The sequence below is a fragment of the Achromobacter sp. RT286_PF genome (genome assembly GCF_059760425.1).
In genome coordinates this window covers 1-112,949 of the sequence record NZ_JCBAMR010000007.1, presented here as the reverse complement: position 1 = coordinate 112,949, position 112,949 = coordinate 1, and the positions used below count along the sequence as shown (strand labels likewise).

Below are 112,949 nucleotides of genomic sequence, written 5' to 3'. Positions count from 1 at the left end.
CGTGCGTGTAGCGGTCCGTGTTCAGGCCGTATTCCTCGATCAGCCGACGCAGCCGCGTGTTGTTTGCCGGCGCGCAAAGCGCCAGGTGAAAACGGCGGTTCAGCTCGGCCCATTCCGACACCGAATCGGCCTCGTCGTAGGCCTTCAGGATGGCTTCCAAGGCGTCCAGGTCAGCCCGCGCCATGTTGGGCACGGCCGCGCGCACCGCGTAGCCTTCCAGCGCGATGCGGATGTCCAGCAGCTCACAGATCTGGTCCACGTCCATGCGGATGACGACCGCGCCCCGGTTCAGGTGATACGCCACCAGCCCTTCGGTTTCCAGCTGGCGCAACGCTTCGCGCACCGGAATGCGGCTGGCCTGAAAGCGCGTGGCCAGGGCGTCCTGCTTTAGCGGCGTGCCCGCGGGCAAGGCGCCCGTCAGGATCTCATAGCGCAACTGGTCGCGGATGCGGTGCGGCAAGGCCTGGGCTTTACTGGACGTGCCCTTCGTTTTGGTGATGCTCATGACTCTCGGGTATCTATGGGGCGAAGGACGGCGGCCTGCGGCAAACGTCGATGAAAGTGGATCCAACGGCGGGCTCCCATCGTAGCCGAACGAACCGGGATCGGGAACCGCCGCCGTCCACGCAGGGCATGGCAAGTGTCTGCGCCGTTTTTCAGGGACACCATCATGACGCGGGCCTGATCCGGGTACAGCGCCAGAGCCGGTGCCCCGCCTGGCTTTACGCGTCCGTCCGCCCAAACTGATCCGCTTTTTTATTCCATTTCTGAATCTGTACTGCATCGCGCTGCGGATCTACCGTTCGACAGGTAGGACACCCGTTTATCAGGAAGACCGCTATGCATGGCGACGCGCTATTGCTTGCCCGAATACAGTTTGGGTTCACCATTTCATTTCACATCGTTTTTCCCGCCATCACGATCGGCCTGGCCAGCTATCTGGCGGTGCTGGAAGGCTTCTGGCTGCGCACGGGCAAAACCGTCTATCGCGACCTGTATCACTTCTGGACCAAGATCTTTGCCGTCAACTTCGGCATGGGCGTGGTGTCCGGCCTGGTGATGGCGTACCAGTTCGGCACCAACTGGAGTTTTTTCTCGGACTTCGCAGGCAGCGTGACGGGGCCGCTGCTGGCGTACGAAGTGCTGACCGCCTTTTTCCTGGAAGCCGGCTTCCTGGGCGTGATGCTGTTCGGCTGGACGCGCGTCGGCCCGGGCCTGCACTTTTTCTCGACCATCATGGTGGCGCTGGGCACGCTGGTGTCGGCGACCTGGATTTTGGCGTCAAACAGCTGGATGCAGACGCCGGCCGGCTACGAGATCCTGGACGGGCGCGTCGTGCCCATCGACTGGCTGGCAGTGATCTTCAACCCCTCGTTTCCGTATCGCCTGGCGCACATGGGCATCGCCGCCTTCCTGGCCACCGCGTTGATGGTGGGCGCGTCCGGCGCGTGGCACTTGCTGCGCGGCGACCGCAGCCCCGCCGTGAAGAAGATGTTCGCCATGGCCATGGGCATGCTGCTGCTGGTGGCGCCGCTGCAAGCGGTGGTGGGCGACTTTCATGGCCTCAATACCCTGAAGCACCAACCCGCGAAGATCGCCGCCATTGAAGGTCATTGGGACAACGAACCCGGCGTGGGCGTGCCGCTGACGCTGTTCGGCATTCCCGACATGGCGCGCGAAGAAACGCGCTTTGCGCTGAACGTGCCGCGCTTGGGCAGCCTGATCCTGACGCATAGCTGGGACGGCCAGTTCCCGGGGCTGAAGTCCTATCCGCCCGAAGACCGCCCTAATGCCACCGTGGTGTTCTGGTCGTTTCGCATCATGGCCGGGCTGGGCATGCTGATGATTCTGCTGGCCGGCTGGGCGCTGTGGACGCGCTGGCGCGGGCGGCTGTACGAGTCGCGCGCGCTGCAACGCTTTGCGCTGTGGATGGGGCCGTCCGGCATTGTCGCCATGCTGGCCGGCTGGTACGTCACCGAGATAGGCCGTCAACCCTGGATCGTCTACGGCGTGATGCGTACGGCCGAGGCGGCCACGCCGCATGGCGTTGGCGAACTGACGTTGACACTGGCCCTGTTCGTGGCGGTCTACCTGCTGGTGTTCGGCGCGGGCGTGTCGTACATGCTGCGCCTGATTCGCATGGGCCCCAGCCCCGCGCCCGGCCACGCGCCACTGTCGGGTGGCCCGGGTGAAGCGCGCCAGCCGTCACGCCCGCTGTCCGCCGCGTCCACGCTGGCGGGGGTGGAACCCGCGCCGCACAACCGTTCTGGAGTCTGACGCCATGGGCATCGACCTTGCATTGATATGGGCCGTCATCATTCTGTTCGGCGTGATGATGTACGTGGTGATGGACGGCTTCGACCTGGGCATCGGCATTCTGTTTCCGCTGATCCGCAACCGCGATGAACGCGACGTCATGGTCAACACCGTGGCTCCCGTGTGGGACGGCAACGAGACCTGGCTGGTGCTGGGCGGGGCGGGGCTGATGGCGGCGTTTCCGTTGGCGTATGCGGTGATCCTCAGCGCGCTGCACCTGCCGCTGGTGTTCATGCTGCTGGGCCTGGTGTTTCGCGGCGTGGCGTTCGAATTCCGCTTCAAGGCCGACGAACATCATCGCCGTTATTGGGACCTGGCCTTTGTCTTTGGCTCGGTCACCGCCACGTTCTTCCAGGGCGTGACGCTGGGCGCCTACATTGAAGGTATTACGGTGGTGGGGCGCGCCTTTCACGGCGGCGCGTGGGACTGGATCAGCCCGTTCTCGCTGTTCACCGGCGTGGGGCTGGTGGTGGGTTATGCCTTGCTGGGCTGCACCTGGCTGATCATGAAAACCGAAGGCCGGCTGCATCGCCACATGTGCGATATCGCCCGGCCGCTGACGTTGACGCTGCTGGCCGTGATCACGGTGCTTAGCGTGTGGACGCCGCTGGCGCAGCCGCAGATTGCGCAGCGCTGGTTCAGCCTGCCCAATATGTTCTGGTTTTTTCCGGTGCCGGTGCTGGTGGCCGCCGCCGGCTTCGAGCTGATCCGGCGCGTGCGCGCCACGCCCGCCGCCGGGCCGTTCATGCTGTCGCTGGCCCTGGTGTTCCTGGCCTACACGGGCCTGGGCATCAGCATCTGGCCCGCCATCATTCCGCCTGACGTCTCCATCTGGACGGCCTCCGCGCCGCCGCAAAGCCAGGGCTTCGCGCTGGTCGGCGCGCTGCTGATCATTCCGATTATCCTGGCCTACACGGCGTGGTCGTACTACGTGTTTCGCGGCAAGGTTCGCACCGGCGAGGAGTTCCATTGATGCGTGTCTGGACAACATCTGCTTGGCCGCGCCGCCTGCTGTGGCTTGCGCTGCTGTGGGCCGCCAGCGTCGCCACCTTGGGCGTGGCGGCCTACGCGCTGCGGCTTCTGATGCGCGCCATCGGCATGTCGACATGACGGCGCACCGTCACACCCGCGTACCGCAACCCCCCTCTTTTTCCCTTTTTGAAACGACACCGCCATGAAGCGCTATGAACGGTTGACCGAAGACATCACCGCCTCCATCAGTTCCGGCTTGCTGCAAGTCGGCGACCGCCTGCCATCGGTGCGGCAGACCAGCACCAGCCGGGGCGTCAGCCCATCAACGGTGTTCAAGGCCTATTACCTGCTGGAAGCGCGGGGCCTGATCCGCGCGCGCGATCGGTCCGGCTACTACGTGCTGCGCGCCCCGCACGCCGCGCTACCGGAACCCGACGCCCTGTCCAGCGCCACCGCCGGGCGTCACCCGGTGGACGTCAGCGACAACGTGCTGCAAGTGCTTAACGCCACGCTGCGCCGCGACATGGTGCCGTTTGGCTCGGCCTTTCCCAGCCCATCGCTGCTGCCCTACGCGCGGCTGGGCAAGTTCATGGCGTCGGCGGCGCAGCGGCTGGATCCGTGGGGTTCCATTGACGACCTCAGCCCGGGCGACGCGGCGCTGCGCCGCGCCATTGCATTGCGCTATCTGGCCGATGGCCTGTCGGTGCCGGTGGACGACATCATCATCACCAACGGCGCGCTGGACGCGCTGAACCTCAGCCTGGCGGCGGTGACCCAGCCGGGCGATGCGGTCATCGTCGAATCCCCCACCTTCTATGCCGCGCTGCAATCGTTGGAGCGCAACCAGCTGCACGCCATCGAAGTGGCCACGCACCCGCGTGAAGGCATCGACCTGCAAGCGCTGGAACGCGCCATCGTGCAGCACCGTCCGCGCGCCTGCTGGCTGATGACCACGTTTCAGAATCCGTTGGGCAGCCTGATGCCCGACAGCAAGAAAGAAGCGCTGGTCAAGCTGCTGACGCGCCACGGCGTGGCGCTGATTGAAGACGACGTTTACGGCGAGCTGTACTTTGGCGAACACCGGCCGCGCCCGGCCAAGGCGTTCGACAAGGAGGGCATCGTGATGCATTGCTCGTCGTTCTCGAAGACGCTGGCGCCGGGTTATCGCGTGGGCTGGGTGGCGGGGGGACGCTACACCCGGCAGATCATGCGCAACAAGCTGACCACCAGCCTGGCCACCGCCGCGCCCACCCAGGCCGCCATCGCCGCCTATCTGGAAAAAGGCGGCTACGACCGCCACCTGCGCCAGTTCCGGCAGGCGCTGGCATTGCAGCAGGGCGAACTATTGCAGGCCGTGGCGCGCTACTTTCCCAAAGGCACGCGCGCCACGCGCCCGGCCGGCGGCTACTTCGTGTGGGTAGAGCTGCCCGAGCATATCGACACGCTGAAGGTGCATCGGGCGGCATTGGATCACGGCATCAGCATTGCACCAGGCCCGTTGTTTTCGTCATCGGGCGCGTTCGGAAATTTCATGCGTCTTAACCACGGGCACCCCTGGAGCGTCGACATGGAACAAGGCATGGTGACGTTGGGCAAGCTGATGGCTGGAGGGTAATGCGGCGTGCCGGTTGAGAACGACCGGCAGGCGCTCAGCGCCGCGTGTCGGCGCCCGCGCGCGCGGCTTCCACGCCCTGCATCAGGCTGGCTGCATCGTGACGCAAAGGCATCACCACCCGGCCTTGGCGGTCGATAGCGCCCCATTGGCCGCCTGCCATGTAGTAGTGCTCGCCCCCAGCGGCAGGCACCTTGCGGCAGCCCTGGCACACCACGGCCAGCCCGCCTTCAAAACGGTCGACCCAATCGTAAGGCGTCGTGATGACGCGATTGAGTTGGGCGTCGTAATACGCCATGCCGCCAGACCACGGCCCGCGTGTCAGCCCGTCTTCAAAGTCGTCGGCGAAATTGTCGTACGTGACCACGGCCACGGACTTGCCGTCGGGCCGTACCCATCGCCATGACCCGTGCGTGTATGCCGGCGACAAGCCGTCCGCGTTGAAATCCATGCGCCCCAGCGCCTGGGCAGCGAAGGTCAGCGTGTCGCCGTCAACGCGCGCGCAATGGTCTTCGGATTCCAGCGAGCCGCCCTCGTGCTTGGCGGCGTACAGGCATTGCAGGGGATAGGACGAAACGGGGTTGGCGGCAGGGGCGGCGGGCGCGGCAGCCAGCAGGGCAAGCAACAGGGTCGTCAACATGGCGGCGATCCTAGCATGCTGGCCGGGGCCCGCAAGCCCCGGCGTATGGCGCCCCGGGAAGGCAAGGCTGTGATTCGCGGGTGCGACCGGCGGCCCGGCGGCCGCCATTCGCCCCCTGTGCATCAATTCGCCGTCGCGCCCGAATCCTTCACCGCTTTCGCCCAGGACGCGATCTCGCTCTGGATGAACGTGCCGAACGCGGCGGTGTTCAGGGTGGACGCGGCCGCGCCTTCTTCCATCAGGCGCTGCTTGACCGCGGGCGCGGCCAGCGCACCGCTTAACGCCGCATTGAGCTTGTTGACCACCTCGGGCGGCGTGCCGGCCGGCGCAACCACGCCGTGCCACGACACCGCCTGGAAGCCGGGCAGGCCGGACTCGGCCATCGTCGGCACGTCGGGCATGGCCGGCGAACGCTCGGGCGAGGTCACCGCCAGCGCGCGCAGCGTGCCTGCCTTCACGTGCGGCAACACGCCCGGAATGGTGGTGAACATGAAGTCGATCTGACCGCCGATCAAATCCGTGATGGCCGGGCTGCCACCCTTGTACGGCACGTGCGTGAATTGCAGCTTGGCCGCGCTCTTGAACATCTCGCCTGCCAGATGGCCAGGCGTGCCGGCGCCCGCCGAGCCCATGTTCGTCTTGTCGCCCTGCCCGCGCAGGTAGGCGATCAATTCCTGCACGCTGGCCGCCTTGACGTTGGGCCCGATGACCAGCACGTTGGGCACCGTGGCCAACAGCGTGACGGGTGTGAAGTCCTTCACCGCGTCATACGAAATGCGCGAGTACAACGACGGGTTGATGCCATGCGTGCTGGCGGTAGCCAGCAGCAGCGTGTAGCCGTCCGGCGCGGACGAGGCCACCTGCTTGGCCGCGATGGTGCCGTTGGCGCCGCCCTTGTTGTCGATGACGATGGTCTGGCCCAGCGTCTTGGCCGCTTCCGCCGCAACCGTGCGCGCCAGGATGTCGGACGTGCCCCCGGCGGAATGCGGCACCACCAGCGTGATGGGCTTGGTCGGGAAGGATTGCGAGTGCGCCACCGGCAACGCCGGCAGCAAACAGGCGGCCAGCGCAACGCGCGCCAGCAGTCGGGTTTGGATCATTGAAGTCTCCTCGTATGTCATCGGATGCGGCGCCCTCGCCGGGGCGCCGTCATGCCCGCGTGGCGCGGGTGGGGTCGGGTCAGATCAATCGGAATCCAGTTGCAGCTTGTTCGGCTGGCGCTTTTCGATAGACCACTTCAGCAGCGCCGCCGAACGGTAGATACCGTGCGCGAACTTGCCGTAGGGCAGCGTCAGGAACAGGGCCATCACCACGCCCAGGTGTATGGCCAACAACAGCGCCATCGCGCCGCCATCGCGCCCGGCAAGCAAGGCCAGCCCCGTGGCGCTGGTCAGGAACAGCAGCACGATGAAGCCGCGATCCATCGGCTTCTGTGCCGCGTCGCCCTGTTGCGGATGGCGCTTGATGTTCAACCACAGCAAACCGGCCGGCCCGATCAGCAAGCCGATGCCCCCGGCCGTACCCAGCAACACCGGCGCGCTCAGCAACGGATACGGCGCCTGCTGATTCAGCAGATAGTGGTACAGCGTGGCCACGCAGGTGGCGGCAAAACACAGCATGAAGCCGTAAAAGGTGAAGTGATGAAAACGTCGGCGCCACAAGGTGAACGCATCGTCGGCGTTGTTGCAGCCCTTGCCGTGGCCGCCGTCCAGATAACGCAGGCGCAGCGCGTCGTGCGCGGCCTCGGCCACCGCCGCGCCGGATGCCGCCCCCGGGCTGACGTTGCGCCAGAAGCGCGTGACGCCCACGCCCAAGGCCAGCATCGAAAAACCAAACACCACGCCAAACATCAGCGCCAGCGTGTTGTGCGGGAACACGGCGTAGAAATTGCCGGCCATGGGTTCATGGAACAGGCCGCCCGCCATCAACACGGCCAGCACCAGGAACAGCGCCAAGCCGGCGGCAGTGGCCAGCGACAAGGCCAGGCCGTTGCGCTTGTACAGCGAGCCCAGCGCGGCCGGCCAGGCGTAGTCGGTGTAGGTCTGCACCCGCACCTTGGCCATGGCCTGCGGCACGTTCACCGCGAATTCATGCGGCGGCGCGTACTGGCACGCGTGCAGACAGGCGCCGCAGTTGTGGCAGAGGTTGGCCAGGTAGTTCAGGTCGGCCTTGCCTAATTCCAGGCGGCGCGTCATGGCGGGAAACACCGCGCAAAAGCCTTCGCAATAGCGGCAGGCGTTGCAGATCTGCATGACGCGCGCCACCTCGGTTTCGTCTTCGGTCAACGCGTCCGCTTGCGGCTTGGCGTTCTTGCCGCGCCACTGGACGGGGTGTTCGACCATGGCGGCGGGCATCGCGGGTTGCTCGGCCACGGCGGGGCTGCCGGGCGTCGAAGCATGCGGGGTGGAAAACGACTGGGCCTCGCGGGCCAGGGCTTCAAGCTGCTTCATGTCGTGCTCTTTGCAAGGGTCTGGGCGCGCGCGGCGGCGGCGGCCCGGGTGCCGGCAATGCGGCCGAACGCCGTGCCGATGGACATGCCCACGCCGGCCGTATAGCCCTTGCCCAGCACGTTTCCGGCCATCATTTCGCCGGCCACGAACAGGTTGTCGCTGGGAACGTCGTTAAAGCGCACGGCGGCGGTGTCGTCCACCTTCAAGCCCAGATAGGTGAAGGTGATGCCGGGGCGCAGCGCGTAGCCGTAGAACGGCGCGGTGTCGATGGGCCGTGCCCAATGCGTCTTGGCGGGCGCGATGCCTTCTGTGTGGCAGTCGTCCAGCGCCGTGTGGTCAAAGGTACCGACACGGCACGCGGCGTTGTAGTCGCGCAAGGTCTGTGCAAAGGTGGCCGGGTCCAGCCCTAGCTTGTCGGCCAGTTCGGGCAGCGTGTCCGCCTTCACGCCCGGAAACACGGGCGGCATGAAGCGGCCGATGGCCTTGGCGTCGATGATGGAATAGGCGATCTGCCCGGGCTGCATGGCGGTCAGCCGGCCCCAGATGGCATAGCGCTTGGGCCAGAAGTCTTCGCCTTCGTCGTAAAAGCGCACGGCGTCGCGGTTGACCACCACGCCCAGCGACACGCAGTCGATGCGCGTACAGATGCCGCCGTCGTACAGCGGCGCGCGCGCGTCGATTGCCACGCAGTGCGATTGCGAGGGGTCGCCGATGCCGTCCGCCCCCGCGTCCAGCATGAATTTCAGCAGCACGCCCATGTTGAAGCGCGTGCCACGGATCAGGAAATTGTCGGCCGGCCATTCGCCGCGTTCGTTCTGGCCCCAGGCCTCGCGCAGCCATTCGCGGTTGGACTCGAAGCCACCCGCCGCCAGCACACAGGCGCGCGCCTCGATGCGTTCGTCGCCGATGCGGGCGGCCTTGAAACGGCCGTCTTCCAGCTCCAGCGCATCGACCGGCGCGTTGTAGCGGATCTGCACGCCCAGCGCTTCGGCACTGCGGTAATACGCGTTCACCAGCGCTTTGCCGCCACCCATGAAAAAGGCGTTGGTGCGCGCCACATGCAGCGCGCCCGACAGCGGCGGCTGAAAGTTCACGCCATGGCGGCGCATCCAGTCGCGGCACGTGGATGATTCGCGGATGACCAGGCGCGCCAGATGTTCGTTGGTCTGTCCGCCAGTGACTTTCAGCAGGTCTTGCCAGTATTCCTCTTCGGGATAGGCGTCGATCAACACGTCTTGCGGCGCATCGTGCATGCAGCGCAAATTGCGCGTGTGCTGCGAATTGCCGCCGCGCCATTCGCGCGGCGCGGCTTCCAGCAGCAACACGCTGGCGCCGGCCTCGCGCGCCATCAGGGCCGCGCACAGCGCCGCGTTGCCCCCTCCCACCACCAAGACGTCCACCATGCCATCGTCCCCAATTCAATGGGCTGACTGTACTGACGGGGCGGCGTCCGCGATATCAGGCGGGCGTCAACGGGTCTTCACGAATCGTGAAGGGCTACGACGGCCCATTTGCCCTGTTGCGCCAGCGTGCGCGAGACGTCGGCCAGCACCAGGCGCGCGGCCAGCGCGGCGGGCGACAGTTCGTCGTCGGACAGACTGACCAGCAGATTGGGACGGAACAAGTGGGCGTCGTCGATGCGGGCCATGTGCAACTGCCCGGGCGCAATACGCGCGGTGGCGGAGCTGGGCTGGATGGTGGCGGCGCTGCCCAGCTGCACCACGTCCATCAACAGCGACAAGCCATCGACCTCGGCCACCACGCGCGGCGTCTGGCCCAGTTGCAGGAAGGCGTTGTTGACCAGCGCGCGCAAGCCATGGCGGCCGCTGGGCAGCACCAAGGGCAGATGCGCGATGTCGGCCAGCCGCGTCGTGTCGCCGCCCGGCACCCCGGGCATGTCGCGACGCGCGCACAGGAACAGCGGCTCGTCCAGCAGCGGCATGATGCTCCAACGGCGCGCGGATTCGGCCTGGAACACGATGGCCAGGTCCAGTAACCGGCCGTTGAGCATGTCGGCCAGGTGGCCCGACAGCGCCTCGACCAGATGCAGCCGGATGTCCGGGTAGCGTTCGTTCATGGCTTGCAGGAACGGCGCGCCCAAAATGGCGGCGGTGGTTGATGACAGGCCCACGCTGACGTGGCCGGCCAGCCGCGCCTGTTGCGCGGCCTGCACGGCGTCATCCGCGTGGCGCAAGGCCAGCTGCGCCTGCCGAAAAAACGCCAGCCCGGCATCGGTCGGCACCACGCCGCTGGCGCTGCGCTGCAACAGCCGCGTCGACAGCTCGCCCTCCAACCGGCTGATCTGCTGGCTGAGGGCCGACGTGACCATGCCGATGGACATCGCCGCGCGGCCGATGCTGCCGGCCTCGACCACGCGCACGAAGTAACGCAGCTGGCGCAGTTCCATGCCTAGCTCGGAATGGTCAGGCCCCGCACCACGGCCGGGCGCGCGACAAACGTTTCTAGCACGCGGGCCACGTTCGCAAACTGCGGGAAGCCGACCAGCTCGCCCGCTTCGTAGAAGCCGACCAGGTTGCGTACCCACGGGAAGATGGCGATGTCGGCAATGGTGTATTCGTCACCCATGACCCAGTCGCGGCCTTCCAGGCGCTGGTCCAGCACGCCCAGAAGGCGCTTGGCCTCGGCCACGTAGCGGTCGCGCGGGCGCTTGTCTTCGTAGTCCTTGCCGGCGAATTTATGGAAGAACCCCAGCTGGCCGAACATGGGGCCGATGCCGCCCATCTGGAACATCAGCCATTGCAGCGTCTCGTAGCGTTCGGCCGTGTCCGTCGGAATGAACTGGCCGGTCTTGCTGGCCAGGTAGATCAAGATGGCGCCCGACTCGAACAGCGCCAGCGGCTTGCCGCCCGGGCCGTTGGGATCAAGGATGGCCGGGATCTTGTTATTGGGGCTAAGGGACAGGAATTCCGGAGAAAACTGGTCTTGCTTGTCGAAAGCCACCCGATGGGGCTCGTAGGGCAGGCCGATTTCCTCCAGCAGGATCGACACCTTCACGCCGTTGGGCGTGGGCAGCGAATACAGCTGGATGCGGTCGGGATGCTGGGCGGGCCACTTCTTGGTGATGGCGAACGAGTCTAGGGAGGTCATGCGGGGTTTCTCCAGAGGAGGCGGACATCGGGTTGGGGAATTGCGCCGACAATCCTAGCGCATACGAGCAGAAATCCGGCTGAAAATTACCGGCGGGCGGGGTGGCGCGCCTGCCTGCCGGGGCGGGGCCTGCGGCTAGCGCGCCCAGAGCCTGGACACGCGCAGCAAGGCCCAACGCACCGCCGTCGTCGCCAGGGCAATGGGCAGCACCAAGGGCCATTGCGCTAGAAACAGTTCACGCGTGGCCTCGCCCCACGCCCAGGTGTTGCCGAACACGATGGGCGCGGGCGGCGCCAGGTAAAGCGCCAGCAGCGCCGCCGCAAACGTCGCCGAAAGCCCCGCGATCGCGCGGCCCGCCACGGTCAGGCGGGCACCGGCCAGGCGCTCGGCAAGGGCCAACAGCAGCAGCCCGGCCAGCCCCGCCAGCACGGCGTCGGCGTAGAAATCGCGAGGTCCGTAGAGGTAAGGCGCGTCGGGCACCGCCCAGCCGTAGGCGCCCGTGGTCAACAGCGACGTCAGGCAAGCGCCAAAGAGCGCGGCGGCGCCGGCCAACAGCAGGAAATCGCAGAATCGGGGTAGAAGTTTGAGCATGAAAGCCGGGGTCGGATCGGTGGAAAAACGGCGAACGGGCGCAGCATGCCACAGGTGGTGGCGGATGCGGCGGCGCGGGGATGAGGACGTGGCGTGGCGGGTCGGTCGCGTCGGTCGGGTCGGCTAAGCGGTGGGACGGTCGGCGGCGACATCTGCAACTGCGCTACATTGATCGGCGTTCCGCCTTCGCCACGTCCCATCCATGCGCGCGCCCCGCTTGCTGTTGACCTTGTTGCTGGCCACCGCCCTGCCCTGGCCGGGCATGGCCGTTTCGTACGCCGCCCCGATAGCCACCGCCTCGACGTTTCCGGCAGCCGTGCTGGCCGATCAGCGCTACGGCCCCGACCCCGCCCAGATCGCCGATGTCTATCTGCCCGATGCATCGACACAGCACGGCCGACCCGCCCCCGTGCTGGTCGTGGTGCATGGCGGCTCATGGAAAGGTGGCGACAAGGCCACGCCCGACGTCGTGCAGGACAAGCTGGCCTACTGGTTGCCCCGGGGCTACGCCGTGGTCTCGGTCAACACGCGGCTGATGCCGCAAGCCCGCCCGGCCGCGCAAGCCGAAGACCTGGGGCGGGCCATCGCGTGGATCGGCCAGCAGGCCGCCCGCTGGCAGGCCGACCCGGACAACCTGTTCGTCATGGGCCATTCATCAGGCGGCCACCTGTTGACCTTGCTGGCCGCCGACGCCGCGATGCGCCAGCGCACGGGCGCCCCCTTGTGGCGGGCCAGCATCATCCTGGACGGGGCGGGCTTCGATCTGCTGGACGTCATGCCGCGCCCGCACGCCCCGTTTTACGACGAGGCCTTCGGCGCGGACCCCGCCGAATGGGCGCAGGCCTCGCCCGCCGCGCAACTGACCGGGCCACAGCCGCCCGCGCTGTTCGTCTGTTCCACATTGCGGCCCGACCCATGTCGACGCGCGCAGCGCTACGCCGACCTGTTGACGGCACAAGGCGGCCAAGCCGCGCTGTTCGGCGTTGCCCGCAACCACGCGCAGGTTAACGCCGACGTTGGTGCCGACAACGAGGCCACCCGCGCAATCAACGCCTTCATCACCGCACGACTACAGCGGTAGAAGCAGTCAGCGCGATAGGACGCAGGCGGAACCGTCCGGCTGCGATCGGTGGCGATCAAAAACGGTCGCCAGCAATAGGGACCGACAAGCAACAGGCCGCGCGTTCGTGACACAATCTGGCCCGCCTCAATGACGGGCGGGCCGCCCTCGTGCCCGCCACCTCCATGCCCCAGTTCACCCTGCACCGCCTGACCTCGCTGATCCTGACCGCCGCCGGCCTGCTGGCCTTGCCGGGCGCTCACGCCGAACCCGCGACGGTGGGCGATATCCCGCCCCCTATGGCGCCCCCTATGGCGACCGCCGAGACGCCCGCCGTGCTGCCCCCTGTGCTGCCCCCTGTGCTGCCCCCTGTGCTGCCCAGCGATTCTCAAGCTGCCACACCCGCCGCGCCTTCCGCTGCCGCCCTCACCGAGCCCCCGCCCGGCATGCCCCAGTACGGCCGGGGCACCCATGGCCAGACCCTGACCCTGACACTGCTGAGCGACCACCACAGTGCGCTCGCGCCGCACACGCCGTATCGCCTGTTCCTGACGGGCAAGAAAGAGTTCATTGAAGACACGCCCAGCCAGGACGGCATCCTGCACGGCGTCACCGACGACCAGGGCCGTACCGCCTGGGTCTGGACCGACAAGCCGCACGACCCCGACGACTTCACGCTGATCCGACGCGTTGGCGACGGCGCGTGGGGCCACTTCTTCCAGCTGCATTCCAGCAGCAGCACCAAAGAACCGGTACCCGCGTGGCCCTACATCCTGACCATGCGCCAGCGCTGGGGCGAGCAATGGGTAGACCTGGGCTACACCACGCGCCAAGGCGCCACGGCCTACTTCAGCCACGACACGCCGGCCATGCCCATATCCTTGTCCATCGAGTCGCCCGTCACCGACAACCACGCCTGCTTCGACGAACTGGACGCCATCAACCGCAAGTTCAGCCAGGGCGACGTCGACGGCGCGCATGCCCTGATCGGCGCGATGCACTGCGCCGCCACCCCGCAACAACAGTTGAACCTGGCGCAATTGCTGTTGATGGTCGGTCGGCAGGACGATGCCCGCCACTGGCTGATGCGGGCACGCGAATGGCGGTTTCCGCAATCCCTGAAACCCGTCGACACCGATTTGCTAAGCGACCGGCTGGACGTAGAGCGGCTGCTGGGCATGCCCGACCTGGCGCTGGCCGATGCCCAAACGCTGCAACAGCGTCAATCCAGGCTCGCCCGCGCAGGGCGCGCGAGCGACACGGACTGGGCCAACAACATCGCTTATTTTCTGGCGGACTTTCCGGATTACCTGCCCCAAGCCGAAGCCCAGGCGCGGCAATCGATCCGCGAAATGGGGCCGAACGCGTTCAACCAGGGCACCCTGGGCTGGATCCTGAGCCTGCAAGGCCACAGCGAAGAAGGGCTGCGCCTGCTGCATGTGGCGTATCGGGAGCTGTCCCGCAATGAAGAGCTGGTGGCCGACTATGGCCTGGCGCTATGGCAACACGACCGCCCTGAGCAGGCGGTGCGCCTGTGGGACGAGGCGCAGGCGCAATGCGTCTGGGGCCGGCGCCTGCACGACGCCATGCGCCAGGCGCAGTACCCGCACCCCTATTTCCAGCCGGCGGACTCCGACGCAGTCAAGGCGTATCGCCAACGTTGCGACGCGCCTCGGACCAAACGCACACACCGGCAACCGGTCGCCGCCCTATAATTTCTTCTCGCCTTGCCCCGGGGCAGCCGCAGGAGACCACCATGAAATCGACGTTGATTGCCTTGCTGACCACGCTTGCCATCTCTGTCTTGGTAAGCGCTTGCACCAACAGCCCCGGCGGCCCGCCGCATCCCGGCGCCGTCAATCCCTACAGCAGCGGCGGCTTTAACGACGCTGGCCCGAATTACCCCGACACGGGCCGCTGACAAGCCCCCGGCTTTTCCTTGCCCGCGTTGTTGCCGCGTCATTGCCATTGCACGCGGGTCGGTGCGCCAAACGCATAACAGCTTTGTGCCTCGGGTGCATCCCGCGGCAAGCCGGAAATCCTAGACTACCTGCACATCACAGGAGTCAAGGAGAAGGCTTTGCAGCCGCTGTTATCAAACGTGAAAGTGCTGGACCTGAGCCGCATTCTGGCCGGCCCCTGGGCCAGCCAGATCCTGGCCGATCTGGGCGCGGACGTCATCAAGGTCGAGCGGCCGGGCCTGGGCGACGACACCCGGTCCTGGGGCCCGCCTTTCCTGAAAGACGAGCACGGCCAGGACACCACCGACGGCGCCTACTTCATCGCCACCAACCGGGGCAAGCGGTCCATCACGCTGGACTTGCAGACGCCTGAAGGGCAGGCGCTGGTCAAGGACCTGTGCCGCGACGCGGACGTGGTGCTGGAGAACTACAAGGTCGGCACCCTGGCGCGCATGGGGCTGGACTATGACTCGCTGGCCAAGATCAATCCGCGCCTGGTGTATTGCTCGGTCACCGGCTTCGGGCAGACCGGCCCGCGCGCCGCCGAGCCCGCGTACGACTTCCTGATCCAGGCCATGGGCGGGCTGATGAGTGTTACGGGCGAACGCGACGACAAGCCCGGCGGCGGCCCGCAAAAGGTGGGCGTGCCCATCGTGGACCTGACCACCGGCGTCTACGCCGCGCTGGGCATCGTGGCCGCGCTGCTGCGGCGCTCGCAGACGGGCCAGGGCGAGTACATCGACGTCGCCATGCTGGACGTGCAGGTCGGCCTGTTGGCCAACCAGGCCATGAATTTCCTGCTGGGCAACCGCGTGCCGCGCCGCACCGGCACCGCGCATCCGAACATCCAACCGCAACGCACCTTTGTCTGCGCCGATGGCGACATCGTCATCGTCGTGGGCAACGACGCGCAATTTGCCGCGTTGTGCCGCCTGCTGGGCAAGCCCGAGCTGGCGCAAGACCCCCGCTACATCACCAACAGCCAGCGCGTGACGAATCAGGACACGCTGGACCCGATCCTGGACGCCATCTTTCTTACGCAGCCGCGCGCGCACTGGCTGGCAGCGCTAAAAAGCGCCGGCGTGCCGGCCGGGTCGATCAACACCGTGCCTGAAGTGTTCGACGACCCGCAGGTGGCGCACCGCGCCATGTTGCGCCGCCTGCCGCATCCCACCGCCAAGAGCGTGCCGCAAGTGATGAACCCCTTGCGCTTCGCCACGGCGGACCTGCGCGCCGACCGCGCACCGCCCCTGCTGGGGCAACACACCGCCGAAGTGCTTGAAGAACTGGGCATGAGCGCGCAGCAGATTGCCGACCTGCGCCAGCGCAAGATCATTTGAAAAAGACGGAGACACGGACATGACCATGCCCGACAACTTGACCGGCCCCTACACCGCGCTGGACGTCACACTTGAAGACGGCGTGGCCGTCATCCTGCTGGCCAACCCGCCGGTGAATGCGCTTAGCACCGACATGATGAACGAGCTGTCCTGGGTGCTGGACCGCATCTCGGAAACGCCCGAGGTGCGCGCCGTGGTGTTGTCCGGACAGGGCAAGACGTTTTGCGCGGGCGCGGACTTGAAGAACCGCGCCGCCACCATCAAGGGTCCCGGCGACCTGCCGCAGCACTCGCGCCGCACCCGCGAGTGCTTTCATGCCATTCGCGAATGCGCCAAGCCCGTCATCGGCGCCATCAACGGCGCTGCGCTGGGCGCGGGGCTGGCCATCGTGGCCTCGTGCGACATCTTGCTGGCGGCATCGACGGCCGTGGTCGGCCTGCCTGAAATCAACGTCGGCCTGCTGGGCGGTGGACGCCATGGCATGCGGCTGTTCGGCCATTCCCGCTTGCGCCGCATGATGCTGACGGGCTTGCGCGTGGACGGCGACGAGCTCTATCGCCTGGGCATCGTCGAAGCCTCCGTGCCCGCCGACGCCTTGATGGATCGCGCCCTGGAATTGGCGCGCGAGCTGGCGTCCAAGAGCCCCTTGGCCACCGTGCTGGCCAAGCAAACGCTGAACGCCATCGAAGACATGAGCCTGCGCGACGGCTACCGCTACGAACAGGACATGACCGCCGCTATCGGCAAGACCGAAGACGCCCAGGAAGCGCGCCGCGCCTTTCTGGAAAAGCGGGCACCGGTGTTCCAGGGCAAATAAGGGGAAGACCGATGAGCCGAGCATTAGAGGGCGTCAAAGTCCTGGATTTAAGCCGCGTGTTCTCCGGGCCGTGGGCCGCGCAGATGCTGGCCGACTTTGGCGCCGAGGTCATCAAGGTCGAACGCCCGGGCCGGGGCGACGACGTCCGGCACCAGGGCTATCCAATGCCGGATCGCCATGGCGAACCCAGTCGGCAGACCTCGTCGTTTGTGGCGATGAACCGGGGCAAGAAATCGCTGACCATCGATATCTCCAAGCCCGACGGCCAGGCGCTGGTTCGCCGGCTTGCCGAGCGCGCCGACATCGTCATCGAGAACTTCAAGGCGGGCGACCTGCGCCGCTACGGGCTGGATCACGACGCGCTGTCCAAGGTCAACCCCCGGCTGGTGATTTGCTCGATCACCGGCTTCGGGCAGTCCGGCCCGTACAGCCATCTGCCCGGCTACGACCCGATCTTTCAATCCATGAGCGGGCTGATGAGCGTGACCGGGGTGCCCGATGGCGAACCCGGCGCGGGGCCGGTCAAGGCGGGGTATTCCGTGTCGGACATCACGGCGGGCTTTTACGCGGTGGCGGCCATACTGGCGGCGCTGCACCATCGGGACCAGATCTCCGGCGCAGGCCAGCATATCGACCTGGCCTTGCTGGACGCGCAGATTGCCGCCATGTCGCACATCGGCATGAACTATCTGGCAAGCGGCCAAGTGCCGGCGCGCATGGGGTCGGCCTCGCAGATCACCGCGCCGTTTCGCGCGTTTGCCTGCCGCGATGGACACCTGATGGTGGCGGTGGGCAACGACACGCAGTTTCGCGCCTTTTGCGCGGTGATCGGGCTGCCCGCGCTGGCCGACGACGCGCGTTTTACCAGCAACCCCAAACGCGCCGCCGCGCAAGCCGAGTTGTCGCGCCTGATCGAGCCGGCCATGCAGGCGCGCACCGCCGGCGAATGGAACGACGCGCTGGCTGCGGCCAACGTGCCCTGCGGCCCGATCTACACGATGGACCAGGTGTTTGAAGACCCGCAGGTACGGCACCGCCAGGTGCTGGGCCGCATCGCGCATCCTGAACTGGGCGACATGCCCGTCATCAACAACCCCATCCATTTTTCCAAGACGCCGATAGCGCCGGGCCTGCCGCCGCCCCTGCTGGGCGAGCATACGGCCGAGGTGCTGCGCGCCGAACTGGGGCTGTCCGACGACGAGATCGCGCACCTGCACGCCGAGGGCATCGTATGAGCAGCGTGGACCCTGCCTTGATCGAAGAAATACGCGACAGCGCGCGTGATTTTCTGTCGCGCCGCGACCAGCGCCAGCGCAAGCGCTCGGCAAGCGGCGCCGATCGCGCCTATTGGCGCCAGATCGCCGACGCCGGCTGGCTCGGCATGAGCGTGCCGGAAGCCATGGGCGGGCTGGGCCTGGGCTGGCACGCGATGGCCGCCGTCATCGAAGAAGCCGGACGCGCGCAATTGCCCGAGCCGCTGGTGGGCGTGGGCGTATTGGGCGCAACCCTGCTCACGACAATCACACCCCTGCCGGACTCCCCCTTGCGCGACACCCTGCTCCAAGCGGTGTGCGATGGGACCCGGATGATTGCGCTGGCCTGGCAAGAAACCGAAGGGCAGCTGGAAGCCGGCGAGGCCGCGGGCGTGTTCGGCGTCAGCGCCACCCCGCGCGAAGGCGCCTATGTCTTGAACGGCGAAAAGCGCCATGTCATTGCCGACGCCGCCGTGGACGGCTGGCTGGTAACGGCCGATAGCGAAGCAGGCACCCTGTTGTTCTACCTGGCCGCCGGCACGCCCGGCGTTACCGTGCGCCCCCATGCGCGCGCGGACGGCACGCCCGCCTGCCACCTGAGCATCGAATCGGCCATCGTGCCGGCCGACGCGCTGCTGTCCCAGGACGCTGTGCTGGACGCCGTGGACCATGCCCTGGATTACGGCCGCCTGATGCAATCGGCCGAATTGATCGGCGTGGCGCGGCAGGTGCTGGCCGATACGGTGGTCTACCTGAACACGCGCCAGCAATTCGGCAAGCCGCTGTCATCGTTCCAGGCACTGCAACACCGGCTGGTGGACGCGGCGCTACAGGTGGAGTTGGCGGCCAGCAGTTTGCAGGACGCGTTAACGACATTGGCCGACGCCACGGACCCGGACGTCGCCACCGCTCGCAAGGTTGCCGCCAGCCGGGTGAAGGCCCGCGCGGCGCGTGCAGGGCTGGACGCCACGCGCCTGGCGATTCAGTTGCACGGCGCCATCGGCTACACCGACGAATGCGACGTCAGCCTGTATTTTCGCAGCGCCTTGCACCTGGCCGCGTGGCTGGGCAACGCCGCCGCGCATCGTCAACGCTACGGCGCACTGGCTGATGCGCCCTCGCCTCCGGCTGACGACACCGCCACACCGTCATCGCCGGGGGAATTTCCCCGCGACGCCGACTGGAACGGCATGCCCGAAGCCGACTTCCGTGCGCTGTTGCGCCGCTTTTTTCACGCGCATTATCCCCAGCACCTGCGGCATGTGCCGTGGCGGCTGCATTGGGATGAGATCAAGCCGTGGTACTTCACGCTGTCGCGCCAGGGCTGGATTGCACCATCGTGGCCGCGCGAGCATGGCGGCATGGCCTTGTCGCCCGCGCGGCAGATCGCCTTCATCGAAGAGGCCGAGCGCCATGGCGTGGCTCGCGCACCCGACCAGGGCCTGGTCATGCTGGGCCCCATCCTGATCCGCTACGGCACCGAGGCACAACGCGCACGCTTCCTGCCGGGCATCCTGTCGGGCAAGGCCGTGTGGGCGCAGGGCTATTCCGAACCCAACGCGGGTTCGGACCTGGCGGCGTTGCGATGCGAAGCCGTGATCGACGGCGACGACCTGATCGTGACCGGGCAAAAGACATGGTCGACGCTGGCGCAGGACGCCACGCACATGTTCATGCTGGTGCGTACCGACAAGACGGTGAAGAAGCAGGCGGGCATCAGCTTCCTGCTGGTGGACCTGGCCAGCCCCGGCATCAGCCGCCGCCCCATCCGCACGCTGTCCGGCCGCGAAGAGTTTTGCGAAGTGTTCTTCGATCAGGTGCGTGTGCCGCGCGCCAACCTGGTGGGTGAACTGAACGCCGGCTGGGGTATCGCCAAGGCACTGCTGGGCTTTGAACGCTTGTTTTCCGGCAGCCCCAAGCACGCGAGCCATGCGCTGCAACAGATCTTCAGCATCGCGCGGCAACGCGGCCTGTTGGCCGACCCCGCCTTTACGGACCGCCTGGCTGAACTCCGGATGGACAGCGCCGACCTGACCGCCATGTACCGCGTGTTTGCCGATATGGCCCGGGCCGGCCGACCGTTGCCGCCGACGTTGTCGCTACTGAAAATCTGGGCCACCGAAACACATGAACGACTGGGCGCCCTGCTGATCCAGATTGCCGAGGAATACGGCGGCGCCGACATGCGGCTGGGCTACGGCGATGGGGATCGGGATGGGAATGGCGGCGTGCAGGCGCTGGCGCCCTACCTCAACGCACTGGCCGCCACCATCTTCAGCGGCACCAACGAGATTCAACGCAACATCTACGCCAAACAGGTCCTGGGCCTGGACGGCGCATAACAACATCGCGCCGGCACGACTGGGCGCCATCAGGAGAGAGACAATGAAAAAAGCACCCGCATTGACGGTGGCCGCGGTATTGCTGGCCGCAACGATGGCGCCCGTGGCGCAGGCCGCGCAGCCCTGGCCCAGCCAGCCCATCCGCTTGATCGTGCCGTACCCGCCCGGCGGCTCGGTGGACAACCTGGCCCGCCTGCTGGCACCCGCGCTGGGCAAGCGGCTGGGGCAAACCATCGTCATCGAGAACAAGGCGGGCGCCAGCGGCACCATCGGCGTGGACGCCACCGTGCGCGCCGAGCCGGACGGCAACACGTTCGGCTTCGGCGTGCCGGGGGCCATCACCGGCCTGCCGCACGTCATGAAGGTGCCTTACAACGTCAGCACCATTCAGTATGTGTCGCTGGTGGCGCGCATTCCGCAAGTGGTCATGGTGAACCCGTCGCTGCCCGACACCACGCTGGCCGCCTTCGTCGCCAGCGCCAAGCAGCATCCGGGCAAATACAACTACGGCTCGGCCGGCAACGTGACCACGCCCCATCTGGGCGGCGAACTGCTGAAGCAGCAAACGGGCATCGACATCATGCACGTGCCGTACAAGGGCGCCGCGCCCGCCGTGACGGCCTTGCTGTCCAACGAAGTGCAGATGTTCCCGGGTGACGCGTCGGCCGCCTTGGGCTTCATCAAGGCAGGCAAGCTGCGCGCGCTGGCGGTGGCCAGCCCCGAACGCTTTGAGGGCCTGCCCGACGTGCCCACCACCCGCGAGGCGGGCTTTCCCGGCGTGATCGTGGAATCGAACTACGGCATCATCGCGCCCACCGGCACGCCCAAGGACATCGTCGACAAGATGGCGGCGGCCATCGCCCAGTCCCTGGCGGAACCCGAACTGCGCCAGAAGATGATCGACCAGGGCGCCATTCCGGCGGCAAGCACGCCGGACCAGTACCGCACGCTGATGGAAACCGAATCCAAGAAATGGGGAGACGTGATCCGACGCGGCAAGCTTGGGCTGGAATGACCCGTTGCCACGCGCTTTGCCGTACGCTTATGCCGTTCCTTCTGCCTGCGACCCCGCCCCGCCATCATGCCTTTCGCCAAAGCCACCGGGCTAAGCCTGGACCTGACTGCCGACCTGAACAAATGGAGGGCGTTCCTGGCGATTGCGGAGTTGGGCAGCATCACGCGCGCCGCGCTCTATCTGGACCAGGACCAATCCGTTCTCAGCCGCCGCATCAACGCACTGGAACGCGAGTGCAACGCGCGGCTGTTCAACCGCACCGGTCGCGGCGTGAATTTGTCCGAGGTGGGCCAGCGGCTGTTTCCCTTGGTGCAAACGCTGCTGGGCGACGCCGAACGGCTGGAACTTGAGCTTAACGGCCAGGCGCGCGAGCCCGCAGGCGAAGTCACGCTGGGGCTGTTGCCGTCCACCGCGCATCCGCTGATCCGCCGCTTGTTTTCGCGCTTGCGCAAACACTTTCCGAAGGTGCACCTGAAGATTCTTGAAGGCTCCAGCGGCCAGATCGAAGAGTGGCTGACGGACAGCCGCGTGGACATCGCCATCCTGTACCGCTATGGCGACAAGTGCCCGCCGGGCGAGCAGGCGCTGGCCTACGTGGATTCCTATCTGGTGGGCGCGGCGGGCGATACGCGCACCGCATCGGGCGAAGTCACGTTCGACCAGCTTAACGGCCTGCCCTTTATCCTGCCGGGCGCGCCGAACGGCTTGCGCAATGCGCTGGACGGCCTGGCGCGAGCGCGCAAGATCACCATCGCCCCGTTGATCGAAGCGGATTCATTGCCGCTGATGAAGTCGATTGTGGAGCACGAGAACATGTACACCGTGCTGCCGCTACATGCCGTCTGGCAAGAGGTGCAGGAAGGCCGGTTAAGCATCGCGGCGCTGCGCGACCCGACGATGGGCCGGATCATTTCCATGGCGTTTTCCAGGTCCAAGGGACCGGGCCGCACCGTCATGGAAGTGGCGGCGCAGATTGAAACGCTGGTGCGCGAAATCGGCGGCGAAGGCGTGTGGCACGCGGAACCTTGAGGGGCGAGGAATCGCCTGCCGCAGGTCCGCCTGCCGCAGGTCCGCCTGCCGCGCTCAATCGAACCCGTACAGGCGCGCCGGGTTGTCCACCCATACCTTCTTGCGCAAGCCGTCGTTGCCCAGCCATTCATAGGCCACGTCCACCAGCGCATCGGCCGACGGCGCGGCCGCGCCCATGCGCACGAACGGCCAGTCCGATCCCCACAGCACCTGATCGGGGTTGGCGGCCGTGAAGGCGTCGTGGATGTAGCGGGCATTTTCATAGTCGGGCGCGGCGCCCACGCGGCACAACGTCAGCTTCATCCAGATTCGCCCATCCGCCAGCAAGCCGCGCAGCAGCTGAAAGGCCGCATCCTGTTCGCCACGCGCGGGCACCAGGCTGCCCAGATGGTCGATCACAATCGGCACGTCCAGCGCAGCCAACGCCGGCAGATGCTGCACATACGCATCACAAGGCGCCCATAGCTGGGCATGCAGGCCAAACTGTTTCATGCGCGGCGCCATCGCGGCAATCTGCCCAAAGCCCACGCTGCCGGGAAACAAATTGCCCGCCGGGTCGCGCGCTTCCAGAAAGCGCAGACCGCGCACGCCGCCATCCACCAGCGCCTGCAACTGCGCATCGGTCACCGACGGGTCGGCCACCGCGATGCCGCGCAGCCGCTCACCGCCTTGCGCCAAAGCGTCCAACAACGCCGCCGGGTCCACGCCATAGGGCGCGGGCTGCACCAACACCCCGCGCGCCGCGCCCAGGGTATCGAGCATGCGCAGGTAGCGCGGCGCAGGCGCGTCCGGCGCGGCATAGGACGAGGCGTGTTGCAGGGGAAAGCGGTCATACGGGCCGAACACATGGCAATGCGCATCGCAGGCCAAGGCGGGTAGCGCGTGCCTGGGGGTGACGGGCATGCGCGGCATCTCGGGCGTCATGGCTGCTCCTTGCGCGGCAGCGCCGCCAATGGGCTCAAGGCAGGCGCGCCGTCTTGCGTCGGAATATCCAGCGGCGCGGGAGCGTCGTCCGGCATCGGGATGTCGTGTGCGTTCAACGTCATGGACACCATGGTGTAGTAGCCGATCACCGCCGTCAGCTCCACCACGCCCACCGCCTGCCATCGCGCTACCGCCTCGGCATAGAGGTCGGGATCGACCTGGCCGGTTTCCTGCAACTGGCGCGAGAACTCGTAGACGACTTCATCGTCGCGCGTGTCGAACCGCGGCGTCTCGCGCGCCTGGATGGCGTCCAGCACGGCGTCTGCAATGCCCGCCGCGCGCGCTGCCTGCGCGTGGATATGCCATTCGATCTGGCTGTTCCAGCGGCGTGCCGTCACCACAATGGCCAGCTCGCTGACGCGCGGCGGCAGGCTGGTGCCAAAGCGCAGCAAGGCGCCCAACGCCTGCCAGCGTTCGGCAAGTTCGGGGCTGTGCAGCGCCGCGCGCAGCGGGCCAACAAGGCGCCCGCGTGGGCCGGAGACGATCTTCTCGTACACGCGTTTCTGGTCGTCGGTCATGCTGTCGGGGGAAGGCAGCGGGATACGGCTCATCATCATCCTCGGTTCAGTTTGTGGCGCGGCGCCAAGTCGGACGCGCCGCGTGCATCGACGCACGCAATGACGCATGCATCGACCCACGCAACGACCCGCGCATCATCGGGCCACGTTCGATACGGCGCGTTCACGGCGTTTCATCCGGCTGGCTGCGCGCCACCGACGGGCGCGCGCAAAAGCCTTGATGCCAGGCGGCAAGCTTGGGGTGGCCACTGCGCCAATCGATATCCGGAAAACGATAATCCAGGTACGACAGCGCGCAACCGATGGCAATCACTCCCAGGTCGAAGCCGCTGGCCGACAACGCGGGCGTCTCGGCTTCCAGCGCGGCCAGCACGGCACGCACCTTCAGCGCAAACGCGTCCAGCCAAGCCACCGTCTGCTTTTCCACAGGCTTGTTGCGCTCTTGGCGGTACAGCAACAACGCGTCCAGAAACCCATCGCCCAGCGCCTGCCGGCGCTCGGCCACGAGCCGCGCCGTGGCATCGCCAGGCATCAGCCGACCGCCCGTCAGCCCATCCAGATACGCGCAGATGACGCGCGAGTCGTACAAGGCCGTGCCATCTTCCAACACCAACGTGGGCAGCTTGATCAGCGGATTGTCCGCCACCAGATCCAGATTGGGCTTGTCCATTGCGACGGGCGTGCGCACCAACTGCACGCGGTCTTCAATACCACCTTCGTATAAAACGATCATCACCTTTCGCACAAACGGCGACCTGGGCGACCAATGCAACTTCATCGTGGTTCTCCTTGGGGTTGCGCGACGGGGCGCGCATCAATGCCCTTGCGCGGGCAGCACCGACGGGTCGTTGGCCGCGGTGGGCGCCAGCATCTGGAACAAATCACTTGTGTGCGCGTACCAACCCGCGCCATGCATGCGGCCCAGCAAGCCCAACGCGGGCGTGTCCACATGAAAGCGATCGCGGTTCAGCAACGCGTCGTCGCGCAGATACATGCCCACCACGCGCGCCAACACGATCACGCGATGCGGCGCGGCCTCGATCACCTGCCACACCTTGCATTCCAGCGCTGCCGGGCTTTGCGCGATGCGCGGCGGCGCGACCAGCGTCGATGGCTGCGTGGACAGCCCCACGCGGGCCAGCTCGTCAACGCTGGCGTCGTAATCCAGGCTGGTCTGGTTCATCTGCCGGGCCAATTCCCTGGACACCACGTTGATCACGAATTCACCCGTGTCCATGATGTTGCGCGACGAATCCTTCCACTGCCCGGCGCGCGGGCCGATGCCCAGCGCCACGATGGGCGGGTCACTGCTGACCACGTTGAAAAACGAAAACGGCGCTGCGTTCAGATCGCCGCGCGCGGACTGTGTCACCACCCAGGCAATAGGCCGTGGCACGACCACGCTGGACAGCAGCTTGAACGCATCGGCGGACGCCAGTTGGCTGAAATCAAAATTCATGGCGGCATCGCCCTGCGGCGGCGTTACGAAGGTTTTTCATTTTGCCAGCAGCCCCAACGAGCCCAGCAACCGCTGCATGCCGGCGCGATCACGGCGCACGTAGGCGTCGGCCTCGGCGGGCGATAAGGACATCAGCTCTATCGCCTGCTCTTGCATCACGCGCCGGTATTCCGGGTCGTCGTTCACGGCCTGCACGGCGCTGCTCAAGCGCTGCACGATGTCGGGCGGCGTGCCGGCGGGCGCGGCCAGGCTGTACCACGTAGCGGCCTCGGCGCCCGCCACGCCGGCTTCGGCCAGCGTGGGCACGTTGGGCAACAGCGGGGAACGCTTGTCGGCTGCGTACGCCAACGCCACCAGCCGCCCTTGGCGGATGAACGGCAGGCTGGCCGACAGGTTCAGCATGGCCAGGTCGATCTGGCCGCCCACCACATCGTTGATGGCGGGTGATGCGCCGGCGTAGGGAATGTGATTGAGCTGCACGTGCGCAGCCTGCTGGAACTGTTCCGCGCCCAGATGCGTGGCGCCGCCCACGCCGGCCGACCCGTAGCTGAGCTTGCCCGGTTCGGCCTTGGCGCGTTCCACCAATTGCGCAACCGTGGTGATGCCACGCGCCGGGTTCACCACCAGCATGATGGGCTGCACGGCCACCACCGAACAAAACGCGAAGCCGTCCACCCCGTCGTAGGGCGTCTTTTGCATCAGCGGCGTCACCACGTGGCCGGCGGACGTGCCCAGCAGCAAGGTGTAGCCGTCCGGCTTGGCGCGGGCCACAAAGCCCGTGCCGATGGACGCGCCGCCGCCTGGTTTGTTTTCCACCACCACCGGTTGGCCCAGCCGCTTCTCCAGTGCGCGGCCCAGACTGCGCGCCACCACGTCGGCCGGGCCGCCCGCCGCGTACGGATTCACCAGCGTCAAGGGGCGGTCAGGATAAGACGCGGCCTGGGCGGTGGGCATCAGCAGTGCAGCCAGCGCCGCCACCATGGCCGCTTTGGCCAAGCGAAACGGATTCATCGATGTCATGGAATTTCCCGTTGAAGGGCGATCAAGCGCGCGCCCATGGCCGTCTCGCAATCAGTCCGACTTGGCGCCGGACTGCTCGATCACTTTGGCCCACTTCGCCGTGTCCGTCTTGATCTGCGCGGCGAACGCTTCGGGCGTGCTGTGCGTGGTCTGAATGCCGTAGGCCGCCATGCGCTCGACCATTTGCGGTGACGTCATCACCGCCGCGATGTCCTGGTTCAGCTTGTCGATCACTGCGCGCGGCGTACCGGCAGGCGCCAGCACACCTGACCACAGGCTGACTTCGTACGACTCAAAGCCCGGCGTTTCTGAAATCGACGGCACATCGGGCAGCACCGGCAAACGCTGGCGGCTGGTCACGCCCAGCGCGCGCACCTTGCCCAGCTTGACCTGTTCGATGAAGTTGGATGACGTGTCGATCATCATCGATATCCGGCCCGCCAGGAAATCGTTGATGGCGCCCGACGTGCCCTTGTACGGGATATGGCGGATGTCCACACCCGCCGTGGACTTGAACATTTCGCCTGCCAGATGGCTGGTCGTGCCGTTGCCCGATGAGCTGAACGTCAGTTCGCCCGGCCGCGCCTTCGCCAGCGCCGCCAGTTCCGCCACGGAATTCACTTTCAGATCGGAATTGACCACCAGCAGATTCGACGTCAGGTTGGTCATCGAGATCGGCGCGAAGCTCTTTTGCGGGTCGTAGCGCAGCTTGGGGTACAGCGACGGGTTGATGGTCAGCACGCCCATCGTCGAGTACAGCAGCGTGTAGCCGTCGGGCGCCGCGCTGGCCACGGCTTCCGCGCCAATCGTGCCCCCCGCGCCACCCCGGTTTTCCACCACGATGGCTTGGCCCAGCTTGTCGCCCAGCCCTTGCGCCAGCGCGCGCGCCATCAAATCGGTTGCGCCCCCCGCCGGAAACGGCACCACCATCCGGATGGAGTGGTCAGGATAGGCGCCCGCCACGGCCGGCCCCATCATCCCGACGGCGGATACCGCCGCCCCCACCCGCAGCCACAGGCCGACCGAGGTCAGCGCCCTTGCGATCTTCATACCGTCTCCAAACCTTGTGATTTTTGTGTTTGAAGCATGGTATGCGGCGGGCCGGGCCGGCGCTATGCGCGGTATCGCATATCTGCTTTGCGCGCGCTACGCCACGTACCCCAATGCCGCGCTGGCGGCCGCGGCTTCTTTTTTTACCGCCGCCACCACCTTGCCGTTGGGCGACACATCAAAGCCACCCGTCGCGCCCAGCGCCGTCAACACCGCGCAGGGCCGGCCCGTGTGGTCATACAAGGGCGCCGACACGGCGCTGATGCCGCGCAGGTTCGTATCCTTGACCGTGGCGCAGCCGGCCGCTTGCACCTGACGCCGCAGCCCACCGATGGGATCGTCGCGGTCCAGCAAGGCGCGCAAATCGTCGGGCGCCTCGGCCAGTTCCGCCAGGGCCATCCGCTGGATCGGGGCTTCGTCCAAAGCGCCCAGAAACGCGCGTCCGGTCGCGGACCACAGCATCGACAGTACCGAGCCCACGCGCACGTTCACCGTGACGGGCAGCGCCGGTTCCTCGAAGCGCACGATGGTCGGGCCCTTGTTGCCCATCACGGCGATGAAGCACGTCACCGCCAGGCTTTCGCGCAGCCGGATCAACACGGGTTCGCTGATGCGCAACGGGTCCGCCTGGCGCATGGCGGCCACGCCCACCATCAGCGCTTCCAGGCCAAGGTGGTACTGCTGCGTGGCCACTTCCTGGTCCACCAGGCCCTCGGCGATCAGGCTCATCAGATAGCGATGCACCTTGGCGGGGCTTTCGTCCACGTGCGCGGCCAGCGCGGTCAGGCTGGCGCGCCCGCCCATTCGGGCCAGGCCTTTCAACACCACCATGCCGGTCTCGGCGGCCTGCACGCGCTGGCGCCTTTCGAGCGGGCGGGCGCCCATCATTTCTGGATTCACATCCGCATTCGTGGATGCCTTGGTGGATGCCTTCGTGGATGCTTTTGTCGACGCCTTTGTCGACGCCTTGGGGGCAACCTGGTCGGACGTCCGGGCGGACTTGGCGGGCATCTTCTTGGACGGCTTGGATGGGGTCATATCAGCGGTGATTCCTGGCGAATGCGGGCGCGCGGGGCGGCTGGGGGCCTGCCGGCGCGGATCCAAGGTTAACCCTTCTTGAAAAATTACGCATTGCGTATATGATTTACGCAAAAGAAGGGATGCCATCAGGTCATCCCAATACGGAGACAGCCTATGCGCGCCCTGAAACACCCCCTGCTTGCCGGCCTTTTGGCCCTGCCCCTGCTGGCCTGTGCCAGCGCGTTTGCCCAAACCGCACCGGCCAACTACCCGTCCAAACCCGTGCGCTGGGTGGTGCCGTACGCGGCGGGCGGCGGGTCCGACTTCCTGGCCCGCAGCATCGGCCAGGGCCTGACCGGCCGCCTGGGCCAACCCGTCGTCATCGAGAACAGGCCGGGTGGCAATACCGCGATTGCCGCCTCGGAAACCGCGCGCGCCCCGGCCGACGGCTACACCATGCTGTCCGCCGACAACGGCACGCTGGTGTTCAACCCGGCGCTGTACAAGAAGCTGTCGTATGACCCGGTCAAGGACCTGGCGCCCGTCACGCTGATGGGCCGCTTTCCCATGATCCTGGTGGTGGGCCCGTCCATGAAGGTCAACACCGTGCAGGAATTTTTGGCCGAGGCCAAGTCACGCAAGGAAGGCCTGGACTACGGTTCCGCTGGCGCGGGCAGCCCGCACCACCTGGCCATGGAACTGCTGAAAGTCGAAAGCGGCCTGACCATGACCCACGTGCCGTATCGCGGCGCATCGCCCGCGCTGGCTGACGTGGCGGGCGGCCAGATCCCCGCCATGATGGTCGACCTGGCGGCCGGCGCGGGCTTCATCAATGGCGGCAAAGTGCGCGCGCTGGCCGTTGCCAACCCCACGCGCCTGCCGCAATTGCCCAACGTGCCCACCTTTGCCGAGATCGGCCTGAAGAACGTCGAGGCCGCCGCGCAGGTGGGCGTCGTGGTGCCGGCGGGTACCCCGCCCGCCGTCATCGACGCGCTGAACAAGCAGGTGGTCGCCACCATCAACGACCCGGCCACGCGCCAGCGCCTGGTGGAATTCGGCATCGAGCCGGTCGGCAACACGCCCGCCGAATACGCCGACATGCTGAAAGGCGAACGCGCCCGCTGGCAAAAGCTGATCAGCGATCTGAAGATCACGCTGGACTAAGCGCAGCCATCACCACCCGCGGCCTGCCGCCCACGCGGCAGGCCGATGCATCACGAATACACGGAAAGCATCATGAGCCAATCGCCCTCTTCCTCGCGCCCGTCGGGCTGTCCCATCGATCACGCGGCGCTTGCCGCGATGCAAAGCCCAACCGGCTGCCCCGTCAGCTCGCGCGCGGCCGAGTTCGACCCCTTTGGCGATGGCTATCAGCAAGACCCGCCCGAATACGTGCGCTGGGCGCGCGAGCAGGAACCCGTGTTCTACAGCCCCAAGCTGGGCTACTGGGTGGTCACGCGCTACGAAGACATCAAGGGCATCTTTCGCGACAACATCACTTTCAGCCCGTCCATCGCGCTGGAAAAAATCACCCCCACCGGCCCCGAGGCCAACGCCGTGCTGGAGTCGTACGGCTACGCCATGAACCGCACGCTGGTCAACGAAGACGAGCCCGCCCACATGCCGCGCCGCCGCGTGCTGATGGACCCGTTCACGCCCGAAGAACTCAAGCACCACGAACCCATGGTGCGCCGCCTGACCCGCGAATACGTCGACCGCTTCATCAACGACGGCCGCGCCGATCTCGTCGACCAGATGCTGTGGGAAGTGCCGCTGACCGTGGCGCTGCATTTCCTGGGCGTGCCCGAAGAAGACATGGACTTGCTGCGCCAATACTCCATCGCGCACACCGTCAACACCTGGGGTCGCCCCAAGCCTGAAGAACAAGTGGCCGTGGCGCATGCCGTGGGCAACTTCTGGCAGCTGGCCGGCAAGATCCTGGACAAGATGCGCCAAGACCCGTCCGGCCCCGGCTGGATGCAATACGGCCTGCGCAAGCAGCAGACGCATCCGGAAGTCGTCACCGATTCCTACCTGCATTCCATGATGATGGCCGGCATCGTCGCCGCCCACGAAACCACCGCCAACGCATCGGCCAACGCCATCAAGCTGTTGCTGCAACACCCCGACGCCTGGCGCGAGATCTGTGAAGACCCCGACCTGATTCCCAACGCCGTCGAAGAATGCCTGCGCCATAACGGATCCGTCGCCGCGTGGCGCCGCCTGGCCACGCGCGACGTCGAAATCGCCGGTGTGCCGATTCCGGCAGGCTCCAAGCTGCTGATCGTCACGTCGTCCGCCAACCACGACGAAGGCCAATTCAACGACGCCGACCTCTTCGACATCCGCCGCGAAAACGCCAGCGACCAGCTCACCTTCGGCTACGGCTCGCACCAATGCATGGGCAAGAACCTGGCCCGCATGGAAATGCAGATATTCCTGGAGGAACTCACGCGCCGCCTGCCGCATATGAAGCTGTCGGAACAGGCGTTTACCTATGTGCCCAACACCTCGTTTCGTGGGCCGGAGCACTTGTGGGTGGAATGGGACCCGAAGCAGAATCCGGAACTGGCGTCGCCGGAATTACTTAATGATCAGCACCCCGTGCGCATCGGCGAGCCCTCGTCGCACGCCATCACGCGGCCCGTCGTCGTGCAAAGCGCAGTCGAAGCCGCTGACGGCATCCTGCGCCTGCGTTTGGTGTCGCCCGATGGCAAGCCGCTGCCGCGCTGGACGCCGGGCTCGCACATTGATGTGGAATGCGGCGACACGGGCTTGTCGCGTCAATATTCCTTGTGCGGAGATCCTTCGGAAGCCGGTGTATTTGAAATTGCCGTGTTGAAGGAAACAGAAGGCCGAGGCGGTTCCGCGTGGATGCACGCGAACGCGACACCCGGCGCACGCTTGCGCATCCGGGGGCCGCGCAATCACTTCCGCATGAATGAAGCGGCCGACAAGCTGATCTTGATTGCCGGCGGCATCGGCATTACCCCTATCAGCGCCATGGCGCGACGCGCCAAGGAATTGGGCCTGGATTACCAACTGCATTACAGCGGGCGGTCACGCAGCTGCATGGCGATGCTGGACGAACTTGTCGCGTTGCACGGCGACCGCCTGCATGTTCATGTTAAAGACGAAGGCACCCGCGCGGATTACGCGGCGCTGTTGTCCCAGCCGGATGCCGGCACGCAGATTTATGCGTGCGGCCCGCAAGGCTTGCTGGATGGCTTGGCGGCGTGCTGCGCCGCGTGGCCGGAAGATGCGCTGCGCGTGGAGCATTTTCATTCCACCCTGGGCACGCTGGACCCGTCCAAGGAACAGCCATTTGAAGTCGTGCTTAAGGACTCGGGCATCGTCATCAACGTGCCCGCCGATCAGACCTTGTTGACCGCACTGCGCGGCGCCAATATCGACGTGCAGAGCGACTGCGAGGAAGGCCTATGCGGATCGTGCGAAGTGCGGGTGTTGGAAGGAAATATCGACCACCGCGACGTCGTGCTGACGCGCGCCGAGCGCGACGCGAATAACAAGATGATGGCCTGCTGCTCACGCTCGTGTGGGGGTGGAAAGGTGGTGTTGGAGTTGTGACGGTGGACTGACCGACCCGGCTACCAACCCCGCCAATCGTGGATACCATCCGCCTGCACGGCGGATGGCTACGCATTCATTAGTTCGTTTATCCCCCCTTCCCCCCGCGCCGGCGCCCGAGCGCCCGCGCAGGCGTTTTTGCGTCCGCCACCCCCTAGTAAAAAAAGCGGTGTACATGCCGCCAGCAGGGAAACCACGCGGGCGGCAAACGCGTAACCCGCGTGATAGCGTGCCTCACGCGGGCGTCATCCCAGCCAGCAGCAGATGTATCGCAAGACTCGATCTGTGGGGAGCCGAGCATGCAGAAGAATCTGGCCATCTTCTTTGACGGTACGTGGAACGAACCCAACGACCGCACCAACGCCTACGAGCTTTACAAAGCCGCGCCCGAAACCAGCACGCAGGAAACCTTGTACATCGAAGGCGTCGGCACGCAAGGCCAAGGCCTGTGGGCCGCCATCGACAAATTCCTGGGCGGCGCATTCGGCGCCGGGCTATCCGCCAATATCCGCCAGGGCTACCGATGGCTGTGCCAACGCCAGGAACCAGGGGACCACATCTTCCTGTTCGGCTTCAGCCGTGGCGCGTACTCGGCACGCAGCCTGGCCGGCATGGTCCGAAAATGTGGCCTGCTCAAAAACCCCACCGACGACAACGTCGCCGAAGCGTACGCGCTTTACCGCGATGAGTGCCTGCCCTCGTCCATCGACGCCATTTCGTTTCGCGCTCAGTTCTCGCGCGACACCGACCTGCATTTCGTCGGCGTCTGGGACACGGTGGGCAGCCTGGGCATACCTGTCGGCGGCATTTCGTTTCCCGGGTTTTCAAAGTTCTATAACTTCCACGACACCGAACTGAGCAACCACGTCCGCAACGCCTATCACGCGATTGCAACGAACGAATATCGTGAGCCGTATTTTCCGACGCTATGGACAAGGCTGGCAACATCCGAACCGCGCCCGCCGGACAGGCCGGTTGAACAGCGCTGGTTCATCGGTGCGCACTCGGATATCGGGGGAGGGTATCGGGACGGCAGCTTGCAGACACTACCGGCAGCGTGGATCCAGGAAAAGGCGCGGCAGGTGGGGTTGGAAGCCGGCACCGCGCAGCGCATCTCCACCGACTATGACCAGTGCAATCCGCACGACTCGTACAAGGAGTTCACCGAGAAGGTGCTGATCCATGTGAAAAAGCAGGCGCGGGTTTGGGATGGCGAGACCGTGTTGAATCTGACGGTGGATGAAAGAGTGGTGAGGCGGGTGGAAGGGAACGCGGAGTATTTGAAGGAGTTTCCGAATTTCAGAGAGGCGGTGGCGGGCTTGCCGGTGGGGCGGGGGTAGCCCAGACGCTTGCCTCGCACATCCAAATTATTAAACCTATCCAAGACTGGCTAGGTCCCGAAGTGATAGTTCGGGGCGCATTCGCGCAGCGCCGGAGCCACTTCCGGCGGCTCGTTCGGACCCGGAAGATCACGCTTCCAACCGGCGCAGGGAGGATTGAGCATCGATCTGAGCATCACGCTTCCTCCGTCATGCTGATGCGAGCGTAGCCGGTAAGGCCATCCTGGCCAGGCGCAATAATGATTGATCTCATCACCACCCTTCCCCCCCGCCCTCCAACCCACGCGAACCTCCCGCAGATCGCGACTCCCAATCCATCGCCTCCGGCCACTCCACCCGAGGCGCCCACCGCAACGCCAGGTTGTACGCCGGCACATCGTTCGCATCACGCGGTTCGATGTCGCACGGCGGCAAGGCTTGCGGGCCTTGCTGCATATAGGTGCAGACGTAGGCCCAGAGGTTGTCCAGGTCGTGGTTGTAGGTGCTGAGGGGGAAGCGTTCGATGACGTCGTTGGTACCAGGTTTGACGATGGCGAGGGACACGCCCCACTTGATCATCAAGCCCCCGCCGGAGGTGACGCCCCATTGCTCCCAGAGTTCGGCGCGCACGTCGTCCCAGGGGTAGCTGGCGGTGGTGACGTACCAGCGGGTGAACGGGTTCCACCAGACCATGTGGAAGCCGTAGACGTAGATGCGGCGGCGGGCGCGGTTGAAGCGGATGGGGAGGTCGCGTGGGGGGGAGACGTCGGCCAGATACAGAAATGCGGTCATCCAGACGCCAATTGCCAAAACGAACACGGCAATCCACAGCGTCGACCAATCGCTCGTAGTGAACGCTCTGGGGTGAACCACCAGCAAACTCCAAATGACGCCGGGTACTCCGATGATCGTCGCATAGAGCATAAATGGGATAAACAGCAACAACACCCCACGTATGCGGGATGATCGACGAGACAGTTCCATGTAGACATCATCAACATGATTGGGCGCGTTTTCACGCAAGCTAGGAATTGCATCGGGACGGTCATTTGGGCCGGGCAAGTCGCGTTTCCATCCCAAGCAGGCCGGGCTGAGTTTGGGTTGCACCATTACGCGTCCTCGGTCATGCTGATGCGGGCGTAACCGGTAAGGTCATCCCTGTCAGGCCAGAACGTGATCTCGATCGTGGCGCTCTTGATACTGTGCATGGGTCCGAGCCAGTATCGACAACTCAAGACGGGAGATTCTCGGGTTGGCAAACCCTGATCTTCTGGCAGCAAGTATTTATACGAATCCAATCCAGGGGCCCACCGCATGCTGTTGTGGTGCATTGCCGCAAGCACGCCCTCTGACAGTTTTGGACCTCGGCGTCCGCTTCTTTCCACGCCAAAGCTCTCTAAAAGCAGCCTGAATTCGAAGCGCGATATCGTGGGGTCGAACCCTGGCAACACGATCCGATAGGCCAGTTCAATTCCCGATTCGACCCCGCCCGTTGCCTGGATCTGCAGAATGTCTGACGTTAGAAGCAAATCGGTATCCATTACCCGCTTGGCGGAATGAAAGCCCAGGGTTGCATCCATTCCTATGACCGCAGCGTTCAACGCCGAAATCGCCGCGTCCATTTGGTCAGCCCCCTCCCAACGACGTTCTTGTTCTGCTTTGCCAAAGTAGGACCGACGGGCCCACATTTCCAGACTGTCCGACTCAAGAGACTTGGCGTTTTTTCCGACAACGAAAGCGGCCAGTCCAAGCACGATTCCAAGGCCCAGTGGCCCTAACAAGGCTCCGTCTACCAAGATGCCAAAGATGCTCGCGGCAGCACCGAAGAGTGAAATGAAGCCACTCAACTTGTACTGTTTTCCCGCGTCGACATCTCCCAATAAATCCGTCCGAACTTCCGCCGCGAAACTCCCCACCCCATCCGCCACCCCGCCCAACGCCGCGATTACCCCTCCCGCCTTGATCAGCGTCTTCCCCATCCCAATCGCCTTTACCACCGCCCCGCCCTCCGCTGCCGCCACCCGTCGCATGAACGGCTGCACGCTTTCGGCGCCAATCCTCAGCGTCAACCCACCCGCCTCCACACCCGCCCCCAGCAGCCCCGCCCCAGCCCCATACAACGCGGCCATCGCTTCCGGATGCCTTGCACCGACAGTCTCCCGCGCCGCCTCCAGGCTGGTACGCACGCTGTCATGCAGGAAATACAAACTGACCAGCGATAGCGCTCCATAGCCGGACCCGACAGACAATCGCTTCAGACTCGTCAGCCCATTCTTCGCGAACTCCTGCGCGTGGGCCGCGCTTAACTCCAAACCCTTTAGCAGTTGCGCCGCCGGGGCTTCCAGGTTCTTCATGCCGACCGAGATCTTTCGCATCGCGCCATGCGACGCCTTGCGCGCCGCATCTTCCGCTTGACGGACCACACCTTCCACCTGGCGCGCCACATTTTCTACTTGATCGCCGGCTACTTTCTCAAAGGCGTTGATTCGCTTCCGGAGCTCTTCCGCGCTGCCTTCCATCCACAGCGTCACGTCAATCAGCGTATTGCGCACCGCCGGGTCCGGGATGCTGATCAAGCCGGCGAACACAAACGCGCGCACGCGCCGGCTGGCGTCTTGTTGCAGGGGCTCGCCGACGCGTTGCAGCTCTTCGGCGCAGATGGACAGCAATTCCCCCACCGTGAGTTGAATCACCACCTGCGTCATCTGCGCCTTGCGGTACAGCCACGCACCGCCCACGTGAACCGCATCGACGGCGGCTTTGGAACCGGCGCTCAAATGTTGATTCAGGCGCTTGCTGGCGCCGTGCATGGCGGTCAGCAGTTGGTCGGCGGCGTCTGCCGCGCGGCCTTCTCGCCATGCACCGATTTCTTTGCTGCTGATGATGCTCTTGACGGCGTCGAAGTATTTTTTCCCGGCGTCGTTGGCAACCGCCCCGGCGCCGAACAGCGGGATAAAGGTGGTTTGCAAAAGGGTTTGATGGCCGTTCAAGGCCAGATAGGCGGCGCTGTTGGGATCACTTAGCAACGACTGCCACGCGGTGCCGGTAGGCCCCAGCGTTTCAGGCTCCGCCGACGCGGCATCAGGCGCAGGCATCGCATCGGTAATCCCGCCGTCCAAACACGCACCAACCGTAATCAAGCGCAGCAGACGCGATCGTTCATCGGTATCGGAATAGTCCATTGCCACGATGCGCTTCCACGCCGCGCTACCCACTACCTGCGCCCAATCCTTGCCATACGCATCGATATCTTTTTCAAACCGCTTGATGTCGCGGTCATACCGCGACTGAAAGCTCGCCCGGCCATGGCGGCGCGGTTCGGCGGGGGGATTGGTTTCCCAGTAGCGTTCTTTCAATCGTTCAACGCGATCGGTGATCTTGGCCTGCACGCGCTCTTGCCGTTCACGCGCGGGGTCCCAGAACACGGGTGGCGTGCCGGACTCGCTGGGCATGATGTCGAGCAAGGGTGTCGGGCTATCCATTGTCTCGGCGTCGGCCTGCACGGCGTACATCTGTTGAATCGCCAGCAGGCATTGCGAGGTCAGGTAGGCATAGCGGCGAGTCGGTTCTTCGGACCACAAGCGCTTCTGCGTATAGGCGGCCAGGCGGACGTTGTTGAGTTCTTCGGCCATGCCGATCGGGTCGGGCAGAATCAGCCCGGTCACGCCTTGCGGCAAGCGGTGCTGCCGTTCCATCAGCGTCAGGTAGTTACGCATGCCCGTGGCTTGCGTCACGCGCGATGACCAGCCGTGAACACTGCCGAAGTCGTCGACACCGCTGACATACTCCGCCACGTGTTTGTTCAACGGATGCGCATGTTCCAGCGCCAGCGCGGTGCCACCCGCCGTGGGATCGTCCCGCAACTTGGGCAGATCCACGATGACAAACCGTAGCGGGTAATTGGCATTCAAACCGTCGCCTGACTTGTACGCATCCAGCACCGCCGTCGGCCAAGGGTCTTGCGAATACGCGATCCAGGCGAGCTTGTACTTATCAATGTCGATACCGATGAACGACGCGGGCAAGTCGTGGGCGGCCTGAGCGCAGCGCTCGGCCAGCGGAGCAGGCTCGTCGCGCGCCATCTCGTAGGGATCGAAATGCCGCATATGGCCCGCATCGGTCACTTGATAGGCAAGCCATACCCTGCGGTCCAGCAGCACATACACATAGCCCTTGCGCATGATGCGCAGCGATTCTTGCAGACCAGGATGCGACAGCGCACCGCGCGCATGTAAGAACGGGCTCTTGGCCACCACCGCCGGGCGCAGCAGCAGAATCGGCACGCCGTTGCGTTCGCAGGCGTTGCAACTGCCGGATGGGAGCGGCAAGGTTTCTTCGACGATGTCGATAAGCGATTGGCTGAGCGTCATGCGAACACTCGAAGGCCAAGCCTCTTGCTGGCAATGCAAAACGTTGCGGGGGTAGGCATGACGGGCTCCGTCGTCGTGTCGGCCATGTCGGCCGGGAAGCTTCCGAAGGAAGCGCTAGCCGGACTCATGCAACATCCATGCCGAGCGTCACGTCATGTCAATAAGCTCCATGAAATCAACGGCTTGCCATGCGGCTAAGACACGTACGACGGAGCTCTCTGATCGGAATCCCTGCGAAACCGCCGTTTTCCCCCAGAAAACGGGCCAGTTCTGACCCGATAGAAAAATATCGCTATTGAATCAATGGCTTGTAGCGGGTCAAAATTGGCCCGATCAGGTCAAATCTGGCCCACGCTGTGAAGAATGACCGCACGCCCCTCTTCCCTAAGGATGCGAACCATGGCTCTTGGTCTGTCATCGCACTATGTTTTGCTGAATAAAAAATGCAGTCTGACACCTTAAAAAAACCAAAAAAAACCCCGACGATTGCTCGCCGGGGGAGTCCCTGCACACACAACACAGCTTGCTCAGTTCGAATACACCTTGATCTGGTCGCTTTTCAGCACATCCGGGGTCAGGTTCTTTTCAATCCAGCCCATCGACGTGTCTTCCACCCCCGGCGTCACCAGTTCGGCCGGCACGATCGTAATGTCGGCCAGCACCTTGAACGGGTACTTGTCGCTCTTTTTGGTCACGCCGAACAATTGCGCTTCCAGGCCCTGGCCGTCAGCACGGTGCATTTTGACTTCGCGGCCGTAGCCCTTGAAGGACACGTCGTGCATGGCGGCGGCCACTTGTTCCGGGGTGGGCCAGGCGCCGTTGTTGTCCTTGATGGCTTTCTCGTAGCCTGCTTTCAGGCCCTGGATGGCTTGCACCATGTGGTAGACCGAATAGATCGGATATGCGCCGGTCTTGTCGTGGAACTTCTTCACGAAAGCCTGGTGCTGCGGATCGTCCTTGGTTTCCGGATGCAGGAAGTAATGATCGCCACGTGCGCCGACGTAGACGCCTTCGGGCAAGGCGTTGCCCAGGCGTTCCAGCGAGCTTTCTGCCAGCGACAGCACGAAGGTAGAGTTCTTGAACAGGTTGCGCTGCGAGGCCTGGCGCACGAAGTTGTCCAGGTCGCCGCCCCATGACGTGGACACGATGACGTCGGGGCGCAGGGCTTGCAGGCGGCTGATTTCGGTGGAAAAGTCGGCGGCGCCGAACTTGGGAAACATCTCGGCCACGACCTTTACGTCGGGCTTGAACTTCTTCAGCGCGGCCAGGAAGATGTCGCGCGAATCGCGGCCCCAGGCGTAGTCCTGGTTGACGATGGCGATGGTCTTGAAGTCGGGCTTGACCTTCATCAGGTACAGCACCTGCGCGACCATTTCGGTGGTGGCGTTGGCTTGCGTGCGCACCACGTACTTGTACTTCTTGCCTTCCAGCGCCTTTTCCGTGCCGCAGTCCCACAGCACGTTCAGCACCTTCAGGTCTTCGGCAACGGGGGCCACGATGTTGCAGTGGCCGCTTGAAATAGCCGACAGCATCACGCGCGTGCCGCCTTCGGCCAGGCGGCGGTATTCGGACAACAGTTTTTCGCCGCCGCCGCCTTCGTCGATGTAGCTGGGCACAAGCTTGACGCCGTCGATGCCGCCTGCCGCGTTGATGTCCTGGATCAGGATTTCAGCGGCGTCGCGCGCCGGCACGCCGAACACCGATGCCGAGCCCGACAGGAAGGTCGAGATGCCGATGTTCAGTTCTTTGGGCTTGTCGGCGGCGCCGGCCAGCGCCGCGAAGCCGGACAGCAGGGTGGCGCCTAACAGCGCGGCTAGTCTTGAGGTTTTCATGGTTGTCTCTCCAGTGTTGTAGTCGGGTCTATGCCCTTAGAAAACGATGGCGTCGCGCAGGCTGCCGCCGGTGGCGAGGTGATCGAACCCCTCGTTGATCTGGTCCAGCGAAAATGATTTACCCATCATCCTGTCCACCGGCAGGCGGCCCGCCTTGTACAGGTCGATATAGCGGCCGATGTCGATGGCGGGGACGCCGGAACCCAGGTAGCTGCCGCGTATGTCGCGCTCTTCGCCGACCATCTGCGAGAGCGATAGCGGGAAGCTGAACTTGGGGTTGGGCAGGCCCGAGGTAACGGTCGCGCCGCCGCGCCGGGTCAGCTTGTAGGCGGTTTCAAAGGCGGGCACGGCGCCCGCCATGTCAAAGCCGTAATCCACGCGGCCGCCGGCCAGATCGAACAAGTCATCGTCCGTCTTGACCTGCTTGGGGTTGACGACATGGGTGGCGCCCAGCTCCTTGGCCAGCGCCAGTTTTTCGTCGCTAAGGTCAACGGCGACCACGCGGCGCGCACCGGCCGCCACCGCCGCCAGCAAGGCAGACAGGCCCACGCCGCCCAGCCCGACGATGGCGGCGGTGTCGCCTGCCTTGATGCGCGCGCGGTTCAGCACCGCGCCCGCGCCCGTCAACACGGCGCAGCCGAACAGCGCGGCTTCGCGATGGCTGAGTTCAACGTTGACCTTCACGCAGGACCGGCGCGACACCACGGCGTATTGCGCGAAGCAGGACACGCCGGTGTGGTGGTTCAGGTATTCGTCGCCGATGTGCAGGCGGCGGTCGCCACCCAGCAAAGTGCCTTGCGTGTTGGCGGCAGCACCGGGTTCGCACAGTGCGGGGCGGCCTTCCATGCAGGGGTTGCAGCAGCCGCAGCTGGGCACGAACACCATGGCCACGTGGTCGCCGGGTTTCAAGTCGGTGACGCCGGGGCCGGTCTCGACCACTTCGCCGGATGACTCATGTCCCAACACGATCGGCACGCCGCGCGGGCGGTCGCCGTTGATGACTGACAGGTCGGAATGGCACAGCCCGGCCGCCTTGATGCGCACCAGCACCTCGCCCGTGCCGGGCGGGTCCAGGTCGACCTCGGTGATGGTCAGGGGCCGGGTCTGGGCATAAGGGCCGGGCACCCCTACGTTACGCAACAACGCCGCTTTGATTTTCATGCGCTGACATCCAAGTAGAAGCAATACGGGCTAGAAGCAATACGGGCTAGAAGCGATGCGGACCGAAAGCAATACGGACCAGTAGCAATGCCGACCGGCAACCGGCCGGCAGGCACCGCCCCGATCACAGCCTTACACCGTGCGTCCGCCGTCCACCGGGAACTCCACGCCGGTGATGAATTCCGCCGCGTCGCTGGCCAGGAACAAGGCCGCCGCCGCCACGTCCGACGGCTGGCAGAAGCGGCCAAGCGGAATGGTGGACACGAACTTGGCGCGGTTCTCGGGCGTGTCGGGCAGACCCATGAACAGTTCGAACATGCCGGTGATGCCCATCACCGGGCAGATGGCGTTGACGCGAATACCGTCGGGGCCCAGTTCCACGGCCATCGATTTGGACAGCACGTTGACGGCGCCCTTGGACGCGTTGTACCAACTGAGGCCGGGGCGCGGGCGGATGCCGGCGGTGGACCCGACGTTCAGGATCACACCGCGCTTTTGCTTGCGCATCACGGGCACCACGGCCTGCGCCATGTGGTAGATGGACTTCACGTTGATCTCGAACATGCGGTCGAACATGGCCTCGTCCACGTCCAGCATGGGCTGGTTCTTGTGGGTGATGGCGGCGTTGTTGACCACGATGTCGACGGAACCGAATTTTTCTTGGCAGACGCGCACGACGTTGTCGATGTCGGCGCGGCTGGACACGTCGGCCTTGACCGCCAGCGCGGCGGCGCCCACTTCGGCGGCCACGCGGTCGGCGGCTTCCTTGTTGATGTCGGCGATGACGACTTTGGCGCCCTCTTTCGCATACAGCTTGACGATGCCTTCGCCGAAACCGCTGCCACCGCCCGTGACGATGGCGACCTTACCCTGCAACTGACTCATGACTTGACTCCGATATGCGTGGCGATCATTCGCCGTAGAACTGGATCAGCGTTTTGGTCGTGCTCATTTCTTCCAGCGCGATGAAGCCCTTCTCGCGCCCGTGGCCGCTTTTCTTCACGCCGCCAAACGGCAGTTCCACGCCGCCGCCCGCGCCAAAGCCGTTGATGTAGACCTGACCGCACTTGATGCCGCGCGCCACGCGCTGCTGGCGTCCGCCGTTCTCGGTCCACACGGCGCCCAGCAGGCCGTAGTCGGTGGCGTTGGCCAGCCGGATGGCGTCGGCTTCGGTGTCAAAGGGCAGCGCCACCAGCACCGGCCCGAAGATTTCTTCGGTCAGCAAGGTGCTGTCGTGCGAGGGCGCGGAAAACAGTGTCGGCTTCACGAAGTAGCCGCCAGAAGGCACGCCGTCGGCAATGGCGCCTTCGGCCGCCACGGTCAGCCCATCGGCCAGGCCCTTGGCGATGTAGCGGTTGACGCGGTCGAACTGCGCCTTGTTGACGACGGGGCCGCAGGTCAGGTCCATGTCGGGCGTGCCCGCGCGCACCTTGGAAAATTCGGCGGCCAGCGCCTTCATGAAATCGGCATACACACCGCGCTGCACCAGCAGGCGGCTACCCGCCGTGCAGGTCTGCCCGGTGTTGTGGACGATGCCTTTGACGATGGCGGGAATGGCCAGTTTGTAGTTGGCGTCGTCGAACACAATGTGGGCCGACTTGCCGCCCAGTTCCAGCACGCACTTGACCGCGTTGACGGCGGCGGCCTGCTGGATCAGCACGCCCACTTCGTTCGAGCCGGTGAAGGTGATGAAGTTGATGTCGGGGTGACGCGACAGGCTGGCGCCCGCCTCTTCGCCCAGGCCCGTCACGATGTTCAGCGCGCCCGGCGGAAAGCCCACTTCCAAAGCCAGTTCGGCCACGCGGATGATGGACAGGCAGGCGTCTTCGGCCGGCTTGACGACGCTGGCGTTGCCCATGGCCAGTGCCGGGGCCACGCTGCGGCCGAACATCTGCGCGGGGTAATTCCAAGGAATGATGTGGGCGGTCACGCCCAGCGGCTCGCGGATCAGCTGGACGGAATAGTCCTTCTGAAAAGGAATGGTCTGGCCGTGCACCTTGTCGGCCGCGCCACCGTAAAACTCGAAGTAGCGCGCCAGCACCGTGATGTCGCCGCGCGCGGTGGACATGGGCTTGCCGGTGTCGCGCGATTCCAGCCGCGCCAGTTCTTCGTGATGCGCCAGCACGGATTCACCCAGGCGCAGCAGCAGGCGGCCGCGTTCCAGCGCCGTCATGCGGCCCCAATCGCCTTCCAGCGCGGCACGGGCGGCGCCAACAGCTGCATCCACATCGGCCTGCTGACCGCGCGGAATGGTGGTGAATACGTCGCCGTCCACCGGCGACACCACGTCTATGGTGCGCCCGTCATGGGCATCGACCTGGCGGCCGTTGATAATCATCTGCGTCATGCAATGTCTCCGGAAGTTCAATTCAAGGTGATCGAGCCGCGCTCGATCGTCCAGATCTGGTCAGGGATGTCGCCCAGCAGCTTCACGTTGGATTCCGTGATGACGACGCATAGGTCGGGCTGCAATTCCTTCAGGCGCCCCAACGCTTCGGTGTAGTCGCGCGCAAGCTTGGGGGCCAGGCCCTGAAAGGGTTCGTCCAACATCAACAGCCGAGTGCCGACCATGATGGCGCGCGCCAGCGCCACCATCTTTCCCTGCCCGCCCGACAGCGCCGATCCAGACCGGCCCAGCATGGGTTCCAGCTGCGGCACCACCTTCAGCACGGTCTGGATGCGGGCGGCGATTTCGGTCCTGGACTGGCCTTGCACTTCGCACGGCAGGTTCAGGTTTTCAGCCACGGTCATGGTCGGGAAGATCACGCGGTCTTCAGGCGCGTAGCCCACTTTCAAGGCCGCGCGCTTGTGGCCGGGCATGGCCGTCAGGTCGGCGCCGTCGAACGCGATCTTGCCGGACTTGATCTTGGTCAGGCCCATGATGGTGCGCAGCAAGGTGGTCTTGCCCGCGCCGTTGCGCCCCACAATCCCGATGGTCTTGGATGATTCAAAACTGGCGTTGACGTCGCGCAGGATGCGGTTGCCTGCCAGGTCTACGTTAATGGCCGATAGATTCAGCATGGTTCAGGCCCCCAGCACTTCGCTTTTGATCTGCGGGTTATTCAAGACTTCGTCCGGCGTGCCGTCGGCGGCCACCTTGCCCGCGATCCAGGCGGCCACGCGCGTGGCGTAGCGCGAGACGATGTCCACGTCGTGCTCGACAAACCAGCTGGTCACGCGGCGCTCGTCCAGGGCGTGCATCACGGTTTCCATCAAGGCGAATTTGTCTTCGGACGCCACCCCGCTGGTGGGCTCGTCCATGATGAGCAGCTTGGGCCGCAGCGCCAGCGCCATGGCCACATCCAGCAGCTTGCGTTTGCCCTCGGGCAGCTCGATGGAGGCCTCGTCGGCTTCGGGCAACAGGCCCACCAGGTCCAGCGTGGCGTCCACTTCTTTTTCGTCGATGGTGCTTTCCAGCGATCGGAACCAGCTCAGTTCCTTGTTGCGGCGCGCGGCGGCGATCTGCACGCATTGGCGCACCGTGTGTTCGGTGAACAGCTGCGGCAACTGAAACGAACGGCCCAGCCCCAGACGCACGATCTTGCGCGGCGCCATGGCGGTGACGTCGCGCCCATCGAAAATCACGCGGCCCTTGGACGGCGCCAGGTAGCCCGTGCAGATGTTGATGAAGGTGGTCTTGCCCGCGCCGTTCTGGCCGATGACGGCCAGGCGTTCGCCTTCATGCAATTCGAAGTTGATGTTGTCGGCCGCGATCACGCCGCCGAAGGCCAGGTAAAGATCTGTGGTTTGAATAAGCGGTTTCATCATCAGTTCCTGACCGGCGCGTGCGTGTTGGCGGAAACGCGCGCCTGCAAGGTGGCGTTGGCGCGGGCGCGGGCCCGGGCCTCATCGCGCTTTCGCGTGGCGATGCGCTTCATGACCTGGCCGACAAAGCCGGTGGGGAACATGAAGATCACCAGGATCAGCGTCAGGCCCAGCAAGAACTGCCACAGGCCGGGGAAGTAAGCGGCCGACACCAGCTTCACCGTTTCAAAGCCGACGGCGCCCAGGAACGCACCGGCCGCATGGCCCGCGCCGCCCAGAATGGTGATGAAGACGAATTCGCCCGAGCGCAGCCACGAGCCGATTTCGGGGGTGACCAGGCCCTGCATCAAGGCCAGGATCGCGCCCGAGAAGCCGACGACGACAGCCGACAGCAGGTAGCCCTTCCACATGATGAAGTACGCGGAAAACCCCAGGTACTCAATGCGCGTTTCGTTGGTCTTGATGGCGGACAACGCCTGCCCGCTGCCCGAACGGAAGTAGCGCTGCACCCACCAGGCAAGCACCAGTGACAACACCAGCGTCAGCACCAGCAACGCGCGTTCGAAGGACTCGCGTTCCATCAGCACGCCGGCCATTGTCGGGCGCACGATGCGCATCCCGTCCGAGCCGCCGGTCAGCGTGTACAGCTTGCCCAGCAACGCGAACAGCACCATGCTCAACGCCAGGTTCAGCATCCCGAAAAAGATGCCGCGATAGCGCACCACGAACAGGCCGATCACGATGGCCGCCAGGAAGCTGGCAACGACGCCCGCCATAATCAGCAGCAGCGCGTCGGTGCCCGGCATGGCGCGCGCCAGGAACGCGACCGTGTAGGCCGAGATGCAGGAATACATGGCATGGCCAAACGAGATCTGGCCAGCCCGCGCCATCACCGACACGCCCAGCGCCGCGATGGCGTAGGTCAGGCCGATGACGATGGGTGTGATTGTCCAGGAAAGGCTATAGCCAAGAGCTAGCGTGGCAATCGCGGCCACGAGGCTGAGTACGACGACTTTCATCAGATCCTCCGGGCTTGGGCGACGGTGAACAAGCCATGCGGCCGGATGATCAGCACCAACACCATGATGATGTACGGCACCGCCACTTCCAGTTCGGGCGCGGCGTAGACGGCAATGGAACGCATGACGCCAATCAGCAGCGCCGCGATCAGCGCACCGGTGATCTGGCCCAGCCCCGCCGTGGCAACCACCGCAAACGACAGCACCGTCATGTCGGTACCGGCGCCCGGCACCAGCGACGTGGTGGGCGCGGCCAGCGCGCCGCCCAATGCGCCCAGGATGGTGGCGATCACGAAGGTGACGTAGCCGATCTTCTTGGCGTTGATGCCCAAGGACGTGGCCACTTCACGGTTGTGCGTCGTGGCCACCGTCTGCTTGCCCAGCTTGGTGTGGCGCAGGAAATACTCCAGGCACACGTAGGCCAGCACGGCGGTCACGGGCACCACCACCAGCTGGTAGGTGGTGTAGGTGATGTCGCCGATTTCGATATTGCCCAGACGGTTCACGACTTCGCTGGCGCTGTAGGGCTGCGCGCCCCACAGCAGGCGCTGGATGTCTTCCAGCATCAGGAAGCCGCCAAAGGTGATCAGCAGTTTCAGGATGGGGTCGTAGTTCTGCGCGCGGCGGATCAGCACGAATTCCATGATGCTGCCCAACGCCAGGCCGACGGCGATGGCGGCCACGAACAACGCGGCGAACAGCAGGAATGGGGAATCGGTTTTGGGCGCCAGGAACATGACGAGACTGGCCGCGGCATAACCGCCGAAGGCGTAGAAGGCGCCATGGGCAACGTTCAAGATGCCCATCACGCCAAACACCAGGGTTAACCCCATCGACACCAGGAACAGCAGACTGGCGTACGCCACGCCATCCACCAAGGCGAGAGGCAGTAGATCCAAGGTCAAGCGTCTTCTCCCAATACGCTAAACACCTGCCCCGTCCGCGATGCGTTGCCGGGGCAACGGGCATCGCCGGCAAGGCGGCGTGGGCACATGGCCCGGGCGTGCGCGTGGCGCGCCCTTGTCTCGTTATCAACCTTGCCGCCTTGGCTTCGAACGCGAATCGAAGCGGAACGGAAGGCACTTTTATGGACCGGCGCGATCACTGGCAAGCGCCACTTTTCGTACTAGTCCGATGTGCAGCGAAGTATAGGGACGCCCCTTTTGAGCGGCTATTTATCTTTGCGCAAGCCGGGTTTCACAAGCGATAGAGAGGCCGTGGTCGCCGTGCCCGGCGCATGCGGGTTTACCTGAATCGTCGCGGCCATCGGCGCGCGCGTCTGGTAATCGGGGATGATGCGCAGGTGCGGTTCATCGGGCAATTGCACATAACGGCCTAGTCCATCCGGCGTGAGCGCGCCCACGTCCATCCGGGCCAGCGTCGCGCCTTTATCGTCATCGATGGCGATGCGTAGCGCGGGCGGATTCAGGCCATACGATTCGCCGGGATGCGGGGCCAGCACGCGGTCACTGCGGGCTTGCGAAAACAGCGACAGGAAGTCGTCTGCGTCGAAGGCGGGGGGTGTGGTGGAGGTTGCACTGCCCGGCATCGCGGCCCAACCCTGAGCGGCGCGCGTATACGTCGTCGTGGATGCTGGCGTGGACAGCGTGATACGCGCCGCCTGCGCGGCGTTCCACGCGTACAGCCGCGCCGGCTTGCCGGTGTCGTCATGCAGGTGCGTGTGGCCACTGTGGGTGGCGGGCGATTCCATGGCCTCGTGCCATTGCCAGGCGGACAGCGCAAGGCCCGCCGCCAGCAACATCAGCCAGCCACGCCCCGCGTTCATCGCCGCCTCCACCACAGCAGCAGGCCCGTCATCAAGGCCAGCAATGGCAAGGCCACGGTACTGGTCCAGAACACGGTGCGCATCTGGCGATTGGTCAGTTCAACGCGGCGGTTCTCGTAATGGCGCGGGCGTATCGTCAACAAGGCGTCTTCACCGGCCAGCAGCGTGACGGCGCTGGTAAAGAGCGCGCCGTTGCCCAGCGTGGCGAAATGGCGGTTGGTGACGAAATCGCTATCGCCCGCGACCAGCAGCGTGGGCCGCGCCGACCCGTCCGCGCTGGCGGCCTGCGCGTTGCGCGTGGCCAGCGCCATCAAGGTGTAGCGCCCCGCCAGCTGCCCCGGCAACTGCGCCTGTGCCGACGTCTGCGCCAGCGGCGTGACCGTCACGCCTTGCGGCAGCGCCTCTCCGGCGGGTTCCAGGCCTGCCGCGCCGGGAAAGAAACTTAATGGCAGGCCGCGCGTCATCTTGTGCCGCGTGTAGTCGCTGACGGCTGGGCTGCCGGGGTCGTTGCGGTAATGGCTGCCGGGGTCGACCAGCGCGCCCATCGGCCGCGCGATACCGAAGTCGGCCAGCAATGCATCCAGCCCGTGGCGCGTGTCCGGCTCCAGCAGCAACAGGGTCTTGCCGCCGTCGGCCGTCCAGCGGCGCAGCGCCTCTGCGTCGTCGCTACCGAACGGCGCGCGCGGCCCCGCCGCCACCACCACGGCGCAGGCCGGCAAGGCTTGCGCCAGGCTGCCCGCATTGATACCGCGCGTGGCAAAGCCCAAGGTCTGCAAGGCATTGCGCGCCATTGCCATGCCGTGCTGCTCGTGCACCTCGACGCGCGCCACCAGGTTTTCATCGTCGCCGTGGTCTTCCAGATCGTCCAGCGACGTCAGGCTGTCCAACATGGCTTCGCGATGCCCCTGCGTAAAGCACACCGTTTGCGCGCCACGCTGGCTGATGCGGATCAGCGCGTTGGTGAAGTCGGTTTCGGTGCCGCCATTGATCGTCATCTTGCGCGTGTCGGCGGCCAGCACCGCACTGCCGGCGAACTGGATACCCGCTTCCCGCGCCTCGGCCGGACGCAGTGCGGGGTCCACGCCGCGCACACGGATCAGCGGGTTGGTATGTTCGTACTGGCGCAGCAGCTCCAGCGCGTCCACCATGCTTTTGTTGCGCAGGTCGTAGAACCATGTCACGTCCACGGCTTGCTTGATCTGGCGGGCTACCTCAACGCTTTCGGGCGACAGGCTGTACAGGCGCTGCGCCGTCAGGTCCAAGCGGCCCAGATGGCGCGAGGCCCACAGGTTCAGCGCCAGCAGCAAGGCGGCAACGGCCAGCACCGGCAACCACAGCAACAGGCGCCGGCCCGTGCGCAGCATGCGAGGGTTTGCGTTCATCGCAGCCTCCAGCGCTTGAGGTTGACGGCGGCCACCATCAAGGCCAGCACCGCCACGCTGGCCAGCGTGACCGTGGCCGGACCGGGCAACACGCCCCGAATAAAGTCCACGTGTTGCGCCGACAAAGACAGCGCCTGAAAGAACGGCGACAGCGCGGGAAAGGCGTCCAGCGCGGCCGGGTAATCAATGAACCAGAGCAGCACCAGGATGCCCCACGTGGCGCTGGCCGCCACGATCTGGTTGGTGCAGGCGCTGGATACGGCGATGCCGATCGCCAGGAACAGCGCGCCGTACAGGAACACACCGACATAGCCGCCCACGATCGGCCCGTAGTCCGGCTGCCCGTACCACGCCAGCGGCAGCACGGCGGCGGTCGTGCCCGCCAGCATCAAGGCCAAGACCGTCAACCCGGCCGCGTACTTGGCCGCCACCAGCGTCGCGTCGGACAGCGGCAAGGTCAGCAGCATCTCCAGCGTGCCCTGACGCGCTTCTTCGGCAAAGGCGCGCATGCTGACCAGGGGCATCACCAGGATCAGCAGGATGGTCATGTTGTGAAACGCGGTAACCATCTGCCCCGTGCTGACAAAGAACAGGTTGAAGCTGAACAGGTAGCCGGACAAGGCCCAGAACACGGCCACCACCACCAGCGCCACGGGCGAGCCGAAATCGGTACGCAGCTCTTTTCGGTACAGCGCCAAAAAGCCTTTCATGCCCGCCTCCGCATCACCGGGTCGTTAGGCGCCAGCGCGGCAAGCAGGCGCGCTTCCACGGCGTCATGCAGCGACAGCACCGCGCGCACCTGGGCGTGCGCCAACACGATGCGCAGCACGCGGTCGCACATCGCGCCTGAAGGATCGCCCGCGCCGGCCGTGTCCCAGCTGATGCGCCACTTGCTCAGCGCGGCGTCTTGTACGGTAGCGTCCACGCCGCGTATCCCGTCGCAGGCCGACAGCGCGGCGCGCAAGGCGGCGTGGCCGGCCGTTGGCAAGGCCAGCTGTAATTGCAGCGCGGCCTGCGCCTGCCCCAGCACCGCGTCTTCCACCAGCCGCCCCTGCTGCAAGATGACGATGCGCGTGCACAAGGCTTCCACCTCTTGCATCAGGTGGCTGCTGAACACCACCGCGCGGCCCTGTGCGCAGCGGCGGATCATGGCGCGGGCCTCGACGATCTGGACGGGGTCCAGGCCATTGGTGGCTTCGTCCAGCAACAGCACGGGCGGATCGTTCAGCACCGCTTGCGCCAGGCCGACGCGCTGGCGCTGGCCCTTGGACAAACGGCCGATGGCGCTGCGGGCCACGGCTTGCAGGTCGAAGCCGTCGATGGCGCTTTCGATGGCAAGACGACGCGCGCCCGCCCCGCCCGCCACCTTCACCCCCGCGCCAAATTGCAGGTATTGCATGACCGTCAGCGCGTCATACAGCGGCGCGCGTTCGGGCAGGTAACCGATGTCGGCGTTGCCCCGGCCCGGTGCGGGCTGTCGGCCGCACACGGTGACGCGGCCGCTGTCGGGCGTGTAGAACCCGGCCATCAGGCGCAGGGTGGTGGTCTTGCCACTGCCGTTCGGCCCCAGCAGGCCCACGATTTCCCCGGGCGCCACGGACAGGCTCAGGGAATGCAGGACCTGACGGGGTCCGAACGACTTGCAGACCTGGTGCAAAGCAACAGCCGGCTGCATGGGGCGCCTTCGGTCAGACTTGCGTTAGTCGAGGTTGATCGACGGGGAATGCGGCATCCAGCAACGCGTTAATCGAACACTTTAGTCTTGGCGTTTTGCGCGTGCTGCTCGGCGTCGTGGCTGTACCAGAGCTGGCCCTGGCGCGCATCGCGGATCTGCTTGAGACGGTCAATCGCCAGCATGGACGCCGCGGTGTTCCAGGTGATGCCCGGGATGACGCCCGCCTCGTTCTCGGCGGTGTAGATGGCGTCGGCAGCCAGCAGCACGGTGCCGGTGTTCTTGAGCTTGACCTGCAAGGACTGGTGGCCCTGCGTGTGGCCCTTGGTGTCCAGCAGCACGATGGTGCCGTCGCCGAACAGGTCGAAGTCGCCTTCCACCTGGATGAAGTCGTAGTCGCGCGTGGTGTCGAAGTCTTTCATGACATAGGCGGCGCGCTGGAATTTTTCGGGCCACCAGGCGGCGCGCAGTTCGGCCTTTTGCACGACGTGCTTGGCCTTGGGAAACATCTTGATGTTGCCGGCGTGGTCCAGGTGAAAGTGCGAATACACCACGTACTTCACGTCGCTGACGTCAAAGCCGGCGGCCTTGAGCTGGCGGTCGACGACCTCGTCGCGGCCCTGGATGGAATTGAACGCGCCGCACAGGCCCTGGCCCCAATAGTTGGCGCAGTTGCCGTCGGCGGTGGCCTGGTTCATGCCGGTGTCGAACAGGACCAGGCCGCGCGGGTGCTGGATGACGTAGGCGGGCACCGGAATCTTGATCTTGGTGCCCACGTCGACCATGGCGGTCATGAAGCCCTTGTCCAGCTCGATCTTGCCGACCGACAGCTGCATCAGCTTGATGTCGGGCGGCGCGTCGGCGGCCTGCGCGCCCGCCCCCGCCAAGACCGCCACCGCGCCCACCGCCCCTGCAAATCTCTTCCAGCTCTTGCTCATTGTCGTCTCCTCGGACCCACGGGTAACCGCCGCCAGATGGCGACGGTCGATAGCAAGCCACCCGGTGTGTCCCGGGTTTTCATTCGATAGGGTTCTGCTGTGCGGGGGGATGGCGCGGCGGATCGGTTCGCCGGCCCGGACGGCATCTGACGGCCGTTTTCTCTGTTGCGCACTCTGACGCAGCGCCGGGAGGCTGCCAATTAAGGATTTATTAAGCTGGGCTTCACGGCGGCCGAAGTAGTGACAACCCTAGGCCCGAGGCGGGCAAGGCAGCCGGGCCGTTACACCAGCGCTGCACCCTTGCGGCGCGTGAACTGCGCCAGCGACCGCAAGGCCAGCGCGTGCATGGCCGCCACCGATGGCAACAAGGTTTCTTCCTTGCGGGTCAGCACGCCCACGATGCGCTCGACGGTGGGCTCGCCCAGCGGCACGAAGGCCAAGCCACTGCTGACGGCGGGTCGCGCCAGCACCGGCAGCACTGTCACGCCCAGGCCGCTGACCACGCTGGCCAGCAACGACGCGCGGTTCGACACCACCATGGCCGGGTCGTCGATGGCGCCGCCCAGTTGCCGGTTCTTGAGCGTGTCGAAGGTGGCGTTGCCGATCAGGCGTTCGCCTTCCAGCGCCGCCCACGGCACGGCTCCGCGCCGCCGCGCCAGCGGGTGCGATTTGCGGCACACCAGCCCGAAGGCGTCTCGCGCCACGGGGGTGAACGCGACCTCGGCCGTGCGCGGCACCTGGCCGGCAACGCCCACCTGCACTTCGCCCGCCAGCACCAGCCGGTGCACGTCCTGCGACGATTCATCCACGGCGCGGATGCGGATGTCGGGATGGCTGCGCGCGTAGCGTTCCAGCAGGCGAGGCAGCCATTCGTCGGCCAACGACGGCATCACCGCCAGCGACACCGGCCCCGTATTGCCCATGCCCAACTGCCGCGCCGCCTCCAGCACGCGGTCATGCGTAGCCAGCAATTCGCGCAGCAGCGGCGCCACCGCCAGGCCCAGTGGCGTCAGCTGGGCCCGCTTGCCGGCTTCGAACAGCGGCGCGCCCAATTGCTGTTCCAGGTCTTGCATGGCGGCGGACACGGCGGCTTGCGAGCGGTGCGTGCCTTCGGCCGCCAGCCGAAAGCTGCCGTGGTCGGCCGCCAACAGGAATTGGCGCAGGTGCTGGATCTTCAAGGGTGCGGGCATGGCGGGCATCGATTGACTTCAGGTTTTCCGAAATTAACTTGAGTTAATTTGGATTGTCAAAATTCCGGTATGGCTTGAACAATAGGTCCATCGTCAGCCCTTATGCACTGGAGCAATCGAATGGCCCTGCAAGTCCGAAAGATCATCAGCTATGTGGAAAAGACCTGCATCGAAGGCGGCAAGCCGGCCGAGCGGCCGCTGATCATGATCGTTGCCGCCGCCGTGATCCGCAACCCGTGGGCGGGCCTGCCGTTCCAGGAAGACCTGCGCCCGCGGATCCTGGAAAACGCGCCGCCCCTGGGCGAACTGCTGGTGGCGGAAATATTGCGGCAGGCGGGGTCGGCAGACCAGATCGAAGCCTATGGCAAGGCCGCCGTGGTGGGCACGTCGGGCGAAGTCGAACACGCGTCCGCACTGATCCACACGCTGCGATTTGGCAACGCCTATCGCAACGCCGTGGGCGGCACCAGCTACCTGGCCTTTACCAACACGCGCGGCGGCCCCGGTTGCGTGATTTCCGTGCCCTTGATGCACAAGGAAGACGAAGGCTTGCGTTCGCACTACCTGACCGTGCAGACCAATATCAACGACGCCCCCGCGCCCGACGAAATCGTTATTGCGCTGGGCGCGGCAACGTCCGGCCGGCCGCATCACCGCATCGGCAACCGCTATTCCGATTTGCAGGAACTGGCGCAAGAGGCGCAATCGAAATGAGTACGCCACGTCGACGTTCCGGTCGTGGCGCGCCGCTGGTGTTGCTGCACGGCGTGGGGCTGGACCACACGCTTTGGGATGATCTGGCGCCGCTGCTCGAACCCCGCTTCGACGTGCTGCGTTACGACCTGCTGGGCCATGGCGCGGCGCCCGGCATCCAGGGTGCCGCGAACATCGGGCAATTTATCGAGCAGCTGGATGCCGAGCTGGATGCGGCGGGCTGGGGCGAAGCCAACGTGCTGGGCTATTCGATGGGCGGTTTGATCGCGGGCGCCTACGCCGCCGCGCGGCCCCGTCGCGTGACCCGGCTGGTGCTGCTCAGCACGGTGTTCCAGCGCACGCCCGACGAGGTGCAGGCCGTGAAGGCGCGCCTGGTGGCGGCTGCCACGCAGGACGTGGCGGCGTCGGCGGCGGTCTCGCTGCAACGCTGGTTCACGCGCGGGTTCGAAGCCGCACGCCCCGAACGCGTCGCTGCCATCGGCCACCGCTTGATAAAAAACAACCGCGCCAACTTCCTGGCGGCCTATCGTCTGTTCGCGCATGGCGACGCGCTGCTGGCGCAAGCCGCGCCGGATATCGCCTGCCCTGCGCTGGTGATGACAGGCGGTGATGACGTCGGGTCCACGCCTCGCATGACGCGCGCGTTGGGGCGGGCACTGCCGGACGCCCGAGTGCGCGTGCTGGATGGGCAACGGCATATGCTGCCGGTGGAAGCGCCCGAGGCGCTGGCCTCGGCGTTGCACGGCTTTTTATTGCCGGGAGGGCAATCGGATGCACGACCGGACGGTATGCCCGACCGGACGAATGACCCGGCGGCCCAGCCACTGCGCGGCCGGTCATCAAGTCCGTTTCCTGGCCCTGGGATGTAGGAAGCCCAAGCCCAACGCCGGCCGCCACGCCCACACCACCGACCACGCAGACCCGCGCTGAATCGCCCGCCCAACAGAGGCGATCGGCCAACGCTCTGAAGACGGAGCGCAGATGGAGACAAATGCATGAATCGCAGAACCGTTTTGAAGCACCTGGCCTTGGGCGCAACGACGCCGCTAGCCGCATCGCTGGGCTTGTCGTTGGGCTTGTCGCTAAGCCGGAATGCCGCCGCGCGCGAGGCGCCGCTGCGCGTCATCGTGCCGTTTCCGCCGGGCGGCGGCACCGATGTGCTGGGCCGCGTCATTGCCGCCACGCTGGAAGGCGCACTGGACCGCCCCGTGGTCGTGGAAAACAAGCCCGGCGCCAGCGGCATGCTGGGCGCCGACTACACCGCCAATGGCGCCAAGGACGGCAGCGTGCTGCTGTTTGCCGGGCTGGTGCCGTCCGTGCGCTACTACGCGCGTCCGCCCGAAGAGGTGCTCAAGCAGCTGGCGCCCGTCTGCCCCATCGCGCGTTCTCCGTACATGGTGGCCGTCAATGCCGACCTGCCCGCCAAGACGCTGGCCGATCTGGTGGCCCAGGCCAAGCGCGATCCCAAAGGCTTGACGTTCGGGTCGCCCGGCAACGCCACGCCACAGCACCTGGCCACCGAACTGCTGCAAGCGGCGTGCGGCATCGACATGCTGCATGTGCCGTATCGCGGCACGGGCCCGATGATGACGGACCTGCTGGGCGGCCAGATCCAGTTGGTGGTTGCCACGGTGGCCGCCGTTGAACCGTATATGAAGGGCGGACGTCTGCGCGTGCTGGCCGTTACCAGCCGTGAGCGGCTGCCCAAGTATCCCGACATCCCCACGGTTGCGGAAAGCGGCTACGCCGGGTTCGACGCGCAGATCCAGTTCGGCACGTATTGCGCGGCCGGCACGCCGGACGCGGTGATCGCTACGTTGAACCAGGGCATCAACCGCGCACTGCAAACCGAGGCCGTGCGCAGCAAGCTGGCCGAACAGGGCTTTGCGCCGACGGGCGGCACGCCCGCGCAGTTGCAACAGTCGCTGCTGGCCGACATCCGCAACGTGGCCGGGCTGGTGCAGGCGGGCAAGGTCCGGGTGGATCTGTAGCGATCGTTGCCGCGCCGGAGCAAGCGGCAACGTGCGGGTCGAGCTGTAGCGATCTGTAGCGGGCGGTAGCGAAGGGGCGCGCAGCGGCCGCAAGGCCTGATTAGAATTCGGACTTCTTCCTTTCCGCCCGCCCGCCATGTTCCGTCCCTATTCGCGTCTGCCCGCCGCCCTGCTTCTATCCGCCGTGGTGACTTGCGGCGCGGCGCAAGCGGCCAGCGGGCCTTGCCCGGAAGCGGCCGGCATCGTGCGCACCGTCTACAACAATACTGACAAGCCCGACGCCCAAGGCCGCATCCGCTTGAAGGAAGGGCACGCCATCGTCACGCTTTCCGACGCGGACGTGGGCGCGCCGTTTGCCGTGGCATGCAAGGCATGGCCCGCCAATCCGGACCTGTTGCTGGTGGCGGTGCCGCTGATGCAGGACACCCCCGACCCCGAGAACGGCCACGTCGGCGATCTGGACGTGCTGGTGCTGGACAAGCAAACGTTGCAAGTGCGCCAACGGCGGCGCCTGGTGGGCCTGATGTCGGACGATGCGGTGCGCATCGCCGCGCTGGCGTTCGACACCGCGCGCTACGACGTGACAACCGACAAGCGCGCCTTCGGCATCCGCATCGAACGCGAAGGCGCATCGCGCGCCAACCCGTTCGATGAAACCAGCTTGCGGTTGTTCACCGTGCACGACAACGAATTGCGCCTGGTGCTGGACGGCATGTCCGTCAACCGCTCGTCGGGCGTGTGGGACACCACGTGCGCGGGCGAATTCTCGGAAAGCGCCGTCAGCTTGGCAGTAGGCGACACGCAACGCCGCGGCTACCGTGACCTGATCGCCACCGAATCCCACTCGGCCAGCCGCGCTTCGGTGCAGCAAGGCGACTGCAAGGAAAAGACCGTCAAGCAAGGCAAGACCCGCCACACGCTGAAATTCGACGGCAAGCGCTACCGCATCCCGGCCGCGCTACGGTCCATGGATCGCGACAGCGCTGGATAGGCCGGATTTGCCGCAGCGCAATGAACAACCCAGCAGGCGGCAACAGCGCCGGTGGCCGGCCAGACCGCTATCAGGCCGGCCCGCTTGATCCCCGCCCCGCGTCGGGATTCGGATATTTCCCAGTTTTCCCCTTCAGTATTCTTAGTCGTCCTATAGCCATACGCTGACTCGCCTGCGCCTACGCGACGGGTTCGAAGATCTTTTACGACCTGTCGTCGGCTTGCGGATACGCCGTCGAATCCGATAGGCCACTGTCCAGTCACTTGCACGATTGCTCGATGCTGTATGAAGACCCCGTAAATAGCCCCTTCTTCTACGGAGGCATAGTCTCCTTTAAAGCGCGCGATCTTCCCTTTACCCAATTGGAGTTCTTGAAATTTGCGGACGGTCAATTAACCTCGTCAAGACGCGACTATTACGATGCCAGCCGGGACACACGGCAGCGGATCCTTGCCAGGCATCGCTATTCATTCCCGAAAAGCAACAACGAGGACGCCGCCATAATCACGCGGCTCGAAGTTCAATATCTGCGCGAAACACCGGACTCGTTGGAAATAGTGCCAACCAAAGAACGATACGATTGTTGGGACGGGGTCGCGCTCGGCAAAATTTGGGCCGTGCAGTATTCGCTGTGCTCATTGGTGAGCCACCACAAAGACCCGCTTTTCTCACGTGCGCGCTGGCAGTACCAAGTCATAAAAAGCCTTAACATCCGCTGACCCCCGCCCCGCAATCCACCCCCCACCGCTGGATAACCACCATTTACAAGCCGATTCGTCTCTGTGCATGCTGCCGTGTTGATCCGGCACAGATCGGGCGCAACATGGAGACGACATGCCTAGTCAGGAATCCCCGCATACCGCCCACATTCGCGAGATCGAACAGGTGGGCCAAGGCCGGCCTACGCAGCGCGACGCGCATGTGGTGCGTAGTTGGCTGCGCTGCCTGGATCAGTACCAGCTCGATCCGGCGCAGGCTTGTGAAGCCTATATCGTGCCGGATGGCCGGTTGCGAGAACATCAGCAGCAATCCGAAGCGCTGATCCGCATTGCACGCAGCGGGCTGGATCATCTGTTCCGGCAGGTGGCGGGGCAAAACTATGTGTTGTTGCTGGCCGACCGGCAAGGCGTCACCGTGGAATTCCTGGGAGACCCCGCGCAGACATCCAAGCTGCGCAAGGCGGGTCTGTACCTGGGATCGGAATGGTCCGAGCCGCGTGCCGGCACCTGCGCGGTGGGCGCCTGCCTGGAGACGGGCGAGGCGCTGACCATTCACCAGACCGACCACTTCGACAATACGCACACGCCGCTGTCCTGCACCGCCGCGCCAATCTATAACGCCGACGGGGAACTGGCCGCCGTGCTGGATATTTCCCTGCTCAGTTCGCCCAGCCTGAAGACCAGCCAGAACCTGGCGCTGCATCTGGTCAACAGCACGACGCGCCGCATTGAACTGGCCAACCTGATGGCGCGCACGCGCAATGAATGGGTGCTGCGCTTTGCGCGGTCGCCCGAGTTCTTGGATGTAGACCCGGAAGCGGCCATCTCGCTGGACGGCGCGGGCCGCATCCTGGGCATGACGCATTCGGGCGCCAAGCTGCTGGCGCGGGCGGCCGGGCTGGACTGGCGCCAACCGGCCGGCCTGATCGGACTACCCGTCACGCGTTTTTTCGACGTGCAGTTGGACGACCTGCCGCAGTACACGCGCGGCCATGCGCCGCAAGACCGCCTGATCGTCGCGCGCGACGGCAACGCCCTGTTCGCCCACGCCATCGAACCGAACCGTAGCACGCGCGGCGCCACCGTGGCCGTGCGCGGCACGCCATCCGCACTGCGCGGGCTGGACGGCGGCGATGCCAGGATGGCGGCGTTGCAGAGCCGCGCCGCCAAGCTTGCGCGGCAAGGCCTGCCTATCCTGCTGCAAGGGGAAACGGGGGTGGGCAAGGAATATCTGGCGCGCGCGATTCACGAAGACAGCCGGCGGCCGGGCCGCTTCGTGGCGGTGAACTGCGCGGCCATTCCTGAATCCTTGATTGAAAGCGAGCTGTTCGGCTACCTGCCGGGCGCTTACACCGGCGCGGCGCCCAAGGGTCGCAAAGGGCTAATCGAAGAGGCGGATGGCGGCACGCTGTTTCTGGACGAAATCGGCGATATGCCGCTGGCGCTGCAAAGCCGGCTGCTGCGCGTGCTGGCGGAATCCGAAGTCACGCCCATCGGCGCCAATGCGCCGCGTGCGCTGCGGCTGGCGTTGGTATCGGCCTCGCACCGCGAGCTGGGCGCGCTGGTGCGCGAGGGGCGTTTTCGTGAAGACCTTTACTACCGTATCAACGCCGCCACGCTGACCGTGCCGGCGCTGCGCGAACGCCAGGATCTGGACTGGCTGATCGCGCGCATGCTGGCGCGTCACCAGGATGAGTCCGGTGCGCCCGCCCTGTCGCCTGGCGCCTTGCTGGCGTTAAAGGCGCACACGTGGCCCGGCAATATTCGCGAACTGGCCAACGTGATCGCCGTGGCCGCCGCGCTGTGCGAACACGGCGTCATCGAGCCGGGCGACCTGCCCGACGCGCTGGCCCCGGGCGGCGTGGCGGTGTCGGCCGAGGAAGCGGCGCTGCGGTCCACGCTGGCCAGTTGCGCGGGCAATGTGTCGGAAGCCGCGCGGCGGCTGGGCCTGGACCGTTCCACCGTGCACCGCCAGATGCGGCGCTACGGGCTGGGCGCTCGCGGGCGGCGCTAGGGCTTTCTGCACTGCGGGTTCCTGGCGCGACTTTCCTCGATCAGGCCGTAACTTGCCGCGCCGCCGCCAGTTAGCGCGCCTGGCCGCAACTTGCCGCGCCTCGCCCGACTTGCCCCCTGCCCGCGACCCAGCCCCCCACAGCGCCACACCCCCGCGCCACAGGTGTGGCGTCGCGCCACGGTGGGTCGGCAGCGTATCCGCCCGTTCCCCCGTGCCACGGGCGCGCGGCGTTGTCGGCGAGCTGGCACAGCATTTGCATGGAAGGGGTTGGGCAGCTACCGGCCGGCACAGGCCGGGACCGCTCGCGGGCGTACGCGTCCGCCCCCCAACCACGCCCGCCATGGGCAAGGAGACAAGCTATGCAGACCGCCCCCGCCGACGCCGCTTTGGACGCCGTGCTTACCCGTCTGAACACCGCGCTGGGAAACAAGGACATGGCCGCAATCGCCGACCTGTTCCAGGAAGAATGCTATTGGCGCGACCTGGTGCTGTTCAGCTGGAACCTGCGCACGTTCGAAGGCCATGCGCAGATCCGCGACATGCTCACGCAACAACTGTCGCAAGTCGAACCGGTGCGCTTCACGCGCGACGATCGTGAAGCGACAAGCGACGACGACGGCCTCTTGCAGGGCTGGCTGCACATCGATACGAACCTGGCGCGCGGCTACGGCCACATCCGCGTGAAGGACGGCAAGATCTGGACGCTGCTGACCACCATGTCCGAGCTCAAGGGCCACGAGGAACCCAGCGGCACGCGCCGCCCCCTGGGCGCCGAACACGGCAGCCGCCGCGAACGCCAGACCTGGCTGGAAAAGCGCGAGCAGGAAGCCGCGGAACTCGGCTACAAGACGCAGCCCTACGTGCTGATCATCGGCGGCGGGCAAGGCGGCATTGCGCTGGGCGCGCGGCTGCGTCAACTGAACGTGCCCACCATCATCATCGAAAAGAACGAGCGCGCGGGCGACAGCTGGAGAAAGCGGTACAAGTCGCTGTGCCTGCACGACCCGGTCTGGTACGACCACCTGCCCTACATCCCCTTTCCGGAAAACTGGCCCGTGTTCGCGCCCAAGGACAAGGTGGGCGACTGGCTGGAGATGTACACGAAGGTGATGGAGCTTAACTACTGGACGTCCAGCGTCTGCGAATCGGCGCGCTATGACGAGGCGAAGAAAGAATGGGAAGTCACCGTGCTGCGCGACGGCAAGCCCGTCGTGCTGCGGCCCAAGCAGCTGGTGCTGGCCACCGGCATGTCGGGCAAGCCGAACGTGCCGCGCTTTCCCGGGCAGGACGAGTTCCAGGGCGAACAGCAGCATTCTTCGCAACATCCCGGGCCGGACGCCTATCGCGGCAAGAATGTGGTGGTGATCGGCGCCAACAATTCGGCGCACGACATCTGCGCGGCGCTGTGGGAAGGCGGCGCCAACGTGACGATGGTGCAGCGCTCGTCCACGCACATCGTGCGGTCGGACACCTTGATGGACATCGGGCTGGGCGGGCTGTATTCCGAAAAAGCGCTGGCCAGCGGCATGACCACGCGCAAGGCCGACCTGACGTTTGCGTCGCTGCCCTACAAGATCATGGCGCAGTTCCAGATCCCGCTTTACAACCAGATGCGCGAACGCGATGCCGAGTTCTACAGCAAGCTGGAGAAGGCCGGCTTCATGCTGGACTGGGGTGACGACGGCTCGGGCCTCTTCATGAAATACCTGCGGCGAGGCTCGGGTTATTACATCGACGTGGGCGCTTGCGACCTGATCATCGACGGCAGCGTGAAGCTGCAATCCAATACCGACGTCAGCCACCTGGCGCGCGATGCCGTCGTGTTGAAGAACGGCGTGACCTTGCCCGCGGACCTGGTCGTGTATGCCACCGGCTACGGCTCCATGAACGGCTGGGCCGCCGACCTGATCAGCCCGGAAGTTGCCGACAAGGTAGGCAAGTGCTGGGGCCTGGGATCGGACACCACCAAGGACCCCGGCCCGTGGGAAGGCGAACAGCGCAACATGTGGAAGCCGACTCAGCAGGAAGGGCTGTGGTTCCATGGCGGCAACCTGCATCAGTCGCGGCACTATTCGCAGTATCTGTCGCTGCAATTGAAGGCGCGCCACGTGGGCTTGCCGGTGCGGGTGTACGGCATGCAGGCGGTGCACCACAAGCGCTAGCCTGGCGTTGATGTGCCTGTCGCAAGCGGCCCCCGGCCGCTTGCACCCGCTTTACCCCAGCTTGCGCCCCGCCCCATCGCGGGGTAAATTGTTGACAATTCAGCGTTCACACAACGCTTTATCCCGATATTCACCCCGCAATTCGGACATATTGTTGACACTATGAGCAAAGTGCTGACGCTGCCAGGCGCGGCGCCCGGGGACGGCGAGACGCTGTCGGATCACATCTTCAAGAAGATCCAGGCGGCCATCGTCAAGGGCGAGATCGCCCCGGGCAGCAAGATTTCCGAACCCGAACTTGCGCGTATCCATGGCGTCAGCCGTGGGCCGCTGCGTGAAGCGCTGCATCGCCTGGAAGGCCAGAAGCTGCTGGTGCGCGTGCCGCATGCGGGCGCGCGGGTGGTCTCCTTGTCGCAGCAGGAATTGTCCGAGCTTTATGAGATTCGCGAATCGCTGGAAGGCACCGCATGCCGGCTGGCCGCCGAGCGCATGCCGCCGTCTGAAATCGCCGAGCTGCGCGAGGTACTGCACGCCCACGAACGCGATGCCGCTTTTCAAGCCGGCGTGGGTTACTACCAGCAGGAAGGCGATTACGATTTCCACTACCGCATCGTCAAGGGCAGCGGCAACCAGATGCTGTTTCGCATGCTGTGCGACGAGCTCTACCAACTGGCGCGCATGTACCGCATCCAGTATTCGACCACGCCCAACCGCCCCCGGCAGGCCTACGCCGAACATCACCGCATTCTTGACGCCATCGCAGACCGCGACGGCGAGCTGGCTGAAATCCTGATGCGCCGCCATATCCGCGCGTCACGTATCAACATCGAACAACAGATCGCGCAAAGCACGCTGACGCGCACGGAGGCATGATGAACCACTCGTACCGCAAGACCCTGCCCGGCACCCGCCTGGATTATTTCGATGCGCGCGCCGCCGTTGAAGCCATTGCGCCCGGCGCCTATGCCGGCCTGCCGTACACGTCGCGCGTGCTGGCCGAAAACCTGGTGCGCCGCTGTGACCCGGCGATGTTGACGGATGCGCTCAAGCAACTGATCGAGCGTCGCCGCGACTTGGACTTTCCGTGGTTTCCCGCGCGTGTGGTGTGCCATGACATCCTGGGCCAGACCGCGCTGGTGGACCTGGCGGGCCTGCGCGACGCCATCGCTGAAAAAGGCGGCGACCCGGCCAAGGTCAACCCGGTGGTGCCGGTGCAGTTGATCGTGGACCACTCGCTGGCGGTGGAATTTGACGGCACCGACCCCGACGCCTTTGCCCGCAACCGCGCGGTGGAAGACCGCCGCAACGAAGACCGCTTCCATTTCATCGACTGGACCAAGCAGGCCTTTCGCAACATCGAAGTGGTGCCGCCGGGCAACGGCATCATGCACCAGATCAACCTGGAACGGATGTCGCCCGTGATCTACACACAGGACGGCGTGGCGTTCCCGGACACGCTGGTGGGCACCGACAGCCACACGCCGCACGTGGACGCGTTGGGCGTGATCGCCATCGGCGTGGGCGGGCTGGAAGCCGAAAACGTGATGCTGGGCCGCGCCTCGTGGATGCGCCTGCCGGACATCATCGGCGTGGAACTTACCGGCCGCGCGCAGCCGGGCATTACCGCCACCGACGTGGTGCTGACGCTGACCGAGTTCCTGCGCAAAGAAAAAGTGGTGGGCGCATATCTGGAGTTCTTCGGCGAAGGCGCCGCCAGCCTGACCTTGGGCGACCGCGCCACCATCTCGAACATGGCTCCTGAATACGGCGCCACCGCCGCCATGTTCTCGATCGATCAGCAGACCATCGACTACCTGCGCCTGACCGGCCGCGAAGACGAACAGATTGCGCTGGTGGAAACCTACGCCAAGACGGCGGGCCTGTGGTCCGACAGCCTGGCGACCGCCGAATACGAACGCGTGCTGCGCTTTGACCTGTCGACGGTCGTGCGCACGCTGGCCGGCCCGTCCAATCCGCACCGCCGCCTGCCCGTCTCGGACCTGGCCGAACGTGGTATTTCCGGCGTGGTCGAAAACGCACCGGGCTTGATGCCCGACGGCGCGGTCATCATTGCCGCCATCACCAGCTGCACCAACACCAGCAACCCGCGCAACGTGATTGCCGCCGGCCTGTTGGCACGCAATGCGCGCCGCGCCGGCCTTGCCCGCAAGCCGTGGGTGAAGAGCTCGCTGGCGCCCGGCTCCAAGGCGGTACAGCTGTACCTGGAGGAAGCCGGGCTGTTGCCGGATCTGGAAGCGCTGGGCTTCGGCGTCGTCGCCTTCGCCTGTACCACGTGCAACGGCATGTCGGGCGCGTTGGACCCGGTCATCCAGCAAGAAATCATCGACCGCGATCTGTATTCCACAGCCGTGCTGTCCGGCAACCGCAACTTCGACGGCCGCATCCATCCGTACGCCAAGCAAGCGTTCCTGGCGTCGCCTCCGCTGGTGGTGGCCTATGCGATTGCCGGCACCATCCGCTTTGACATCGAACGCGATGTGCTGGGCGTGGATGGCAACGGCAAGGAGATTCGCCTGAAAGACATCTGGCCCAGCGACGAAGAGATCGACGCCATGGTCAAGACGGCGGTCAAGCCCGAGCAGTTCCGCAAGGTGTACGCGCCGATGTTCGGCATTCAGGAAGACCGTAAAGCGGGCGTCAGCCCCTTGTACGATTGGCGCCCGCAAAGCACCTACATTCGCCGTCCGCCGTACTGGGAAGGCGCGCTGGCCGGCGAGCGCACGCTGCGCGGCATGCTGCCGCTGGCGGTGCTGGGCGACAACATCACCACCGACCACCTGTCGCCGTCCAACGCCATCCTGATGGACAGCGCGGCCGGCGAATACCTGCACAAGATGGGCCTGCCCGAAGAGGACTTCAACTCTTACGCCACCCATCGCGGCGACCACCTGACCGCGCAGCGCGCCACCTTCGCCAATCCCAAGCTCTTTAACGAGATGGTGACCAACGAAGACGGCACGGTGAAGCAGGGATCGCTGGCGCGCGTAGAGCCCGAAGGCCGCGAGATGCGCATGTGGGAAGCCATCGAAACGTACATGCATCGCAAGCAGCCGCTGATCATCGTGGCGGGTGCCGATTACGGCCAGGGCTCGTCGCGCGACTGGGCGGCCAAGGGCGTGCGGCTGGCGGGTGTGGAAGCCATCGTGGCCGAAGGCTTTGAACGCATCCACCGCACCAACCTGATCGGCATGGGCGTCTTGCCGCTGGAATTCAAGCCGGGCGTGAACCGCAAGACCTTGGCGCTGGACGGCACCGAAAGCTATGACGTGATCGGCGAACGCCAGCCGCGCGCGGACCTGACGCTGGTGATCCATCGCCGCGATGGCCAGACCGTGCAGGTGCCGGTGACGTGCCGTCTGGACACCGCGGAAGAAGTGTCCATCTACGAAGCCGGCGGCGTGCTGCAACGCTTTGCGCAGGACTTCCTGGAAGCCGAATCCGTTGCGGGCGACACCAAGAAGGCCGGCTAAACCGGGCTGCGCACCGCCGCCCTGACCCTCACAGACACCAGGACATCCCCATGGCTCATGCTCCTCAGACCAAAGTTACCGCCACCTACATGCGCGGCGGCACCAGCAAAGGCGTGTTCTTCAAGCTTGACGACCTGCCCGAATCCGCGCGCGTGCCCGGCCCGGCGCGCGACGCGTTGCTGCTACGCGTGATCGGCAGCCCCGACCCCTACGGCAAGCAGATCGACGGCATGGGTGCGGCCACCTCCAGCACCAGCAAGACCGTCATCGTCGGCAAAAGCACGCAGCCGGATCACGACGTGGACTACCTGTTCGGCCAGGTCTCCATTGACCAGCCGTTCGTGGACTGGAGCGGCAACTGCGGCAACCTGTCGGCGGCCGTCGGCCCCTTCGCCATCACCAACGGCCTGGTCGACCCGGCGCGCGTGCCGGACAACGGCGTGGCGGTTGTGCGCATCTGGCAGGCCAACATCAAGAAAACCATCATCGCTCACGTGCCCATGACGGACGGCGCGGTGCAGGAGACCGGCGACTTCGAACTGGACGGCGTGACCTTTCCCGCCGCCGAATTGCGCCTGGAATTCATGGACCCGGCCGAAGACGGCGACGGCGGCTCGATGTTCCCCACGGGCAATCTGGTGGACGACCTGGAAGTGCCGGGCGTGGGCACGTTCAAGGCCACGATGATCAATTCCGGCATCCCGACCATCTTCCTGGAAGCGGCTGCGCTGGGCTACACCGGCACGGAATTGCAGGACGACATCAACAGCGACGCCGCCGCGCTGGCCCGCTTCGAGACCATTCGCGCGCATGGGGCGCTGCGCATGGGCCTGATCGAAAAACTGGAAGAGGCCGCCAGCCGCCAGCACACGCCGAAGGTCGCTTTCGTGGCGCCGCCCAAGGCCTACGTGTCATCCAGCGGCAAGCAGATTGGCGCGAGCGATATCGACGTGCTGGTGCGCGCGCTGTCCATGGGCAAGCTGCACCACGCGATGATGGGCACGGCCTCGGTCGCCATCGCCACCGCCGCAGCCGTGCCGGGCACGCTGGTCAACCTGGCCGCCGGCGGCACCGAACGCGACAACGTCAACTTCGGCCACCCCTCCGGCACGCTGCGCGTAGGCGCACAAGCGCAGTTGGTGAACGGCGAATGGAAAGTCACCAAGGCCATCATGAGCCGCAGCGCGCGCGTGCTGATGGAAGGCCGCGTGCACGTGCCGCGAATCGGGTTCTAAGGCGGGGCGGCGCAATCAGGCAGGCGCGGGCTTCGCGCCTGGGCCTGGGTCCAGCACTTTCAACACCGCCGCCCCCGTCGCCAGCACCTGCCCGGCGACGCTTAATTCCCCCCGCATGAACACCAGGCTGGACGTGGCGCGCAGGACGTCTCCGCGCACCTCCAGGAACTGGCCCGCGCGTGCCGCCGCCAGGAAGTGCGTGTCCAGTTGCACCGTGACGCACGCGCGGCGGCCCAAGGCTTGCCAGGCGATGGCGCTTAAGCCGTGGTCCAGCAGCGCGGTCAACAAGCCGCCGTGTACGACGCCTGCCGGGTTCAGGTGATTCTCGGTGGCCAAGAGTCCGTAGGCCCACGCTTGCCCTTCCTTGCGCACCCATAAGGGGCCGATCAGTCCGGCGAAGCCGGGTAGTGATTTGCGGTGCCAGCCATCGGCGGCAAGGGATTCGGGATTGGCGGGGTGCGACATGGCGTCAGCTCCGTGTGGACAGCAGTTGCGACAGCGTGTGCGCTTCCGCTTGCAATTCCTTGGCCAGCGCGTGCGCGCGGGCGTCGTCCAGTTGTTCGGCCAGGCCCGCGGCCACCAGTGAATGCGTCATGCGCTTGTGGCTGTCGAGCACGGGCACGGCGATGACGACGACGCCGTTGATGTAGTGGTTGCGATCCAGGCTGTAGCCCTCGCGCCGCACCGCGTCGATGTCGGCTTTCCACTCCGCATAGGCGGGCGCCTGATCCCAGCGCAAGGCCTTGAATCGGCGTTCCAGTTCTTTGTCCGACAGGTCTGAAAACGCGGCCACCAAACGGCCCGTTGCGCTGATCAGCGCGGGGAAGCGGCTGCCCACGTCCACGTGCAGACGGAAGGGCGCGGTCGAGCGCGACAGCGCCAGCACCACCATGTGTTCGCTGCCCGCCACTTCGACGCCGATGGCCGTGACGTTCGCGCTGCTGGACAGCTTGTCCAGCACCGGCTGCACCAACGCCGGGAAGGGGCTGCTTTCGATCACGCTGCGCGCCAGGGTCAACATGCCCACGCCCAGGCTGTAGCGCTTGGTGCCGGTGTCGACCTTCACCAACCCTTCTTCCACCAGCACACGAAGTATGTGCAGGCAGGTGCTGGTGACCATGCCCAGCTCCTGCGAGATGGCCTTCAAGGTCATGGCCTCGCCGCCACGGCCCAGCAATCGCAAGATGGCGATTGACCGCGTTACCGCCGGCACGGGGCGCACGCGCGGCCCCGCCACGGCGGTGGATTCCTGGGAACTGGCTTCACTCATCGGGCTCTCCGGTTTTTATTGCGGCAAGCATACCTTGCGCGGGACAAAACGCGTCCCCTAATTGCCGCCGGAAATTGTCTATATACAATCGATAAACGTCATTGACAATTTAAAAGCCGGCGCGCATAGTCGCTTCAACGGCTTGCCAGACCCACACAGGTACGACGACATGACGATGCTGACGCAGACCACCTCATACGCCGACGCGCAGGCGCTTTGCACTTCCGAGAAGCTTTGGGAGTTGTTCGATGGCAACCGCGACCGCATGAACATTGCGCACGAATGCATCGACCGGCACGCGCACAAGGACCAGCCCGCGATCATCCTGGTGCGAGCAACCGGCGCTGATGAAACCTTCAGCTTCCAACAGATCGCCGAGGCGTCCTCGCGCTTTGCGCACTACCTGGCCGATCAGGGCATTGGCGCCGGCGACCGCGTGGCCGTCATGCTGGAACCGTCGCTGGCGTTCTATGTGGCCATGTTCGGCGCCATGAAGCGCGGCGCGATCGCGGTGCCGCTGTTCACCCTGTTTGGGCCGGACGGCATCCGGCTGCGCGTGCAGGATTGCCAGCCGCGCATGCTGGTCACCAACGCCGACAAGGCGCCGATGGTGGCGGCCGCCGACGACATGCGCGTGGTGATCGCGGACGACGCATTCCTGGCATCGCTGGACCGATTCCCCGCGCAATACGACTGCAACACGCAAGCCGATGACCTGGCCATCTTCCAGTACACATCGGGCACCACCCGCGAACTGCCCGACGCCGTGCGCCACACGCATCGCGCGCTGGTCACCTTGATGCTGGCCGCGCTGTACGGCACCGGCGTGCGCCCCAGCGACCGCTACATGTGCCCGTCATCCCCGGCGTGGGGGCATGGCCTGTGGCACGGCACGCTCGCGCCCCTGGCGATGGGCGTGACCATCGGCGCCTATGCCGGCAAGTTCAACGCCGAACGCCTGCTGCAAGCCTTGCAGGACCACGCGTTCAACAACATCTCGGCGGCCGCCACGCATTACCGGATGATGCGCAACTCTGGCGCGGCGGGCCAATATCGCTACCAGATAGACAAGGTGTCTTTTACCGGCGAACCCATCGACAGCGAGACCTCTGCCTTTGTCCAGGCAACCTTTGGACGCCCGGTGTGCAGCATGTACGGCACGACGGAAATCGGCGTGTGCCTGGTGAACTACCCGGGCGCGCCAGACTTCACCGTCAAGGCGGGATCGCTGGGCAAGCCCGTGCCCGGCCTGCGCGTCCAGGTGCAGGATGCCAACGGCGCGCCCTGCCCGCCCGGGGTGACGGGCGAACTGAAACTGTGGCGACGCGACGCCTGGGTAGCCACCAAGGACTTGGGCCGCGTCGACGAAGACGGCTATTTCTGGCATGGCGGCCGCGCCGACGACGTCATCATTTCCGCCGGGTGGACGATGAGCGCCGTTGAAATCGAAGACGCCATCCTGAAACACCGCGACGTCACCGAAGCCGCCGCCATCGGCGTGCCCGACGCGCTGCGCGGCCAGGTCGTCAAGGCGTTCGTGGTGTCGGCCCGGCCGGGTGACGACGTCTTCGTGGAAGAAATCCAGAACACCGTGCGCAGCCAATTGGCGCAACACGAATATCCGCGTCAGGTGGTGTTTGTGCCTGAGCTGCCCAAGACGCCGGCCGGGAAAATTCATCGCCGCAAACTGCGCGAACAGGAACTTGCAGCGCCCTCCGCGAACATCAACGCCGCCACATCCCCTGACACCCCCACCGACGCCTCCACCAACACCCCCACCAACAAAACACCCGCCGCGCCCGCCGCGCACGTATGACCCATCCCCAGGAGACATCATGCTGACCGAAACCAAACCGCAAGTGCAGCCCCAAGCCCAGGCCCCCACGAAGACCGAACGCAGCTTCCCGAAGATCACCGAGCGCGGCCTGGACGAACTGCGCGCGCGGATCGGCGTGAAGATCGGCGCCACCGCCGAACCGTGGTGCTACGAAGCCACGCGCGACAACATCCGCCACTACGCGCACGGCATCGGCGATGACAACCCGTTGTGGTCGGACCCCGACTACGCCGCCAAGACGCAGCATGGCGGCATCATCGCCTTGCCCAGCTTTTTGTTTTCCACCAGCCGCATCGTGTCGGGCTACGTGGGTGGCCTGCCCGGCGTGCACGCCATGTGGTCAGGCGCCGACTGGACCTGGCACAAGACCGTCAAGCGCAACGACGTGATCTCGACCGAAGCGCACCTCAAAGACCTGGTTGAACACCAGACGCGCTTTGCCGGCCGCGCCGTGCAACAGATCTATCACGTGGATTTTTTCAACCAGGACGGCGACAAGGTGGCCGAGGCCGACAGCTGGTGCTTTCGCACCGAACGCGACCACGCCCGCGAACAAGGCAGCAAGTACAAGGAAGTGCGTGCCCGCGAACCGCGCCGCTACAGCCCTGAAGAAATCAAGGAAGCCTACAAGCTGTACGCGCAGGAAGAAGTGCGCGGCGCCACGCCCCGTTACTGGGAAGACGTGAAGGAAGGCGAAGAACTGCCCGTGATGTTCAAGGGCCCCATGACGGTGACCGGCTTCATTGCCTACGCGCAAGGCTGGGGTGGCTTGTACATCCGCGCCAACAAGCTGGCCTGGCAACTGATTGACGCGCATCCGGGCGTGGGCATCACCAACCGCTTCGGCATTCCCGACGTGCCGGAACGCGTGCACTGGGAAGAAGAATTCGCGCTGGAAGTGGGCGCGCCGGGCGCCTACGACTACGGTCCCGAACGCAATTCGTGGTTGACGCATCACCTGACGAACTGGATGGGCGATGACGGCTTCCTGCGCAAGTCCACGTGCAAGATTCGCCGCCACAACCCCGAAGGCGACATGCTTTTCTTCAAGGGCCGCGTCAAGCGCAAGTATGTGGAAGACGGCCGGCACCTGGTGGAAATCGAACAGGAAGCGCGCAACCAGGACGATGAGTTGTCCGTGCTGGGCTCGGGCGTGGTTGAATTGCCCACCCGTGCGTAAGCCGTATCGCGCACATGGCCCTCATGACTGCATGATGCATGGGCGGCGCGGGCGCAGCGCGCGCCCCGCTGCCTGATTTCCGACGGCTGACCGGCCGCCGCTGCTTGCCATGATCGCGCGCGGGTTTGCCGCCCGCGCGTCCGACATGACCAAACCGAGGTCAATGATGTCTGGTTCATCGGAGCATGCTGCACACGCCCCCCCCGCCCGCGCCGCCGGCGCGCTGGAAGGCATTCGGGTCATCGATCTATCCAGGGTGCTGGCCGGGCCGCTCTGCACGCAGATGTTGTCCGACCAGGGCGCTAGCGTCATCAAGGTCGAGCCGCCCGGTGGCGACGAAACTCGAGCACTAGGCCCGCCCGTCAACGCGGACGGCGACGCGGCCTACTTCACCGCCATCAACCGGGGCAAGCGCGCCATTGGCCTGGACTTGTCCTTGCCTGGCGGTCGCGACGTCCTGCTGCGCCTGCTGCAAGAGGCCGATGTGCTGGTCGAGAATTTCTTGCCCGGCACCATGGCCAAGTGGGGCCTGGATTACGAAACAGATTTGAAGCCGCGCTTTCCCCAGCTGATCTATTGCGCCATTTCAGGCTTTGGCGAAGACGGCCCGCTGGGCGGCATGCCTGGCTACGACGCCATCCTGCAAGCCATGTGCGGCTTGATGAGCGTGAACGGTGACGCGGCCGGCGGCCCGACGCGCATCGGCATCCCCATCGTTGACCACCTGACCGGCTACACCGCGCAGTCGGGCATCTTGCTGGCGCTGTACCACCGCGCACGCACGGGCCAGGGCCAGCGCGTTGACGTGACCTTGTTCGACACCGCGTTAAGCCTGCTGGTGCCGCACGCGGCCAACTGGATGCACACGGGCCAGACGCCCGCGCTGATGGGCAGCGCGCATCCGAATATCGCGCCATACGACCGGTTTGCATGCCGCGACGGCGAGATTTTTTTGGGTGTGGTCAACGACCGCCAGTTCCGCAAATTCTGCGATTACGCCGGGTTGGGCGCCTTGCTGGAAGACGCGCGCTTTGGCACCAACCGCCAGCGGCTGGAACACCGCGACGCCTTGCGCGCCGCCATCGAGCAAGCGCTGGCCCAACGCACGCGTGCCGATCTCTGCCACGACCTGATGCGGCTGGGCGTGCCGGCCGGCCCCATCAACAGCGTGCCGGAAGCGTTTGAACAGGCGCACGCGGTGCATCGCGGCATGCGCGTGTTGCGCGACGGCTATCAAGGCATTGGTCCGGCCACACGCTTGTCCGAAGCGCCCACGCGCATCGGCCGCCCCCCGCCCGGCTTTGGGCAACACACCGATGAAGTCTTGCGGCAAGCGGGGTATGACGACACGCACATCGCCGGCTTGCGGGAAGACGGCATCTTGCCGCTCGGGCCCGCGCGCAAGCGATAGCAGGCAACAGCAACGACGGCAGCAGCAGCAGCAGCAGCAGCAGCAGCAGCAGCAGCAGCAGCAGCAGCAGCAGCAGCAGCAGCACCGCGGCAACGGCAGCAGCCGCGTCCGCGGCATCACGACCCTATAAAAAAATCCAGGAGACCACCATGAAACCCTTACGCATGATCGCCGCGCTGGCGGCATCCGTTCTGTTCACACAGCCGGTGTCGGCCGCGGACAGCTATCCCTCAAAGCCGGTGCGCATCATCGTGCCCTACCAGGCAGGACAGGGCACCGACGTGGCCGCCCGGTATCTAGGCGAGTATCTGGCGCGCAGCATGGGCCAGCCGTTCATCGTCGAAAACCGGCCGGGTGCGGGCGGCAACATCGGCGCGTCCGAAGCGGCTCGCGCCGCCCCCGACGGCTACACCTTGCTGATGGGGACCAACGGCACGCACGTGCTGAATCAGTACATCTATGCGTCCACCAATTTCGACCCCGCGAAAGACTTCGCGCCCATCATGCTGGTCAGCTCGTTTCCGATGGTGTTGCTGACCGCGCCCGGCTCGCCCTACAACAGCCTGTCCGACCTGCAAGACGCCGCGAAGTCCAAGGCCGACAGCGTCAATGTCGGCATGCCCAGCACCACGGCGCGGCTGGTGTTCGAATTGCTCAAGCAACAAGGCGTGGCCAGCATCCGGGGCATTCCGTACAAGGGTTCGGCAACCGCCACCACGGACCTGATGGGCGGCCAGGTGCAGCTGGGCATCGACACCGTCAGCGCCGCGCGCTCGTTCATTACCAGCGGCAAGCTGCGCGCGTTGGCCGTCACGTCGCTGAAGGAATCCGCGTTGTTGCCGGGCGTAAAGCCGGTGTCGGCGCAGGGCCTGCCCGACTTCCAGGTGATTGCGTGGAACGGCTTGTACGCCCCCAAGGGCACGCCGCCCGCCGTGGTGCAGAAGTTGAACGCGGAACTTGCCAAGGCGTTGGCGCAGCCAGAAGTGCGTCAACGCCTGCTGGAACTTGGCCACGAGCCCGGCGGCGGCACGCCCGCTGAACTGGAAGCCTTTGCGCGTAGCGAACGGCTGAAGTGGCAACCGCTGATCATCCAGGCCGGACTGAAAGCGGAATAGCCTCTCACCGCATTTGCTTTGCACCCAACGCCCGGGCCTCGCTCCCGGGCGTTTTGCATGGGGCTCGCATCCAGGGTTAACCCCAGCAGAATAAATACCTATAACCTCAGAGAATATAACTATCGCTAGCCCACCCGTCAGCCAATGCGCTGGCCCACCCGCTAGACGAACCCAAACCAGAACAACCCTCCGGGAGACAAAACATGGCGCTGCCCACCCTCAAGCATTTCATCAACGGCCAGTACGCCGAATCCACGGGCTCTGAATACTTCGACCTGATCAGCCCGGTCACCGCCCAGCCTATCGCACGCTCTCCCAACGCCAACGCCGCCGACGTCGATGCCGCCTACGCCGCCGCCAGCGCGGCCTTCAAGACCTGGGGTCGCAGCACCCCGTCCGCGCGCCAGCAGGCGTTATTGAAATTGGCCGACGCCGTCCAGGCCAACAGCGACCGCCTGGTCGAGGCCCAGAGCCGCAACACCGGCCAGCTCAAGCACTTGATCGCCTCTGAAGAAGTCGCTGTCTGCGTCGATCAGATCCGTTTCTTTGCCGGCGCCGCGCGCTTTCTGGAAGGCAAGGCCACGGGCGAATACATGGAAGGTTTGACGTCCAGCATCCGCCGCGAACCGCTGGGCGTGGTGGGCCAGGTCACCCCCTGGAACTATCCCCTGATGATGGCCGTCTGGAAGATCGCGCCGGCCCTGGCAGCAGGTAACACGGTAGTGCTCAAGCCCAGCGACACCACGCCCGAAAGCACCTTGCTGCTGGCCGAACTGGCCGCGCCGTTCTTCCCCGCCGGCGCGTTCAACGTGGTGCTGGGCAATGCCGCCACGGGCGCCAAGGTGGTGTCGCACAAGACCCCGGCGCTGGTGTCCATCACCGGCTCGGTGCGAGCCGGCCTGCAAGTGGCCGCGTCCGCCGCCGCCAACCTGACCCGCGCACATCTGGAGCTGGGCGGCAAGGCGCCGGTCGTCGTCTTTGAAGACACCGACCTGGACCGCGCCGCGCAACACATCGCACTGACGGGCTTCTTCAATGCGGGGCAGGATTGCACCGCCGCCACCCGCGTCATCGTGGCTGAATCCGTGCACGACGCGTTCGTCACCAAGCTGGTGGCCGCGGCTATCGACACCCGCTTTGGCGACCCCGACGATCAGGACGCGCTGTACGGTCCGCTGAACAATGCCGCGCAGCTGGAACGCGTGCAGGGCTTCATCACCCGCCTGCCTGCCCACGCCCGCGTTGAAACCGGCGGCCGCCAGGCCGCGCGCGCCGGGTACTACTTCGAACCCACCGTCATCACCGGCCTGCAACAGCAGGACGAAGCCATCCAGACCGAAGTCTTCGGCCCTGTCATTACGGTGCAGAAGTTTGCTGGCGAAGAACAGGCCATCGCCATGGCCAACGACGTGGAATACGGCCTGGCCGCCAGCGTCTGGACACGCGATCACGGCCGTGCGCAGCGCCTGTCGCGCGAGCTGGACTTCGGCACGGTATGGATCAACACGCACATTCCGCTGACCGCCGAAGCCCCGCACGGCGGCTTCAAGCGGTCGGGCTATGGCAAGGACTTGTCCGCCTATGGCTTCGAGGAATACACGCGCGTCAAGCACGTGATGAGCGCGCACGACTGACCGGGGAAACATCATGAGCACCCAACACACGCCCACCACCCAAGCCGATGCGCTGCGCGAACGCGTTGCCCGCGCGCACCATGAATTGTTCACGCTGCGCGACACCGGCGCGCTGGAACGTTATTTCTCGCCGCGCTTCATCGAGCATTCCCCCTTGGTCAAAAGCGGGCTGGACGGCCTGTTCATGCTGGTCCAGGAACATCCCGACCTGAAGCACGAGGCCCACCGCGTGCTGGTGGACGGCGACCTGGTCGCCATCCACGGCCGCTACACCGGCCTGGGCGAACAGCCGCTGGTCGGCTTTGACATCTATCGCGTGGCCGACAACCGCATCGTCGAACATTGGGATGGCCTGGTGCCCGAAGCGCCGCCCAACGCCAGTGGCCGCACCCAGCTGGACGGCCCGACGCAACCGCGCGCCGACCAGGACGTCGATGAAAACCGAGCGCTGGTGCTGGGCTTTTTCACGCGCGCCCTGATCGAAGGCGACTATCAAGCGTTCATCGACAACTGCAACGGCGAAGCCTTCCACCAGCACAGCCCGGACATTGCCGACGGCACGGCAGCCGTCATCGGCTTTCTGAACCAGCTGCGCGAATCCGGCCAGGGCCTGCAATACAGCCGCATCCATCGCTGCGTGGCCGAAGGCGACTTCGTGCTGACGCATTCCGAGGGCAGCATCGCCGGCCAGCGCCACGCCTACTTTGAACTGTGGCGCGTGCAAGACGGCAAGGTCGTCGAACTCTGGGATGCCATCGCGCCCGTGCCCGACGATAGCCAGGCGCTACATCGCCATGGCATCTTCTAGCGCCGTGGCATGATGCACGTTTTCCATTCGCGCCGGAGCCCCCCATGACCGCCCACGCCATCGTCTATGCACCGATTGGCCAAGGCACGCGCTCGGAGCAGGTCGTCGAACGCCTCAGCAATGCGATCGTCGCCGGCCTGCTGCATCCCGACGAACAGCTGCCCAACGAGAACGAGTTGTCGCGCCTGATGGGCGTGTCGCCCGTAACCATGCGCGAGGCCTTGAACACCTTGCGCGCGCGCCAGCTGATCGACACCCGGCGCGGGCGCAATGGGGGCAGCTTCGTGTGCCCCGTGCCGGCGCAGATGATGCACGACCGCCATCCGCTGCGCCTGGCCACGCCGGGCGATCTGGCCGACCTGGGCGAGCTGCATTGCGCCGTGATCGGCCACAGCGCCAAGCTGGCCGCGCAGCGTTCAACGGCTGACGATCACCGGCGCCTGGCGCAAGAGATCGACCAGTTCGAAGCGGCTAAGGCGGCGCAGGCGCGCGCGCAGGCGGACATGCGTTGCCTGCTGCTGCTGGCCACGCACGCGCAGTCGGCGCGGCTGGCCAACCAAGAGCTTGAAATCCAGGCGGAATGGGCGCCGCTGGTTGCCGCGCTGTATCCGCACGGGTCGGTGCACGCCGAGATGGTGGCGGCGTATCGCCGGCTGCAAGCGGCGCTGCAAGCGGGCGACGATCTTGCCGGCAGCGCGCTTGCCCTGGACATGATCAGCACGCAGACGGACCACCTGCTTGAACACAAACTGCGGTTGGACGCCACGGCGCCGCCGCCACAACAGACCTAGGGCCGCTGAACGCCGGCGGCAACCTTGGCTACAGGAGACGGCAGATGAACGAAGACGCGCATATCGACCGGGCCCACGGCATTCTGGACTGCGTCGTGAACGACGCCCGGAACACCGCCGCCGCGCTGGCCGAGGCCGCCGCGCAGATTCTGTCGGGCCAGACCCCGACGCCCGGTAGCGGCCTGCGGCTGTCGGCGGACCATCGCCGCGCGCTGCAAACCCACATCCAGGTGGCGCTGCAACTGAACCCCTGGTGCAACGGCGCGGGCTTCGCCAGCTTTGAAGCGCATGCCGACACCGATGACGGCTACTGGACGCTGGAATGGTGGCAGCAAGAGGGGCGCTCCCTGCAACACGTGCCCCTGGAACGCAATCAGGAAACGCGGCGGCGGCTGGATTTTCGCGCGTTCGCCTGGTTCGACCAGCCCGCGCGCCGCCATCTTCCCGTTATCGAAGGCCCCTACGTGGACTACATCTGCAACGGCGCCTACACCATCACCGCCGCGCATCCCGTGCTGGTCCGCCAGGCGTTTGCCGGCGTGGCCGCCGTGGATGTTCTGGTCTCCACGCTGGACCGCATGCTGCTGCCCGCGTTGCGGCGCATCGGCAAGCCCGCGTTGGTGCTGAACTCGGATTCGCGCGTGGTCATGTCCACCGCCCACCGCATTCGCACCGGCAGCCTGTGGCAGCCGCAACACGGTGACCGCCTTATCGGCGCCCCCGGCGCGCTACGCCTGGCGGTGCTGCCCGCCCCGCCATCACACGCGCCGGGCGGCCATGCCGGCCAGCCCAGCCTGCCCGGATTGGCGCACAGCCCCGGCAGCTGACGGGTCCGACGCGCCGGCACGACGCCCGCCCGCGCCCACGCCCATTCCCTTAATTCTTTGCAATCCCTTGGCGCCCCCGCGCGCCGATGACGCCGCCCGCGCTCACGCCCGGCGCGGATGGCGCACATCTTTACAAACCAGGAGACCCCCCATGAAGTGGTATCTGCAAGCCCTGAAACACTACGCCGTCTTCCAAGGCCGCGCACGGCGTCGCGAATATTGGTACTTCGTGCTGTTCCAGCTGATGGCCGTGTTGGCGATCTCGGCGGTGGAACGCGCGCTGGCCATCGCCAATCCTGAAATCCTGTTTGGCTGGTACACGGCGGGCTTTCTGCTGCTGACGCTGCTGCCCGCGCTGGCCGTCACCATCCGCCGCCTGCACGACACCGGCCGCAGCGGCTGGTGGGGCTTGCTGCATGCCGTGCCCGTCATCGGCACGCTGCTGTTGCAGCCCTTCATGCTGCCCGCCGGCGCTCCCGGCCGCAACCGCTTCGGCCCGGCCCCCACGGCCTGAGCCCTTTCCCGATTCCAGGAACATCGACATGACATTGAATCGACGCGAATTCATCCTCAAGACAGCGGCGGCCACAACGACGGCCACCGCCGTCGGCGCACTGGGCTTGTGGCCCGCGACCTCGCACGCCTTGACCACCGCCTACGCCAGTGTGCCGCCGCGCGACACCATGCTGCCGCCCGCCCAATTGCTGCACGATGCCCAGCCGATACCCACCCGGCTGGGCATTGATCCGCGCATCTGGAACTGGCGGCGCGACGCCAAACCCACCGACCCCATGCCCGCCAACTACTACGAGGCCTCGCTGTCCGAGTGGCCCGCCTTCGGCCCGCTGCCGGGCGATGTGGACTGCGAAGTGGTCGTCATCGGAGGCGGCCTGCTGGGCGCGTCCACCGCCTTGCACCTGGCCGAAGCCGGCGTCGACGTCGTGCTGATCGAAAAAGACCATATCGGTTCAGGCGCATCGGGCCGTAACGGCGGCCAGATGACACCGGGCCTGGCGCGCTGGGAAGCGGGCACGATGCTGGACAACCTGCCGTTGGACGACGCGCGGCGGCTGTGGCGCTTTGCCTCGGTCGAAGCCATGGAAACGGTGGACGGCCTGCGCGAGCGCTACGGCTTCGACTGCGACCGCAAGCGCGGCCACGTCACGGCGGCGGTGCATGCGGGCCATATGGGCGCGCTGGTTGAAAATGCCGACGCGCGTCGGCGGCTGGGCGACGACGCCGTCAAGATCATCGGCCGGCATGAACTGAAAGAACAGTACGTGCAGTCCGACATCTATTTCGGCGCGGCCATCGACAGCGGCGGCGGCCAGGTGCAGCCCTTGGCGCTGCTGCGCGGTCTGATCCACGCCTTCGTCAAACTGGGCGGCCGCGTCTACGACAACACCGCCGCGCAAGCCATCGACGAATCGCCGGGCAATACGCGCGTGACGACGGCGCAAGGCGCCATCAAGGCACGCCGCGCCGTGGTGCTGGCCGTGCACAGCGCCACCTTCCAGTTCATGCCGGGCAGCTCAACCACCGTGCCGTTCTTCACCTACGTGGCCGTTACCCCGCCGCTGGGCGATACGCTGAACGCGCTGATCCCGTCCGGCCTGCCCATCTACGACACGCAGCTGCAAATCGACTACTACCGGCCGGTGCGCAACAACCGGCTGCTGTTCGGAGGCCAGGGCACCGGCAACTCGTGGTCGCCGCGCGACGTCAACAACTACCTGCTGGATCGCATCAAGACCGTGTTCCCGCAATTGGAAAACCCGGCGCTGGAATATTCCTGGAGCGGCATCAGCGACCTGACGCTGAACGGCGCGACCGACAGCCGCAAGAGCGCGGGCGATGTGCCCGTGTACATGGTGCACGGCTGGAGCGGCCACGGCGTGGCGCAAACGGTGCGCATCGGCCGCGCCATCAGCGATGACGTCACCGGCCGCAACACCGACTACGCCATGCTGACGCGCTTTGACCATGCGGGCATCCCGCTGGGACGCCACTTGTCGCCCGTGGCCATCCCGCTGATCAAGGGTGCGCTGGGTGTGATGGGCATCCTGAACCCGGCCGACATGGTGTCGTTCTAGCCGCGCGTCCTGGCGCCTGCCGATCAGGCTCCGGTCAGGGCGGCAGACCGCGCGCGGTCGCGGCCCTTGATGGCTATGGCTACCGCCACCCACAGCAGCACCACGGCCAGCGCATAGGTCCACCGCATGCCCGCCGCCAACGCGGCGGGCGACGCCAACCGCAGGTCGACACTGCCAGCGCCCCACGCAAACACGGCGCCCATCAACGACGCGCCCGTAATGAACCCCAGGTTGCGCGACAAGTTCAAGACGCCCGCCACCGCCCCGCGCTGGTCCGCCTGCGCGCTGCCCATGACGGCGCTGCTGTTGGCGGCCTGAAACAGCGCATAGCCGCTGGTGATCACAGCCAGCGGCGCCACGTACCCCGCAATGCCAAAGGCGGCCGGCACCCACGGCAGCACCGCCGCGCCGGCGGTCATCGCCACCAAGCCGGCCAGCATCACGCGTTGCGCGCCAAACCGATCCACCGCCCGCCCGGCCGGCACCCCCACTAGCGCCGCGACGACAGGGCCGCACGACATCACCAGGCCTACCCCCGCGGTGTCCAGGCCCAACGCGCCGCCCAGGTAGAACGGCCCCACGACCAGCGTCGTCATCATCACGGTAGACACCAACCCATTCGTCGCCACGCCCGCGCTTAACGCGGGTTGGCGAAACAGCGACAGTTGGACAAGCGGGGACGCTGCTCGGGCTTGACGCCACACGAACGCCCCGCTGGCCATGGCCGCCGCAGCAAGCAGCGCGGCATTGGCGGCCCCGAAGCCGCCACCGGCGGTCATCGCCAATGCGTAGGCGGCGATGCCGCACGCCAACAGCGCCGAGCCGGGCACATCGAATCGTGCGCCTGAGGTCGCGGGGCGCAGCGGATGCACCGGGCCGCCTTGCGCGCCGTCTTTGGGCAAATGAACCCACGCCAGCCCGAATGCCAACACGCCCAGCGGCACGTTGATCAGAAAAATCGAAGGCCAGCCAAACGCCCCGATCAACAGCCCGCCCAACGTCGGCCCCAAGGCGGTACCGATGGCCGACATCGTCCCCATCAGCCCCATGACGCTACCCGTCTTCTCCTTGGCCACGGACGCGCTGGCGAACGCCATGGTCAGCGCCATCATGATCGCCGCACCCAGGCCCTGCACCGCACGCGCCGCAATCAATCCGCACAAGCCGAGCGACGCGCCGCAGGCCAGCGACCCCACGGTGAACAGCCCGATTCCCGCCAGCATTAACCGCCGCCGTCCCAGCAGATCTCCCAGCCGCCCCACGCTGACAATCAGCGTGGTGATGGCCAGCAGGTAGGCCAGCACAATCCACTGCACGTCCTGAAAGCGCGCATCCAACGCCACTGACAGCGTCGGCAAGGCCACGTTGGCAATGCTGGCGCCCAGCGCGGGCAACAACATGCATAAAGACAGGCACGCCAACAGCCGGGGGGCTGGTCGGGGCGGCACAGGAACTGCGGGACAAGTGGTTGGCATGAACGGGCCTGCAAGAAAGGCGGGACGCCAACACGGCGCCCTTTCGCACATCCTAGGCGTGCGCCATACCAAGCGGAAGACGCAGCAGTTGCACTAAATACCTGCACCAGACGCCATGTCAAAACTCCCGCCGCACCCGGCGGCATGCTACGTTTGCCGCATGGACCATCCCGATCTGAATCTGCTTATCACGCTGGACGTGCTGCTGGACGAAGGCAGCGTGGCGCGCGCGGCGCGGCGCCTGCGCCTGAGCCCATCCGCCATGAGCCGCGCCCTGGCGCGGCTGCGCGACACCACCGGCGACCCGCTGCTGGTGCGTGCCGGACGCGGGCTGGTGCCCACGCCGCGCGCCCTGGAACTGCGCGGCCAGGTTCATGGGCTGGTGCAGGCGGTGGAAGCGGCGCTGCGTCCCGCCGCGCAGCCTGACCTGGCGCGGCTGACGCGCACCTTCACGCTGCGCGCAAGCGACGGTTTCGTCGAGAATTTCGGGGCGCGCCTGCTCGCGCGCACGGCGCATGAAGCCCCCGGCGTGCGGCTGCGCTTTGTACAGAAAACCGACAAGGACAGCGCCCCGCTGCGTGAAGGCAACGTCGACCTGGAAACCGGCGTGGTCGGCGACGCGGCCAGTCCCGAACTGCGCACACGCGCCTTGTTCCAAGATCGATTCGTTGGCGTGGTGCGCAAGGGCCATCCGCTGGCAGCCGGCAAGATCACACTGGCCCGCTATGCCAAGGCGCGCCACATTCAGATATCCCGGCGCAACCGGGACAGCGGGCCGGTGGACGCCGCATTGGCCACCGCAGGGCGGGAACGCAGCATCGCCACCAGCGCGAGCGGCTTTTCGGCCGCGCTGGCGCTGGCGCGCGGGTCAGACCTGATCGCAACCGTACCCGAGCGGCACACGGGCAGCCTGCGCAGCGGCATGCACACTTTCGCGCTGCCCTTCGCGATGCCACCCTTCACCGTGTCCATGCTGTGGCATCCGCGCATGGATGCGGACGCCGCTCACCGCTGGCTGCGGAGCTGCCTGCTGGACGCCGTCCAGCAGGACACCGCGGGATAGCGCGCCTACTTGCCTGCGCTGGCCGCTAGCGCGTCAAACGCCTTGTCCAAGCCGGCTAACGACTGGTTGATGTGATCGCGGCGGTCCTTGATCCATTTTCCTTGCGCCGCCAGCTGTTCGCGCGCGGCCTTCACCATGCGTTCCATTTCCGCCGGCTGCGGGCCGCCAATGGTCGCGCGGTTTTTCACAATGGCTACGGGGTCCAGCGTGGCGCGGAACTCGGCTTCGCTCATGGGCAGCTCGTTGCCGTATTTGGAATCCTTCATCGCGTCGGCGTAAATGCGGCGCGCCTGCTCATACGGAAAGTCCAAGGGCTTGATGTTGTTGGCCTTGGCGTAGCTGACCACTTCGGACGCAAAGTGATGGCCGTCGCGGAACGGCAGCTTGTACTTGCGCATCAGCACGTCGGCCAATTCCTGCGACGCCGTCCAATCGCTGTTCAACTCTTCCAGCGCGCGGTCGGGGCTGATGACCATGGCGCGCAGCACGCGGTCCCAGCGCTTCAGCGCCGAAATGCCGCTATCGACCATCGCTGAATTCTGCTTCACGTCTTTCGGGTCGCTCATGCCGGGCGTGATGTTGTGCGTCTGGATCACGGGGCCCATCGCCAGCGTGATGGCGGTGGACGCATCGCTGCGCGTATCGTTGAGCAGACCGGGGTTGCGCTTTTGCGGCATGGCGCTGGACACGTAGGTGTTGCCGCCGCCCTCTTCCAGCAGGATCCACGGGCGCGACTGCGCGTACTGCGTCATGACGTCTTCAACAAAATTACCGGTACGCAGCGCGATGCTGGTCACAATCGACGCCACTTCCACCGGCTGGTCCATCGACGAAATCTGCGAGGCGTCGTACGCGTTGTCCACCAGCGCTTCAAAGCCCAGGTATTGCGCCATGCGCTTGCGGTCCAGCGGCCAGCTGGTGCCGTTCAGCACCGTGGTGCCCATCGGCGACCGGTCGATGCGGGCATAGGCCTCGCGAATGCGCTGCGCATCGCGCGCCAGCCCGGCCGCCTGGCCCAGCAGGTAGTGCCCATAGCTGTTGGGCTGCGCGGCAACGCCATTGGTGTAGTTCGGCACGACGGTGCCGGCATGCTTGGCCGCCAGCTCCACCAGCGTGGTCGATGTCTTGTTCAACTGGTCCGCCAGGTCCAGCAGCTTGTCACGCAGGATGGCGCTGCGGTAGGTGGCGTGCATGTCCTGGCTGGAGCGGCCGGCGTGCAGCAAGGTGATGTCTTCGCCGGCCGCCTTGATCAGCAGCGGTTCGAACGTGATGACGGTAGCGGGACGCTTGGCGCCCGGCTGGTTGCCGTCGTGGATGACCTTGGCCACGCCTGCCGCCAGGCGCGGCGCCATGGCCTTGTCCAACAAGCCTTCATCGGTGTTGATGACGGTGGTGGCCTTGTTGATTTCTCCCAACCAGAAGAAGGGGTCGCGCGGCGTCGGGGCGGCGGCGGCAGGGGCGGACGCCGTGGCAGGCGCGGCGCCACCGGCGGCCGGGGCTGCTTGCGCCAGCGCGGCCTGCGCGCACACTGAAAGGACCAGGGCGGCGCCCAGGATGGGAAGACTCTGTCTCATGGCGTTCTCGTTATGGGGTGGGCCGGTCAGTTTATGGAAAACCCCGGCGCTGGAAAACCCGCGATTTCACGGATAGGCGCGGCAGCCCCAAAAAAAATGCCCCTGCCATGGATCAGGCAGGGGCATGGCAGGCGCAGGCGGAGGCGGCATCATTGCGCCGCCTGTCGCCAACCCATCAGACGGCAGGGTCCAGACGCACCTGCACGCTGTCGGCGTTATAGATCGCCGTGGCCTTGAAGCCCTTGACGGTCACGCCGTCGAAGGTGCCGTGTACCTTGCCCGCGCGCAGCACCGTCAGCGTCGTACCCGCCTGCGGCGTGTAGCCCGGGCGAAAGTCGACATTCAATTGGCCGGCCAAGGCGGCATCGGCCGTCACCGCGATCTGGCCGGCGTCAGCGTCGCCCATCCAGGTTTGCAGCGTGCCCGCCGACGTCTGCGTGTAGGGGCCTTGCACCTGCACGGCCTCGGTGGCGTTGATGGCCAGCGCGCCGCCCCCCACGTAGACCGCGCCTTGGCCCAAGGCCTGGGCGGCGTCAGCGCGCAAAACGCCCCCCGCCACCTGCGTGCCGCCCGTGTAGGTGTTGGCGCCCGCCAACCCCAACGTTCCGGTGCCGCTCTTGGTGAGCTTGCCCGCGCCGCCGATATCGTTGCGCCACACGTCCAGCGCATGGAAGCCGCCTCGGCTGGCTGTCATGGTGACGTCCACGTCGCCGTTGAACGCGCCGTAGCCGTCGCCCGCCGCAAACAGGTTCAGGCGGCCGAAGCCTTCGGCGTCGTCAATGACGGGATAGCCCGACGGCAAGGCCGTGGTCTTGAGCACCACGCGGCGTTGCTCGGCGCTCAGGTAAGGCAAGCGCGTCTCCAGCATGACTTCCGCGCCCTTGGGCACGACGGCCGGCTTGCCGGTGTCGCCAATCTGCGTAAAGCTGAATGTCAGGCGACGGCGGTACTCGGCCTTGTTGGCCTCATGATCCGCGAAGCGGTCCTGGCTGACGTCCTGAGAGTGGGCAAACGCCAGGAACTGCTCGGGCGTGCTGGCGCCCACCGCGGCCATCAGCGTCTGGTGCGCCTGCGCATAAGCGACCGACCGCGTGCCTTCGCTGGCGGCATAGATGTTGCCCAGCGCGGACGCCTGGCCCAACACGCGCCCGCTGATCACATCCAGCGGCGAATGCATGCCGGCAATGATGCGGCTTTCGCCCAGTTCCAGGCCGCGCGCCAGCAGTTCGTGGAAGCGTTCCGGCACCAGGTAGGCCATGCCGATTGCATTGCGCACGGACTCGGCGGTATGGCCGCTGGGGTAGCCGCCGTCGGTGGGCGCGGACGTGCTCTTGGCCGGTTCCAGCGCCGGCACGACCTGCACGTTGGCGCTCCAGCGCCACGGGCGCGCGTACTTGTAGAAGCGCTTGCTGGGTTCGGTGGACGCATTGCCGCCCATGCTGTTCACAAAGTCGATGACATCGCCGAAGGCCGGGTTGGCCGCGCCGCCCACCCCCGTGTTGTTGCCGGTGTCGTCGTACTTGACGGTGGTGGCGTCGGGTGCCACGTCGTTGATGCTGGTGGTCTGCTGCGCCGCCGTGCGCCATGCCGCCGTCAGCGGCCCCAGGCCATCCGTCACGCTGTAGTTCTTGCCACGACGATCGTCCAGGTAGGCCGCCTTGGCCTGCTCGGGCGTGCGCTTGGCGGTGGTGCGCACCACAAAGTCGATGTTCTCGTCATGCACGGCTTTGTTCTTCACGCGGCCATCGGTGGCGTCGCCCGGTATGCCCGTCCAGTCCGACGCGATGATGCCCGGGAAGCCGTCGGCGCCGGCGGCGGTGACGCCCGCGTCCACCAGGCGCGTGCGCGGTTCCCAGATGTCCAGGAAGCCGCTCAGCACGCGCACCCCGGCATTGGATTCCAACGTGGCGTAACGCGGATCGCCGCGCTGGTTCGTGGCGGCAAAATCCACGAACGCGGGCGCATCCGGCACGGGTGCGGTATCGGCGCGACCCAGGCCGGCAGGCGGTGCCGGCACCACGTAGGCAACGTCGTCATTCTGTTGCGGGGCGTCGGTGTCGTTATCGTCGTCGCCGCCGCAGGCGGACAGGGCCAGGATAACCGCCAGGGACGTGGCGCGCAGGGCATAGGCGGGAAGCCCCCTGCGCAAGGGTCGTGCTTGAATCATGAGCGTTCAGCCAACGGTTTGCAGAACGCCGCATGGTAGGTAGCTATTGTTTACGCGCGATGACAGGCGGCGCGGCGCTTGTCATCGCGTGCAGCGGTGCGCCGGTATAGGTTTGCCTGCACGGCGCGCCGTCAGCCCGGGTCTGCCGGGGCCATGCCCGAGATATACGGATCAAAAAAACTGGCCGCGCTCATGCCGGGTATGTATTGATCCGAGATATACGCGCGGCACCGCTGCATGAACGCCTGCGTCAGCCGCGACGGCTTCATGGGCTTGTAGGTGGCCAGCCCAAGCAGCATCGGGCGGTGCTCGCCGGCCAGGCGCAGGCGTACCAGGCGCTTGCCGTCCAGCGATTGCGTCGACCTGGGGCGCACGTTGAACAGCGCATACCCGATGCCGTTGGCCACCATAGACCGCACCACGTCTTCAGACCGCGAGCGCGCCACGATATTGGGTTCCAGCCCCGACTTGGAAAACAGCGACAGGAAATATTCCCGGCTCATGGGCAGGTCCAGCAACACCATCGGCAGTTGCGCCAGCTCGTCCAGCGTGACCGCAATTTGCTGCGCCAAGGGATGCAATTCGCTGACGAGCACGTGCGGGGGCATGTGGGCCAGCGTTTCAAAGCTGATCTCTTCGCCCAGTTGCAGGTCATACGTGAGAGCCACGTCGACATCCAGCGTATGCAGCTTGTTGATGAGCTCTTGCTGGTCGCCCTCTGCCATATGCAGTTCGACTTTCTCGAACGCGCGTGAAAAACCGAAGATGACTTCGGGCGCGATCATGGCCGCCAGCGGCTGAAAACAGCCCACTCGCAGCACGCCCTGCATCATGTCGTTCGAATTGGAGGCAATCTCGTACAGCTTGGTCGCGCGTTCCAGCAGGTCTTCGCATTCCTGCATGACCTGCATGCCCAACGGCGTCAGCGCCAGGCCCTTGGACGGATGCCGCACGAACAGCTGCACGCCCAGTTCGGTCTCGATGTGGGAGATGGCCGCCGAAATGGACGGCGGTGAAATATGGATCTGGGCCGACGCCGCCGCGATACTGCCGTGCTTGGCAGTCGCCACGAGGTATTCCATCTGGCGCAGGGAAATGCGATTGAGCATGGTCCAACTTGAGCAAACAAAGAATGTTGCACAGTATCCGGTCTACCCGTGGCGGCGGGCAACAGTTTCCTCGGTGGGCCATGGCAGCCGGGATGGCCGCCGCGGGTTCACAGGTCCCCGGGCACGCCGAAGCTGGGCGCGTCGCGCGGGTCACGTGCGCGGATGACGTAAGCGGCAACCTGGGGCTCGTAGATCTTCCAGGCGTCGTACAGGGCCTGCACCGGGTCGGATTCCACCCAGTCCAGTCGCAAGTCGACGATGGGCCAGTCCAGATCCTGATAGACCAGCACGCCGGCGGAATGCACGGGCCCCGCCTCGCCGCCGGCGGCCTGGCCGGCCAGCAACGCCTGCATCAATCGCTCGGCCAGCTCGCCCTGCGCTTGCTCGAAGGCGGCGAGCATGGCGTGCGGCACGTCGGTGCTGGCCAGCATATTGCCCGCGCAGGCGGCATGTTCGCCCGCCGCGCTGGCCAGGACGCCCAAGGCGCTGGCGCCGGTGTAGATGGCAGGCGGATGCGAGGCGTCGATGGCCATCAATTGGCGATACGCAATAAAGGGACGCGCCTGCATATCTTCAAGCGCCTGTTGCGGGCTGCGCCCCGCCGCCATCCGGTCCAAGGTCAGCAGCCCCAGGGCGGGGTCGGTGATGTTCTGGCTGACGGCGGCGCCCACGCCCGCGCGGGCCCGGATGCAGCGCGACGCCACGGCCGGCGAAGACGAGGAAACGGCCGCGCCGAACTGGCCGGTAGCTGGGCAACGGGCAATGATGGAAAAGGTCATGTCGATGAGTTCGGGTCGATGAGTTCGGGTCGATGAGGTCAGGTGGAGGAAGTCATAGCGTAGGGATGGCGTCGACGCCGTGGCGTCGATACCGTCGCGGCTGCCTGTCCGGTATCCATCAATCCGGGATAACGGCGGTGGCGTCGATCTCGACCAGCCATTCCGGCCGGGCCAAGGCCGACACCACAATGCCGGTGGACACCGGGTAAACCCCCTTCAGCCAACGTCCCACCACGCGGTAGACGGCCTCGCGATAGCGCGGGTCGATCAGGTAAATCGTGATCTTGCAGATGTCTTGAAGCTCGCCGCCCGCTTCCTTGAGCAGCATGGCGATGTTCGCCATGGCCTGCTCGGCCTGGCCGGCGGCGTCGCCAATGCTCACGCTTTCAGAGGTGTCCAGGTTCTGCCCGATCTGTCCCCGCAGGAACACCGTGCTGCCCCGGGCCACCACGGCCTGGCACAGGTCGTTATCCAGGTTCTGCTCCGGGTACGTGATCTTGGTATTGAAGGTGCGAATGCGCGTGTGTTTCATGGCGGCAAGAAAGGGTGAAGGAGGCTGGTATCGGGAACGTGGCGCCGCAAGCGTGCGGCGCGTTGCATGGCATCCATGGTCAGACTCGGGCCGCCCCGACGCCTATTTGTTTTTTCCTTTGCCCTCTCTCGGAATTTCCGACTTGGCCCCTGCCATGCCCTCTTCCATCATCTGGCTTCCAGTCGGAAGCGCTCGGCGGAACCAACACAGACAAGGGGAATTCAATGATTCGCAAACTTACGGTAGCCGGGCTTCTTGCCAGCGCGCTGGTCGCCAACGTGGCCGTGGCCGAGGACGCGCTGGTGGTCAGCACCTGGGGCGGCAGCTTCCGCGACCTGATCGACGAGAACATCGGCAAGGAATTCACGCGCCAGACGGGCGTGCCGGTCAAATACATTACCGGCGGCACGATCGACCGCTTGAACAAGGCCAAGCTGACCAAGACGCCCGAAAGCGACGTCACGTTCACCACGTCGCACATCGGCTGGCTGTACGTGGACAGCGGCCTGTTCGAAAAGCTGGACACCGCCAAACTGCCCAACTACGCCAACCTGGTGGACCGCGCCAAGGTCAGCCCCTTTCACGTGGGCAGCTGGGCCTATGTGTACACGATCGGCTATCGGCCTGACCTGACCCCCAAGGACATCAAGTTCGACAGCTGGAACGACCTGTGGAACCCCGCGCTAAAGGGCAAGCTGTCGGCGCCGGATTTCGACCCCAGCCACATCATCGACGTGTCGGCCATGCTGTCCGGCGGTGACGCCAAGACCTGGGAAAAAGGTCAGGACAAGCTGCGCGCGCTGAAGCCCAACTTCAAGGCGTTCTACACCAACGATGCCAACAGCCAGCAGCTGATCGCCACCGGTGAAACGCCCGTGCAGATCCTGCTGTCGATGAATGCTTACTACATGATCGGCCAGGGCGTTCCCATCAAGGTCGTCATGCCCAAGGAAGGCGCCGTGCTGGGCATCGACACCATGGGCATCATGAAGGGCAGCGCCAAGGCGGACCTGGCCTACAAGTTCATGAACATCGCGCTGTCGCCCGAAGTGCAGTCCAAGATCGTGGCCTACAAGAAGGCCAGCCCGGTCGTCACCAACGCCAAGGTATCGGCCGAGGACGCGGCGCTGCCCGGCGTCTTCACCACCAAGGAACAGTGGGACAAGCAGGCCATCGTCATCGACGACAAGCTGCGCGCCGAGAAGACGGCGCAATGGCGCAAGTGGTTCACCGAAAACATCATGAACTGAAACGCGCGCCGTCGCGCCGCCCGTGTCCCGGCCACGCCTGTGGCGCGACACGGGCATTTCCACACCGCATCCACGCACTTGGAAGTGACCACGACCTATGAATACGCGTTCCAGTTTGCGAGGCTGGTTGATCTCGCCCGCCGGCCTTGTGGCGGTTTGCATCTGTGTGTCGATGGCGGCGGTGCTGCAATTCAGCGTGCGCGCCTTCATTCCCGGCTCGTTGGACGTGGGCGGGCTGACGCTGGAAAACTTCACCGGCCTGGGCAAGTCGGTCTACCTGTCCGCCTTCGCCAACACGCTGCTGCTTAGTATCGAAACCACGATCTGCTCTTTGCTGGTGGCGTACCCGCTGGCCTACGCAATGGTGCGGGTGCGTCAGCGGGTGCTGAAGTCGTTCATCCTGATCGTGTCGATCACGCCGCTGTTCCTGGGTGAAATCGTGCGCACGTATTCGTGGATCATCGTGCTGGGCAATAACGGTTTCATCAACACGGTGCTGCGCAAGATCGGGCTGATCGACCTGCCGCTGAACCTGATGTTCACGCACCTGGGTGTGCTGATCGCGCTGGTGCACGTGACGATACCGGTCGTGGTGCTGATGCTGGCCACCGCCATTTCGCACATCAATCGCGATTTTGAAAAGGCCGCGCAAAGCCTGGGCGCCGGCCCCGTGCGCACGTTCGTCACGGTGACGTTGCCGCTGTCCATGCCCGGCATCATCGCCAGCATCACCACGTCGTTCGCGTGGACGTTCAGCGCGTTCGCCACGCCGCAGATGATCGGCGGCGGCCGCGTGCCCACGGTATCGACGCTGGTTTACCAACTGGGCTTTTCGTCGATGAATTTTCCCCTGGCCGCGAGCCTGAGCGTTGCCGGCCTGACCTTGACGGTTGTGTCGCTGATGCTGCTCGGCCGGGCAACCAAGCGGCTCAACGCAATGGGAGCGCACTAGCATGGCCATCAAACATTCCCTGCCCTTGCCGCTGCGCATCGGCGCCCCGCTGCTCGTTACGCTGATCCTGGCGTTTGTGTTGCTGCCCGTGGTGGTGGTCACGGTGGCGTCCTTCAATGACAAGGCGCTGCTGACGTTTCCCCCTGAAACCTGGTCGCTGCGCTGGTTCGAACGCGTGTTCACCTATCCAGACTTTCAGCAGGGTTTCCGTGCCAGCCTGATCGTGATGTTCTGGGCCTCGTTGCTGGCGCTGTTCATCGGCACCGCGCTGGCTATCGCGGTCAAGCGCATGGGGTTTCCGGGCAAGGACATGCTGCAAGCGGTGTTGCTGTCGCCGCTGGTGATTCCGCATTTCACCTTGGGGCTGGGGCTGCTGATCCTGGTGGCCCAATTTGATATGGACCGTGGCTACGGCTTGGTGATTCTGTGCCACGTGATGCTGGTGCTGCCGTTCGTGATGCGCAGCGTCTACGTTTCCATGGAGAACATCGACGAACGTCTGGAACAGGCGGCGGCCAGCCTGGGCGCGTCGCCCTTGAAGGTGATGTTCACGGTGACGGTGCCCTTGCTGGCGCCGGGCCTGTTCGGCGGCTGGCTGTTCGCAGCCATCATGTCGTTCGGAGAGTTCACCGCGTCGCTGTTCGTCACGACGCAGTTGACGCAGACGCTGCCGGTGTCGATGTACAACTACGTGCGCGAATTCGCCGACCCGACCCTGGCGGCGTTGTCGGTGGTCTACATCGTGGTGACGGCCACCCTGCTGGCCGTGGCCAATGCCTTTCTGGGCTTGGGCAAGATCCTGAATATCGAAGACACCGACTAGGCGTTCAATACCCGCGCGCCGGGTCGATCTGATTTGCCGGGGCATCGCCATGCGACACACGGGCGATATTCTCGGCGATCTGCGCCGCCGCCGATGCCGGGATGGCAACCGACGCCAGATGCGGGGTGATCAGCACATTGTCCATGCGCCACAGCGGGTCGTCACCGGGCAAGGGTTCGCGTTCGAAGACGTCCAGCGTTGCCGCGCCGATATGGCCGCTTTGCAGCAGCGCCGTCATGGCTGCCTGGTCCACCAGGGCGCCGCGCGCCACGTTGATCAGCGCGGCGCCACGCGGCAGCTTTTCCAGCCGCGCTCGGTTCAGCAGGCCGCGCGTTTGCGGCGTCAACGGCAGCATGACGACCAGGATGTCCGCCTGCGAAATGACCGCGTCCAGCGTCTCCATTCCCGCGTGGCATTGCGCGCCGGCTATGTGGCGCGGGCTGCGCGACCAACCCAGCACGGTAAGCCCCTGGCGTTGCAGTTCGTGCGCGGCGCAGGCGCCCAGCTCGCCCAGGCCCAGCACCGCCACGCGCGTGTCCTCGGGGGAGCGAGGATGGCGATACGCCCATTCGCCACGGCGCTGGGCTTGTTCAAACCACGGAATGTCGCGCGCGTGGCGCAGCGTGGCGAACAGCACGTAGCCTGCCATCATGCGCGCCATCCGCGGATCGGTGATGCGTGTGATGGGAACGCCGGCGGGCAGATCGGTGCGGCCCACCAGCGAATCCACGCCCGCCCCCAGGTTGACGATCAGGCGCAGGTTGGGCATGCGGTCGAAGAAGCCTGCGGGCGGCTTCCAGGCCAGCGCGTAATGGATGTCGGCGGGGTCGTCGATGTCGTCGGCGTGCAGCACGCGCAAATGCGGCATGCGCGCTTGCAGTGCCTGTTTCCAGGCCGAGAAGTCATCGAACTGGCTGTAGAAAACCATCGCGCCCGAGGGCGTCGTATTGCTGGCGTTCATGGAAATGGCCTTATCAAGCGGTGCGCGCGATCAGGCGCGCCATGGCGTCGATGGCCAGCTCGTAGCCTTCGCCGCCCAGGCCCGCGATGACGCCGTCGGCCGCCTTGGAAATATAGGAATGATGGCGAAACGCTTCGCGCCGCCAGATGTTGCTCATGTGGACTTCAATGATGCGGCCGGGAAACGACAGCAACGCATCCAGGATAGGGATCGACGAATACGTCAGCCCGGCGGCGTTGATGATGATGCCCTGGGCGTCGCCGCGCGCTTCTTGAATCCAATCGATCAGCTGGCCTTCATGGTTCGATTGCACGAAATTCAGCGTCAGGCCCAGGCTGGCTGCCTTGCGCTCGCAACGCTCGCGCAACGCGGGAAAGCTCTCGGTGCCGTAGGTCTTGTTGGCGTCCAGCCCGTACAGATTGGCGTTGGGCCCGTTCAGAAACCAGACGGTGGCGGCGGTTGGCATAGCGGCGGTGGGTTCGGTCATGGCGGTACGGTTTTAGGCTTCATGGGGAAGGGTTGCCTGCATGGCGGGCAACGTACGAAACGCGGCTTCCCATTGCGCGGCGCCGGGATGGCGGGCGCGCCAATCGATTTCAGGAAAGCGAAAATCCAGGTAACCCAACGCGCAGCCCAACGTCACCTCGCCGATGGTGGGCGCCTGGGTTGCCAGCGCGGGCGCCTGTTGCTCGATCTGATCCAGGCAGGCAGCTACCTTCACCAATTGCGCGTCGCGCCAGGCGGCGTATTGATATTCGGGCGGCCGCGCCGTGCGCTCGTAGCGTGCCAGCAAGGCCGCGTCCAAGAGGCCATCGCCCAGCGCCTGTTGCGCCAGGGCAAGCCAGCGGCGCGGCCCGATGTCGGGAAACAGACCGGCCTGGGGCGCCAGGTGGGCCAGGTATTCGCAGATGACGCGGCTGTCGTAAAGCGCATGGCCATCGGCCAGGATCAGCGTCGGCACCTTGGCCAAGGGGTTGTGGGCCGCGATGCGATCGTCGCGTCGGATGGGGTTTGCCGCGCTGTCCAGCCACTGGATCTGGTCCGCCACGCCCGCCAGGTGGGCGCAGACCATCACTTTGCGGACGTAGGGCGACGTGGGCGCGTAAAGCAGCTTGAACATAGAAGACCATGCCTTTGTCGCGCGTGCGACAGGAACCAGGGATCCAGGGAATCAAGGACGCAGCACGACCTTGCCGAACACGTCGCCCGCCTCCAGCATGCGGTGCGCGTGCGCCGCCTGGGACAGCGGCAGGCTTGCGTGGACGCGCGGCGTGATGCGCCCGTCCGCCAGCAGCGGCAGCACATGGCGCGCGATGGCCTGCCCCATTCGCGTTTTCTCGGCCGCGCTTTGCGGCCGCAGCGTCGACGAGTGCAGGCTCAGTTGTTTTTGCATCAGGGTCAGCAGGTCCAGCGTCACCACCGACCCTTGCAGGAAGGACAGGCTGACGTGGCGACCGCCAAACGCCAGCGCCTGAAGGTTGCGTTGCACGTAGTCGCCTCCCACCATGTCCAGCACCACGTCCACACCGCGCCCCTGCGTGGCGTCCAGACAGGCCTGCACGAAATCCGTATCGCGATAGCAGACTGCCCGTGCCGCCCCCATCTCGCGCAGCGCCGGCAAGCGATCCATGCGGCCCGCCGTGGCGATGACGGTGGCGCCCGCCGCATACGCCATGCGGACGGCCAGCGTGCCGATGCCGCCGGCCGCGCCGTGCACCAGCACCGTCTGGCCCATGCGAAGGCGTCCCAGCTCAAACAGGTTGTGCCACACGGTGTACAGGCCTTCGGGCAAGGCGGCCGCCGCGTCGTCGTCCAGGCAGTCCGGCACGGCCAGCGAATGGTCGACTCGCGCTACGCACCAGGGCGCGTAGCCGCCGCCGGGCAACAGGCTCATCAACCGTTGCCCCCGCAGCGCCGTCGGCACACCCGGCCCTGTCGCGGCCACGTCGCCGCACGCCTCCAGGCCCAGCACATCGGTGACGCCGTCGGCGGGTTTGGCCAGCCCTTGCCGCTGCATGATGTCGGGCCGATTGACGCCCGCCGCGCGCACGCGCAACAGCACTTCGCCCGGGCCGGGGGTCGGCACCGGCCGGGTTGCCAGCGTCAGCACGCCGGCATCGCCGGGCTCGCGGGCGACGATGGCCTGCATGGTGGTGGGGATAACGGTCATGGCCGGCGTTACGACACGTTGAAGACGCTGATGCTCTGGCCGGGCAGCGCCAGCCCGGTCACCGCACCCACCGGCCATTGCCGCAAGGCGTCCAGGCCCGCGCTGCGCACCATGACGCGCTGATGCCCGGCCACCGGGATGTCGACGTCGATGTAGGAATCGATGTGATCGCCCTGGAACACATGGTTCACGACCGTGCCGCTCAAGACCGATTCACTATGCAGGTTTTCCAGCCGGATCTGTTCGGGCCGCACGTAGATGTCCAGCCGCCGACCTTCGTGCGAACCGCCCACCAGCCGGTCTCGCGCCACGCGGATCAAGCCCGCGCCCAGGCGCAGCAAGAGGCCGTCGGGGTCCGAGCCGTGATAGTGCGCGGGCAGAATATTCACATCGCCCAGGAACGAGGCCACGAACGGGTCCTGCGGATTGCGGTAAAGCTCGTCAGGCGTGGCGATCTGGCGGATGACGCCGCTGGACATCACCGCGATGCGATCCGACATGGCCAGCGCCTCGCCCTGGTCATGGGTGACAAACACCGTCGTCACGCCCAGCTTGCGCTGGATCTCCCGGATCTCGACCTGCATGGCGCCGCGCAGCCCCTTGTCCAGCGCCGAGAACGGCTCGTCCAGCAACAACACCTTGGGGCGAATCACCAAGGCGCGGGCCAAGGCCACGCGTTGCTGTTGGCCGCCGGACAATTCGCGCGGGCGACGTTCGCCCAGGCCGTCCAGCTTGACCAGCGCCATTGCCTCCTGCACACGCTGGGCGATCTGGTCGGCCGGCATCCGGCGCATGCGCAGTCCGTAGCCGATGTTGCGCGCCACCGTCATGTGCGGAAACAGCGCGTAGTTCTGGAACACCATGCCGATCTGCCGCTGATACGGAGGCAGGTCCGTCACCAGCTGGTCTTCGATGAAGATCTCGCCGTTGTCCGCTTGCGCAAAGCCGGCGATCAGGTTCAGCAAGGTGGTCTTGCCGCAACCGGACGGCCCCAGCAGCGTCAGGAATTCTCCGCGCCGGATTTTCAGCGACAGCTCCTGCAACACCGTTTGCTGGCGGTATTTCTTGACCACTCCTTCCAGGCTTACCGCGCTGGACGATTTCGGGGGCATGGGGCTGTTCTGCATGGCGGCTCTGTCTGTTGCGCGATGCTTTGCAGAATACGCCGAAGGGGGTGCGCCGGCCGTTTGTGGATATTGATGCGGTCCATCGGAAAAAACGAAACGAGGCGCCGGCCCGGCCCCGTCCAAGTGATTTGCTTTTTCCTAAGCCCAGCGTCCAAAAAACCAAGTTATCAAGCCCCGGTATCTGGCTCACACTGCGCCGCATCGAAGCATGAACGTGGTCTTGAACCTACTTAGGAAACGCAATGTCAGTGGAAAAAACCAATACCTTGGTGATCGGCGCGGGCCAGGCCGGCATCGCGATGAGTGAGCACCTGGGCGCGATGGGCATTGACCACATCGTGCTGGAACGCAAACGCATCGCCGAGCGTTGGCGCTCTGAACGCTGGGACTCGCTGGTCGCCAATGGCCCCGCCTGGCACGACCGCTTTCCCAGCCTGAAGTTCGACGATATCGGCGCGGATGTGTTTCCACCGAAGGAACGCATGGCGCAGTATTTCGAGGACTACGCCAGGATGATCCACGCCCCCGTGCGCACCGGGGTCGAGGTGCTGCGCGTGACGCGCAACCAGAAGCGCCCGGGCTTTACCGTCACCACGTCGGACGGGGTGTTCGAAGCGTTGCACGTCGTCACCGCCACCGGCGCGTTTCAGATTCCCAGCTACCCGGCCATCGTTCCCGACGATGCCGGCATTCAGCAAGTGCATTCGTCCACCTACAAAAACCCGGGCCAGTTGGTGGACGGCGCGGTGCTGGTGGTGGGCGCGGGCGCTTCCGGTTCGCAGATTGCCGAAGAACTGCGACGCGCCGGGCGCACGGTGTACCTGTCCGTGGGCGAACACTACCGCCCGCCCCGCTCGTATCGCGAACGCGATTACTGCTGGTGGCTGGGCGCGCTGGGCATGTGGGACGAGGTCAAGAAAAAGCCCAAGCGCGAGCACGTTGCCTTTGCGGTCAGCGGCTACGACAACGGCAAGACCATCGACTTTCGGCGGCTGGCGCACGCGGGCATCCAGCTGGTCGGCATCACCCAACGCTTTGACAATGGCGTGATGACGTTTGAAGAAGGGCTGGCCAGGAACATCGCGCAAGGCGACGCGGACTACTTCGAGGTGCTGCGCGAAGCCGACGCCTACATCGAACAAAATGGCCTGGACCTGCCGCCCGAACCCGACGCCTGGCAGTTGCTGGACGACCCCGAATGCTTGACGCACCCCATTCTTAGCCTGGACCTGGCGCAGGCCGGCATCAAGAGCATCGTCTGGGCAACCGGCTTCAAGGTGGACTACCGCTGGATGGAAGTGGACGTCTTCGACGACAAGGGCTATCCCGTGCACAAGCGCGGCATCACCGGTGAAAAAGGCATCTATTTTCTGGGCCTGCCGAACCAGTCAAACCGGTCTTCATCGTTCATCTGGGGCGTGTGGCACGACGCGAAGTACATCGCGGACCATATCGGGATTCATCTGGACTATCTGGCGTATGAGAAGAATGGAGGGATGCCCGGGCGGTGAATCCGTTTGGCCCGGGCATGGGTCCTGTGATTTTGCGACCACAGATCCGATCACACCGAAAACTCGGGCCGGATACCGCTTTGCAGGGGCAGCCCAAGGATCTCGCGCGCTTCGGCGGGCGTGGCGGGTTCCATGTCCATTTCGCGGATGATGCGCACGATGCGCTCGGTCAGTTGCACGTTGGTGGCCAGCTCGCCGTGGCGGTAGTACAGGTTGTCTTCCAGGCCCACGCGTGCATGGCCGCCCAGCAGCAAGGCGCTGATGTTGGCTTCCAGTTGCGACGGGCCGATGCCGCTTACGCAAAAGATGCTGTTCTTGGGCAGCAGGTCCACCATCATCTGTAAATGGCGCGGCGAGAACGGCATCGCATTCTGAAAATTGCGGTGCACGTTCATGACCAGGTTGATGAAATGCGGCCCTTCGTCCAGGCCTTCATCGATCAACGTGGTGGCGTCTTGCAGGATGTGCGTGGGGCTGAAGACTTCCCATTCGGGCTTGATGCCACGCGCCTTCATGCCGGCCGCCAGTTCGCGCGCCTTGGTCAGCGGCGTGTTCATCAGGTATTCCCGATCGCCAAACGCCAGGTTCAGCGTGGTGGCGTCCAGCGTGCACATTTCGGCGCCGGCATCCATGCCTTTCAGGCGTTCTTCCCACAGGATTTCCCAGGTGCCCGGCGACGTTTCCTTGACCATGTCGCCATGCACGCCGCCGCCGGTGGAGTTGTTCAGCACGATGTCGCAGCGCTCGCGGATGCGCTGGTTCATGTCGCGATAGATCGCCGCATCGCACGTCGCCTGGTCGTCGGGCCGGCGCGCATGCAGCGCCACCACGCTGGCGCCCGCGTTGTAGCAGCGGTAGACGTCCTCGGCGATCTCTGCCGGCTGCGTGGGCAGATGCGGGTTCTGGGTCTTGAATGCCATGCCCCCGGTTGGGGCGATGGTTACGATGACTTTGCGTTTGGCCATGGCGGTCTCCGGTTCATTTCCACAGCGTGCAGCGGCTTTCCGACTGCTTGGTGAAGGCCTCGTTGCCGTCGATGGTTTGCAGCACCTTGAAGTAATCCCAAGGCTGCTTGGATTCGTCCGGCGTCTTCACTTGCAGCAGGTACATGTCGTGCACGACACGGCCGTCGGGGCGCACCACGCCGTCCTTGATGTAGATGTCGTTCAGCTTGTTCTGGCGCAGAAACGCCAGCACGCGGTCGGCGTCGTCGGTGCCGGTGGCCTTGACGGCGCGCAGGTATTGCAGCGCGGCGGAATAATCGGCGGCTTGCAGCGACGACGGCATGGCGTTGCGGCGTTCGAAGAACTTCTGAGCCCAGGCGCGCGTGGCGTCCGACGCATTCCAGTACCAGCTGTCGGTCAGGTACATGCCTTGCGTGGCGGGCAGGCCCATGGCGTGGATGTCGTTGATGAACATGATCATGCCCGCCAGCCGCATCGTCTTGGTCACGCCGAATTCATTGGCGGCCTTGATCGCATTCGTGGCGTCCGCGCCGGCATTGGCCAAGGCAAGAATGTCCGCCTTGCTGCCCTGCGCCTGCAACAGGAACGACGAAAAATCGCTGGCCGACAAGGGGTGCTTGACCGCGCCCACCACCTTGCCGCCGCCCGCCTCGACCACCTTCGTCGTATCGGCTTGCAGCGCATTCCCAAAGGCGTAATCGGCCGTCAGGAAGTACCAGCTTTTACCGCCCGCCTTGACCACGGCGGCGCCCGTGCCCCGCGCTTGCGCGACGGTGTCGTACGCGTAGTTCAGCGTGTAGGGCGTGCATTGCTCGTTGGTCAGCGCGGGCGCGCCGGCACCCACCACGATGATGGGTTTCTTCTTGTCGGCCGCCACCTGAGACATGGCCAGCGCGGTGCTGGAATTGGTGCCGCCGATCAGCATGTCCAGGCCGCGCTGATCGAACCATTCACGCGCCTTGGCCGAGGCGATGTCCGCCTTGTTCTGGTGGTCCGCCGTCAACAGTTCAATTTTCTTTCCGTTGATCTCGCCGCCCATTTCTTCGATGGCCATCTTGATGGCTTCGGCGCCGCCGGGGCCGTCGGGGCCCGAGTACACGCCGGACAGGTCGGTGATGAATCCGATTCGAATGACATCGTCCGAAATCTGGGCGTGGGCGGCGCCGGCGTGCAGCAGCGACACGGCGACGCCGCAGGCGAGCGCGCCGCCGGACATGATGCGTGGCATTGACAACATACCTGTCTCCTCTTATGTTTTTTGGCTCTTGATGCCTCAACTATTCTGGGACCGCCCCCTGGCCCGTACAGTCATCATGGTGACAAAGCGGCCTAGGGTTTACCTGAGCGCCTTCCCCCTTTTGGCCCTTGCCCTTTTGGCCCTTGCCCCTTTTGGTTTAACGGAGTAACCATGCGTGCATCCACCGCAAGCGCAGGCAGCCAGACCGGTGCCCCCGGGCGCCAGCCGGCCGCATGTCCGGTGGACAGGATGTTGAGCGTTGTGCCCTGGTACAACGGCTTGCCCGAACTTGAACGCAATCTGGTCCGCTCGGAATTGCGCACGGTGTCGCTGGCCACCGGCGAATATCTTTTTCGCGCGGGATCGAAGTCGCTGGGTTGGTACGGCGTGGTCGAAGGGCTGGTGAAATGGACGTCGCCGGGTGCGAACGGCAAGTGCCTGTCGCTGGCCGGTTTCAGCATCGGCAGCTGGTTCGGCGAAGCCACGATGCTGCGCCGCGAGCGCTTCGAATATGAGGTCGTGGCGCTGCGCCCCAGCCGCATCGTGATCCTGCCGCGCGACACCTGCGAACGGCTGTGGAACCACAACATCGAATTCACCAAGGCAGTGACGATGCATTTGGCGCAGCGCGTCAATTGGCTGATGGCCTGCTACACCGGCAACGTATTGCTGGATGTCGACACCACCGTAGCCCGCGCCGTGGCGGCGCAATTCGATGCCGAACGCCATGCCGATACGCAGGGGCGTTTGAAGATATCCCAGGAAGAAATCGCCAGCCTGTGCGGCGTATCCCGCCAACGCTGCAACGCCGCCCTGACCAGGCTGGCACGCGCGGGTGTGCTACGAACGCACTACGGCGGCATGACGATATTGGATAAGGATGCGCTGTATCGGCGGGCGATGATTGCCGGGTGACGTCGTCGTATTCATTTTTGATAATATTGAATACATCCATCGCGACAGGAGCTCGACATGCCCCGGACCACAACTACGACCATGACCGTTCGCCTTAGCGGACCGCTCAGTGAATTCGTCGCCGCCAATGTGGGCGAACATGGCGACTACGAAAACGTCAGCGAATACATGCGCGACCTGATCCGCCGCGACAAAGAACGCAAGGAACAGGAAGCTTTCAACCGGTTGAAGGCCGAGTTGGCCCATGCCTACGCAGCACCGGAAGCGTCGTACCAGCCTTTGACGGCAGCCGACGTCATCGCGCGCAACCGGGGCTGATGGCGTGGCCAAGGTGTTGATCCAGGAAGCAGCCTCCTGGCGGCTCGACGAAATCTATCGCTACACGCGCGATCGTTGGGGCGGCGACCAAGCCGACCGGTACATCACCGGCCTGTTCGATGCATTTGACGGCATCGAGACCCACCGCACTTCATCCAAGCCCATTCCGGCTGAGTTCGGCATTGAGGGCTACTTCTTCCGTTACGAGCGCCACTTCGTCTACTGGCGCCGGCTTTCAAGCGGCGACATCGGCATCGTCACCGTGCTGCACGAACGGATGCACCAGTTCGACCGATTTCGCGACGAATTCGGCTTATAAACGACGGGGTATTTCGGGAAGACCATGCTTGGCCCAGAAGGCCTTCGCAACGCGCCCTGGCTTTGTTTTGAAGCTGCCAACGAGGCGGGAGTTGGAGCGGGTGAAGGGAATCGAACCCTCGTATGAAGCTTGGGAAGCTGCCGTTCTACCATTGAACTACACCCGCTCGGGTGTCGTGCCAGGGCGCGGGTCCCTGGCAGAGTCGGCGATTATAGCGCGGCTTTTTTTGGATTCGGGCAGGAATTTTGGCTTGCCGCCGCGCTTGCGGGTCGGGGCGAATTAATACGTCCCTTATTTAGTGCATCCGACCGACTCCGCCGGCCGGCACCTGCCACTACAATTCGGGGCTATGAATACGAACAACCCCGCGGACAAGCCCGCGACGCCCCCCGTGAACCCCTCCGACACGACCGCCGATTCCTCTGCTTCGGCGTCCACCGCCGCCCCCGTTTCCCCCGAGACGCAGGCTGCGCTGGCCAGCACCGCGCATGCGCCGAACAGCCCCGGCGCGACGCATATCCGCAGCTTTGTGCACCGCCGTGGCCACATCACCCAAGGTCAGTTGGCCGCGCTGGAACGGTTGATGGGCGAATGGTCCATTCCGTACGCGCCCCGCCGCCTGGACCCCGCCGCCGCGTTTGGCCGACAAGCGCCGACGGTGCTGGAGATTGGTTTCGGCATGGGCGAGACCACCGAGAAGATCGCGCTGGCGCGTCCGGACGACAACTTCCTGGGCGTGGAAGTGTTCAACGCCGGCGTCGGCTCGCTGCTGCGCCGCATTGAAGATTCCAAGATTCAGAACCTGCGCATCATCCAGCACGACGCGGTCGAGGTCGTGCGCGACATGATCGCGCCGGATTCGCTGGCCGGCGTGCACGTGTACTTTCCGGACCCGTGGCCCAAGAAGCGCCATCACAAGCGCCGCTTGCTGCAACCGGCCTTCGTGTCGCTGCTGGCCAGCCGCATCGCGCCGGGCGGCTACATCCATTGCGCCACCGACTGGGAAGACTACGCGGTGCAGATGCTGGAAGTGCTTAGCGGCGAACCGCTGTTGGCCAATACGGTCGACGGCTACGCGCCGCGCCCCGATTACCGCCCCCTGACCAAATTCGAGACACGCGGCCTGCGCCTGGGCCACGGCGTCTGGGACCTGATCTTCAAGCGAGTCGCCTGATGCTCTATCCGCCGATCGAACCCTACCGCCACGGCATGCTGGATACCGGAGACGGACACCAGATCTATTGGGAAATGTCGGGTAATCCGAACGGCAAGCCCGCCGTGTTCCTGCATGGCGGGCCTGGCAGCGGTTGTTCGCCCGTGCATCGCCAGCTGTTCGATCCGCAGCGCTACAACGTGCTGCTGTTCGATCAGCGTGGTTGCGGAAGATCCAAGCCGCATGCCAGCCTGGACAACAACACAACCTGGCATCTGGTGTCCGACATCGAGCGCCTGCGCACCGAAATCATGGGCGCGGAAAAGTGGCTGGTGTTTGGCGGATCGTGGGGTTCGACGTTGGCGCTGGCGTATGCGCAGACGCACCCGTCGCACACTAGCGAGCTGGTCGTGCGCGGCATCTTCGGTTTGCGGCGCGCGGAAATCCAGTGGTTCTACCAGGAAGGCGCGTCGTGGCTGTTTCCGGATCGGTGGGAAGAATATCTGGCGCCCATTCCCCAAGCCGAGCGCGGCGACCTGGTCGCGGCGTATCACAAGCGGCTGACGGGCGATGATCCGGCCGAGCAGTTGCGCGCGGCCAAGGCGTGGAGCAAATGGGAAGACAGCACCATCACGCTGCTGCCCAGCCCGCGCCATCAGCAAAGCCACGCCGCCGACCGCGCCGCGCTGGCGTTCGCCCGCATCGAAAACCATTACTTCGTGAACGCGGGCTTCATGGAAGAAGGCCAGCTGATTCGCGACGCGCACAAGCTGCGCGGCATACCTGGCACCATCGTGCAGGGCCGCTACGACGTCTGCACGCCCGCGCGTACGGCCTGGGACCTGCATCGCGCCTGGCCGGAAGCGGACTTCCACTTGGTGCCCGACGCGGGCCACGCCTTTGATGAACCCGGCACGCTGGCGCGCCTGATCGCCGCCACCGACGCTTACGCAAAACAGTGAGGACACCCTGACATGCACATCACCCTGAACGGCGACGCGCGCGAATTCCCGTTGGACACGACCGTGATCGAACTGCTGCAAACGCTGGGCTACGCCGGCAAGCGCGTGGCGGTGGAACGCAACGGCGAAATCGTGCCCAAGAGCCAGCACGAGCAAACCACGCTGACTGACGGCGACCAGATCGAGATCGTGGTGGCGGTGGGCGGAGGCTGAACGCCCGCCACGCGCATGGACCTGCTTGCAACGACGAAGGGCCGCTGAGGATCAGCGGCCCTTTGCGTTGGGACGGAAGTTTGACGCAGGGGGTGGCGTCATCGTAACGCTGACACCTTTCTTCATTGCACGGCTTGTCCGATGGGGTTTGCGCCAAGCGCGCGAGTCACCGTGCAAAGTGACGAGCATTGTTGCGTAGTCTGGCGAGCGACTAGCAACCTGTTACACGATAACCCCTCGTCTGGCGGCAATTGTGCGAGTAATAATCGTTGCTGTTGGCTCGTTACGCGGCAAATTGCGGGTCAAGCGGGGGCTTTGCGTCACCCGCCCTCTGCGGCATTCCAGGGCATGTTGCCCACCGCGCGCGCTCGCCAGGGACTTGGTTTTCTCACCGCAGCACAGATAAAGGAAACACTATGGGTCTGCTCAATTTCATCAAGGACGTAGGCGAAAAGCTTTTCGGCGCCAGCGAGGCCAAGGCCGCGACGGCTGACGAACTGAAGAAAGAACTGGATAAGCACGGCCTGAACGCCGACGGCCTACAGATCACCGTGGACGGCGACAAAGTCACGGTAGCCGGCGAGGCGCTCAGTACCGAAGACGCCGAGAAGATTTCACTGGCGTTGGGCAACACGGTGGGCGTGGCGGCGGTGGACAACCAGTTGAAGGTCAAGCAGGCCACGCCGGAAGCCAAGATGTACACGGTGCAAAAGGGCGACAACCTGTGGAAGATTGCTGAAGCGCAATACGGCAAGGGCCAGGGCGCCAAGAACACGCTGATCTTCGAAGCCAACAAACCCATGCTGACCAGCCCGGACAAGATCTACCCGGGCCAGGTGCTGCGCATTCCGCCGCTGTCGTAAGCGGCCGCTGAACTCGACAAGCCGGAGAACACCCATGCGTTTTCCGGATTGTGTCGCGGCACGGCGCCCCCTGCCTGCCGCGACTGCTTGGCCAGACGCAATGTCTGGCCATTTTTTTGCCTACTTCATGCCGAAGCGACCCAGCCCTTTCATGCCGCCCATGGCGCGCATCATCTTGGCCATGCCGCCCTTCTTCATCTGCTTCATCATCCCCTGCATCTGCTCGAACTGAGCCAGCAGGCGGTTGACTTCCTGGACCGGCACGCCGGAACCGGTGGCGATGCGGCGCTTGCGGGACGCCTTGATCAGTTCAGGCTTGGCGCGTTCGGCGGCCGTCATGGAATTCAGAATGCCTTCGGTACGGCGCAGCTGCTTTTCCGCCTGGCCGCCTTGCAGCTGACCGGCTGCCTGCTGGAACTGGGCCGGCAGCTTTTCAAGCAGCGACCCCATGTCGCCCAGCTTTTTCACCTGGCCAAGCTGATCGCGGAAATCGTTCAGGTCGAACTTGTTGCCCGACTTGATCTTGGCCGCCAGCTTTTGCGCATCGGCGATGTCGATGTTCTTTTGAGCCTGCTCGACCAGCGAAACGATATCGCCCATGCCCAGCACGCGTTGCGCCATGCGGTCAGGGTAGAAAGGTTCCAGGCCGTCCAGCTTTTCGGACACGCCGACAAACTTCAGCGGCTTGCCGGTGACGTGGCGCACCGACAGGGCCGCGCCGCCACGGGCGTCGCCGTCCAGCTTGGTCAGCACCACGCCGGTCAGGGGCAGCGCGTCCGCAAAGGCGCGCGCGGTGTTGACCGCGTCCTGGCCTTGCATGGCGTCCACGACGAACAGCGTTTCCACCGGCTTGACCAGATCATGCAGCGCGCGGATTTCGCGCATCATGGCTTCGTCGATGCCCAGGCGGCCGGCCGTATCCAGGATCAGGACGTCGTAGTGGTGACGGCGCGCATGGTCCACCGCGCCGCGCGCGATGTCTTCAGGCTTCTGGCTGGGGTCGGACGGCAGGAAATCGACACCGACCTGCGCGGCCACGCTTTTCAGCTGGTCGATAGCGGCCGGGCGATACACGTCGGCGGACACCACCAGCACTTTCTTCTTGCCGGTCTTGCGGCCGTGCTGCGTGTGCTGCCCCTCGGACAGCCAGCGGGCCAGCTTACCGGTGGTGGTGGTTTTACCCGCGCCTTGCAGGCCGGCCATCAGGATGACGGCGGGCGGCTGCACGGCCAGCGACAGTTCGTTGGAATCGGCGCCCAGGTCGCCGCCCATCAAGGCGGTCAGTTCCTTGTGGACGACGCCGACCAGGGCTTGGCCCGGGCTGAGGCTGGCGGCCACTTCCTCGCCCAGCGCTTTTTCCTTCACGCGGGCGACAAATTCACGCACGACGGGCAGCGCCACGTCGGCTTCCAGCAGCGCCATGCGCACTTCGCGCAGCATCTCCTGGGTGTTGGCCTCGGTCAGGCGGGCTTCACCGCGCAGCGTCTTGACGACACGCGATAGGCGTTGAGTTAGGTTATCGAGCATGAGAGGCGTTTCCGCTTAAACTAGTTGATTGAACGGTGGCCGCAGGCGCGGATTCTGCGCTTTCGGGTGGCACGCACCCCAAGGCCCCATCCAGACAACGGTTTCTATGTCACTCGGCATTGTATTTCACACAGCGGCTGCCTTGGCGTACGCAGTGCTAGGGGGGTCACTTTGGATCCGCCTGGCCGGCGCCGGGGAAGTTGAGCAGACGGGCAAAATCGGCCGTCTGTGCCTGCTGGGGGCCCTGATTCTTCAAGGGATCGGCCTGCAACAAGCGATGTTGGGCGCCCAGCATCTGTTCATTGGGTGGGCACTGGCCCTGTCCGCCGCCATCTGGCTGGGCATGGTGGTGTTCTGGCTGGAAAGCCTGCTGGTGCGCATCGACGGCCTGCAATTGCTGCTGCTGCCCGCCGCCGCCCTGGCCAGCGCCCTGGCCGCCCTTTTTCCGCAAGGCCAGTTCGTGCCGCACGCCGACGACGCCTGGCTGCGCGTGCACCTTTTGATTGCGCTGGCCGCCTATGGCCTGATCACCATCGCCGCGCTGCACGCCATGATGATGGCGCTGCTTGACCGCCACCTGCACCGCCCGCTGGACGCCCCCGCCGAACGCAGCATCATCGGCCGCGTGCTGGACTCGCAGCCGCCGCTGCTGGTGCAGGAACAACTGCTGTTCCGTATTATCTGGATCGGTTTCATCGTGCTGACCCTGGCCGTGGGCTCGGGGTCGGTGGCGTCCATGAAACTGACGGGCAAGATCCTGCCGTTTGACCACAAGACCGTCTTCACGCTGCTTTCCTGGCTGACATTTGGCGTGTTGCTGGTTGGCCGCCATGTATGGGGCTGGCGTGGCCGCGTGGCGCTGCGCTGGACGCTGACGGGTTTTGGTTTTTTGATTCTGGCGTACACCGGCAGCCGGTTCGTGCTGGAAATGATTCTGCATCGAGGCTGACGTGGGCAAGTTGTTGTTCTGGATCGTTCTGATCATCGCGGTGCTGTTCGTGGCCCGCATCGCCGCCCGCATGGCGGCCGCCCGCCAGGCCGGCGAGCCCACCCAGGGGCGCGGCAAGGCGGCACGCTCGGCGCCCGCGCCGGCCGCCCCCGAATCCATGGTGCGTTGCGCGCATTGCGGCATCCACCTGCCCCGCTCCGAGGCCGTGCTGCTGAACGGCATGACCTGGTGCAGCACTGAACATTCCACGCTGGGTCCCGCCAGGAAGTAGGCGGAAAGCGGGGCGGGGGAACCGGGCGCCCGCGACGGCGCATGGGCTGCGTTTTACGCACGCCCCCCGGCAAAAACGCCAATTTGGGAGGCGGCGGCGACCACGGCATAATGCCCGTTGGCTTCAACACGCATGTTCTCTCTTATGGCTCTGCTTCTGGATCGACATGGCTGGCTGGCGCCGGCCCCCGGCGTCACCCTGCTGCCTTCGCCCAACTGCGACGCGCGCCCCGACGGCGCGCAGGTCTCTTTGCTGGTGCTGCACAACATCAGCCTGCCGCCCGGCCAATTCGGCGGCCCGGAAGTTGCCGGGCTGTTCACGAACACGCTGGACTATTCGTCGCACCCCTGGCTGGAACGCCTGCGCGGCCTGCGCGTGTCGGCCCACTTCTTTATTCGCCGCGATGGGCGCATCATGCAGTTCGTGTCCACCGACCAGCGCGCGTGGCACGCCGGCGTGTCGCGCTTTGGCCGGCGCGAACGCTGCAACGACTTTTCCATCGGCATCGAACTTGAAGGCACGGACACCCTGCCGTACGCCGACGAGCAATACCTGGCGCTGCGCAAGCTGACGCCGGTGCTGCGCGCGCGTTATCCGCTGGCTGCGGCCTGGGGCCACGAACACATTGCCCCGGGGCGCAAGACCGACCCCGGGCCCGCTTTCAACTGGACGCGTTTTTCGCGCGACAGCGGCTTTGCGCGGCGGCAGTTGCCGCCCGTCTGACACTACTCAAGGACTGGTTATGTTGAAGATCTGGGGACGTCTTACGTCCGTCAACGTGCAGAAGGTAATGCTGGCCGTGCGCGAACTGGCCCTGCCGCACACCTTTACCCAGGCAGGCGGACCGTTCGGCGTGGTGGATACGCCGGAATTCGCCAAGCTGAACCCGAACCGCACCGTGCCGGTGATCGATGACGGCGGCTTTGTGCTGTGGGAATCGAACGCCATCGTGCGTTACCTGGCCGCGCGCTACGGCGCGGGCACCTTGTGGCCGGAAGACGCGTGCATGCGCGCCGACGCCGACCGCTGGATGGACTGGCAGACCACCGAATGGCAAGCCGCGATGGGCCCCGCATTTCTGGGCCTGATTCGCACGCCGGAAGCCAAGCGCGACCACGCCGCAATTGAAAATTCGGTCAAGCGCTCCAACGTCCGCGCCCAGATCCTGGACCAGGCGTTGCAAGGCCGCGAGTTCATTGCCGGCCGTCACCTGACGATGGGCGACATTGCGCTGGTCAGCTCGGCGCACCGCTGGCTGGCCCTGCCCATCGAACGCCCCGATACCCCGGCGCTGTCCGCCTGGTATCGCCGCGTGATGATGCGCCCCGCCCCGCAAGGCGTGCTGACACTGCCGCTGGAATAAGGCGTGCCGGACCGCGTCAGCCGCGGTCCACCTTCCAGCCCATTTCCGCCGAAATACCGGCGGCGGCTTCCTGCACCACCGGCACCATGTCGCGCATGCGCTCCAGGGACATATACGGCACGGTGCTGGACACGCTGATTGCCGCCACGATGCCGCTTGAGGCATCGCGCACCGGCGCCGCCACACAGCGGATCGACGGCTCGTTGTCTTCCAGGTCAAACGCATAGCCCTGCGCCGCATAGTCACGCATGCGGTCGCGAAACGCTTCCCAGCTCTGCTGGCCGCCCGGTGCGCGCGAGGACACCGGCGCGCCGATGCGATGTAGCGCCTTCCATTGCGGTTCTTCGGTATCCAGCAGCAGCGCCTTGCCCACGCCCGTTGCCGCCAGCGGCATCCGATGGCCCACGCGCGAGCGCATTTCCAGCCCCTTCTTGCCAGGAATCTTTTCCAGGTACAGCACTTCGTCGTTGTCGCGCACGGCCAGATGAATGGTGTCGCCCGTCTGCGCGGCCAACGCATCCAGGTAGGGCCGCGCCAGCGTCGCCATGGGAAACGCTTCACGCGCCTGGAAACCCAGTTCGATCAGCTTGGGGCCCAGCACATAACCCACCCCCGGCAAAGCGCGCAGATAGCGCTCTTGCACCAGGCAGCTGGCAAGCCGGTGTGTGGTGCTGCGCGCCACGCCGATGCGGGCGCAGATTTCCTTCAGGTCGCGCGCGCCGTCGGCCACCGCCTGCACAACGGCCAGGCCGCGCATCAGCGTCTGCGTGCCGGCCGGCGCGGCGGCGTCGGGGTCCAGGGAGGGAATGGGATTTGCGGGCAAGGGGAAGGTCATGAAACGGGGATGAAACGGGGAGGCAATGGCGGAAACGGGGCAAGCATACCCGGGATGACAAGGGCCAGGGCGCGACACAGGGCAACCGGCCATCCGATTCGGGCACCATCCAAAACGTGCCTTCTACCGCGCCACATTCCCTGTATGTGGGATTTAATTCTATATTTTGAGATTTTTCAAGCTCTGATCTAGAATTTTTTCCAGCGCGCGCCGCGCTTTGCACAAGCCCGGTGCGCACCGACACAACAAGGTTTCCCCGCCCCGCCCGCCTGACGCATCCCCGCGCCGGACGGGCGCATCAGGCAGGGCAGCCAACGATGAGACACATCAGATGACACCCGCAACGCCCGCCCGCGCGGCGCTTATCGCGCTGGATTGGGGCACCTCTTCGCTACGCGCGTATCGGCTGGACGGCACGGGCCGCACGCTGGATACGCGGCATCTGCCGTGGGGCATCATGCGCCTGCCGCAACCTTTGCAGGATGGCGCGGCCAGCACCGCCCTGTCTGGTTTCGACCTGGCGTTTGACCAGGCTTGTGGCGACTGGCTGCGCGCGGAACCGAGCTTGCCCGTCATCGCCTGCGGCATGGTTGGCAGCGCGCAAGGCTGGCGCGAAGCGGCCTACCTGGACGTGCCCGTCGACCTGGCGCGCATCGGCACCCTGCTGACGGTGGTGGAACGCACCAGCGCCGGACCCGACGCCACGCCGCTGCATATCGTGCCCGGCCTGATCCAGCGTCACGGCCTGCCCAACGTGATGCGCGGCGAAGAAACGCAGGTCTTCGGTGTGATGTTCGACCAGGCTGAAAAATCCCGCGCCAATGCCGCCGACAGCGTGCTGATCGGCTTGCCCGGCACGCATTCCAAATGGGTCACCGCCCGCCGAGGCCGCGTCACCCACTTCGACACCTTCATGACCGGCGAGGTCTACGCCGCGCTGCGTGGCCACACCATCCTGGGCCGCACGATGAGCGACGCGCCGGCCGCCGACATGGCCGCCTTCGAGCGCGGCGTGAAGGTAGCCGGCGCACCGGCCGGACGCGCCGGCGTGTTGTCCACCATCTTCAGCACGCGCGCACTGGGCCTGACCGGCGAACTGGCGCCGACGTCGCAAGCCGACTACCTGTCCGGCCTGCTGATCGGCCACGAAATCGCCGCACTGGCCCAGATGCTGCACGAGCAAGGCGAGCGGCCCCGCATCGTGCTTTGCGGCGACCCGGCGCTGTGCCAACGCTACATCCTCGCCATGCAGCACTACGGCCTGGGCACGCCCGAACAAGCGCAGAACGCCACCGAACGCGGCTTGTGGCACCTGGCCGTCTGCGCCGGGCTGGTCAAGGCCGAACCGGGCGCCGCCGGGCAGCGCTACGCCCCCCCCACCCCTTCGGCATCCGTCCAGGAAACCACATGAACCACACCGGACTGCAAACCGCCATGGCCCACTGCGGCCTGATCGCCATCCTGCGCGGCATCCAGCCGCACGAAGCCGAAGACATCGGCAACGAACTGTACGCGGCGGGCTTTCGCCTGATCGAAGTGCCGCTGAATTCGCCGGACCCCTTGGCCAGCATCCGCGCCATGCGCGCCGCGCTGCCAACTGATTGCCTGATCGGCGCCGGCACCGTGCTTGACCCCGACGACTGCGCGCGCGTGCAGGATGCGGGTGGCGAACTGATCGTCATGCCGCACAGCGACGCCGCCGTCATCCGCGCGGCCAAGACGCTGGGCATGGCGTCCTGCCCCGGCGTTGCCACGCCCACCGAGGCATTCGCCGCGCTGGCCGCCGGCGCCGACGTGCTGAAGATGTTTCCCGCCGAACAGCTGGGCCCCAACGTGCTGCGCGCATGGCGCGCCGTGATGCGCCCGCCGATCGCGCTGGTGCCCGTGGGCGGCATCACGCCCGACAACCTTTCCGACTTTGCCCGGGCGGGCGCCAGCGGCTTCGGCCTGGGCTCCGCCTTGTACAAACCCGGCCTGACGGCCACCGAAGTCGGCCAGAACGCGCGCGCATTCGCCGCCGCCTGGCAACGCGCCTATTTCGCCCAGGAGACCCAAGCATGAAGATCACCAAGCTCACCACCTACATCGTGCCGCCCCGGTGGTGCTTCCTGAAAATCGAGACGGACGAGGGCATCGTCGGCTGGGGCGAACCCGTCGTGGAGGGCCGCGCGCATTCGGTGGCCGCCGCCGTTGAAGAGCTGTCCGATTACCTGGTCGGCAAAGACCCGCGCAACATCGAAGACCACTGGACGGTGCTGTACCGGGGCGGCTTTTATCGCGGCGGCGCCATCCACATGAGCGCGCTGGCCGGTATCGACCAGGCGCTGTGGGACATCAAGGGCAAGCACCTGGGCGTGCCGGTGTCGCAACTATTGGGCGGCAACGTGCGCGACCGCATCCGCGTGTATTCGTGGATCGGCGGCGACCGCCCTGCCGATACCGCCGCCGCCGCCAAAAGCGCGGTGGACCGCGGCTTTACCGCCGTGAAGATGAACGGCACGGAAGAACTGCAATTCATCGATTCGTTCGACAAGGTTGAAAAGTGCCTGGAGAACGTGGCCGCCGTGCGCGATGCCGTCGGCCCCAACGTGGGCATCGGCGTGGACTTCCACGGCCGCGTGCACAAGCCCATGGCCAAGGTCTTGATGAAAGAGCTGGACCCGTTCAAGCTGATGTTCATCGAAGAACCCGTCTTGAGCGAACACTACGAAGCCTTGAAGGAACTGGCGCCGCTGACGTCCACCCCCATCGCGCTGGGCGAACGCCTGTTCTCGCGCTGGGACTTCAAGCGCGTGCTGTCCGAAGGCTACGTGGACATCATCCAGCCCGACCCGTCCCATGCGGGCGGCATCACCGAAACGCGCAAGATCGCGGCGATGGCCGAGGCCTATGACGTGGCGCTGGCGCTGCATTGCCCGCTGGGTCCCATCGCCCTGGCCACCTGCTTGCAGATCGATGCCGGTTGCTACAACGCCTTCATCCAGGAACAAAGCCTGGGCATTCACTACAACGCCGCCAACGACCTGCTGGACTACGTCAGCAACCGCGAAGTCTTCCAGTACGAAGACGGCATGGTCGCCATTCCGCAAGGCCCGGGCCTGGGCATCGAGGTCAACGAGGAATACGTAAAGGAGCGCGCCGCCGTGGGCCACCGCTGGCGCAACCCGATCTGGCGCCATGCCGACGGCAGCTTCGCCGAATGGTAAGGCAAGCCCGATCACGCTGACTGACCGCCATGCGGCGCCTCTTGCTTCTGTCACGAGCGCCGCTTTTTTCTTCTTTATATCGATAACCCATCGGCATCCAAGCCGATGGCCCCGCCCCTAGCAGGGCGCACGAGGAGACAATCCGTGTCAACCGCCACCCACGCCGGCTTGCAACACACCCAGCGCCCCACGCGCAGCCGGTACATCATCATGGTGATGCTGTTTATCACCGTCGTCATCAACTACCTGGACCGCAGCAACCTGTCCATCGCCGCGCCCGCGCTGAAAGACGAGTTTGGCCTGGACACCTGGCATGAAGGCCTGATCCTGTCCGCCTTCGGCTGGACCTACGCCGCCATGCAGATCCCCGGCGGCTGGCTGGTGGACCGCGTATCGCCCCGCGTGCTGTATGCCGTGGCGCTGATCCTGTGGTCGGCGGCAACCTTCTTCATGGGCCTTGCCAGCAGCTTCATCATTCTGTTCGTGTTGCGCCTGGCGGTAGGCGCGCTGGAAGCGCCCGCCTATCCCATCAACAACCGTGTCGTCACCACCTGGTTTCCGGAAAAAGAACGCGCCACCGCCATCGGCTTCTACACGTCGGGCCAATTCGTGGGCCTGGCCTTTCTGACGCCCGTGCTGGCCTGGCTGCAACACCATTACGGCTGGCACATGGTGTTTGTCAGCACCGGTTTGCTGGGCATCGTGTGGGGCGTGCTGTGGTACCTGATCTACCGCGAACCACGCCAGTTCAAGGGCGCCAATGCCGCCGAAATTGAACTGATCCAGCAAGGCGGCGGCGTGGTCGACCTGGACCGCAACGCGCGCGCCAAGAAGGCGCCGTTCAACTGGAATGACTTGGGGCTGGTCATGTCCAAGCGCAAGCTGTGGGGCGTGTACCTGGGCCAGTTCTGCCTGACGTCCACGCTGTGGTTCTTCCTGACGTGGTTTCCGACTTACCTGGTGAAGTACCGCGGCATGGACTTCATCAAGTCGGGCTTCCTGGCATCCGTGCCCTTCCTGGCCGCGTTCGTGGGCGTGTTGTGCTCGGGCGTGCTGTCCGACTTCCTGGTGCGACGCGGCGCCACCGTGGGCCTGGCGCGCAAGCTGCCCATCATCCTGGGCCTGCTGATTTCCACGTCGATGATCGGCGCCAACTTCACCGATTCCACGCCCTGGGTCATCTTCTTCCTGGCGCTGGCCTTCTTCGGCAACGGCCTGGCATCCATCACGTGGTCGCTGGTGTCAACGCTGGCGCCGGTGCGGCTCTTGGGCCTGACGGGCGGCGTGTTCAATTTCGTGGGCAACCTGTCATCCATCTGCACACCCATCGTCATCGGCTTCCTGGTGTCCAAAGACAACTTCGCCCCTGCCATCGTCTACGTTTCGTCGCTAGCCCTGCTGGGTGCGCTGTCGTACATCCTGCTGGTCGGCAAGGTGGAACGGATAGAGGCTTGATCCAAGCGAAGCAGGCGCCACGCATCGGGCCGCTGGATAGCGG

104 protein-coding genes and 1 tRNA gene (1 of these 105 running past the window's edge) are annotated in these 112,949 nt (G+C 65.4%); 56 read left to right on the top strand and 49 right to left on the bottom strand.

Annotated features, from left to right (window positions below):
- Window positions 1-505 carry the 5' portion of a GntR family transcriptional regulator gene (locus tag AC6LJY_RS08725; RefSeq protein WP_498135759.1) on the bottom strand. 170 nt of this gene lie to the left of the window's left edge, so the window shows 505 of its 675 coding nt (coding positions 1-505); it begins with the start codon at window positions 503-505; its stop codon lies off the left edge, out of view.
- Between the two features lie 335 nt (window positions 506-840).
- Between AC6LJY_RS08725 and AC6LJY_RS08720 the strand changes: the two genes are divergently transcribed.
- The 4 genes from AC6LJY_RS08720 to AC6LJY_RS08705 all read left to right on the top strand — a co-directional run bounded on the left by AC6LJY_RS08720 (window position 841) and on the right by AC6LJY_RS08705 (window position 4,903).
- A complete protein-coding gene (locus AC6LJY_RS08720) occupies window positions 841-2,277 on the top strand; it encodes a cytochrome ubiquinol oxidase subunit I (protein WP_498135758.1) in 1,437 nt (478 codons plus the stop codon).
- Window positions 2,278-2,281: 4 nt separating this feature from the next.
- Window positions 2,282-3,289, top strand: a complete 1,008-nt coding sequence (cydB, locus tag AC6LJY_RS08715; RefSeq protein ID WP_498135757.1) for a cytochrome d ubiquinol oxidase subunit II — start codon at window positions 2,282-2,284, stop codon at window positions 3,287-3,289.
- Window positions 3,289-3,426, top strand: coding sequence for a DUF2474 family protein (locus AC6LJY_RS08710; RefSeq protein ID WP_082134497.1), 138 nt, complete (start codon window positions 3,289-3,291; stop codon window positions 3,424-3,426). The genes cydB and AC6LJY_RS08710 overlap by 1 nt, the downstream gene beginning before the upstream one ends.
- Window positions 3,427-3,490: 64 nt before the next feature.
- Complete coding sequence (locus tag AC6LJY_RS08705; RefSeq protein WP_120157010.1) at window positions 3,491-4,903, top strand: aminotransferase-like domain-containing protein; 1,413 nt, start codon at window positions 3,491-3,493, stop codon at window positions 4,901-4,903.
- Between the two features lie 34 nt (window positions 4,904-4,937).
- On the opposite strand, the gene AC6LJY_RS08700 is transcribed toward AC6LJY_RS08705, so the two are convergent.
- The 7 genes from AC6LJY_RS08700 to AC6LJY_RS08670 all read right to left on the bottom strand — a co-directional run bounded on the left by AC6LJY_RS08700 (window position 4,938) and on the right by AC6LJY_RS08670 (window position 11,689).
- Complete coding sequence (locus AC6LJY_RS08700; protein ID WP_498135756.1) at window positions 4,938-5,540, bottom strand: WG repeat-containing protein; 603 nt, start codon at window positions 5,538-5,540, stop codon at window positions 4,938-4,940.
- A 122-nt stretch (window positions 5,541-5,662) separates the two neighbouring features.
- On the bottom strand, window positions 5,663-6,640 hold the full coding sequence (locus AC6LJY_RS08695) for a Bug family tripartite tricarboxylate transporter substrate binding protein (protein ID WP_498135755.1): 978 nt from the start codon (window positions 6,638-6,640) through the stop codon (window positions 5,663-5,665).
- Between the two features lie 84 nt (window positions 6,641-6,724).
- Window positions 6,725-7,990: a tricarballylate utilization 4Fe-4S protein TcuB gene (gene tcuB / locus AC6LJY_RS08690; RefSeq protein WP_498135754.1), complete on the bottom strand. Its 1,266-nt coding sequence runs from the start codon at window positions 7,988-7,990 to the stop codon at window positions 6,725-6,727.
- Window positions 7,987-9,393 (bottom strand): FAD-dependent tricarballylate dehydrogenase TcuA, encoded by a 1,407-nt coding sequence (gene tcuA / locus AC6LJY_RS08685; protein ID WP_219991156.1) that lies wholly within the window; start codon window positions 9,391-9,393, stop codon window positions 7,987-7,989. Before tcuA ends, tcuB begins: the two co-directional genes overlap by 4 nt.
- A 77-nt stretch (window positions 9,394-9,470) precedes the next feature.
- Window positions 9,471-10,397 carry a LysR family transcriptional regulator gene (locus AC6LJY_RS08680; protein ID WP_046805130.1) on the bottom strand — a complete coding sequence of 309 codons (927 nt, stop codon included), beginning with the start codon at window positions 10,395-10,397 and terminating at the stop codon, window positions 9,471-9,473.
- A gap of 2 nt (window positions 10,398-10,399) precedes the next feature.
- Window positions 10,400-11,098, bottom strand: coding sequence for a glutathione binding-like protein (locus AC6LJY_RS08675; protein WP_104141892.1), 699 nt, complete (start codon window positions 11,096-11,098; stop codon window positions 10,400-10,402).
- Between the two features lie 135 nt (window positions 11,099-11,233).
- Complete coding sequence (locus AC6LJY_RS08670) at window positions 11,234-11,689, bottom strand: hypothetical protein (protein WP_498135753.1); 456 nt, start codon at window positions 11,687-11,689, stop codon at window positions 11,234-11,236.
- A 202-nt stretch (window positions 11,690-11,891) separates the two neighbouring features.
- Between AC6LJY_RS08670 and AC6LJY_RS08665 the strand changes: the two genes are divergently transcribed.
- The 9 genes from AC6LJY_RS08665 (at window position 11,892) to AC6LJY_RS08625 (ending at window position 22,506) form a co-directional block, all read left to right on the top strand.
- Window positions 11,892-12,770, top strand: a complete 879-nt coding sequence (locus AC6LJY_RS08665) for an alpha/beta hydrolase (RefSeq protein WP_498135752.1) — start codon at window positions 11,892-11,894, stop codon at window positions 12,768-12,770.
- A gap of 164 nt (window positions 12,771-12,934) precedes the next feature.
- Window positions 12,935-14,464, top strand: a complete 1,530-nt coding sequence (locus AC6LJY_RS08660; RefSeq protein ID WP_498135751.1) for a tetratricopeptide repeat protein — start codon at window positions 12,935-12,937, stop codon at window positions 14,462-14,464.
- 41 nt (window positions 14,465-14,505) lie between these two features.
- Window positions 14,506-14,670 carry a hypothetical protein gene (locus tag AC6LJY_RS08655; protein ID WP_162941279.1) on the top strand — a complete coding sequence of 55 codons (165 nt, stop codon included), beginning with the start codon at window positions 14,506-14,508 and terminating at the stop codon, window positions 14,668-14,670.
- Between the two features lie 159 nt (window positions 14,671-14,829).
- A complete protein-coding gene (locus AC6LJY_RS08650) occupies window positions 14,830-16,050 on the top strand; it encodes a CaiB/BaiF CoA transferase family protein (RefSeq protein ID WP_046807679.1) in 1,221 nt (406 codons plus the stop codon).
- A 19-nt stretch (window positions 16,051-16,069) separates the two neighbouring features.
- Entirely contained in the window at window positions 16,070-16,867 is a 798-nt protein-coding gene (locus AC6LJY_RS08645; RefSeq protein WP_370512786.1) for an enoyl-CoA hydratase/isomerase family protein, read from the top strand.
- Between the two features lie 11 nt (window positions 16,868-16,878).
- Window positions 16,879-18,102 carry a CaiB/BaiF CoA transferase family protein gene (locus tag AC6LJY_RS08640; RefSeq protein ID WP_498135750.1) on the top strand — a complete coding sequence of 408 codons (1,224 nt, stop codon included), beginning with the start codon at window positions 16,879-16,881 and terminating at the stop codon, window positions 18,100-18,102.
- Window positions 18,099-20,462 (top strand): acyl-CoA dehydrogenase family protein, encoded by a 2,364-nt coding sequence (locus AC6LJY_RS08635; protein WP_498135749.1) that lies wholly within the window; start codon window positions 18,099-18,101, stop codon window positions 20,460-20,462. Before AC6LJY_RS08640 ends, AC6LJY_RS08635 begins: the two co-directional genes overlap by 4 nt.
- A gap of 43 nt (window positions 20,463-20,505) precedes the next feature.
- On the top strand, window positions 20,506-21,477 hold the full coding sequence (locus tag AC6LJY_RS08630) for a Bug family tripartite tricarboxylate transporter substrate binding protein (RefSeq protein ID WP_046807676.1): 972 nt from the start codon (window positions 20,506-20,508) through the stop codon (window positions 21,475-21,477).
- 66 nt (window positions 21,478-21,543) lie between these two features.
- Window positions 21,544-22,506, top strand: coding sequence for a LysR family transcriptional regulator (locus AC6LJY_RS08625; RefSeq protein WP_046807675.1), 963 nt, complete (start codon window positions 21,544-21,546; stop codon window positions 22,504-22,506).
- Between the two features lie 54 nt (window positions 22,507-22,560).
- On the opposite strand, the gene AC6LJY_RS08620 is transcribed toward AC6LJY_RS08625, so the two are convergent.
- From AC6LJY_RS08620 to AC6LJY_RS08590, 7 genes are all read right to left on the bottom strand, one after another.
- Window positions 22,561-23,430: an amidohydrolase family protein gene (locus tag AC6LJY_RS08620; protein ID WP_314355521.1), complete on the bottom strand. Its 870-nt coding sequence runs from the start codon at window positions 23,428-23,430 to the stop codon at window positions 22,561-22,563.
- A complete protein-coding gene (locus AC6LJY_RS08615; protein WP_120157634.1) occupies window positions 23,427-24,041 on the bottom strand; it encodes a carboxymuconolactone decarboxylase family protein in 615 nt (204 codons plus the stop codon). The genes AC6LJY_RS08620 and AC6LJY_RS08615 overlap by 4 nt, the downstream gene beginning before the upstream one ends.
- Window positions 24,042-24,171: 130 nt before the next feature.
- The gene (locus AC6LJY_RS08610) at window positions 24,172-24,786 is read right to left on the bottom strand and encodes a glutathione S-transferase family protein (RefSeq protein ID WP_498135748.1); all 615 of its coding nucleotides are present in this window, start codon (window positions 24,784-24,786) and stop codon (window positions 24,172-24,174) included.
- 36 nt (window positions 24,787-24,822) lie between these two features.
- A complete protein-coding gene (locus AC6LJY_RS08605) occupies window positions 24,823-25,467 on the bottom strand; it encodes a flavin reductase family protein (RefSeq protein ID WP_046807672.1) in 645 nt (214 codons plus the stop codon).
- A 36-nt stretch (window positions 25,468-25,503) separates the two neighbouring features.
- Entirely contained in the window at window positions 25,504-26,487 is a 984-nt protein-coding gene (locus AC6LJY_RS08600; protein WP_498135747.1) for a tripartite tricarboxylate transporter substrate binding protein, read from the bottom strand.
- Between the two features lie 51 nt (window positions 26,488-26,538).
- The gene (locus AC6LJY_RS08595; protein ID WP_046807670.1) at window positions 26,539-27,537 is read right to left on the bottom strand and encodes a Bug family tripartite tricarboxylate transporter substrate binding protein; all 999 of its coding nucleotides are present in this window, start codon (window positions 27,535-27,537) and stop codon (window positions 26,539-26,541) included.
- A gap of 96 nt (window positions 27,538-27,633) precedes the next feature.
- A complete protein-coding gene (locus tag AC6LJY_RS08590; protein WP_219992779.1) occupies window positions 27,634-28,425 on the bottom strand; it encodes an IclR family transcriptional regulator in 792 nt (263 codons plus the stop codon).
- Between the two features lie 306 nt (window positions 28,426-28,731).
- Between AC6LJY_RS08590 and AC6LJY_RS08585 the strand changes: the two genes are divergently transcribed.
- From AC6LJY_RS08585 to AC6LJY_RS08575, 3 genes are all read left to right on the top strand, one after another.
- The gene (locus AC6LJY_RS08585; RefSeq protein ID WP_498135746.1) at window positions 28,732-29,721 is read left to right on the top strand and encodes a Bug family tripartite tricarboxylate transporter substrate binding protein; all 990 of its coding nucleotides are present in this window, start codon (window positions 28,732-28,734) and stop codon (window positions 29,719-29,721) included.
- A gap of 72 nt (window positions 29,722-29,793) precedes the next feature.
- Window positions 29,794-32,145 carry a cytochrome P450/oxidoreductase gene (locus AC6LJY_RS08580; protein ID WP_498135745.1) on the top strand — a complete coding sequence of 784 codons (2,352 nt, stop codon included), beginning with the start codon at window positions 29,794-29,796 and terminating at the stop codon, window positions 32,143-32,145.
- Between the two features lie 299 nt (window positions 32,146-32,444).
- A complete protein-coding gene (locus tag AC6LJY_RS08575) occupies window positions 32,445-33,485 on the top strand; it encodes a phospholipase effector Tle1 domain-containing protein (protein WP_314355517.1) in 1,041 nt (346 codons plus the stop codon).
- Between the two features lie 252 nt (window positions 33,486-33,737).
- Here the strand turns inward: AC6LJY_RS08575 and AC6LJY_RS08570 are convergent, their stop codons facing one another.
- From AC6LJY_RS08570 to AC6LJY_RS08495, 16 genes are all read right to left on the bottom strand, one after another.
- Complete coding sequence (locus AC6LJY_RS08570) at window positions 33,738-34,574, bottom strand: DUF6708 domain-containing protein (RefSeq protein ID WP_498135744.1); 837 nt, start codon at window positions 34,572-34,574, stop codon at window positions 33,738-33,740.
- On the bottom strand, window positions 34,574-37,834 hold the full coding sequence (locus AC6LJY_RS08565) for a T6SS effector BTH_I2691 family protein (protein ID WP_498135743.1): 3,261 nt from the start codon (window positions 37,832-37,834) through the stop codon (window positions 34,574-34,576). The genes AC6LJY_RS08570 and AC6LJY_RS08565 overlap by 1 nt, the downstream gene beginning before the upstream one ends.
- A gap of 527 nt (window positions 37,835-38,361) precedes the next feature.
- A complete protein-coding gene (locus tag AC6LJY_RS08560; RefSeq protein ID WP_046807565.1) occupies window positions 38,362-39,666 on the bottom strand; it encodes an ABC transporter substrate-binding protein in 1,305 nt (434 codons plus the stop codon).
- Window positions 39,667-39,702: 36 nt separating this feature from the next.
- Window positions 39,703-40,827 (bottom strand): zinc-dependent alcohol dehydrogenase family protein, encoded by a 1,125-nt coding sequence (locus AC6LJY_RS08555; RefSeq protein ID WP_498135742.1) that lies wholly within the window; start codon window positions 40,825-40,827, stop codon window positions 39,703-39,705.
- Window positions 40,828-40,959: 132 nt separating this feature from the next.
- The gene (locus AC6LJY_RS08550; RefSeq protein ID WP_046807567.1) at window positions 40,960-41,712 is read right to left on the bottom strand and encodes a glucose 1-dehydrogenase; all 753 of its coding nucleotides are present in this window, start codon (window positions 41,710-41,712) and stop codon (window positions 40,960-40,962) included.
- Between the two features lie 25 nt (window positions 41,713-41,737).
- The gene (locus AC6LJY_RS08545; RefSeq protein ID WP_498135741.1) at window positions 41,738-43,174 is read right to left on the bottom strand and encodes an aldehyde dehydrogenase family protein; all 1,437 of its coding nucleotides are present in this window, start codon (window positions 43,172-43,174) and stop codon (window positions 41,738-41,740) included.
- A gap of 17 nt (window positions 43,175-43,191) precedes the next feature.
- Window positions 43,192-43,848 carry an ABC transporter ATP-binding protein gene (locus AC6LJY_RS08540; RefSeq protein ID WP_498135740.1) on the bottom strand — a complete coding sequence of 219 codons (657 nt, stop codon included), beginning with the start codon at window positions 43,846-43,848 and terminating at the stop codon, window positions 43,192-43,194.
- A 3-nt stretch (window positions 43,849-43,851) separates the two neighbouring features.
- Window positions 43,852-44,592, bottom strand: a complete 741-nt coding sequence (locus AC6LJY_RS08535; protein WP_046807570.1) for an ABC transporter ATP-binding protein — start codon at window positions 44,590-44,592, stop codon at window positions 43,852-43,854.
- Window positions 44,593-44,594: 2 nt separating this feature from the next.
- Window positions 44,595-45,611, bottom strand: coding sequence for a branched-chain amino acid ABC transporter permease (locus AC6LJY_RS08530; RefSeq protein ID WP_498135739.1), 1,017 nt, complete (start codon window positions 45,609-45,611; stop codon window positions 44,595-44,597).
- Window positions 45,611-46,516: a branched-chain amino acid ABC transporter permease gene (locus AC6LJY_RS08525; protein WP_046807572.1), complete on the bottom strand. Its 906-nt coding sequence runs from the start codon at window positions 46,514-46,516 to the stop codon at window positions 45,611-45,613. Before AC6LJY_RS08525 ends, AC6LJY_RS08530 begins: the two co-directional genes overlap by 1 nt.
- A 266-nt stretch (window positions 46,517-46,782) precedes the next feature.
- Entirely contained in the window at window positions 46,783-47,397 is a 615-nt protein-coding gene (locus AC6LJY_RS08520; RefSeq protein ID WP_498135738.1) for an electron transporter SenC, read from the bottom strand.
- Entirely contained in the window at window positions 47,394-48,779 is a 1,386-nt protein-coding gene (locus tag AC6LJY_RS08515; protein WP_498135737.1) for a GldG family protein, read from the bottom strand. The genes AC6LJY_RS08520 and AC6LJY_RS08515 overlap by 4 nt, the downstream gene beginning before the upstream one ends.
- Entirely contained in the window at window positions 48,776-49,489 is a 714-nt protein-coding gene (locus AC6LJY_RS08510) for an ABC transporter permease (RefSeq protein ID WP_046807575.1), read from the bottom strand. The genes AC6LJY_RS08515 and AC6LJY_RS08510 overlap by 4 nt, the downstream gene beginning before the upstream one ends.
- Complete coding sequence (locus AC6LJY_RS08505; protein WP_498135736.1) at window positions 49,486-50,454, bottom strand: ABC transporter ATP-binding protein; 969 nt, start codon at window positions 50,452-50,454, stop codon at window positions 49,486-49,488. The genes AC6LJY_RS08510 and AC6LJY_RS08505 overlap by 4 nt, the downstream gene beginning before the upstream one ends.
- Before the next feature lie 68 nt (window positions 50,455-50,522).
- Complete coding sequence (locus AC6LJY_RS08500; RefSeq protein ID WP_319307711.1) at window positions 50,523-51,389, bottom strand: N-acyl homoserine lactonase family protein; 867 nt, start codon at window positions 51,387-51,389, stop codon at window positions 50,523-50,525.
- A gap of 281 nt (window positions 51,390-51,670) precedes the next feature.
- Window positions 51,671-52,579: a LysR family transcriptional regulator gene (locus AC6LJY_RS08495; RefSeq protein WP_498135735.1), complete on the bottom strand. Its 909-nt coding sequence runs from the start codon at window positions 52,577-52,579 to the stop codon at window positions 51,671-51,673.
- 120 nt (window positions 52,580-52,699) lie between these two features.
- Here AC6LJY_RS08495 and AC6LJY_RS08490 point away from each other — a divergent pair, with 120 nt between their 5' ends.
- The 10 genes from AC6LJY_RS08490 (at window position 52,700) to prpF (ending at window position 65,896) form a co-directional block, all read left to right on the top strand.
- Window positions 52,700-53,293 (top strand): amino acid synthesis family protein, encoded by a 594-nt coding sequence (locus tag AC6LJY_RS08490; protein ID WP_104141856.1) that lies wholly within the window; start codon window positions 52,700-52,702, stop codon window positions 53,291-53,293.
- Complete coding sequence (locus AC6LJY_RS08485; protein ID WP_498135734.1) at window positions 53,290-54,162, top strand: alpha/beta fold hydrolase; 873 nt, start codon at window positions 53,290-53,292, stop codon at window positions 54,160-54,162. The genes AC6LJY_RS08490 and AC6LJY_RS08485 overlap by 4 nt, the downstream gene beginning before the upstream one ends.
- 126 nt (window positions 54,163-54,288) lie before the next feature.
- Window positions 54,289-55,284, top strand: coding sequence for a Bug family tripartite tricarboxylate transporter substrate binding protein (locus tag AC6LJY_RS08480; protein WP_498135733.1), 996 nt, complete (start codon window positions 54,289-54,291; stop codon window positions 55,282-55,284).
- A gap of 136 nt (window positions 55,285-55,420) precedes the next feature.
- Window positions 55,421-56,275, top strand: a complete 855-nt coding sequence (locus AC6LJY_RS08475) for a PA3715 family protein (protein WP_498135732.1) — start codon at window positions 55,421-55,423, stop codon at window positions 56,273-56,275.
- Between the two features lie 278 nt (window positions 56,276-56,553).
- Complete coding sequence (locus AC6LJY_RS08470) at window positions 56,554-56,994, top strand: hypothetical protein (protein WP_498135731.1); 441 nt, start codon at window positions 56,554-56,556, stop codon at window positions 56,992-56,994.
- 115 nt (window positions 56,995-57,109) lie between these two features.
- Window positions 57,110-59,008: a sigma-54-dependent Fis family transcriptional regulator gene (locus AC6LJY_RS08465; protein WP_498135730.1), complete on the top strand. Its 1,899-nt coding sequence runs from the start codon at window positions 57,110-57,112 to the stop codon at window positions 59,006-59,008.
- A gap of 359 nt (window positions 59,009-59,367) precedes the next feature.
- Window positions 59,368-61,170 carry an NAD(P)-binding domain-containing protein gene (locus tag AC6LJY_RS08460; protein WP_498135729.1) on the top strand — a complete coding sequence of 601 codons (1,803 nt, stop codon included), beginning with the start codon at window positions 59,368-59,370 and terminating at the stop codon, window positions 61,168-61,170.
- A gap of 162 nt (window positions 61,171-61,332) precedes the next feature.
- Complete coding sequence (locus tag AC6LJY_RS08455; protein WP_104141845.1) at window positions 61,333-62,043, top strand: GntR family transcriptional regulator; 711 nt, start codon at window positions 61,333-61,335, stop codon at window positions 62,041-62,043.
- Window positions 62,043-64,661: a Fe/S-dependent 2-methylisocitrate dehydratase AcnD gene (gene acnD / locus AC6LJY_RS08450; protein WP_046806644.1), complete on the top strand. Its 2,619-nt coding sequence runs from the start codon at window positions 62,043-62,045 to the stop codon at window positions 64,659-64,661. The genes AC6LJY_RS08455 and acnD overlap by 1 nt, the downstream gene beginning before the upstream one ends.
- Window positions 64,662-64,711: 50 nt before the next feature.
- Window positions 64,712-65,896 carry a 2-methylaconitate cis-trans isomerase PrpF gene (gene prpF, locus AC6LJY_RS08445; RefSeq protein ID WP_498135728.1) on the top strand — a complete coding sequence of 395 codons (1,185 nt, stop codon included), beginning with the start codon at window positions 64,712-64,714 and terminating at the stop codon, window positions 65,894-65,896.
- A gap of 15 nt (window positions 65,897-65,911) precedes the next feature.
- Here the strand turns inward: prpF and AC6LJY_RS08440 are convergent, their stop codons facing one another.
- Together AC6LJY_RS08440 and AC6LJY_RS08435 are read right to left on the bottom strand one after the other, a co-directional pair.
- Window positions 65,912-66,361, bottom strand: coding sequence for a PaaI family thioesterase (locus tag AC6LJY_RS08440; protein WP_120157036.1), 450 nt, complete (start codon window positions 66,359-66,361; stop codon window positions 65,912-65,914).
- Between the two features lie 4 nt (window positions 66,362-66,365).
- Window positions 66,366-67,166: an IclR family transcriptional regulator gene (locus AC6LJY_RS08435; RefSeq protein WP_046806647.1), complete on the bottom strand. Its 801-nt coding sequence runs from the start codon at window positions 67,164-67,166 to the stop codon at window positions 66,366-66,368.
- Window positions 67,167-67,335: 169 nt separating this feature from the next.
- Here AC6LJY_RS08435 and AC6LJY_RS08430 point away from each other — a divergent pair, with 169 nt between their 5' ends.
- From AC6LJY_RS08430 to AC6LJY_RS08385, 10 genes are all read left to right on the top strand, one after another.
- On the top strand, window positions 67,336-68,982 hold the full coding sequence (locus AC6LJY_RS08430; protein WP_498135727.1) for an acetate--CoA ligase: 1,647 nt from the start codon (window positions 67,336-67,338) through the stop codon (window positions 68,980-68,982).
- 19 nt (window positions 68,983-69,001) lie between these two features.
- The gene (locus AC6LJY_RS08425; protein ID WP_046806649.1) at window positions 69,002-70,183 is read left to right on the top strand and encodes an FAS1-like dehydratase domain-containing protein; all 1,182 of its coding nucleotides are present in this window, start codon (window positions 69,002-69,004) and stop codon (window positions 70,181-70,183) included.
- Window positions 70,184-70,346: 163 nt separating this feature from the next.
- Window positions 70,347-71,594 carry a CaiB/BaiF CoA transferase family protein gene (locus AC6LJY_RS08420; protein ID WP_498135726.1) on the top strand — a complete coding sequence of 416 codons (1,248 nt, stop codon included), beginning with the start codon at window positions 70,347-70,349 and terminating at the stop codon, window positions 71,592-71,594.
- 149 nt (window positions 71,595-71,743) lie between these two features.
- Window positions 71,744-72,709 (top strand): Bug family tripartite tricarboxylate transporter substrate binding protein, encoded by a 966-nt coding sequence (locus tag AC6LJY_RS08415; RefSeq protein ID WP_046806650.1) that lies wholly within the window; start codon window positions 71,744-71,746, stop codon window positions 72,707-72,709.
- A 203-nt stretch (window positions 72,710-72,912) separates the two neighbouring features.
- A complete protein-coding gene (locus AC6LJY_RS08410; protein WP_498135725.1) occupies window positions 72,913-74,343 on the top strand; it encodes a gamma-aminobutyraldehyde dehydrogenase in 1,431 nt (476 codons plus the stop codon).
- Window positions 74,344-74,356: 13 nt separating this feature from the next.
- Window positions 74,357-75,151, top strand: coding sequence for a nuclear transport factor 2 family protein (locus tag AC6LJY_RS08405; RefSeq protein ID WP_498135724.1), 795 nt, complete (start codon window positions 74,357-74,359; stop codon window positions 75,149-75,151).
- 44 nt (window positions 75,152-75,195) lie between these two features.
- Complete coding sequence (locus tag AC6LJY_RS08400; RefSeq protein WP_498135723.1) at window positions 75,196-75,942, top strand: FadR/GntR family transcriptional regulator; 747 nt, start codon at window positions 75,196-75,198, stop codon at window positions 75,940-75,942.
- A gap of 44 nt (window positions 75,943-75,986) precedes the next feature.
- Window positions 75,987-76,769, top strand: coding sequence for a cache domain-containing protein (locus AC6LJY_RS08395; RefSeq protein WP_498135722.1), 783 nt, complete (start codon window positions 75,987-75,989; stop codon window positions 76,767-76,769).
- A gap of 151 nt (window positions 76,770-76,920) precedes the next feature.
- The gene (locus AC6LJY_RS08390) at window positions 76,921-77,283 is read left to right on the top strand and encodes a DUF805 domain-containing protein (protein WP_046806655.1); all 363 of its coding nucleotides are present in this window, start codon (window positions 76,921-76,923) and stop codon (window positions 77,281-77,283) included.
- Between the two features lie 169 nt (window positions 77,284-77,452).
- Window positions 77,453-78,862 carry an NAD(P)/FAD-dependent oxidoreductase gene (locus tag AC6LJY_RS08385; RefSeq protein ID WP_498135782.1) on the top strand — a complete coding sequence of 470 codons (1,410 nt, stop codon included), beginning with the start codon at window positions 77,453-77,455 and terminating at the stop codon, window positions 78,860-78,862.
- A gap of 23 nt (window positions 78,863-78,885) precedes the next feature.
- On the opposite strand, the gene AC6LJY_RS08380 is transcribed toward AC6LJY_RS08385, so the two are convergent.
- Window positions 78,886-80,262 carry an MFS transporter gene (locus tag AC6LJY_RS08380; RefSeq protein WP_498135721.1) on the bottom strand — a complete coding sequence of 459 codons (1,377 nt, stop codon included), beginning with the start codon at window positions 80,260-80,262 and terminating at the stop codon, window positions 78,886-78,888.
- A gap of 235 nt (window positions 80,263-80,497) precedes the next feature.
- Here AC6LJY_RS08380 and AC6LJY_RS08375 point away from each other — a divergent pair, with 235 nt between their 5' ends.
- A complete protein-coding gene (locus AC6LJY_RS08375) occupies window positions 80,498-81,400 on the top strand; it encodes a LysR family transcriptional regulator (protein ID WP_498135720.1) in 903 nt (300 codons plus the stop codon).
- Between the two features lie 5 nt (window positions 81,401-81,405).
- Here the strand turns inward: AC6LJY_RS08375 and AC6LJY_RS08370 are convergent, their stop codons facing one another.
- From AC6LJY_RS08370 to AC6LJY_RS08350, 5 genes are all read right to left on the bottom strand, one after another.
- The gene (locus AC6LJY_RS08370; protein WP_498135719.1) at window positions 81,406-82,974 is read right to left on the bottom strand and encodes an argininosuccinate lyase; all 1,569 of its coding nucleotides are present in this window, start codon (window positions 82,972-82,974) and stop codon (window positions 81,406-81,408) included.
- 175 nt (window positions 82,975-83,149) lie between these two features.
- Window positions 83,150-85,141: a phosphatase PAP2 family protein gene (locus AC6LJY_RS08365; RefSeq protein WP_498135718.1), complete on the bottom strand. Its 1,992-nt coding sequence runs from the start codon at window positions 85,139-85,141 to the stop codon at window positions 83,150-83,152.
- Window positions 85,142-85,272: 131 nt separating this feature from the next.
- Window positions 85,273-86,250, bottom strand: a complete 978-nt coding sequence (locus tag AC6LJY_RS08360) for a LysR substrate-binding domain-containing protein (RefSeq protein WP_498135717.1) — start codon at window positions 86,248-86,250, stop codon at window positions 85,273-85,275.
- Between the two features lie 107 nt (window positions 86,251-86,357).
- The gene (locus tag AC6LJY_RS08355) at window positions 86,358-87,029 is read right to left on the bottom strand and encodes a DUF1028 domain-containing protein (protein WP_498135716.1); all 672 of its coding nucleotides are present in this window, start codon (window positions 87,027-87,029) and stop codon (window positions 86,358-86,360) included.
- Window positions 87,030-87,147: 118 nt separating this feature from the next.
- Complete coding sequence (locus AC6LJY_RS08350) at window positions 87,148-87,561, bottom strand: RidA family protein (protein ID WP_104141818.1); 414 nt, start codon at window positions 87,559-87,561, stop codon at window positions 87,148-87,150.
- Window positions 87,562-87,785: 224 nt separating this feature from the next.
- Here AC6LJY_RS08350 and AC6LJY_RS08345 point away from each other — a divergent pair, with 224 nt between their 5' ends.
- From AC6LJY_RS08345 to AC6LJY_RS08335, 3 genes are all read left to right on the top strand, one after another.
- Window positions 87,786-88,811, top strand: coding sequence for an ABC transporter substrate-binding protein (locus tag AC6LJY_RS08345; protein WP_046806663.1), 1,026 nt, complete (start codon window positions 87,786-87,788; stop codon window positions 88,809-88,811).
- A 97-nt stretch (window positions 88,812-88,908) separates the two neighbouring features.
- On the top strand, window positions 88,909-89,763 hold the full coding sequence (locus AC6LJY_RS08340; RefSeq protein ID WP_046806664.1) for an ABC transporter permease: 855 nt from the start codon (window positions 88,909-88,911) through the stop codon (window positions 89,761-89,763).
- A 1-nt stretch (window position 89,764) separates the two neighbouring features.
- Window positions 89,765-90,586 (top strand): ABC transporter permease, encoded by an 822-nt coding sequence (locus AC6LJY_RS08335; RefSeq protein ID WP_046806665.1) that lies wholly within the window; start codon window positions 89,765-89,767, stop codon window positions 90,584-90,586.
- A 4-nt stretch (window positions 90,587-90,590) separates the two neighbouring features.
- Here AC6LJY_RS08335 and AC6LJY_RS08330 read toward each other — a convergent pair whose 3' ends face one another.
- The 5 genes from AC6LJY_RS08330 to AC6LJY_RS08310 are packed head-to-tail and all read right to left on the bottom strand — an operon-like array spanning window position 90,591 to window position 94,829.
- Window positions 90,591-91,547: a 2-hydroxyacid dehydrogenase gene (locus tag AC6LJY_RS08330; protein ID WP_498135715.1), complete on the bottom strand. Its 957-nt coding sequence runs from the start codon at window positions 91,545-91,547 to the stop codon at window positions 90,591-90,593.
- 13 nt (window positions 91,548-91,560) lie between these two features.
- A complete protein-coding gene (locus AC6LJY_RS08325) occupies window positions 91,561-92,034 on the bottom strand; it encodes a type II 3-dehydroquinate dehydratase (protein WP_314355485.1) in 474 nt (157 codons plus the stop codon).
- 12 nt (window positions 92,035-92,046) lie between these two features.
- On the bottom strand, window positions 92,047-92,667 hold the full coding sequence (locus tag AC6LJY_RS08320) for a glutathione S-transferase N-terminal domain-containing protein (RefSeq protein WP_314355483.1): 621 nt from the start codon (window positions 92,665-92,667) through the stop codon (window positions 92,047-92,049).
- 51 nt (window positions 92,668-92,718) lie between these two features.
- Window positions 92,719-93,717: an NAD(P)H-quinone oxidoreductase gene (locus AC6LJY_RS08315; RefSeq protein WP_498135714.1), complete on the bottom strand. Its 999-nt coding sequence runs from the start codon at window positions 93,715-93,717 to the stop codon at window positions 92,719-92,721.
- 8 nt (window positions 93,718-93,725) lie between these two features.
- Window positions 93,726-94,829, bottom strand: a complete 1,104-nt coding sequence (locus tag AC6LJY_RS08310; RefSeq protein ID WP_498135713.1) for an ABC transporter ATP-binding protein — start codon at window positions 94,827-94,829, stop codon at window positions 93,726-93,728.
- A gap of 257 nt (window positions 94,830-95,086) precedes the next feature.
- Between AC6LJY_RS08310 and AC6LJY_RS08305 the strand changes: the two genes are divergently transcribed.
- Window positions 95,087-96,355, top strand: a complete 1,269-nt coding sequence (locus AC6LJY_RS08305; RefSeq protein WP_498135712.1) for a flavin-containing monooxygenase — start codon at window positions 95,087-95,089, stop codon at window positions 96,353-96,355.
- Between the two features lie 50 nt (window positions 96,356-96,405).
- Here AC6LJY_RS08305 and AC6LJY_RS08300 read toward each other — a convergent pair whose 3' ends face one another.
- Window positions 96,406-97,320: a beta-keto acid cleavage family enzyme gene (locus tag AC6LJY_RS08300; RefSeq protein ID WP_104141810.1), complete on the bottom strand. Its 915-nt coding sequence runs from the start codon at window positions 97,318-97,320 to the stop codon at window positions 96,406-96,408.
- Window positions 97,321-97,333: 13 nt separating this feature from the next.
- Complete coding sequence (locus AC6LJY_RS08295) at window positions 97,334-98,548, bottom strand: ABC transporter substrate-binding protein (RefSeq protein ID WP_314355593.1); 1,215 nt, start codon at window positions 98,546-98,548, stop codon at window positions 97,334-97,336.
- 180 nt (window positions 98,549-98,728) lie between these two features.
- Between AC6LJY_RS08295 and AC6LJY_RS08290 the strand changes: the two genes are divergently transcribed.
- The 3 genes from AC6LJY_RS08290 to AC6LJY_RS08280 are packed head-to-tail and all read left to right on the top strand — an operon-like array spanning window position 98,729 to window position 100,109.
- Window positions 98,729-99,472 (top strand): Crp/Fnr family transcriptional regulator, encoded by a 744-nt coding sequence (locus tag AC6LJY_RS08290; protein ID WP_498135711.1) that lies wholly within the window; start codon window positions 98,729-98,731, stop codon window positions 99,470-99,472.
- Window positions 99,473-99,529: 57 nt separating this feature from the next.
- Entirely contained in the window at window positions 99,530-99,790 is a 261-nt protein-coding gene (locus AC6LJY_RS08285; protein ID WP_498135710.1) for a ribbon-helix-helix domain-containing protein, read from the top strand.
- Window positions 99,791-99,794: 4 nt separating this feature from the next.
- The gene (locus AC6LJY_RS08280; protein ID WP_046806673.1) at window positions 99,795-100,109 is read left to right on the top strand and encodes a type II toxin-antitoxin system RelE/ParE family toxin; all 315 of its coding nucleotides are present in this window, start codon (window positions 99,795-99,797) and stop codon (window positions 100,107-100,109) included.
- Window positions 100,110-100,201: 92 nt separating this feature from the next.
- Here AC6LJY_RS08280 and AC6LJY_RS08275 read toward each other — a convergent pair.
- Window positions 100,202-100,275 (bottom strand) — tRNA-Gly (locus tag AC6LJY_RS08275).
- Window positions 100,276-100,458: 183 nt separating this feature from the next.
- On the opposite strand from AC6LJY_RS08275, the gene trmB reads away from it, so the two are divergent.
- From trmB to lysM, 4 genes are all read left to right on the top strand, one after another.
- Window positions 100,459-101,283, top strand: a complete 825-nt coding sequence (gene trmB, locus AC6LJY_RS08270; RefSeq protein ID WP_240433995.1) for a tRNA (guanosine(46)-N7)-methyltransferase TrmB — start codon at window positions 100,459-100,461, stop codon at window positions 101,281-101,283.
- Window positions 101,283-102,224: a prolyl aminopeptidase gene (pip, locus tag AC6LJY_RS08265; RefSeq protein WP_046806674.1), complete on the top strand. Its 942-nt coding sequence runs from the start codon at window positions 101,283-101,285 to the stop codon at window positions 102,222-102,224. Before trmB ends, pip begins: the two co-directional genes overlap by 1 nt.
- A 12-nt stretch (window positions 102,225-102,236) precedes the next feature.
- Complete coding sequence (thiS, locus tag AC6LJY_RS08260) at window positions 102,237-102,437, top strand: sulfur carrier protein ThiS (RefSeq protein ID WP_006222389.1); 201 nt, start codon at window positions 102,237-102,239, stop codon at window positions 102,435-102,437.
- Between the two features lie 416 nt (window positions 102,438-102,853).
- Window positions 102,854-103,300: a peptidoglycan-binding protein LysM gene (gene lysM, locus AC6LJY_RS08255; protein WP_046806676.1), complete on the top strand. Its 447-nt coding sequence runs from the start codon at window positions 102,854-102,856 to the stop codon at window positions 103,298-103,300.
- Window positions 103,301-103,420: 120 nt separating this feature from the next.
- Here lysM and ffh read toward each other — a convergent pair whose 3' ends face one another.
- Window positions 103,421-104,827, bottom strand: a complete 1,407-nt coding sequence (gene ffh / locus AC6LJY_RS08250; protein WP_046806677.1) for a signal recognition particle protein — start codon at window positions 104,825-104,827, stop codon at window positions 103,421-103,423.
- Window positions 104,828-104,933: 106 nt separating this feature from the next.
- Here ffh and AC6LJY_RS08245 point away from each other — a divergent pair, with 106 nt between their 5' ends.
- From AC6LJY_RS08245 to AC6LJY_RS08230, 4 genes are all read left to right on the top strand, one after another.
- The gene (locus tag AC6LJY_RS08245) at window positions 104,934-105,776 is read left to right on the top strand and encodes a cytochrome C assembly family protein (RefSeq protein WP_104141802.1); all 843 of its coding nucleotides are present in this window, start codon (window positions 104,934-104,936) and stop codon (window positions 105,774-105,776) included.
- Window position 105,777: 1 nt separating this feature from the next.
- Window positions 105,778-106,047 (top strand): PP0621 family protein, encoded by a 270-nt coding sequence (locus AC6LJY_RS08240; RefSeq protein ID WP_120157053.1) that lies wholly within the window; start codon window positions 105,778-105,780, stop codon window positions 106,045-106,047.
- Between the two features lie 144 nt (window positions 106,048-106,191).
- Window positions 106,192-106,770 (top strand): 1,6-anhydro-N-acetylmuramyl-L-alanine amidase AmpD, encoded by a 579-nt coding sequence (gene ampD / locus AC6LJY_RS08235; RefSeq protein WP_046806680.1) that lies wholly within the window; start codon window positions 106,192-106,194, stop codon window positions 106,768-106,770.
- Between the two features lie 19 nt (window positions 106,771-106,789).
- Window positions 106,790-107,410 (top strand): glutathione S-transferase family protein, encoded by a 621-nt coding sequence (locus AC6LJY_RS08230; RefSeq protein ID WP_120157054.1) that lies wholly within the window; start codon window positions 106,790-106,792, stop codon window positions 107,408-107,410.
- A gap of 16 nt (window positions 107,411-107,426) precedes the next feature.
- Here AC6LJY_RS08230 and AC6LJY_RS08225 read toward each other — a convergent pair whose 3' ends face one another.
- A complete protein-coding gene (locus AC6LJY_RS08225) occupies window positions 107,427-108,245 on the bottom strand; it encodes an IclR family transcriptional regulator (RefSeq protein ID WP_219991197.1) in 819 nt (272 codons plus the stop codon).
- Between the two features lie 331 nt (window positions 108,246-108,576).
- On the opposite strand from AC6LJY_RS08225, the gene AC6LJY_RS08220 reads away from it, so the two are divergent.
- The 4 genes from AC6LJY_RS08220 to AC6LJY_RS08205 all read left to right on the top strand — a co-directional run bounded on the left by AC6LJY_RS08220 (window position 108,577) and on the right by AC6LJY_RS08205 (window position 112,906).
- The gene (locus AC6LJY_RS08220; protein ID WP_498135709.1) at window positions 108,577-109,656 is read left to right on the top strand and encodes a 2-dehydro-3-deoxygalactonokinase; all 1,080 of its coding nucleotides are present in this window, start codon (window positions 108,577-108,579) and stop codon (window positions 109,654-109,656) included.
- A complete protein-coding gene (locus AC6LJY_RS08215) occupies window positions 109,653-110,306 on the top strand; it encodes a 2-dehydro-3-deoxy-6-phosphogalactonate aldolase (RefSeq protein ID WP_498135708.1) in 654 nt (217 codons plus the stop codon). Before AC6LJY_RS08220 ends, AC6LJY_RS08215 begins: the two co-directional genes overlap by 4 nt.
- Window positions 110,303-111,451, top strand: coding sequence for a galactonate dehydratase (gene dgoD, locus AC6LJY_RS08210; protein ID WP_046806685.1), 1,149 nt, complete (start codon window positions 110,303-110,305; stop codon window positions 111,449-111,451). The genes AC6LJY_RS08215 and dgoD overlap by 4 nt, the downstream gene beginning before the upstream one ends.
- A 144-nt stretch (window positions 111,452-111,595) precedes the next feature.
- Complete coding sequence (locus tag AC6LJY_RS08205; protein WP_498135707.1) at window positions 111,596-112,906, top strand: MFS transporter; 1,311 nt, start codon at window positions 111,596-111,598, stop codon at window positions 112,904-112,906.
- Window positions 112,907-112,949 lie beyond the last annotated feature (43 nt).

Bases quoted from the DNA above. Each gene is read 5' to 3' on its own strand.
- AC6LJY_RS08720 (WP_498135758.1), top strand. From the start codon at position 841: ATGCATGGCGACGCGCTATTGCTTGCCCGAATACAGTTTGGGTTCACC.
- cydB (WP_498135757.1), top strand. From the start codon at position 2,282: ATGGGCATCGACCTTGCATTGATATGGGCCGTCATCATTCTGTTCGGC.
- AC6LJY_RS08710 (WP_082134497.1), top strand. From the start codon at position 3,289: ATGCGTGTCTGGACAACATCTGCTTGGCCGCGCCGCCTGCTGTGGCTT.
- AC6LJY_RS08705 (WP_120157010.1), top strand. From the start codon at position 3,491: ATGAAGCGCTATGAACGGTTGACCGAAGACATCACCGCCTCCATCAGT.
- AC6LJY_RS08700 (WP_498135756.1), bottom strand. From the start codon at position 5,540: ATGTTGACGACCCTGTTGCTTGCCCTGCTGGCTGCCGCGCCCGCCGCC.
- AC6LJY_RS08695 (WP_498135755.1), bottom strand. From the start codon at position 6,640: ATGATCCAAACCCGACTGCTGGCGCGCGTTGCGCTGGCCGCCTGTTTG.
- tcuB (WP_498135754.1), bottom strand. From the start codon at position 7,990: ATGAAGCAGCTTGAAGCCCTGGCCCGCGAGGCCCAGTCGTTTTCCACC.
- tcuA (WP_219991156.1), bottom strand. From the start codon at position 9,393: ATGGTGGACGTCTTGGTGGTGGGAGGGGGCAACGCGGCGCTGTGCGCG.
- AC6LJY_RS08680 (WP_046805130.1), bottom strand. From the start codon at position 10,397: ATGGAACTGCGCCAGCTGCGTTACTTCGTGCGCGTGGTCGAGGCCGGC.
- AC6LJY_RS08675 (WP_104141892.1), bottom strand. From the start codon at position 11,098: ATGACCTCCCTAGACTCGTTCGCCATCACCAAGAAGTGGCCCGCCCAG.
- AC6LJY_RS08670 (WP_498135753.1), bottom strand. From the start codon at position 11,689: ATGCTCAAACTTCTACCCCGATTCTGCGATTTCCTGCTGTTGGCCGGC.
- AC6LJY_RS08665 (WP_498135752.1), top strand. From the start codon at position 11,892: ATGCGCGCGCCCCGCTTGCTGTTGACCTTGTTGCTGGCCACCGCCCTG.
- AC6LJY_RS08660 (WP_498135751.1), top strand. From the start codon at position 12,935: ATGCCCCAGTTCACCCTGCACCGCCTGACCTCGCTGATCCTGACCGCC.
- AC6LJY_RS08655 (WP_162941279.1), top strand. From the start codon at position 14,506: ATGAAATCGACGTTGATTGCCTTGCTGACCACGCTTGCCATCTCTGTC.
- AC6LJY_RS08645 (WP_370512786.1), top strand. From the start codon at position 16,070: ATGACCATGCCCGACAACTTGACCGGCCCCTACACCGCGCTGGACGTC.
- AC6LJY_RS08640 (WP_498135750.1), top strand. From the start codon at position 16,879: ATGAGCCGAGCATTAGAGGGCGTCAAAGTCCTGGATTTAAGCCGCGTG.
- AC6LJY_RS08635 (WP_498135749.1), top strand. From the start codon at position 18,099: ATGAGCAGCGTGGACCCTGCCTTGATCGAAGAAATACGCGACAGCGCG.
- AC6LJY_RS08630 (WP_046807676.1), top strand. From the start codon at position 20,506: ATGAAAAAAGCACCCGCATTGACGGTGGCCGCGGTATTGCTGGCCGCA.
- AC6LJY_RS08625 (WP_046807675.1), top strand. From the start codon at position 21,544: ATGCCTTTCGCCAAAGCCACCGGGCTAAGCCTGGACCTGACTGCCGAC.
- AC6LJY_RS08620 (WP_314355521.1), bottom strand. From the start codon at position 23,430: ATGACGCCCGAGATGCCGCGCATGCCCGTCACCCCCAGGCACGCGCTA.
- AC6LJY_RS08615 (WP_120157634.1), bottom strand. From the start codon at position 24,041: ATGAGCCGTATCCCGCTGCCTTCCCCCGACAGCATGACCGACGACCAG.
- AC6LJY_RS08610 (WP_498135748.1), bottom strand. From the start codon at position 24,786: ATGAAGTTGCATTGGTCGCCCAGGTCGCCGTTTGTGCGAAAGGTGATG.
- AC6LJY_RS08605 (WP_046807672.1), bottom strand. From the start codon at position 25,467: ATGAATTTTGATTTCAGCCAACTGGCGTCCGCCGATGCGTTCAAGCTG.
- AC6LJY_RS08600 (WP_498135747.1), bottom strand. From the start codon at position 26,487: ATGACATCGATGAATCCGTTTCGCTTGGCCAAAGCGGCCATGGTGGCG.
- AC6LJY_RS08595 (WP_046807670.1), bottom strand. From the start codon at position 27,537: ATGAAGATCGCAAGGGCGCTGACCTCGGTCGGCCTGTGGCTGCGGGTG.
- AC6LJY_RS08590 (WP_219992779.1), bottom strand. From the start codon at position 28,425: ATGATGGGCGCCCGCCCGCTCGAAAGGCGCCAGCGCGTGCAGGCCGCC.
- AC6LJY_RS08585 (WP_498135746.1), top strand. From the start codon at position 28,732: ATGCGCGCCCTGAAACACCCCCTGCTTGCCGGCCTTTTGGCCCTGCCC.
- AC6LJY_RS08580 (WP_498135745.1), top strand. From the start codon at position 29,794: ATGAGCCAATCGCCCTCTTCCTCGCGCCCGTCGGGCTGTCCCATCGAT.
- AC6LJY_RS08575 (WP_314355517.1), top strand. From the start codon at position 32,445: ATGCAGAAGAATCTGGCCATCTTCTTTGACGGTACGTGGAACGAACCC.
- AC6LJY_RS08570 (WP_498135744.1), bottom strand. From the start codon at position 34,574: ATGGTGCAACCCAAACTCAGCCCGGCCTGCTTGGGATGGAAACGCGAC.
- AC6LJY_RS08565 (WP_498135743.1), bottom strand. From the start codon at position 37,834: ATGACGCTCAGCCAATCGCTTATCGACATCGTCGAAGAAACCTTGCCG.
- AC6LJY_RS08560 (WP_046807565.1), bottom strand. From the start codon at position 39,666: ATGAAAACCTCAAGACTAGCCGCGCTGTTAGGCGCCACCCTGCTGTCC.
- AC6LJY_RS08555 (WP_498135742.1), bottom strand. From the start codon at position 40,827: ATGAAAATCAAAGCGGCGTTGTTGCGTAACGTAGGGGTGCCCGGCCCT.
- AC6LJY_RS08550 (WP_046807567.1), bottom strand. From the start codon at position 41,712: ATGAGTCAGTTGCAGGGTAAGGTCGCCATCGTCACGGGCGGTGGCAGC.
- AC6LJY_RS08545 (WP_498135741.1), bottom strand. From the start codon at position 43,174: ATGACGCAGATGATTATCAACGGCCGCCAGGTCGATGCCCATGACGGG.
- AC6LJY_RS08540 (WP_498135740.1), bottom strand. From the start codon at position 43,848: ATGCTGAATCTATCGGCCATTAACGTAGACCTGGCAGGCAACCGCATC.
- AC6LJY_RS08535 (WP_046807570.1), bottom strand. From the start codon at position 44,592: ATGAAACCGCTTATTCAAACCACAGATCTTTACCTGGCCTTCGGCGGC.
- AC6LJY_RS08530 (WP_498135739.1), bottom strand. From the start codon at position 45,611: ATGAAAGTCGTCGTACTCAGCCTCGTGGCCGCGATTGCCACGCTAGCT.
- AC6LJY_RS08520 (WP_498135738.1), bottom strand. From the start codon at position 47,397: ATGAACGCGGGGCGTGGCTGGCTGATGTTGCTGGCGGCGGGCCTTGCG.
- AC6LJY_RS08515 (WP_498135737.1), bottom strand. From the start codon at position 48,779: ATGAACGCAAACCCTCGCATGCTGCGCACGGGCCGGCGCCTGTTGCTG.
- AC6LJY_RS08510 (WP_046807575.1), bottom strand. From the start codon at position 49,489: ATGAAAGGCTTTTTGGCGCTGTACCGAAAAGAGCTGCGTACCGATTTC.
- AC6LJY_RS08505 (WP_498135736.1), bottom strand. From the start codon at position 50,454: ATGCAGCCGGCTGTTGCTTTGCACCAGGTCTGCAAGTCGTTCGGACCC.
- AC6LJY_RS08500 (WP_319307711.1), bottom strand. From the start codon at position 51,389: ATGAGCAAGAGCTGGAAGAGATTTGCAGGGGCGGTGGGCGCGGTGGCG.
- AC6LJY_RS08495 (WP_498135735.1), bottom strand. From the start codon at position 52,579: ATGCCCGCACCCTTGAAGATCCAGCACCTGCGCCAATTCCTGTTGGCG.
- AC6LJY_RS08490 (WP_104141856.1), top strand. From the start codon at position 52,700: ATGGCCCTGCAAGTCCGAAAGATCATCAGCTATGTGGAAAAGACCTGC.
- AC6LJY_RS08485 (WP_498135734.1), top strand. From the start codon at position 53,290: ATGAGTACGCCACGTCGACGTTCCGGTCGTGGCGCGCCGCTGGTGTTG.
- AC6LJY_RS08480 (WP_498135733.1), top strand. From the start codon at position 54,289: ATGAATCGCAGAACCGTTTTGAAGCACCTGGCCTTGGGCGCAACGACG.
- AC6LJY_RS08475 (WP_498135732.1), top strand. From the start codon at position 55,421: ATGTTCCGTCCCTATTCGCGTCTGCCCGCCGCCCTGCTTCTATCCGCC.
- AC6LJY_RS08470 (WP_498135731.1), top strand. From the start codon at position 56,554: ATGCTGTATGAAGACCCCGTAAATAGCCCCTTCTTCTACGGAGGCATA.
- AC6LJY_RS08465 (WP_498135730.1), top strand. From the start codon at position 57,110: ATGCCTAGTCAGGAATCCCCGCATACCGCCCACATTCGCGAGATCGAA.
- AC6LJY_RS08460 (WP_498135729.1), top strand. From the start codon at position 59,368: ATGCAGACCGCCCCCGCCGACGCCGCTTTGGACGCCGTGCTTACCCGT.
- AC6LJY_RS08455 (WP_104141845.1), top strand. From the start codon at position 61,333: ATGAGCAAAGTGCTGACGCTGCCAGGCGCGGCGCCCGGGGACGGCGAG.
- acnD (WP_046806644.1), top strand. From the start codon at position 62,043: ATGAACCACTCGTACCGCAAGACCCTGCCCGGCACCCGCCTGGATTAT.
- prpF (WP_498135728.1), top strand. From the start codon at position 64,712: ATGGCTCATGCTCCTCAGACCAAAGTTACCGCCACCTACATGCGCGGC.
- AC6LJY_RS08440 (WP_120157036.1), bottom strand. From the start codon at position 66,361: ATGTCGCACCCCGCCAATCCCGAATCCCTTGCCGCCGATGGCTGGCAC.
- AC6LJY_RS08435 (WP_046806647.1), bottom strand. From the start codon at position 67,166: ATGAGTGAAGCCAGTTCCCAGGAATCCACCGCCGTGGCGGGGCCGCGC.
- AC6LJY_RS08430 (WP_498135727.1), top strand. From the start codon at position 67,336: ATGACGATGCTGACGCAGACCACCTCATACGCCGACGCGCAGGCGCTT.
- AC6LJY_RS08425 (WP_046806649.1), top strand. From the start codon at position 69,002: ATGCTGACCGAAACCAAACCGCAAGTGCAGCCCCAAGCCCAGGCCCCC.
- AC6LJY_RS08420 (WP_498135726.1), top strand. From the start codon at position 70,347: ATGATGTCTGGTTCATCGGAGCATGCTGCACACGCCCCCCCCGCCCGC.
- AC6LJY_RS08415 (WP_046806650.1), top strand. From the start codon at position 71,744: ATGAAACCCTTACGCATGATCGCCGCGCTGGCGGCATCCGTTCTGTTC.
- AC6LJY_RS08410 (WP_498135725.1), top strand. From the start codon at position 72,913: ATGGCGCTGCCCACCCTCAAGCATTTCATCAACGGCCAGTACGCCGAA.
- AC6LJY_RS08405 (WP_498135724.1), top strand. From the start codon at position 74,357: ATGAGCACCCAACACACGCCCACCACCCAAGCCGATGCGCTGCGCGAA.
- AC6LJY_RS08400 (WP_498135723.1), top strand. From the start codon at position 75,196: ATGACCGCCCACGCCATCGTCTATGCACCGATTGGCCAAGGCACGCGC.
- AC6LJY_RS08395 (WP_498135722.1), top strand. From the start codon at position 75,987: ATGAACGAAGACGCGCATATCGACCGGGCCCACGGCATTCTGGACTGC.
- AC6LJY_RS08390 (WP_046806655.1), top strand. From the start codon at position 76,921: ATGAAGTGGTATCTGCAAGCCCTGAAACACTACGCCGTCTTCCAAGGC.
- AC6LJY_RS08385 (WP_498135782.1), top strand. From the start codon at position 77,453: ATGCTGCCGCCCGCCCAATTGCTGCACGATGCCCAGCCGATACCCACC.
- AC6LJY_RS08380 (WP_498135721.1), bottom strand. From the start codon at position 80,262: ATGTTGTTGCCCGCGCTGGGCGCCAGCATTGCCAACGTGGCCTTGCCG.
- AC6LJY_RS08375 (WP_498135720.1), top strand. From the start codon at position 80,498: ATGGACCATCCCGATCTGAATCTGCTTATCACGCTGGACGTGCTGCTG.
- AC6LJY_RS08370 (WP_498135719.1), bottom strand. From the start codon at position 82,974: ATGAGACAGAGTCTTCCCATCCTGGGCGCCGCCCTGGTCCTTTCAGTG.
- AC6LJY_RS08365 (WP_498135718.1), bottom strand. From the start codon at position 85,141: ATGATTCAAGCACGACCCTTGCGCAGGGGGCTTCCCGCCTATGCCCTG.
- AC6LJY_RS08360 (WP_498135717.1), bottom strand. From the start codon at position 86,250: ATGCTCAATCGCATTTCCCTGCGCCAGATGGAATACCTCGTGGCGACT.
- AC6LJY_RS08355 (WP_498135716.1), bottom strand. From the start codon at position 87,029: ATGACCTTTTCCATCATTGCCCGTTGCCCAGCTACCGGCCAGTTCGGC.
- AC6LJY_RS08350 (WP_104141818.1), bottom strand. From the start codon at position 87,561: ATGAAACACACGCGCATTCGCACCTTCAATACCAAGATCACGTACCCG.
- AC6LJY_RS08345 (WP_046806663.1), top strand. From the start codon at position 87,786: ATGATTCGCAAACTTACGGTAGCCGGGCTTCTTGCCAGCGCGCTGGTC.
- AC6LJY_RS08340 (WP_046806664.1), top strand. From the start codon at position 88,909: ATGAATACGCGTTCCAGTTTGCGAGGCTGGTTGATCTCGCCCGCCGGC.
- AC6LJY_RS08335 (WP_046806665.1), top strand. From the start codon at position 89,765: ATGGCCATCAAACATTCCCTGCCCTTGCCGCTGCGCATCGGCGCCCCG.
- AC6LJY_RS08330 (WP_498135715.1), bottom strand. From the start codon at position 91,547: ATGAACGCCAGCAATACGACGCCCTCGGGCGCGATGGTTTTCTACAGC.
- AC6LJY_RS08325 (WP_314355485.1), bottom strand. From the start codon at position 92,034: ATGACCGAACCCACCGCCGCTATGCCAACCGCCGCCACCGTCTGGTTT.
- AC6LJY_RS08320 (WP_314355483.1), bottom strand. From the start codon at position 92,667: ATGTTCAAGCTGCTTTACGCGCCCACGTCGCCCTACGTCCGCAAAGTG.
- AC6LJY_RS08315 (WP_498135714.1), bottom strand. From the start codon at position 93,717: ATGACCGTTATCCCCACCACCATGCAGGCCATCGTCGCCCGCGAGCCC.
- AC6LJY_RS08310 (WP_498135713.1), bottom strand. From the start codon at position 94,829: ATGCCCCCGAAATCGTCCAGCGCGGTAAGCCTGGAAGGAGTGGTCAAG.
- AC6LJY_RS08305 (WP_498135712.1), top strand. From the start codon at position 95,087: ATGTCAGTGGAAAAAACCAATACCTTGGTGATCGGCGCGGGCCAGGCC.
- AC6LJY_RS08300 (WP_104141810.1), bottom strand. From the start codon at position 97,320: ATGGCCAAACGCAAAGTCATCGTAACCATCGCCCCAACCGGGGGCATG.
- AC6LJY_RS08295 (WP_314355593.1), bottom strand. From the start codon at position 98,548: ATGCCACGCATCATGTCCGGCGGCGCGCTCGCCTGCGGCGTCGCCGTG.
- AC6LJY_RS08290 (WP_498135711.1), top strand. From the start codon at position 98,729: ATGCGTGCATCCACCGCAAGCGCAGGCAGCCAGACCGGTGCCCCCGGG.
- AC6LJY_RS08285 (WP_498135710.1), top strand. From the start codon at position 99,530: ATGCCCCGGACCACAACTACGACCATGACCGTTCGCCTTAGCGGACCG.
- trmB (WP_240433995.1), top strand. From the start codon at position 100,459: ATGAATACGAACAACCCCGCGGACAAGCCCGCGACGCCCCCCGTGAAC.
- pip (WP_046806674.1), top strand. From the start codon at position 101,283: ATGCTCTATCCGCCGATCGAACCCTACCGCCACGGCATGCTGGATACC.
- thiS (WP_006222389.1), top strand. From the start codon at position 102,237: ATGCACATCACCCTGAACGGCGACGCGCGCGAATTCCCGTTGGACACG.
- lysM (WP_046806676.1), top strand. From the start codon at position 102,854: ATGGGTCTGCTCAATTTCATCAAGGACGTAGGCGAAAAGCTTTTCGGC.
- ffh (WP_046806677.1), bottom strand. From the start codon at position 104,827: ATGCTCGATAACCTAACTCAACGCCTATCGCGTGTCGTCAAGACGCTG.
- AC6LJY_RS08245 (WP_104141802.1), top strand. From the start codon at position 104,934: ATGTCACTCGGCATTGTATTTCACACAGCGGCTGCCTTGGCGTACGCA.
- ampD (WP_046806680.1), top strand. From the start codon at position 106,192: ATGGCTCTGCTTCTGGATCGACATGGCTGGCTGGCGCCGGCCCCCGGC.
- AC6LJY_RS08230 (WP_120157054.1), top strand. From the start codon at position 106,790: ATGTTGAAGATCTGGGGACGTCTTACGTCCGTCAACGTGCAGAAGGTA.
- AC6LJY_RS08225 (WP_219991197.1), bottom strand. From the start codon at position 108,245: ATGACCTTCCCCTTGCCCGCAAATCCCATTCCCTCCCTGGACCCCGAC.
- AC6LJY_RS08220 (WP_498135709.1), top strand. From the start codon at position 108,577: ATGACACCCGCAACGCCCGCCCGCGCGGCGCTTATCGCGCTGGATTGG.
- AC6LJY_RS08215 (WP_498135708.1), top strand. From the start codon at position 109,653: ATGAACCACACCGGACTGCAAACCGCCATGGCCCACTGCGGCCTGATC.
- dgoD (WP_046806685.1), top strand. From the start codon at position 110,303: ATGAAGATCACCAAGCTCACCACCTACATCGTGCCGCCCCGGTGGTGC.